Here is a 112369-nt window from a genome sequence, read left to right on the forward strand (position 1 = left end):
CCTGGTGGAAGCGCAGCTTGCGGACATATTCCAGCGGGTCTTTCGGCTTCACCAGCGCACCCGGCGGCACGTTGAGGAAGTCGACCAGCCGCGTCAGCAGAAAGCGTAGCGCGGCGCCGCGCGCCAGCAACGGCAAGGCCTCCTGCTCGGCCTCGGACAATTTTCGCTCGCGGCCATAAGCGTTGAGCAGCGCGCGTGCCTTGGTGACGTTGAAGGAATGATCCGGCTCGAAGCACCAGGCATTGAGGCAGATCGCGACGTCGTAGGCCAGGATGTCGTTGCAGGAGAACGGAAAGTCGATCAGCCCCGACAATTTGTCGCCGAGGAAAAAGACATTATCCGGAAACAGGTCGGCATGGATGACACCGACCGGCAGGTCCACCGGCCAGCGCGTCTCGAGGTGATCGAGTTCGCGCGCGATGAAGTCGCGCAAACCAGGCTGGACGCTGTCGGCGCGCGGGGCGGAGAGATCGAACAGCGGCCGCCAGCCCTCGACCGACAGCGTGTTCTTGCGAAACAGCGGAAAGTCGCGCCCCGCCAGATGCATTTTGGCGAGCGCCTCGCCGACCCCGGCGCAATGGGCGGCGTTCGGCCGCCGCGGCCACACGCCCTCGAGGAAATTGATGATCGCCGCCGGCCGTTCGGCGAGCCAGCTATAGACCTCGCCTTTGCGGTTCTTCGCCGGCTGCGGGCAACGCACGCCGCGCTCGGCCAGATGCGCCATCAGCGAGAGGAAATACGGCAGGTCATCCAGCGCCACGCGCTTTTCGTAGAGCGTGAGGATATAGGCGCCCTTGGTCGCGTGCAGCAGGAAGTTGGAATTCTCGACGCCTTCGGCGATGCCCTTGTAGGAGAGCAACTCGCCGATGTCGTAGCCTTTGAGGAATTCCGCGAGGTCTTCGGCGGCAACGTCCGTGTAAACCGCCATGATGAAAACCTAGGCGGCGTCGGGCCGCAGCGAACGCGGCAGCGGGAAGAATTCGTTCTCTTCCGCGGCCGAGACCGTCTCCACATGCAGCTCATAGCGCTCGGCGAAGGCGCCCATGATTTCCTCGACGATCACTTCCGGCGCGGAAGCGCCCGCGGTGATCCCGAGGCTCTTGATGCCTTCGAACATTTTCCAGTCGAGGTCGGCGGCGCGCTGCGCCAGGATTGCAATCTTGCAGCCCTCGCGCTCGGCGACTTCGCGCAGGCGCTGCGAGTTCGACGAGTTCGGCGCGCCGACCACGATCAAGGCATCGACCACCGGCGCCACCTTCTTCACCGCCAGCTGGCGGTTGGTGGTGGCGTAGCAGATGTCTTCCTTGTGCGGGCCGGAGATGTTCGGGAAACGCTCCTTCAGCATCGCGACGATTTCGGCGGTGTCGTCGATCGACAGCGTCGTCTGGGTCACGAAAGCGAGATTGTTCGGATCCTTCGGCGTGAACGTCTTGGCGTCGTCGGCGGTCTCGATCAGCGTCACCGCGCCCGGCGGCAACTGGCCGAGCGTGCCGACCACTTCCGGATGGTGCGAATGCCCGATCAGCAGGATTTCGCGGCCGCGCTTGAAATGGATCGCGGCCTCGCGGTGCACCTTGGTGACCAGCGGGCAGGTCGCGTCCAGCGAGAAGAAATTGCGGGCGCGGGCGTCCGCCGGGACCGACTTCGGAACCCCGTGGGCGGAAAACACCACCGGTGCGTTGGTATTGTCGGGGATCTCGGCCAGTTCCTCGACGAAGATCGCGCCCTTGGTCTTCAGGCTGTCGACCACATAGCGGTTGTGCACGATCTCGTGACGGACATAGACCGGGGCGCCGTAGATCGTCAGCGCGCGTTCCACGGTGTCGATGGCCCGCACCACGCCGGCGCAGAAGCCCCGGGGTGAACAAAGCACGATTTTCAGGTCTGGTTTCGCTGACATAGGGGCTATCCGGGACCGAATCACCCCTCGCCGGCGGGCGGGGAACGGTCAATTCGTATAAGGACTTGGGACTGCTTTTGGGCTCTGTCAAGGCACTTTAGCAGACCATTGCGCCAATACCCCGGGAAGGCGTATATAGACCCCGAATTCCCGTCATCACCGATGACCGCAGACTTCGCCTCCCCAAAAAGAGGTGGGCGAGGCACAAAGGAGATTTGCCATGAGCAATGCACCGCTGATGCCAAAGGCGACTGCCGTGTGGCTGGTAGATAATACCGCCCTGACCTTCGACCAAGTGGCCGATTTCACCAAAATGCACCCGCTGGAGGTCCGCGCCATCGCCGACGGCGACGCCGCCCAGGGCATCAAGGGCATGGACCCGATTTCGACGGGTCAATTGACCCGGGACGAGATCGAAAGGGGCGAAAAGGACCCGGATTACCGCCTCAAGCTCGGCGAGAGCAAGGTCACGCTGCCGCCGGCGGCCAAGAAGAAGGGTCCGCGCTACACCCCGGTGTCGCGCCGCCACGAGCGGCCGAGCGCGATCCTGTGGCTGGTCCGCAGCCATCCCGAGCTGAAGGACGCCCAGATCATGCGCCTGGTCGGCACCACCAAGACCACGATCGCCTCGGTCCGCGACCGCACCCACTGGAATGCCTCGACCCTGACCCCGATGGACCCGGTGACCTTGGGCCTGTGCTCGCAGATCGAGCTCGATTTCGAGGTGCAGCGCGCCGCCAAGGAAAAGCCGGTCCCCGCCGCCTACGGTGGCGCCACCCTGCTGCCGGCGTCCGAGACCACCCGGAAAGAGCCGGAATTCGAGCCGACCGAAAAGCAGCGCGACGACCTCAACGTCGACGCCGTGTTCGCCAAGCTGAAGACCATCGGCGGCAAGAAGCAGGACGACGAGGAATAAGGTTTTCCGGCTTCGCGCTGGAGCGATATCGAACGCGGTGGGGCAACCCGCCGCGTTTTTGTTTGTGGGCGCGCACAGACCGCGCATCCACTTCCGCTGTAATACCCGCGAAAGCGGGTATCCAGTACGCTGCGGCCTCTCGGTTCAACGCCTGAACTCTCTGGAATACTGGATCACCCGCTTTCTGTTCAGCCCGGACAGATCACTGACAGGTGTTCGGAGACATAGCTGACACATCCATAGTGGCTGGAAACCCCTTTTTAGGAGGCCTTCATGCCATGGCGAGAGGTGTCGGTGATGGATGAGCGGCACGAGTTTGTTCGGCTGGCTATGCAGGACGGGGCGAACCGGCGGGAACTGTGCCGCCGGTTCGGCATCGGTCCCGATGTTGGCTACAAGTGGCTGAGGCGCTGGCAGGCCGGCGATCGAGACCTCGTCGACCGCTCGCGCCGACCGCACGTCACTCCTAAACGCAGTGAAGTTGCGACCGAAGCCCGGGTGCTGATGGTGCGCGACAAACATCCGGCCTGGGGCGCCCGCAAGATTGCGCACTGCCTGAAGCGGGACGGGATGGCGGTGCCAGTGCCGTCCACGGTGCATCAGATCCTGTGCCGGAACGGCCGGATCAAACCAACGGAGAATGCGCCGCCGAATCCGGGACATCGCTTCGAGAAGGAAGCCCCAAATCTGTTGTGGCAGATGGACTTCAAAGGCCACATGCCATTGACCAACGGGACCGACTGCCACCCGCTGACCATGGTCGACGATCACTCCCGTTATGTGTTGTGCCTGAAGGCTTGTGCCAACGAACAACGGCTTACCGTGCAGGACCATCTGACAGCGACCTTCCGCCGTTATGGCTTGCCTGACGCCTTCTACACCGACAACGGCTCGCCATGGGGCGACACCTCAGGCGTACACTGGACCGGTCTCAAGGTTTGGCTGCTCAAGCTCGGCGTCACGGTGGTGCATGCCAGGCCACGTCATCCGCAGGCTCGCGGCAAGAACGAGCGCTTCCATCGCACGCTAAAGGACGAGGTGTTCGCCATGCGGCGCTTCCGTAACCTGCCGGAAGTGCAGCAGGCCCTCGATGCCTGGCGTATCGTGTACAATCTGGAACGGCCTCACGAGGCACTCGGCATGGACGTTCCTGCCAGCCGCTATCGGCCAAGTTCCCGCACCATGCCTGATCGGCTTCCAAAGATCGAATATGATAGCCGCGAGATCGTCCGCACCGTCTCGTCGACCCGGCATTATATCTCCTTCAAGGGGCGACTGTGGAAAGTCCCGCAGGCCTTCGCACGCGAGCGGCTCGCCATCAGGCCGCTCACGCGCGAAGGCCTGTATGGAATATTCTTTGCCAGCTGGCAGGTCGCATCGATCGACTTGACGGCAGGCCAAGGTGTCAGTGATGTTTCCGAACAGGTGTCGGCTATGTCCCCGGGCTAAACAATGTGCGGGGGATGACGGGTCGTGCGTGCGATAAATTGCGCCCGCCCCTCACGCCTTCTTCAGAAACTCCGTGCGCAGCACCAGGCCTTTGACCTTGTCGGTGCGGCCTTCGATCTCGTCCTCGTTGTCGGTGAGGTGGATGTTCTTGATCACGGTGCCGCGCTTCAGCACGGTGGAAGAGCCTTTCAGCTTCAGATCCTTGATCAGCGTGACGGTGTCGCCGTCGGCGAGCTGCGCGCCGTTGGAATCCCTGACCTTGATGTCCATCTCTTGTCCTCGAGGGAAACTGTGAAGTGCTCTCTTCCTATCCCGGAAGGGAGAGGGGAAGAGGGCACGCCTTCGCTGGCCCTACCCCAGTTCGATCTCGCCCGTGATCTCCTGGCTGAGGCTGACGCCGCCGATCGTGAGCACGACCTTGGCCGGCAGCTTCTCGTTACCCTTGATGCGGCCGCTGGCGACGGCGTTGCGGACGGCCTTCTCGATCTCGCGCTGTGAGGTAATGCCGACCTTTTTGAGAAATCCGCGCAGGCTGGTGTTGAAAGTATCCTCGTTCATGTTGCTCTCCTCGGCTTACGGCCTGGTCGGATTGTTCAGCATGTATTCGCCGAGATTGCGCTGGCGGCGGTCGGTGCGGGCATTGGCGTTGGCCTGCTGGACGTCGCGGTCCTTGCGGCAAGCGATGTATTCGGACGAGCCGACCTTGACGGTCCCCCCGGCCTGGCAGAACGCGTCGTCGTCGCGGCTGGAATCAACCATGGTCGGCTGGCCGCGCTCAAGGCAACCGGCGAGCAGGGGTGCCGCGAGCAGCAGGGCGATGAGGTGCTTTGCGATTCCTGGCTGCATTAGCGTGTCCGTTGTTTCCATCTTGTCATTGCCGGGCTTGACCCGGCAATCCATCGAAAAGATGGCAGTTTCAGTTTAGGTCGTCATTCCGGGATGCGCGAAGCGCAGACCCGGAATCTCGAGATTCCGGGTTCGATGCTTCGCATCGCCCCGGAATGACGGTGAACCCTACACCCTGCCCTTCAGCGCGTCGCCGATTTCGTCGAGCACCTTGGGATCCTCGATCGTCGCCGGCATCGACCAGGTGTCGCCGTCGGCGATCTTCTTGATGGTTCCGCGCAGGATCTTTCCCGAGCGGGTTTTCGGCAGCCGGGCGACCGTGATCGCGAGCTTGAACGCCGCGACCGGCCCGAGCTTTTCGCGCACCAGCGCCACCACGTCTTTCTCGACCTCCGCAGGGCTGCGGGTCACACCGGCCTTCAGCACCAGCAAGCCGCAGGGCACCTCGCCCTTGATGGTATCCTTGATGCCGAGCACCGCGCATTCGGCGACATCGGGGTGGGAGGCGAGAATTTCCTCCATGCCGCCGGTGGAGAGCCGGTGGCCGGCGACATTGATGATGTCGTCGGTGCGGCCCATCACGAAGACATAGCCGTCCTCGTCCTTGTAGCCGGCGTCGGAGGTTTTGTAATAGCCGGGAAATTCGGTGAGATACGCTTCCCTGAAGCGCGCATCCTGCTCCCACAGCGTCGGCAGGCAGGCCGGCGGCATCGGCAGTTTTATAACGATCGAACCCATGGTGCCCGCGGGCACCGGTCTGGCGGCCTCGTCGACCACGTCGACCTGATAGCCCGGCATCGGCACCGTCGGCGAGCCGTGCTTGACCGGCAGCATGCCGAGCCCGACCGGATTGCCGGCGATGCACCAGCCGGTTTCGGTCTGCCACCAGTGATCGATCACAGGCACCTTCAACTGCTGCTCCGCCCATTCCACCGTCGGCGGATCGGCGCGCTCGCCGGCCAGGAACAGGGTGCGGAATTTCGACAGGTCGTATTTGCGGATGAACGTGCCTTCCGGGTCATCCTTGCGAATGGCGCGGAACGCGGTCGGCGCGGTGAAGAACGCCACGGCCTTGTGTTCGGAGATCACGCGCCAGAACGCGCCGGCGTCCGGCGTACCGATCGGCTTGCCCTCATACATGATCGAGGTCGCGCCATGCAGCAACGGGCCATAGACGATGTAGCTGTGGCCGACGACCCAGCCGATGTCAGAGCCGCACCACCAGACCTCGCCGGGCTTGACGCCGTAGAGATTGAACATCGACCATTTCAGCGCGACCAGATGGCCGCCATTGTCGCGCACCACGCCCTTGGGGATTCCCGTGGTGCCGGAGGTGTAGAGGATATAGAGCGGGTCGGTCGCGAGCACGGGCACGCAGGGTGCTTTCTTGCCGGCGTCCAGCGCCGCGCGGCGCAGCGACCCCCAATCGTGATCGCGGCCGGCCGTGAGATCGCAGCCATGTTGCGGCCGCTGCAGGATGATGCAGGTCTCAGGCTTGACGCTGGAAAGCCGGATCGCCTCGTCGAGCAACGGCTTGTACTGCACGATGCGGCCGGGCTCGAGCCCGCAGCTCGCGGAGAAAATCAGTTTCGGTTTGGCATCCTCGATCCGTGTCGCCAGTTCCCTGGCCGCAAAGCCGCCGAACACCACCGAATGAACCGCGCCGATCCGCGCGCAGGCTAGCATCGCGACCACGGCTTCCGCCACCATCGGCATATAGAGAATGACGCGGTCGCCCTTGGTGACGCCGAAATCCTGCATCACGGCCGCGAGCGCCTGCACTTCGCGCAGCATCTCGGCATAGGTGAATTTCGAGACCGTGTTGGCGAGCGGCGAATCGTGGATCAGCGCGACCTGATCGCCACGGCCGTTGGCGACATGGCGGTCAAGCGCGTTGTAACAGGTGTTGACCACGCCGCCGACGAACCAGCGGCCGTAGGTACCCATCGAAGCATCGAAGATCTTCCGGGGCGGTTCGATCCAGTCGATCTCGCGCGCCGCCTCGGCCCAAAACCCCTCGGGGTCACGGAGCGAGCGGGCATGGACTTCGTGATACCGGCTCTTTTCGTGGATGTTCATGGCGCTTCTCCCGCAACGTCTTGCGCGCCATTGTCACGCGAAGCGGCGGGAGATCAAGCCGGAACAGCTTGGCCGTTTGGCTAAACCTACTTATTGCCGGGCGATCGTATTGAGCTTGTCCAGCCGCTCCTCCATCGCCTGGCGCAGGTCGTAGCCGCGGCGGCCGAACGACGCGTTGCGCTGGTCGATGAAGTCGCGCTGCTGCCGGGTCAGCGCCAGGGCGACGCGATGGCTGTCGGATTCGGCGTCCGCAATCACCCGCAGGAACACGTCGTTGATGTTGCGGTCGAGCTGGGCGAGGCCCGGGTCGGCGCAGATTGCCTTTTCGACCTGGCGCCTGGCGGTGGCACAATTGAAACTGGGCAGGTTCTTCTGGGACGCCAACGCGCCCAGCCGCTCGATTTCCTTCGTGACTATCTCATAGTTTTCGGCGGCGTTCTTGTCGGATGGGTTGAGGCGGACCGCCTCGGCATAATCCGCTTGCGCCCGCGCACGGTCGCCCTTGTGCTGCCACGCAGCGCCACGGTTGTTGTAGATGCGCTGGAATTTCGGATCCAGTTTCTGCGCCGCATCGTAATCGGCAATCGCGCGGTCGTAATCATTGCGGGCCTGCCAGGCATCGCCGCGGTTGGTCAGGAATTTCGCCTCGGGACGAAGCTTGATCGCCTCGTCGTAATCGGCGATCGCGCCTGCGTAGTCGCCGTTGCCGGCAAGGCTCAGCCCGCGATTGTCGAAGTACTCCGGCCGGGTCGGATCGATCCGAATCGCCGAGGTTTCGTCCTTCAGGGCCAATTCCCTGCGGCCAAGCTTGCGAAGCGCCGCGCCGCGGTTGGTATAGGTCTGCGCATGATCGGGGTCGAGACGGATCGCCGCATCGTAGTCGGCGACCGCCTTCTGGTATTCGCCCTTGAAGTACCAGGCGGCACCGCGGTCGGAAAACGCCAGCGCGAAATCGGGCTTGAGCCGCAGCGCCTCGTTATAGTCCTCGATGGCGCGGTCGTATTTCCCAGTGTTGTTGAAAACATTGCCGCGGCTTTCATAGCCGTTGGCATTGTCGGGTTCGAGCCGGATCGCCTCGTTCAGCGCCGCAAACGCCGCCTCGGTCTTGCCGGTCTGGCGGAAGATTTCACCACGGGCGCGGAAGGCGCGCGCCCGCTGCCAGTCTTTGGCGATGACGGCATCGATTTCGGCCAGCGCCTTGTCGGTCTGGCCGCTGTTATGCAGCGCGACGGCGCGCGTAATCGCGGCATCGAGACGGTCGGCCTCCGCCGTCGAGGGATTATCGATGTCAGCGGTGCAGCTGGCGATCAGCCTGGCGGGCGCGGCATCGCTCAGCGCGGTGCAGGCGACCGGCGGTTCGGCGGCGGTCTCGGCGCGCGCGGGGACCGGGGTCAGAGCAGTGAGTGCCAGCCATGCGGTGGCGGCAACGGACAGGGTAAAGGGTCGCATGACAAATCTCGACACTAGGGCGGGAGACGCGGGTAGCCGCGCTTCGACCATTGTGTCGCGGCAGCGCACCGTGAGGTTCGAAGCCCGCCGCGCCGGCCGGCTGTCCCCCGGCCAGGCTGTTCAGTATCCGTCGATCCCGTTCAGCTGCTGCAGCCGCTTTTTCATTTCCTGCTGCAGGTTGTAGCCCGGCCGGCCGAAACCGGCGTTGCGGCGGGCGATGAATTCCTCCTGCTCGCGCTGCAGCGCGCGCTTGTCGCGCGGGTTCTGAATTTCGCCAAGCGACCTGATATTGGCCGCGTTGATCTCGCGGTCGAGATCGGCGAGTTCGGGATTGGCGCAAATGGCCTTTTCCACCGCGCGACGGGCGGTGGCGCAATTGAAACTCGGCTTGCCCGCCACCGCTTTCAGCGCGCCGAGCCGCTCCAGCTCCAGCGCCAGCGATTTGTAGTTGGCCTTGGCGACGAAGTGGTCGGGGTTCAGCTTGATGGCGGCGCCGAAATCGGCGAGCGCCTTGGGCCGGTCGCCTTTCTTGCGCCAGAGTTCGCCGCGCGCGTTGAAGGTGCTGGCCAGCGACGGATCGAGCTGCAGCGCCACGCTGTAGTCGCCGATGGCGCGGTCGGTCATGTCCTTGCGGCCATAGGCGGCGGCGCGCGCAATCAGCGCCTTGATGCGGTCGGTCTTGTCGGTCTTGTCGTTGTCGACCAGCGCGCCGCAGAGGCCGATCGTCCGGTCATCGTCGCCAGCCGCCGCCGCTGCCACGCAAGGTGCGGGGTCGATCCGAAAATCCTTGGCCGGCTCGACGCCGGTTGCCGATGCGCCATGCGCAACCATCCACAGCAGGAAAGCGACGAAGACGTTGCGGATGTCAGGACAGCCTCGCATCAATGGATCCGGAAAGACACCTTCAGGGGGGACGGCCGATCCTAGAGCCTTTTCCGTTCCGATGGAATCGGAACGGAAAAGGTTCTAGATTTTGATTTGACGCGTTTTCTTAACGCGAACCGGTATCCACCCACGGATCAAGTCCGAGGGCATGCTTCGCTGGAAAACGCTCTAGCAAGCGACGCGCTGTTGCGACAACGGCCATTCATGATTTCCTTTTCGGGCGAGAATCAGATTTTGTCGGAAACGTGACGCTTGGGCAGCGGCATTTTCCGCGCCGCGGTGGGCGATAATTTTGCTTGAACCTTTTTCGGGTTTTCCGGACTCAACAACCATGACCACATTGACCGACTTCCATTCGCCGCGCGCCCTCGCGGAAGCGCGGGCATCCTACTTTTACTTCTACATGGCGCTGGCCTGCATGGCCGTCGCTTTTATCGGCTTTGCCCCAACCTACTGGCTGCCGATGGCATCCAGATCGTTCTCCGCCTCGCCCGTGGTCCATTTTCACGGCACGGTGTTCTTCGTCTGGACACTTTACTTCGCGTTCCAGAGCTGGCTCGCCGCGTCGGGCAGGATTGCCCGGCACCGGGCCATCGGAATGATCGGCATCTCGCTGGCGACCGCGATGACGATCTTCGGCTTCCTGGTGGCGGTCGAGGCGATGAAGCGCTCCGCAGCACTGGGACAAACCGACGCAGGCGTTGCCTTTGCGATCGTGCCGCTGAGCGGAATTGTTTTCTTCGCGGTGACGGTTGCGCTCGCGATCGCCGCGATCCGCCGGCCGGAGACCCACAAACGGCTGATGCTGCTGGCCTGCATTTCCCTGCTGGACGCCGCCGTGGCGCGCTGGTTTCTGACCTTTCTCGCGCCCCCCGGACCGGCCGGCCCGCCGCCGGTCCCGGTGACCATCCCGCCGGCCTTCGTCGCCTATCTCCTGCTCGTGGTCGCCATGGTGTTCGACTGGCGCACCCGCGGCCGCCCGCACCCGGTCTATCTCTATGGCGGCGCCGCGCTGATCGCCGTGAAACTTTTGAACTGGCCCATCAGCGTCACGCCACTCTGGCATTCCTTCGCGGGCGGCATATTGGCGCTGGCGCAATAGCTTTGTCGTCCCTGCGAAAGCAGGGACCCATAACCACCGACCCACATCGTTGCGCGAAGGCCGTCGAACAGGGATTCTTGGAACGAGAGGCCGCGGCGTATGGGTCCCTGCGTTCGCAGGGACGACAACAATTGCAATACTACGCCCCGGACTTCACCGTGATCCCGCCATCGACCACCAGTTCGATGCCGGTGACGTAGCGGGATTCGTCGGACGCCAGGAACAACGCTGCGTTGGCGACGTCCCAGGCGTCGCCCATGTGACCCATCGGCACCTGCGCGTCGCGCGCGCGCCACATCGCTTCGACATCCCCCGCCGAATAGCTGGCCGCTAGGCCCGCGGAGTGCGCGACCATCGGCGTCTTCATCAACCCCGGCAAAATGCAATTCACCCGGACATGATCCGGGGCGAATTGCACCGCCGTGGTCTTCGTCATCTGGTTCATCGCCGCTTTCGAGGCGCCATAGGTGACGTAGGAAATGCCGAGATGGCGGATCGAGGCGATCGACGAGATGTTGATGATCGAACCGCCGCCCTGCTTCTTCATCACCGGAATGACGTGCTTCATCGCAAAATAAGCACTCTTCAGGTTGACCGCGAAGACGTGGTCCCAGCTCGCCTCGTTGACCTCGACCACGCTGCCCATCTCGGCAATGCCGACATTATTGTCGAGCACGTCGATGCGGCCGTAGGTCTTCAGGCACGCCGCCACCATCGCCTCGACCTCGGTCTCGCGGGAAACGTCGGCGGTGAAGGCGGTAGCCTTGCCGCCCTCACCAGTGATGATGTCGACGGTCTCCTTTGCCGCTGCGCCGTTACGGTCGACGCAAAACACCTGCGCGCCCTCGCGCGCAAAGGTCGCGGCCGTCGCCTTGCCATTGCCCCAGCCGGGACCGATCGAGCCTGCGCCCACCACCATCGCCGTCTTGCCCTTGAGCCGTTCCATCGACTTCGCTCCCTTGCAAACTTTTGTTTTCTTGTAGCCCGGATGAGCGCAGCGATATCCGGGGCGGTGCTGGAGCGGTCCCGGATGTCGCTGCGCTCATCCGGGCTACGAAACTACGGATCGTTGCACGCACGCATGGTCGTGACATTGACACCCACCGGATGCCCCAAAATCTCCGACAGCGTTTGGCAGTTATCATCATGGCACAGCCGCCATTCGCCGGCAGCCCCGGAATTGCCCAGCACCACTTCCGGCATCGGCGGCCGCTTCGGCGCCCATTGAAACCAGCCGCCGATCAGGCGCGCCTCGGGCGGCGGCTCCATGCCGGCGCCGGAGCCTTTGACGCGCGCCTGCTCCAGTTGCAGCCCCTGCGGGGTGATGCGCCAGTCTTCCTGCCAGTCGACCTTTTCGATCGAATGGGTCCACACCAGTGTGAAGGCCATAACCGACAGCGTCTTCACGACGCCGGCTGAGGCGAGGCAGAGGCTCAAGCCGCCGCCACCACGCTGCGCGGACGCTGCCGCCATTGCCAGACCACGACGGCCGCCGCCAGAATGAAGCCGACCGTGTCGCTGAAGGCGAAATCGCCGAGCAGGCACAGCGCCGCGACCGCGGCCACCGCGAGTTCGAGCAGCGTCAGCCGCGTGAACAGGAAGCCGATCGCGACAATGCCGAACAGGCCGATCGCGACCAGCGCCTTGAAGGTCGCCAGCGCCACTGCGCCGTAGAAGCCCAGCTTGACCGCCATCGGGTCGCCGGCCTGCAGCATCAGCGCCGGCGAGTAGACGAAGATGAACGGAATGACGTAACCCGCCAGCGCGATCCGCATCGCCTCCCAGCCGATCTTGTCCGGGTTCTCCTTCGCGATCGGCGCCGCCGCCAAGGCCGCCAGCGCCACCGGTGGCGAAAGGTCGGCCATGATGCCGTAGTAGAACGCGAACATGTGGCTCGCGATCAGGGGCACGCCGAGCTTTGCCAACGCAGGTGCTGCCAATGCCGCCGTGATGATGTAGGTCGGAATCGTCGGAATGCCGGTGCCGAGCAGAATCGACAGCAGCATGGTCATGATCAGCGCCAGGAACAGGCTCTTGGCGCCAAGTCCGATGATCCAGCTTCCGAAGATGGTGCCGACGCCGGTCTGCGTCATCATGCCGATGATGGTGCCGACGATGGCGCAGGCCATGCCGACGGTCAGCGCCGACTTGGCGCTGTCGGCGAGCGAATCGCGGCACGCCGCGAGCGTGGCGCGGCCACCGCGGGTGATCGCGGCAATCAGGATCAGGCCAACCACGATGCTGGCGACCGGAATGATCTCGAGCCCGTTGCGCGAGACCGCGGCCACGACCAGGGCCAGCCCGATCCAGAAGATATAGCGCAGCACGATGTTGGAGACGCCGAGCACGATGCTGGCGCCGAGAATCAGCGCCACCGTCAGCGCCAGCCCCATGCTGCCGGCGTACAGCGGCGTAAAGCCTTCGAACAGCATGTAGACCAGCGCCGCCAGCGGCAACACCAGGTACCAGCGGTTGACCAGCGCCTTCCACGCGCTCGGGATTTCCGAACGCTTCATGCCGACGAGACCGTGCTTGCCGGCTTCCAGATGCACCATCCAGAACGCGGAGGCGAAATACAGGATCGCCGGGATCACCGCAGCCCTGACGATCTCGGAATACTGCACGCCGAGCGTCTCCGCCATGATGAAGGCGACGGCGCCCATCACCGGCGGCATGATCTGTCCGCCCATCGAGGCGGTCGCCTCGACGCCGGCGGCAAAGGCGCGGCGATAGCCGAACTTGATCATCAGCGGGATCGTGAACTGGCCGACGGTGACGACATTGGCGACGCCGGAGCCGGAGATGGTTCCCATCATGCCCGAGGCGAACACCGCGACCTTGGCGGGACCGCCGCGGGTGCGGCCGAACAGGCCGAGTGAGACGTCGGTGAACAACTGGATCATGCCGGCGCGCTCGAGAAACGCGCCGAACAGGATGAAGAGGAAGATGTAGGTCGCCGACACGTAGATCGGTACGCCGTAGAATCCTTCGGTGCCGAACGACAGATGGGTGATGACCTGGTCGAAATCATAGCCGCGATGGTTGAACGGGGCCGGCAGATACTGGCCGAAGAACCAGTACAGCAGGCAGGCGCCGCACATCAGCGGCAGCGCCGCCCCCATCAGCCTCCGCGTGCCTTCGAACACCAGCACCGCCAGCAGGGTGCCGACCGCGAGATCGACGCGGGTCGGATCGCCGTCGCGGGCAATCAGGTCGGCATAGAAGACCCACTGGTACAGCCCGCACAAAAATCCGGCGGCGCCGATCAGCCAGCCCAGCGCCCGGCCGAAATTGTTCTTGGCGGTAAAGTTGCCGATCAGGCCGAAGCTCAGCAGCAGCAGGAAGCCGACGTGAACGCCGCGTACCACCTGGCTCGGCAGATAGTTGAAGGCCGCGACATAGAGCTGGAACACGGCAAAGGCGATGCCGATCATATAGGCCAGATAGCCCCAGCCGCCCGGGCCGAACCCCGGCGGAAACCCGTGCTCGAAATTGTCGAATTCGACCTTGATCGGCGCTTCAGCGCCCTCGGCTTGCAGCATATCCGTGATTCCCCCGCCCGTGCCCGCGACGCTTATATCACCGCGACAGCGTCCCCCAACACGTCATGCGCGGGCTTGACCCGCGCATCCATCGAAAAATAGCTCATGTAAGGGATGGATGGCCGGGTCAAGCCCGGCCATGACACTATCTGGGTCCCTACTTGATCAGGCCCTTTTCCTTGTAATAGCGAATCGCGCCGGGATGCAGCGGAACCGGGCTGCCGGTCGCCGCCGTTTCCAGCTTGATCTCCTTGCCGGCCGCATGCGAGTTCGCCAGTTCGGGCAGCGATTCGTAGACCAGCTTGGTCATCTGATAGGCCAGATCGTCGGAGACCGCCGAACTGGTCACGAGATAATTGACGACCGCGGCGGTCGGGACGTCCTTGTCCTGGCCGGTATAGGTATTGGCGGGAATCATCACCGACACGAAGGGCGGGCCGATCTTGTCGACGGTCGCCTTGGGAACCGACACCACGGTGATGTCGGTTGAGGTGGAGAGATCCTTCAGCGACGCCACGCCGAGGCCGGCCGACTGCAGCGTCGCATTGAGCTGGCGGTTCTTCATCAGGTCGACGGATTCGGCGAACGGCAGATATTCGACTTTGCCCATGTCCTTGTAGGTCATCCCCGCGGCGGCGAGGATCGCGCGCGAGTTGAGTTCGGTGCCGGACTTCGGCGCGCCGACCGAGAGGCTCTTGCCCTTCAGGTCCGCCAGCGTCTTGATGCCGCTCTCGGCGGTCGCGACGATCTGGATGTAGTTCGGATAGATCGCGCCGATGGTGCGCAGCTTGTCGAGCTTGGACTTGAAGCCGGCCTCCTCGTCGCCTTCCCATGCCGCCTTGAGCGAGTCGCCGAGCGTGAACGCGATCTCGCCGCGGCCCTGCTGCAGCAGGATCAGGTTCTCGACCGACGCCTTGGTGGCCTGCACCTGGGTCTTCACATTCGGAATCTTGTCGCCGTAGATCTTTCCGATGGCGACGCCGAGCGGATAATACACGCCGGATGTGCCGCCGGTCAGCACGTTGATGAATTGCTGGGCCTGCGCGCCGGGCGCAGAAAATACCGCTGCCGCCGCAACGGCGGCTGCAATGAACTTCGACTTCATGAGTAGCGCTCTCCCCCAAATTTCGGCGGGAAATTGGACGGTGCGGGCCCCCCGGTCAACCCATCCAAACGACGCAGATGCTGGCCAAATACGCAGGGCTCGGCCGCCCTCGATAAGGGTGGCCGCCAGGCCGATTAATGAATACGGTCCGCCAAATTTTTCAGGGGACCCGACCATGCACTCAACCAATCCACGCCTCAACCGCCGCGCCGTGCTGGCCGGCGCCGCAGCGCTCGGCGGCCTGTCGCTGCTGCCGCGCGGCGCGCGCGCCGCCGATCATTGGCCGACGCGGCCGGTCAAGCTCGTCGTTCCCTTCGCCGCCGGCGGCACCACCGACATCCTGGCGCGGGTCGTCGCCGCCAAGGTATCCGAGGAATTCGGCCAGCAATTCATCGTCGAGAACAAGACCGGCGCCGGCGGCAATATCGCGGCCGACTACGTCGCCAAGGCCGAACCCGACGGCTACACCTTCGTGGTGGGCACACCGGGCACGCATGCGATCAACCAGTTCGTGTTCAAGAACATGACCTATGACCAGGCCAAGGATATCGCGCCGGTCATCATCATCGCGCGGGTGCCTAACCTGTTTTCGGTGACGAACGCGCTGCCGGTGAAATCGGTCGCCGAATTCATCGCCTATGCCAAGTCGAAGCCGGGCGAGCTGTTCTACGGTACGCCCGGACTCGGCAGCACCGCGCATGTCTCGACCGAATTGTTCAAGTCGATGACCGGCGTCGAGATGACCCATGTGCCCTACAAGGGCTCGGCACCGGCGCTGACCGATTTGATTGCGGGCCGCGTGCAACTGATGATCGACAATCTGCCGGCGGCGCAGCCGTTTGCGGAGTCGAACTCGATCCGTCCGATCGCGGTCTCGTCCGCGAAGCGCTGGCCGGGCTTCCCGGACCTGCCGACCATCGCCGAAGCCGGCGTAACCGGCTACGAGGCATCGTCATGGTTCACGATCGGCGCGCCGGCGAAGACGTCGAAGGAGATCATCGGCAAGCTCAACGCCAGCGTCGACAAGTTCCTCAAGACCGAGGACGGCATCGCGCGCCTGCGCAAGCTCGGCGCCGAGCCCGCGGGCGGATCGCCGGAGGACATGCAGGCCTATGTGCTCGCGGAAACCGAGAAGTGGGGCAAGGTCGCCAAATTCGCCGGCATCAAGCCGGAGTGAGCCGCTCGAATTCGCGGAGTGCCTCGCCGCGGGCGATCAACCGCTTCGCGGTGGAATAGGTCGGCACCTCGATCAGCGATCCCTCGTGTTCGGCGCGCGCGCCACCTTGCGCCCGCGCGGCCTCGAACGCGGTCACGATGTCGCGGGCGCGGCGCATCTCGTTGTCGTCGGGCGTCAGCACGCCGTTGACGATGACGGCATGCGAGGGATCAACCAGGCTTTTCGCGGCGTATCCCAACCGGCGGGCCCAGCGCGTATCGCGCTCGACGCCAGGTGCGTCGCTCCAGGTGTAGGGACAATCGACGGCCACGACATTGGCGGCGCGGCATTCGACGATGAAGCGCTGCCGGCAATAAGCGAGCTCGATACTATCGATATCGCGCTCGGCGCCGAGGTCGGCTGCGAGGTCTTCTGCGGCCAGCAAGCAGGCCGTGACGCGCTTGCTGACGGCAGCGATCGCGCCTGTCTGCACCAGTCCGCGCGCGAATTCGATATTGGGTAGTAGCGCGGTCGACCCCTCCGCAATGCCATAGTCGCGCTCGAAGCGGGTCACCGCCGCATCGAGCTGCGCTACGTGACCGGGTTCGGCGACCTTCGGCAACGCGACGATATCGGGACGGCCGCGCATCACAGCGGCGAGATCGTCGATGCCGTCCTGATCGAGCGGATTGACGCGCACCGCGACCACGCGACCCGCTTCGCGCCATGACGCGTAGAGATCGGGCGCCAGCATTCGCGCCTTTGGACGCAAGTTCGGCGGCGTAAAATCCTCGAGTTCGTGGATCAGGACGTCCGCATCACCAGAGGCGGCCCGCTGCAGCACGGCCTCGTTGGCGCCTTCGAGGAACAGCCAGGAGCGACAGAGTTGTACCGGCCTGATCCTGCGCATGGCGCCAACGTATGGGCTTGATTCAGTTGACGGCCAACGCGCCGCTCACTCGAATTTCATGTCGACGCATTTCGAGATATCGGAGCCGAGGCCGGAGGAGATGGTGATGCAGCCGCGTACCTTCAGCGCCGTGTTGTCGCTGGCCCACACAGCATAGCCGCCGGTGCCGAAGAACGAATTGGTGTTCGGCGGTTCGGTTTCGGTGGCGTCGAACGAATAGCTGGCGTCGCCTTCGAAGATGCGGGGCTTCTTGGCGCAGCCGCCGTCGGTCTGCACGTTGATGACTTCCTTGTTGTCCCGCGTCAGCGCCAGTGAAACCTGGCAGCGGAAATATTCCGATGTCTTGGTGTTGAAGACATACGCATAGGACTTGCAGGTTGCAGTATTGAGCTTGCCCGCGCTCAATCCCCGGCTGCAGGCAATCCGCTGGTTGTTGGAGAGCTTGAAGTCATCGGCCTGCGCCGGAGCGGCCAGTGTCAAAGGGGCCAGCGTCATGAACGACAACGCAATACCGAAACCGATTTTCACGACGTGGTTCATCCGAATCATCCCCATGACTTCCCCCGCAATGGATCGCTTGTAGCCGGAAAACGGAACATAGTCGCGAAGTCGAACGCGGGAAATCACAAAGTCCTGCAAGAAAGGTGATAGCGAAACGCGATGCGGCGAAGCTGCCATTGACGAATTAATGGCGTTCGTGATTTGTTCAAGCGGTCGGGCCACGAAAAAATTGGGACACGGGCCGTTTCGGCCGTCGGGAGGATGATGATGACTGTATTTTCAACGAGGACCTTTTTGATTGCAGCCGCCCTGACGGGGCTGGCGACATCCACACTGGCAACGCCCGCTTTGGCGCAGGCCGCCGCACCGACGCCCTGGGAGCTGAAGCCGGACATGGGCTATGGCTACGACAAGGAAGGCAAGACGTTCTCCTACAAGATGGGCACCAACAATGCCGGCCTGCTGCTGAAGGGCGCCAAAAAGGTGCCGAAGGGCACGCTGTTCTTCATCGGCCAGAACGGCCAGCTCTACATGCGCACCGGCCCCTATCTCGAGGGCGACGGCAAGTTCATGTTCGGGACCAATTGAGCTTTCTGTTTGTGCTGATCTTACCCTCCCCTGGAGGGGGAGGGTCGACGCGAAGCGGCGGGGTGGGGTGACAGTCTCTCCGCGCGAACGCTGCCCGAGTTGAGAGATCACCCCACCCCGTCTCACATTTCGCTGTGCTCATGTGAGCCGACCCACGAGCGAGCTTCGCTCGTCTCGGACCCCTCCAGGGGAGGGTGAAGACTAGAACGCCGCGGCCAGTTCCTTCGCGCCGGGCTTGTTGCTGTTGTAGTCCATCCGCTCGTCGGTCACCGCCAAGAGTTTCGCCACCGTGTTGTGGCGGATCGCGACCGGGTTGCGCTCGTAGCCGCCGCGCTGGAAGAAATTCGAGGTCGGCACCTGCACACGCATCGCCTGCGGCATCGTCACCATGTCGAGGCCGGTGCCGTCGCCGGTCAGGTTCATCATTTCGAGTTCGGCGGCGGTCAGCGGGCGATTGTAGCCCTTGGCGCGCGCGAAGATCACCGAGGTCAGCAGCTTATGGGTCTGCAGCATCGGACCGACGTCGATATCCAGCACCATGGCGTGCACCGCCCAGCCCTTGGCGGTGTTGGCGAGCTTTTCATGCGCCGACCAGTCGTCGGGCACGGTCAGCGTGAACGCCACCATCTTCTTCAGCACCGCGAGCTTGTGGTCCATCGCCTTGCGCGCCGGCCCCGACAATGAGGCCGCCTTCGCCGTCAATTCCTTGACGAATTCTTTGCCCTGTTCGGCCATCAGCTCGACGCTGTTGGTGGTCAGCAGCTGGTTGTAGCCCATCGCGGTGGAGATGGCGCGCTTGCCGCCATGCTCGATTCCCGCCTGGACGTCGTAATTGCCGGTGCCGCCGGTCTCGAACGAATAGACTCGCACCGCCTGCTCGCGCGTCAGGCCCGAGGCCAGCGCGTAGCGGGCATAAGCGCGCTTGAACTCGATTTCGCTGGACGGACGCTGCGGCGTGAACTGGAACTCCTGGGCCGCCGCCTGCAAGAGATCGGCGACGACCGGGATCGCCTTGCGCTCGCGCGGCTTGCCCTCTTCCTGCGGTTCCGGATCGACCGGCCGCTTCGGGCCGCTGTAGAGCGGCGGGTGGGTCAGCACGTAGTCGTCGAGCGTGATCGGCTGGCGGTCGCGGCGCTTGGCGTTGCGGCCGCGCCGTTTCTCGGTGATCGATGTCCAATAGGGACCGGCCACCTCCTCGAACGCAGCGCGCGCATCCTGATATTCCTGCAGCCTGCGGCGATAGTCGGCGATCGCCTGTGGCGACACCGCCTGCGCCATCGCGTCCGCGGTCGAAGCCGGCAGCGCGGATTTGTCCTCGGCCAATGCGTGCCGCGCGCCCGCCATCAGCGCGAGCGCGACCAATCCGGAACCCAGGCGAATCAAATGCAGGCGCATGGTGCCGTTGTAGCAAGCGTTCGGCGCAAGTCAGCCCCGAAACGGCGCGACTTTACGACGCCAAGCCCAGGCGCCGCTCACTCCGGCGCGACGCCGCTGGCTTTCAGCAATTGCGACCACTTCTTTTCGTCCTTGTCGATGAGGTCGGCGTAGTCCTCCGGCGTGCCGGGCGTGATCTCGGTACCGTCGGCGCCCAGTTGCCGTTTCACCTCGTCGGAAGCGAGCGCCTCGCGCAGCGCCTTGTTGAGCTTTTCGATAACAGGCTTGGGCGTCCCGGCCGGCGCGGCGAGGCCATAGTACAGCGAGGCATCGAAGCCAGGCAGGCCCGCCTCGGCCATCGTCGGCACGTCAGGCATCAGGCTTGAGCGGATCGTGCTGGTCACGGCCAGCGCGCGCAATTTGCCGGCGGTGACGTTGGGATGCGAGGCCGGGATCGGCGCAAACGCCATCGGGATATGGCCACCCAGCAGATCGGTCAGCGCCGGTCCGGTGCCCTTGTAGGGAATATGCACCAGCGTGATGCCGGCGGAGGCCGCGAAATATTCGCCGGTGATATGGCTCGCGGTGCCGGCGCCGGCCGAGCCGAAATTGACCTTGCCGGGATTGGCCTTCGCATAGGCGATCAGTTCGGCGACGGTCTTCGCCGGGAAGGACGGATTCACCACCAGCGAGTTCGGCGCATTGCCGATCATGCCGATCGGCGCAAAGTCCTTGCGCGGATCGTAGCCGGCACTCTTGTAGGCCGAGGGCCCGATCGCCAGCGTGCCGGTATAGCCCAGCACCAGCGTGTAGCCGTCGGGTTCGCTTTTCGCGACCGCCTTGGTGCCGACGGTACCACCGGCGCCGGGACGGTTGTCGATCACGACCTTCTCGCCGAGCAGCTCGCTCATCTTGTCGGCAACGCCGCGGCCGACGATGGATGTGCTGCCGCCGGGCGCGAACGGAATGACCAGCGTGATCGCGCGGGCGGGATACGTTTGCGCGGCAACGTCATGGACGCCTGCGCCGAGGGCAAGCATGGCGACACCAACGCAACGCCATTTGTTCCAGCTGGTCATATTGAGCGCCTCCCGAGGCTGTTGTTCTTTACTAACTGATATTCTCGTCATTGCGAGGAGCGAAGCGATGAAGCAATCCATTCTTTCTTTACGTCGAGAGATGGATTGCTTCGCGGAGCCTGTCATCGGGCGCGCATTCGCGCGACCCGGTGGCTCGCAATGACGGTCGCTATTTCCAGGCGAACACCGGCTGTTCCAGTTCGGCGACGCGGGTATTGCGGCCGGCGAGGACTTCACGAAATTGATAGATCAGCGCCGCAGTCGGCGCGTGGATATGCTGGCCGTCGAGGCGGAAGCGGATCACGCGGCGCGTGCTTTCGGGGATCGTGGTGAAGGAGAACGCGTCGTCGCGTTCGATGTCCTCCAGCGCAATGTGGTGCACGGATTCGACTTCATCAGGGTTCGGCACGATCGCCGCCCGCGTACTCACCCACACCACGACCGGGGTGATGAGATAGCCGGAGCGGGTCGGATAGTCGTCGAGCAGGCCGAGCACATCGCTCTCGCCGAGTTCGACGCCGAGCTCTTCATGCAGCTCGCGCAATGCGGCCTGTGCCTGCGTCTCGCCCTGGTCGCAGCGCCCGCCCGGCAGCGCCCATTGGGCGGCATGGGCGCGCAGGCCGGCGGCGCGGCGGGTCAGCAGGAACGCCGTGCCTTCGCCCGTCTGGACCTGCGTGAGTGCGATCGCCACCGCGGCCCGCTTCAGCGACGGCGCGGCGCCGTCAGTCTGCACGCGCCTGAAGCTGGCACAGAGCTCTGCGATATTCCGCCGGGTGGTATCATCAAATGACCTGACCATCCCGCTTGACTACAACACACGCGCGACCGATGAAATGACCCCGACAGCATGACAGCCCGCCAGACCAACGGAAATCACGACATGACCAGCAAGGCCGCGGACAAACTCAAATCCGACGGCTGGAAGATCGTCGAAACCAGCGGATTCCTGCATCTGATCGGCCCGTTGTGGCAGCGCCTGATCGACGGCGAGCACGAATACGCGCTGCTGACCGAGGACAAGCACCACAACCGCCGCGGCCTGGTGCAGGGTGGCGTGCTGATGACGTTTGCCGACCGCACCTGCGGCATGACCGCCCGTTATGCCTCCGGCAAGCCGACCCTGGCGACCGTGCAGCTCGATGTGCACTTTGTCGAAGCCGGCAAGATCGGCGAACTGCTGGTGTCGAAGCCGCACGTCGTGCGCTCCACCCGCAGCCTGATTTTCATCACCACCGAAGTGACGGTCGATAAACGCTGTATCGCGATGGCGAGCGGCGTGTTCAAGATCTTGAAGAGCGAGAGTTGAGGCACCGTCATTCCGGGATGGTCCGAAGGACCAGACCCGCAATCTCGAGATTCCGGGTTCGCATCTTCGATGCGCCCCGGAATGACGGCAACGGTACAGAGGACCCACCCGATGCAATATCGCAACCTCGGCCGCAGCGGCCTGAAGATTTCGCCGATCTGCCTGGGCACCATGATGTTCGGCGGGCCGACCGACGAGGCGACGTCGTCGCGGATCGTGGCCAAGGCGCGCGAGGCCGGCATCAACTTCATCGACAGCGCCGACGCCTATAATGGCGGCAACTCCGAGAAGGTGGTCGGCCGCGCGATTTCCAACAACCGGCAGAACTGGATTCTCGCGACCAAACTCGCCAACCAGATCGGCAGCGATCCCAACCATGGCGGACTGTCGCGGCGCTGGGTGCTGCAGGCGGCGGAAGAGAGCCTGAAGCGGCTCGGCACCGACTTCATCGACATCTATTACCTGCACAAGGAAGACCACAAGACGCCGCTGGAAGAGACGGTGCGCGCGATCGGCGACCTGATCCGGCAGGGCAAGATCCGCTATTTCGGCGTCTCGAACTACCGCGCCTGGCGGGTCGCCGAGATCTGCAACCTCTGTGATCAGAACGGCATCGACCGCCCGATCGTCAGCCAGCCCTATTACAACGCGATGAACCGGATGCCGGAGGTCGAGCACTTTCCGGCCTGCGGCTATTACGGCCTCGGCATCGTGCCTTATTCGCCGCTGGCGCGCGGCGTGCTGACCGGCAAATACGCGCCCGATGCCGCGCCCGACAAGGACAGCCGCGCCGGCCGCGCCGACAAGCGCATGATGCAGACCGAATGGCGCCCGGAATCGCTGCAGCTTGCGCAAGAGATCAAGCAGCACGCCGAGGCCAAAGGCATCACCGCCGGCCAGTTCGCGGTGTCGTGGGTGCTGAACTCGTCGTTCGTGACCGGCGTGATCGCCGGACCCCGCACCGAAGAGCAGTGGGACGATTACCTGAAGGCGCTCGACTATCGCTTCACGGCGGAAGACGAGGCGCTGATCGACCGGCTGGTGGTGAGCGGCCATCCGTCGACGCCAGGGTTCAACGATCCCGGCTACCCGATCGAGGGACGGCGGGCGCGGACGGGGTAAGATTGCGAGGCGCGAGCAAAATTGCTCACCTCCCGGCAACAGATTGCGCTCCGGGATCGTCTGCCGGGAACAATGTCCTGAATGGGCCGTTGGACATTTGGCGCGCGGCGAACACAGCCGTTGGCGTCCCGGAGAATTCCCATGGAAATGATCCTGCTTATTGTCGTAGTGGTGCTCCTGTTCGGTGGCGGTGGATATTGGGGTCGCCGTCGCGGTCACTGGTGAGAACGCCCATGATCGATTTTCCAAATCACAGCCGCTCGTACGACGTCACCCGCCGCGCGGTGCGGTTCTGGGGACATGACAGCGCGATCGAGGCGTCGTTCTATGTCGAAGAGGCGGCGCTGGCGCGAATCCAGCCGGGCGCGCAGCTTGATGAACCAGGCTGCCTCCGCGCCTTCGACGCCAACCGCGACAGGATATGCGCCGCAGCCGCGAAAGTTTACGTGCGCGGCGGCCGCGGATCCTACGATCTGGGCGTCGCCAACTTCTGAAGCGGGCGCGGCCTCGCCGACGTAATTCGATTCAACTGTCAAACAGCCTTGGCCTGTCGTCGCCCGGCTTGACCGGGCGATCCAGTACGCTGCGGCTATAGATTCAATCACGGCTTTCTCCGGAATACTGGATCGTCCGCCTTCGCGGACGATGACAGCGGAAAGCGTTCTCGCGGCATGACCTGCCCGAAGTTTTGAAAGAAAACCTTGCCCCATGAAAATCAGAGGGCGCAGGGAAGACCGGGTGCGCGCCGCACCCGCGGTCTCGCGTGCGATAGTTGCAACAAGAGTGTGCACGCAAGCATACAGGTTTGGCGGAGGCATCCGGCCTTCCCCGCGCAATGGCTTTACGGCTTATACGTGATCGTCCTGGTGACCGGCTTTCTTGCCACCATCGTCAGCTCGAAGCGTTAGCCTCTCGCGAACTTGACGCCAGCACCGGGGCGTCGGACCCAAACGATTTCACCGTACGCATCTGCCGCGCTCGTCAGTCGCAGCTTCGCGTCCACCGCTCCCTGCCCCTCGTTTGCGACGATGGCCTACGCCCCTCTGGTGGGACAGGATGCGCGGAGTTAAACGTCTGATTTGCCCGACGGGGCAACGAAATTATTTTTGCGCGAAGGGCTGGACAGACTTTTGGTGATTTGCCCGTCGGGCTATTTTGTCGCAGGGCGTCGCTTCAATTCGTTCTTGCGGGCAAGGCGACTCGGAATGACAGCGCAATAACTTGTAGCCCGGATGAGCAAGGCGATATCCGGGGCGGTGTGAGAGTGGTCCCGGATGTCGCCCCGCTCATCCGGGCTACAAAGCATGACGCCTCGCGGCGATCTCCAGTTCTCTCTACTTCACCATCGCCCCGTACACGATGTCCTGGACCTGCTCGCGGTAATATTTTCGCAGCTCGCCGGGCGCCGCTGTGCCGACCACGACGACGAGGCGTTCCTTGGGATCGCAGAAGAACTGGGTGCCGTAGGCGCCGTTCCAGGTGAACTCGCCGGGATTGCCCGGCACGGACGACAGACCTTCGCCGGTGCGCACCGCGACACCGAGGCCGAAACCAAAACCTCCGCGATGCGGCTCGATGTTTGCGACGTTGTTCTTGATCTCGGGACCTAAGTGGTTGGAGGTCATGTGATGCACCGTCTTGGGGCTGAGGATGCGCTTGCCGTCGAGTTCGCCGCCGTTGAGCAGCATCTGTCCGAAGCGGATGTAGTCGCCGACCGACGCAAACGAGCAGGCGCCGCCGCAGTCGAACTTGGTCGGCGCATCCAGCAGCTTGATGCTTTGCGGCTTGCCGGTCACCGGATCGTTCGGGAACGGACGGGCGAGACGGGTGCGCTGCGCATCCGTCGGATGGAACGTGGCGTCGGTCATGCCGAGCGGCTGCCAGACATTCGCCGCCAGGTATTCGCCGAGCCGCTGCTCGCTGACCTTTTCGACCACCGCGCCGAGCACGTCGATCGAAAACCCATATTCGAATTCCGTCGACGGCTGGTGCGCCAGCGGCAGCTTCGTGATGCGATCGATGAAGGCCTGGGTGTCGCCCTCCAGCGCCGGCGCGGTTCCATCCGGATAGAGCTTTGCTACCGCGCTCGAACTGTCGGGCCGTCCGCCATACATCAGGCCCGAGGTGTGGCGATAGAGATCGTGGATATAGATCGGCGACGCCTGCGGGTCTGTCTTCAACGCACCGTCGGCCTGCGTGCTGCCGACCATCATGCTGGCGAACGCCGGATAGTAGTCCGCGAGCCTGGCCTGCAGCGGCAGGCGCCCCTGCTCCATCAGCGTCAGCCCTGCGACCGCCGCCATCGGCTTGGTCATCGACGCCAACGCAAATATCGCATCAACAGGCATCGGCGTGCCCTTGGTCGCATCGAGCTGGCCGTAGGCCTTGTAATGCACCAGCTTGCCGTCGCGGGCGATCGCGACCACGGCGCCGGGCACGCGTTTCGCCGCTATCTCGCGGGCGAAGAAATCGTCCATCCGGGCGAGGCCTGCTTGCGAGAATCCGACCTCGTCGGGCTTGGCTTCGGGCAGCGGCCCGGCATGGGCCAAATCGATAGTCACGGCGAAAGCAAGGCAGGCCGCCACGGCAGCGGCAAACAGCGTCTTCATGAGATCCTCCCGGGGAGCGCGGATCAAGTCCGCGCCCCCGGGGGCGCGGATCGAGCCCGCGCGATTGTTATTATGGGATTTATGCGCGCGCCGACTTTATGCTTAAATGCCTGACGGTCAACGGAGTCCCAAAATGCCCGCATCTAACAAGCTTGCGACGATCACGTTCATCGCTTTGGCAATGCTGGCGCCCCTTGGCTCACGCGCGCAGGCCGCGCAATGCGGCAGCGGCCCGGGCGGTTTTGAGGCGTGGAAGGCCGAGATCGCGCGCGAAGCCAGCGCCAAAGGAGTCGGCGCGACAGCTACCTCCGCGCTGATGCAGACCAGTTATGCGAGTGCCACCATCAACGCCGATCGCAGCCAGCGCAGTTTTGGTCTTTCGCTCGATCAGTTCCTCGCCAAGCGCGGCGCCTCGACCATCGTGGCGCGCGGCCGCTCGCTGAAGCAATCGCAGGCAGCACTTTTCGCCTCGATCCAGGCGCGCTACGGCGTTCCGCCGGGGCCGCTGATTGCGATCTGGGGCATGGAGAGCGGGTTCGGCAGCCAGCGCGGCAACCAGAACATGCTGTCGTCGATCGCGACCCTGGCCTACGACTGCCGCCGGCCCGAATTCTTCACCGAGCAGCTTTACGCCGCGCTGAAGCTGATCGATCGCGGCACGCTGTCCGGCGCCACCCGCGGCTCGATGCATGGCGAAGTCGGCCAGACGCAATTCATGCCCAAGAACATTTTGGCCTACGGCACCGGCAACCTCGACAACGCCGCCAACGCGCTGAACTCGACCGCCAACTTCCTCCGCGCCCACGGCTGGCGCGCCGGCGCCGGCTACCAGCCGGGCGAAGCAAACTTTGCGGCGATCGAAGCCTGGAATGCGGCCGGGGTTTATCAGAAGGCGATTGCGCTGATGGGAAGGCAGATTGATGGCGGGCAGTGAGCGGGGTCAGCCTGTGACGCCGCAGATGTCGTGCACGACCGGATCGGCACCGAACTCGAAGTCGAGGCTGCGGCACGTCGCCGGTGGCCGGCGCAGGTGACATGCGGCGTCAGCACGCGCCCGCCTGCTTCAGGTCGCGCCAGGCCTGGGCCGCGGCGTTTCCGAGCTTTTCCCGTTGGCGGCGATAGCCCGGCGGGCGGCGCTTGTCCCGCTTGTCTGCCGATGGCGACAGCCCAGCAAAACGCCTGAGGTCGCGCAGATCGCCCAACGTGCGCTGCAGCCGTTTTGCCGCATCGTGCATGGGACGAACCTCGGCGCGGCGGCGCATCGCAACGATATCCGTCAATGCTTCCAGCATGTAGCGGAAGCGCTTGGCCCTGATCCGAAGGCGGTGACGGCGCGCGGCGCCCAAGCTCGAAAGATGCCGCCCCTGGCGAATCAACCGCTCGCGCCAGCGATTGAGTTCGCGCCCGCAATAGGCTTGCAGCGGCTCAGCGTCGCCGCGGCGGGCGACCGCTTCCCAGCGCGCCAGCCATGGCCCCTGTCGGGTCCAGACCGCCAGCGCCTCGATCAGGCGCCGGGCGCGGGCCGAGCGCAGGCAGCTCACCAGCCGCCGGTGATCCTGCGTCCGTCGCCGATCGAGATCCGCGCCGATCGCGCGGCCGGCCCAGGCCTGATAGCGCCTGCGGCGTGCATACGCCACCATCACATCGCTGTCGCGCGCGGCGCCGAGCGAGACGTTGAGCCAGGCGATTTCCCGCTTCAGGCGGAGCCATTCCGCGTCGACCGCAATCGGCGCGAAGAACGACACCGCGGCGCGCAACCGGGTGATGGCGACGCGGATCCGATGCACCGCCTCGGCATCGCCGGCACACGCGCTGCCGTGATGCGCCTTGACGCCGGCAACGCAATCCTGCGCCATCTTGCTAAAGGCAGTCGCACAATCGAGGCCGGCCGCCGCGACGGCCTTGCGACGGCCGGAGGCTCTGGCTCGGCCGGCCTGCGTCATCGGCCCACGCCCAATGCGAGACCGGGCGCCGGCTGACGGTGACGTCGTCATGGCTGCAGCCTCGCGGCGCCGATGATCTGCGCCGCGCGCCATCCTGTCGGGACCTTGGGGTGCATCTCGTCCGCCATCAGCATGCAAGTGTGTACAGCCTAGTCGGAGCAACTGACCCCGGCTTGATCCTCGCCAAACATAGCCGAGCCGTCTCCCCCTACATGGCATTCTGCCTACGGACCGAACACTGTGCCAGCCCAAGAATGCCTCCAGTAATACCTCGCAAGAACTACCTCGGAGGCGCCGTCATCACATCCGTCGCCGCATCGTTGCCGCGATCGAGAACAACGACTGGAGCCCGTTCGGCCTCAATGTCATCGTGCGCGACGGCATCGTCCATCTCAGCGGCGTCATCACCGAGGAGTGTTCGCGGACTACGGTGACAGTGCATTTAATTGTGTATTTAGTGCACTGTCACCGTAATTCAGGTCATCTGGCGTCGGGAAAAGCGGATTGGCATTGTCTTCGGTTGAGGCAGCAGCGGTGCATCGTGGCTCACTCGGCGGGCCCCAGGACAGCCTTGGGCTCGAGGAAGGCGTCGAGGCCGAAGGCGCCATATTCACGCCCGATGCCCGACTGCTTGAACCCGCCGAACGGAGCAAGGGGCTCATGCGGCGCCCCGTTGATGACGACACGTCCGGCCTGCAGCTCGGCAGCGACACGGCGGGCGCGCGCCTGGTCCGCGGACAGGACGTAGGACTGGAGGCCGTAGACCGTGTCGTTCGCGATGGCGATCGCCTCGGCCTCGTCGCGATAGGGAATTACGCACAGCACCGGACCGAAGATTTCCTCGCGAGCGATGCGCATCTGGTTATTCACGTCCGTGAAGATCGTGGGTCGAACGAACCAGCCACGCTCAAGCCCCTCAGGCAGGCCCTCGCCGCCGGTCAGAAGCGTCGCGCCTTCGTCGAGCCCCAAGCGGATGTAGGACTGGACGCGATCCCACTGCTTCCGGCTGACCATCGGTCCGACAGACACTTCAGGATCGAGCGCGTTGCCGACCTTGAGCGTCTCGGCAAAGGTCTTGAGCCGCTCCAGCACCTCGCCGAGCCGGCGCTCGGGCACCAGGACACGCGTGCCGGCGATGCAGGCCTGGCCGCTGTTCGCAAGACCGGTCATGGCGACCACCGGTATGGCCTGATCGAGGTCGGCGTCGTCGAGAATGAGCTGTGGACCTTTGCCGCCCAGTTCGAGCGTCACGCGCTTGAAGGTCTCGGCTGCTGCCGTGAGGATCGCGCGGCCGGTGGCGGTCGAGCCGGTGAAGCTGATCTTGGCGACGTCAGGATGGCGGCTTAGCTCGGCGCCCACCACGTCGCCATAGCCGTTGACGATGTTGAACACGCCCGCCGGAAGACCGGCCTCGTGCAGCGCTTCGGTAAACACCTGAGTTTGGATCGCGCTCATTTCCGAGGGCTTGATGACGATGGTCGAGCCCGCCGCGATCGCCGTTGCGAGCTTGGAGGCGATGAAGCCCATATTGCTGTTCCACGGCGTGATCGCCGCAGCCACGCCCAACGGCTCCATCGTCACCGCGGCCTGGCCGATCCGGCGCCGGAATGCGTAGCTCTCGACCGTCTTCGCCATGTCGTCGAAGATCGAGGCGGCATGGGCCACGGAAAAGGACGTAAAATAGTGCGGGGCGCCATATTCCTCGGTCATCGCCGCGAACATCGCATCGGCATGGACGGTGACGGTGTCGCGCAGCTGCCGCAGCATCGCTGCGCGCTCCGCGGGCGTTGTCCGGGCCATCGCCGGAAAGGCGCGGCGCGCAGCGGCGATGGCGCTCCTCGCATCGGTCTCGTCGCCAAGGCGCACCTCGCCGATCTTCTCCTCGGTGGCCGGATTGAACAGATCGGCGCGCGCATCGCCGTGCGGCGTGACGAAGGCGCCATTGATGTAGAGCTTGTCGATGTTGCGCATGAATACTCTCCCGGCTTGATGGACTGCCGTCGATATGCAGCCGGAGTTTTGTACCGACAATCTTGTCAATCGCGCACAGGCTGATAAGCTAAACCGCGCAATGAGCCGGACAAGCCTCATCGAATTGGAAGCCGCTGCCGCCGTTGCCCGTCGTGGCGGGTTTCGGGCTGCGGCGCGCGAATTGGGCATGTCTTCCTCCGCGTTGAGCCAGGCGGTGGCGACGCTTGAGGAACGGATGGGAGTGCGCCTCTTCAACCGCACGACCCGAAGCGTCGTCCTCACCGCCGCAGGCGAGCAATTCCTGGCCGAGATCACGCCGGCGCTCGCGGCGATCGGCGGCGCGATCGAGCATGCCGGCGCGCTTGAGGCACAGCCCAGCGGCACGCTCAGGCTCAACATGGCGCTTGGCGCTGCGCGCATGCTGCTGGAGCCGCTGCTGCTCCAATACCTGCGCCGCTACCCGGCGATGGCGTTGGATGTCGTCACGGAAGGAGCGCTGGTGGATGTCATCGGTCAGGGCTTCGACGCCGGCTTTCGCCTGGCCGAGGCGGTGCCACCGGACATGATCGCCATCCCCGTTGCACCCGCCACCCGGATGGTCGTCGTCGGATCACAAGCCTATTTCGCCGGAAGGTCGAGGCCATCGACGCCGTTCGATTTGCGTCAGCACCGATGCATTCGAGCGCGCATGGCCAGCGGACGTATCTATCATTGGGAGTTCGAGCGCCACGGCGAAACCTTGTCAGTTGACGTGCCGGGCGCACTGATCCTCGACGAGAGCGGGCTGATGCTGCAGGCGGCATTGGCTGGCGCAGGGCTTGCCTATCTCGCGGAGGCGGCGGTCGCCGAGCATCTGGCCTCCGGACGGCTCATTCAGGTGCTCGATGACTGGACGCCACCTTTTGCCGGTCTCTGTCTCTATTATTCGGGACGGCGCCATGTCCCCGCCAAGTTGCGCGCGCTCATCGATCTGATCCGCGAACAAGCGACGTTCCGCGCACCCTGACGAGGGTGGATTACGCGTGGATTACGGTGACAGGGCACTCAATTGATGAGTCGCGCTGTTTCAGAAACGAACCGAATTAATGAATTAATTGAGTGTGTGGCGGAATGATCAGCCCGTCGTCGCCCTGCGGGCTATGCCGGGCACGCTTCGCTTTCTGAAGCCCGGCTGCGCCATGCGTAGCCGCAGGCGAAGCGTGGTGCCCAGGGGCGGGATCGAACCACCGACACTGCGATTTTCAGTCGCATGCTCTACCAACTGAGCTACCTGGGCATACTCAGGGCGCCTGAAGGCGTGCCGAGCGGGCGGTTTATAGTGGGGTGAGAGGGCGCTGTCCACCCGGCTTCGCCTTTGGCTACGCCGGGGCAAGCCCGCCTTCGGAACTAGGCTACGCCGGGTGCGGCCCTTCTCCCAAATTACTGGCGAAACACGCTTATTCGGCGTCTTCCGGGTCGGTCTCCTTGCCGGGGATGACGTAGGAGCCGGAGAGCCAGCGGTTGAGGTCGACGTCGCGGCAGCGCGGGGAACAAAACGGCAGGGTAGCGCCGCTCGCGGGCTTGCCGCATTCCGGGCACGGTTTCAGTTTGCTGCCGGTTTTGGGATCTTCATTCTGCATGGCGGCGCCAGTTTACACGAAGTGGGGGATAAGCGGTGGCCGCCAAGCTCCCTCTCCCGCTTGCGGGGGAGGGTTGGGGTGGGGGTGCCGCCGCGAGTCGCACTGCCCGTGTGGAGAGAGTTTCCCCCACCCGGATCTCATCTGCGATGCGATCCGACCTCCCCCGCAAGCGGGAGAGGTAAGAGAAGAGCTAGTCGGCGTCTAGAAAACTACAACCTCACCCCGCCGCATCAGCTGGCATTCAACCAGCCGAAGCGGATCGGAAAACCCTCGCCGCCGAGCAGCGTGATCGATTCGTAGAGCGGCAGACCGACGATGTTGCTGTAGGAGCCGACCATCTTGACCACGAACGATCCGGCGATGCCCTGCACGGCGTAGCCGCCGGCTTTGCCGCGCCATTCGCCGGAGCCGATATAGGCCTGGATGTCGTCCTCGCTGAGCCGCTTGAAGCGCACGCGGGTCTCAATGAGGCGCTGGCGAAACGCCTCCTTCGGCGTCACCAGGCACACCGCGGTGTAGACGCGGTGGTTGCGCCCCGACAGCAGCCGCAGGCACTGCGAGGCCTCGTCGACCAGATTGGCCTTCGGCAGGATGCGGCGGCCGACCGCGACCACGGTATCGGCCGCGAGAATGAAGGAGCCGCGCAGTTCGTCATCAAGCTGGATGGATTTCAGCGCGGCGTCCGCCTTGGCGCGCGCCAAACGGTTGGCACAGGCGCGCGGCAGTTCGCCCCGCTTCGGGGTCTCATCGACGTCGGCGGGACGCAGCGCGTCGGGCTCGATGCCGGCCTGGTTGAGCAGGCTCAGCCGTCGCGGCGAACCGGAAGCGAGAACGAGTTTGGGACGGCCAAGCATGCGGGATTCGTCAGGCGAGAAGGGATTCGGGGGCGAACGCGCGCGGAACCTATCGGAAGGGGCTGCATTCCACAACCGGGGAACAAGCCTTTGAATGAACTACAAATCTTTCGTCGTCCCGGCGCAGGCCGGGACCCATACGCCGTGACAGCGTTGTTACGATAGATAGCCGTTGCAGGCTTTCATTTCCATGACAGCGGCCTGTGGTTATGGGTCCCTGCGCCCCGTGCGCAATTGCGCACTAGGCAGGGACGACGGTGAGAGGCGGCTACTCGTTCGCGGCGCCGGTCCTGGAAAACCGCCGCCGGATCCGCATCATCAGCCCGTCGCAGACCTCGCGATAGGCCCCGAGTTTCTGCTCGCGGCTGCCTTCCATCGTGGTCGGGTCCGGCGTCGGCCAGTATTCGACATCGGCCGCCAGCGTGTGCGTCAGCTCCAGCGCCTTGTGATGGGCTTCGGGCGAGAGCGTGATGATGAGGTCGAAATTGAGCCCCTCCCAGTCCTCGAGCTCCGCGAAGGTCATCGGCTTGTGGCCGGAAATATCCTGGCCGAGTTCCGCCATCACGGCGACCGCGAACGGATCGAGCTCGCCCCTCCGCACGCCGGCGGATTTGACATAGAGCGCGTGGGGAAACATCTGCCGCAGCAGGCTCTCGGCCATCGGCGAACGCACGCTGTTGAAGCCGCATGCGAACAATACGGCTTGCGGCGTGCGCGCGCTCGGCGGCGCCACCATGCTACCTAGAAAACCGTTCGGCAGCTTTCGGGGTCATGCTCTTTTTCTGACGCATGACCTGATCCGAAAACCGTTTCACACTTTTCGGGGTCATGCGTCTTGCCCCTTCCAGTGCAGAACGCAGATCAGCGTGAACAGCCGCCGCGAGGTTTCGAAATCGATCCGCACCTTGCCCTTCAGCCGTTCCTGCAGCGTGCGCGAGCCTTCGTCATGGATGCCGCGGCGGCCCATGTCGATCGCCTCGATCTTGTCGGGCGTGGCGGTGCGGATCGCCTGGTAGTAGCTGTCGCAGATCATGAAGTAGTCCTTCACGATCCGCCGGAACGGCGTCAGCGACAACAGATGCGCCACTACCGGCGTGCCGTCCTCGCGGCGGATGTCGAACGCCAGCCGGTTGCCGGTGATGGCCAGATGCAAGGTGAACGGCCCGTCGGTCGCCCCCTCCGGCGCGAACAGATTCTGCTCGATCAGGTCGTAGATCGCGATCGCGCGCTCATGCTCGATATCGGGGCCGGAACGACCGATCGATTCCTCGTCGAGCGTCACCGCGACGATACGGTTCTGGGCGTCCTCGTCTGGTGGCGGTTTGGTCATGACAAATTGAGACGCAATCCGACGGAGCGTGAATGGGCGTCGAGACCTTCCGCCTTCCCCAAGGTCATCGCGGTGGGCCCCAGCGCGCGCAGCTGGTCGGGCCCGCATTTGAGAATCGAGGTGCGCTTCATGAAGTCTAGCACGCCGAGCCCCGACGAGAACCGGGCCGAACGCGCCGTCGGCAGCACGTGATTCGAGCCGCCGACATAATCGCCGATCGCCTCCGGCGTATGGGGCCCGAGGAAGATCGCGCCGGCGTTGCGGACTTTTGCCGACAGCGCTTCCGCGTCCGCGGTCATGATTTCCAGATGCTCGGCGGCGATGGCGTTGGCGAGCTCGACCGCCTGGTCGAGCATTTTCACCAGAATGATGGCGCCGAAATCGTTCCACGACGCCCGCGCGATCTCGGCGCGGGGCAGCGTAGCGAGCTGCGATTCCACCGCGCGCTCGACATCGGCGGCGAGGGCCGCGCTGTCGGTGATCAGGATCGACTGCGCGCTGGTGTCATGCTCGGCCTGCGCCAGCAGATCAGCCGCGATCCAGCCGGCATTGCCGGTCTCATCAGCGATCACGAGCACTTCGGAGGGACCGGCGATCATGTCGATGCCGACCTTGCCGAACACCTGCCGCTTGGCGGCAGCGACATAGGCATTGCCGGGACCGACGATTTTTGCGACCGGCGCAATCGTCGCGGTGCCATAGGCCAGCGCGGCGACGGCCTGGGCGCCGCCGACGCGGTAGATCTCGGAGACGCCGCCGAGGTGAGCGGCAGCCAGTACCAGCGGATTGAGCTTGCCGTCGGGCGACGGCACCACCATCACGACGCGGGGCACGCCGGCGACATTGGCAGGCACCGCGTTCATCAGCACCGAGGACGGATAGGCGGCGGTACCGCCGGGCACGTAGAGGCCGACCGCATCGATTGCGCTCCAGCGCCAGCCGAGTTCGACCCCGAGCGCATCAGTGAAGCGCTCGTCCTTCGGCAACTGGCGGCGGTGGAACACTTCGATCCGGGCTGCTGCGAATTTCAGCGCGTCGAGGGTTTTGGCGTCACAGGCCTTCACCGCGGCGTCAATCTCGGCCGCGGTCACGCGCAGGCCGGAGGCCGCGATCTCGAGCCGGTCAAACTTGCGCGTCGCCTCGATCAACGCGGCGTCGCCGCGGGCCGCCACGTCGTCGACGATGGCGCGGGTCGCCCGCTCGACATCGGCGGAGACTTCACGCTTGGCGGCGAGAAAGGACGCAAACCGCGCGTCAAAATCGGCGCTGTTTCTGTCGAGGCGAACGGGCATGGCGGCTTTCTGACGGGACTTTGGGTCCATGCTCAATGGCGCGGCGAATGGGGGTCGTCAACCCTTCACGTCGTCCCGGCCAAGCGAAGCGCGTAGGGTGGGCTAAGCGAAGCGAGCCCACCATAAGCGGTCCTCACGGGCGGTCGGAACGGTGGGCACGGCGCGAAGAGCGCCTTTGCCCACCCTGCGGCAGCAGGTTCACGCCCCCAACCCGGACGATTCCGCGTCCACGTCGCTGGTGCCGAGGTCGTCGTCGCCGAGGTCGGTCAGCTCGCATTCCAGGCATTCGATGTCCAGCCGCAGCACCCCGCCATGGTTGAACAGCAAAAGCGCGCTGCCGCCGGGGGGCTCAGTGGGGTGGAATTCGATCCCGACCAGTTCCAGCACCGCGTCCGGCGCCTCCAGGTCGATGTTGCGCGACTTGCAGGCCAGCACCCGGTCGAAACGAAGGGCGGCGATCAGCCGGCGCGGGGCGGTTCCCCCCGACAGGGTCTGCTCCCAGTCGAGCCTGGACATGCCGACCACCAGGCGTTTCTCGTCCTGCCGCCAGACGATGTCGGAGGCCTGCACGCGGGCGTCCTGCACATGGGCCGAGATCACCGAGAGATCGTCGGCGTCGAGCGCAACCAATCTGAGCTGTTCCGGCGCCTGCATCGCACCCCCACCCTTAAATTTGCGCGTATCCTGTTCGCAAAACCGGTCCCCATCCCGGATCAAGTCCGAGGACATGCTTTTGCGGGATACGCGCGCAAATTCTCGCGTCAGTCGCTGATGCGCTGGATCGACGCGCCGCAGGCCGACAGTTTTTCCTCCAGCCGCTCAAAACCGCGGTCGAGGTGATAGACCCGGTTGACCATGGTTTCGCCCTCGGCGGCAAGGCCGGCGATCACCAGCGACACCGAGGCGCGCAGATCGGTCGCCATCACAGGCGCGCCGCGCAGTTTTGCGGTGCCGTCGATGGTCGCGGTCTCGCCGTCGAGCGCGATCCTGGCGCCGAACCGCGCCAGTTCCTGCACATGCATGAAGCGATTCTCGAAGATCGTCTCGGTGATCTCCGAGGCGCCGCCGGCGCAGGCCATCAGCGCCATCAGTTGCGCCTGCAGGTCGGTGGGAAAGCCCGGAAACGGCGCGGTTGACACTTTTACGGGCCGGATGCCGGCGCCGTTGCGGCTGACACGAATGCCTTCAGGATTGACCGAGATCACCGCGCCGGCCTCGGTCAGCACGTCGAGCGCCGACTGCAACAGCTCGGGTCGCGCGCCGGCGAGTTGCACCTCGCCGCCGGTCATGGCGACCGCCATCGCATAGGTGCCGGCCTCGATCCGATCCGGCAGCACGGTGTGCCGCGCGCCGTGCAATTTTGCGACGCCCTCGATCGTGATCCGCGGCGTGCCGGCGCCTTCGATCCGTGCGCCCATCTTGTTGAGGCAATCGGCGACGTCGGCAATCTCAGGCTCGCAGGCGGCGTTGGTGATGACGGTCGTTCCCTTGGCGAGCGTCGCCGCCATCAGCGCAACGTGGGTGCCGCTGACCGTCACCTTCGGGAAATCGATCGCCGCCCCGCGCAAGCCGCCGGGGGCTTTCGCGACCACATAGCCGCCGTCGATGACGAGCTCGGCGCCGAGTTTTTCCAGCGCCATGATCAGGAGATCGACGGGCCGCGTGCCGATGGCGCAGCCGCCCGGCAGCGACACTTTCGCCTCGTGCATCCGCGCCAGTAGCGGCGCGATCACCCAGAAACTGGCGCGCATCCGCGACACCAGGTCGTACGGCGCCGTGGTGTCGATGATATTGGCCGCGGAAATATGCAGGGTCTGGCCCTGATATTCGCGGTCGCCGGGCCGCTTGCCGGCCGACATGATGTCGACGCCGTGATTGCCGAGAATGCGCTGCAACTGGGCGACGTCGGCAAGCCGCGGCACGTTGTCGAGAACCAGCGTCTCTTCCGTCAACAGGCCTGCGATCATCAGCGGCAGCGCCGCATTCTTCGCGCCCGAAATCGCAATGGTGCCGTTGAGCTTGCTGCCGCCGACAATACGAATGCGGTCCATGACCCAAAACCTTTTGCTATGCACAAACCAAGGAAGCTGCGAGGCCATGGCAAAAGCCGGAATATTTGCGGCTATTTGATGGGGGCGCGGCCATCTAAAACCCGTTGATGTCCTCGCTCTCCAGGATCGGCTTCGGATAGCCGTTGCGCGCCACGCTGATCATGGCGCGGCCGAGCTTTTCGCTCGTGGTCATGAACTGCGGCCGCGTGCGCGCCAGATACGACAACAGCGGCGCGGCCACGACATAGATCGCGTTGACCCATCCCGTTTTCGACCGCACGCCGTGCAGCGGCTGGATGCCGGCGGGGCGGAACATGTAGGCCGCCTTGAACGGCAGCTTGAGCAGATCGTTTTCGGTCTTGCCCTTGACGCGCGCCCAGCGCACCGGGCCTTGCTCTGTAGAATCGGTGCTGCGGCCGGTGACGTAGGTGAACACCATGTTCGGGTTGAGCCGCACCAGGGTCGTTGCCGCCGCCATGGTGAGGTCATAGGTCAGATGCCGGTAGCGCTCGGGATCCATGCCGACAGAGGAAACGCCGAGACAGAAGAAGCAGGCGTCGTATCCGGTGAGCTCGGATTCGATCGCGGAAAAATTCGTGAAATCGGCGTGCAGGACTTCTGTTAGCTTGGCATTCTGCAATCCGGTCGGGCTGCGCCCGACCACCAGCACGCGCTCGACGCCGGCATCGACCAGGCATTCGCGCAGCACGCCCTGCCCGACCATACCGGTGGCGCCGAACAAGATCACTTTCATGATCGGATGAACGCCAGCAGGTCGGCGTTGATGGTCGCGGCTTCCGTGGTCGGCATGCCGTGCGGAAAACCCTTGTAGGTCTTCAGCGTGCCGTTCTTCAGAAGTTTTGCCGACAACGGGCCTGAGTCCGCATAGGGCACGATCTGGTCGTCGTCGCCATGCATGACCAGCACCGGCACGTTGATCTTCTTCAGATCCTCGGTGAAGTCGGTCTGCGAGAACGCGACGATGCCGTCGTAATGCGCCTTCGCGCCGCCCATCATGCCCTGCCGCCACCAGTTCTGGATCACGGCCTCGGAAGGTTTGGCGCCGGGCCGGTTGTAGCCATAGAACGGCCCGGACGGCAGCTCGCGATAGAAGATCGAGCGATTGGCGGCAAGCGCCGCTTGCAGCCCGTCAAACACGTCCTTGGGCAGACCGCCGGGATTGGCCGCCGTCTTCACCATCAGCGGCGGCACCGCCGAGATGATGGCAGCCTTCGCGACGCGGCTCTCGCCGTGGCGGGCAATGTAATGCACCACCTCGCCGCCGCCGGTGGAATGCCCGACGTGAACCGCACCCTTGAGATCGAGATGCGCGGTCAGCGCCGCCAGATCGTCGGCGTAGTGATCCATGTCGTGGCCGTCGCCGGTCTGGGTCGAGCGGCCGTGGCCGCGGCGGTCATGGGCGATGACGCGAAAGCCGTTGTTCAGGAAGAACAGCATCTGCGTGTCCCAGTCGTCTGCCGACAGCGGCCAGCCGTGGCTGAACACGATCGGCTGACCCTTGCCCCAGTCCTTGTAGAAGATCTCGACGCCGTCTTTGGTGGTGATGGTAGGCATGGGGGACTCCTTTCAATTAGCTCGTCATTCCGGAGCGCTCACGAAGTGAGCGATCTCGAACTTCCGGGTTCGATGCTGCGCATCGCCCCGGAATGACAAAATCACGCCGGCCGGAATCGCCTGACGGCGCCGATGATCATCAGCACGAAGAACACCAGCACGATGCCCTGGACCACCGCGAACACCGGTCCCGACGGCGGGTTGCCCGGCGCGATCGCCGTCAACGCCGGAATCTTCAGGAAGCTCTGAATCACCAGCACGAAGGCGTTGAAGTACAGCGCCAGCAGCGCGGTGACCACGTAGATCCAGCGCCACGAGCCGGACAGCTTCGTGGCGTAAAGCGCGATGCAGGCGATCAGAAGAAGCACCAGCGAGAGAGCGCCGATGACGTGCGACGGCAGCAGCTTGTCGGACAGCAGCGGCGGAATCAGAAACCCGGTCGCACTGGTCAGGATGGTGAGCAGCAGGAAGATTGCGGTGAGGCCGCCCGGCCGCTTCGAGGAGAGCATGCTGAACATCACGATAATTCCGGCGACGATCGCGATCACGCTGATGATGGTGTGGATCTGAACGAACGTAGACAAGCTCACACCGAGTATCATGACGCGCCCCGTTTTTAGAACCTGTCGAAGGTTACGACGCAGGGGACGGAATTGCCAGACGCATTCCACGCGGTTCCGGCAATGCACGCATCCAGGTCAGCGCATGCGCACCAGCGAAAGTCGCTAGATGCATCAAATATTTGCAAGGCTGTCACAAATCGCGGCAGCAAACGACTAGTGCTTAATAGTAGCGCGGGATCGGACCATTGTGCGGCGTCTTTCGCTTCGACAGGTCGAGCACCACTTCGTCGACATAGCACCAGCCCCAGCCTTCCGGCGGATCGTAGCCTTCGATCACGGGATGGCCGGTGGCATGGAAATGCGCGGTCGCGTGCTTGTTGGGGGAATCGTCGCAGCAGCCGACGTGGCCGCAGGTGCGGCAGATCCGCAAATGCAGCCACGGGCTTCCGATTTTCAGACACTCTTCGCAGCCGAGCGCGCTCGGCGTGACGTCCCGGATGCCGGCGATATGCGTGCAGCCTTTGGACGTCATCGCGTCACACCTCGGTGGTTTCGAAGAAGTTCATCTCGACGCCGCCGGTTGCGAATTTCGGCACGTCGGCCGCGGTGACCTTGCCTTCGGGGCTGGCGAAAGCAGCTCCAATCGCCGCCATGCTGTCGAAAGTCAGGACTGCGATCAGGTACAGCGGCGACGGCCCGCCCGGGGTCGCAATCGGACCCTTGCTGACGGTGTATTTACGCAGGCCCGGAAGCTTCTTGGCGAGCGGAATGTGGGTGTCGACATAATATTTGTCGAAGGCGGCGGGATCGGTCGGGGTCTTGTAGAGCACAACGAGGTCGGCCAAGGCGCTTCTCCCTTTCGTTATCGAAGATCAGCCAATGCTGGAGCCACAGTACCTGGCACTATAGCGCCGGTTTCATGGCATCGGCCAGATAGCCGTGCAGGGCCGCCACCACCTGCGCGCCCTCGCCGATCGCGCCGCCGACGCGCTTGACCGATCCGGAGCGCACGTCGCCGACCGCGAATACACCGGGCACCGAGGTTTCCAGCGGCGGCACCGGGCGTCCGTGGTTCTGTTCCGACTGCGCGCCCGTCACCACGAAGCCGCCGCGGTCGAGCGTCACGCCGCAGCCCGCGAGCCAGCCGGTCGCCGGATCGGCGCCGACGAACAGAAAGAGATTGCGGATATCGAGGGTGTGCACATCATCCGGCGCAAAGCGGCTGCGCCAGCGCACCCGCTCAAGCGTGCCGTCTTCGCTGCCCTCGACCGCCACTACCTCGCTATTGAACATCAGTTCGATGTTCGGCGCGGCCTCGATGCGGTCGATCAGATAGCGCGACATGCTGGCCCCGAGCCCGCCGCCGCGGATCACCAGATAGACCTTGCGGGCGTGACCCGACAGGAACACCGCGGCCTGGCCTGCGGAATTGCCGCCGCCGACCAGCACGACGTCCTGATCCGCGCACAGCCGCCCCTCGATCGGCGAAGCCCAGTACCAGACGCCGCGGCCTTCGAAGGCATCGAGATTTTCGATTTCCGGCCGGCGATAGCGCGCACCGCTCGCGACCACGATCGAGCGCGCGCGCAGCTGCTGTCCGCATTCGGTCGCCAGCGCAAAGGCGCCGCTGTGGTTCGAACAATCGAGCGAGGTGACCGCAACCGGGATCATCATCTCGGCGCCGAATTTTTGTGCCTGGTTGAAGGCGCGGCCAGCCAGCGCCTGGCCGGAAATGCCGGTCGGAAATCCCAGATAGTTTTCGATTCTGGCGCTAGCGCCGGCCTGGCCGCCGAAGGCCCGCGCGTCTAACACGGCGACCGACAGTCCCTCGGAGGCCGCATAGACCGCGGTGGCCAGGCCGGCCGGGCCAGAGCCGACGACGGCGACGTCATAGAGCTTGTTCTGCGCATGGTTGCCGATCATGCCCATCGCCATCGCAAGCTCGGTCTCGGACGGATTGCGCAGCACGGTGCCGTCGGGACACACCACCAGCGGCAGATCGGCGCGCGAGGCCGCATAGCGCGCGACGAGGTCGGCGGCGTCCTTGTCGGCGGCGGGATCGATCAGATGATGCGGCTGGCCGTTGCGGGCGAGAAAATTCTGCAACCGCGCCATGTCGCCGAGCGACGCCGAACCGATCAGCACCGGGCCGCCGACGCCGCCCTGGATCAGGTTGACCCGGCGCAGGACCAGCGCCCGCATGATGCGCTCGCCGAGATCGGCTTCAGCGATCAGCAGCGCGCGCAACTTCTCCGGCGGAATCAACAACGTCTCGACGTCGCCCTCGGCATGGCCGTCGACCAGCGCGACGCGGCCGGAGAGTTGGCCGATTTCGGCCAGAAACTGCCCCGGCCCCTGATCGATCACCGGCGTGACGTGGCCGAGGCCGTCGCGCTGGGTGATCGCGACATGGCCTGACAGCACCACGAACATGCCGGGGCCCGGTTTGCCGGTCTCGAACAGCGCCTCGCCGTGCTTGAAGCTGCGCGGCTCGCCAAACCGGCGCATCCGCTCGATTTCGTGCGGCGTCAGCGTCGGAAACGTCTGCTCGTGACGCGGAAATACAAAAGAAGTCGTGCCGGTCGCCGGACCGGCCGTGGTGTCTGCACTCATTTAGCTACCCAAAAAGAAAATGGACCAAGCAGAGAACGTGCCGCGAGCCACCCGGCGAGCCAAAGGAAATCTCCAACGGCTACTGGCCCGGCGTTTCTCCGCCTGCGTCATCTAGGGTGGCATCGGCGGGTTCGGAAGGTGCGGTCCCGAGATCGTCACGGCCTCGGGCTTGCGACTTTCGCCGCTTGAGATTTTCGCGCAGCGCAGCCTTGAGGCGATCCCGTCGCGGATCCCTGACTTCCGCGCTCGCTTTTCCCTCAGGTTTGGCTTGGTTGTCCTTCATGCGGGCCTGTCGAAAACGCGTTTGATCGGAGCGGCCCGGCCGATGTGACCGGCCGGCGCCGCTGCCGGCTGACCATAATGGGTTTCTGCGGCCGGCGGTACCATCGCCGGCACCGGCAAAGGCCCGATCCGCGGCACGATTCGGGCGCCCACGGCCCGCAACCGCGCCGATTGCGCCGACAGGGAACCGGATCGCCCCTGCCATGGGTGGCTCACGCCATTTTTTGCCCATTTTGGGCCATTCCAGGCCCCGCCGCGTGCTTGCGCCTGAGGGGTCCTTGTGGCAAGAACCGCCCGCCTGTGGGGGCCTTTAGGGCCGATTCCCGATACCGGCATGCTGCCGTAGCTCAGTGGTAGAGCACTCCATTGGTAATGGAGAGGTCGACAGTTCAATCCTGTCTGGCAGCACCAGTCTTTCCCTCGTGAAAGCCCTTTAAGATCAGCACTATTTCACGTCTGTGCCTGATCGCCGGTTTCGCCCGGAACCGACCGGGAAAGCACGTGTCAACTGGCACAACAGCTCGCTTTTTGTCCCCGCATGTTTCGCCGAGAAAAAAATGGGTTCGCGCCCGACGCCCCACGCTCGATTGCGCGAGGTGAATCTGCTCGGCCGCACGAGTGATATTTCGACTTCGCACAACCGCGAGGAACGTCCTGAGTAATCCTGGCGGCGCCCTAGCCGTTCTTGTGGTGTGGAGGTCAGCGCCATCGCCTCCGGCCAATCGAACATTTATCAGTGCATCAACCTCCCGCCTGCAACGTCGATCGTGGCGCCGGTGATCCATGAGGCACTTTCTGAGGCAAGAAAGAGTGCGGCGGCCGCAACGTCAGCCGGAGTTCCAAGCCTGGAAATCGGGTGCAGGGCGGCAATCTGCGATCTTTTCTCTTCAGGCATATGCAAAGCCGTGCGTTCGGTGAGAATAGCGGAAGGCGAGAGGCAGTTGGCGCGAATATTGAAGCCGCCAACCTCCCGTGCCACATGGCGGGTCAACATGATCACGCCGGCCTTTGCAGCAGCGTAAGCCGAGGAAGCTGGTGAGGGAGCGCGGCCAGCGGTCGACGCCATCGTCAGAATAGAACCCGACCGCCTCACCTTCATGCCGGGAAGGAATGTCTTCAGCGTCAGAAACGTCGCGGTAAGATTGTGATCGATACCAGACCGCCAATCGCTCTCGGAGGTCATTTCGACTGGCGCGGGCATGGCAGTACCGCCGCCTGCGAACGCGACAAGAATGTCTATTGGCCCCAAGCGTTTTTCTGCATCACTCCGCGCACGCTCCAGCGATTCTGCGTTCGTGCATTCCGCCGGGATCGCGGCCGCTTCGGCGCCTGCCCCCCTCAATTCAACCACGATCTGGTCCAGCGCATTTTGGTTACGTCCGCTGACGGCAACCTTGACGCCATTTTCTGCCAACCAGCGACAGGTCTCCGCGCCAATGCCACCAGATCCACCGGTAACGAACGCTATCTTTCCCTTCAGATCGGGGTATGTCGGCTTGCTCAAAGGCTGTCTCCATTTCTTGAAAGGTACGCATCGATAGACAACGACGAATCGCGAACCGATGCTGGTCATGCTGAAGCGCTTCAAAACGCGATTTTGAGTGCTGCCTGGCCTCCGTGGTCGTCGCCGCCCCGGCGGCCGAAGGTGCTGTTTGCGAACACCTGAACCGACATCCGCGAATTTATCGCGCCTGATACGCCGCCTGCGGCGCGCCCATAGACGTCGTGGGAGTTGCCGTCGTGGATATTCAAAGTATTGACGATGATCGGAGCGGAAGTCGCGCCGTATTGGATAAGCCGGCTATCTCCCAAAACGTCGCTCTCGGCGGTCAAATTGATGAACGGCCCCAATCCGAACGCAGGCAACGTGCCGGGAAAGCGGAATTGCGCACCAGCGCTGACAACGAGCGCTTCCTTGGTCTGCTTGCCTACGCTGAGCGTCAACGCGGCGTCGCCGCTCTCGGTGTAGTTATCGACCCGGGTGCGCCCATAAATCAGTCCGGCGATCGGTCCGGCGCGAACCCCGGAGAAATCGAATAGCTTGCCGACCTTGCCGCCGACGGCGAGGGTGCTGCCGTCCGGGCTCGATGAGATTGGGTCGAATACTCCCGGCCGGATGTTGTGATAATTCTGGAAGCCGACGATGCCGATGCCTTGCGCGAAGAAGTTGGCACTGGTCCAGCCGCCGTAGAAGCCAAATTGATAGGAGTCGGTATCAGTTTTGGTTCGTCCGTCACCCAGCACAATCGTTGGTTTGGAATAGTTGAACGCCGCGCCGACAATTGCATTGGGGCTCAGTTTATATTCCGCGCCGACCGAACCGCCGAAGGATGTGAATTTGTAACCCGACGCCGTCGTGGTGCTCTGCTGTTCGCCGCCGCTGCCATCGACCGAAATGTAGACCGAGAGAGGAGAGCCAACTGGTGGCTGCGCAGGCGGAGCCTTGGCGAGGTGCGGCGGGTAGTACGCCATCGCCTGCTGGAAACCGCCGCTTTGGACGGTGCCGCCAAACATGTCGAGGCGGCCGAACAACGATTGGGCGAATGTCATCTCGGCGATCGCGCCGGTTTCCGCCTGCGGCCCAAACGTCATTGGCGCGTTCAGTCGGTTGATGATGTACTCGCCGATTACCGCGAAGCCATGCGACGTGAGGTGAGTGCTGTCTATGTAAAAGAGGTATTTGGATTGCTCTGCGCTGTTGCCGTAGCACGCCATCGTACATGCCCCAGCGCTGGCAAACCCGTATATTGCCGGGTTCGATCGGATTTTGTTCAGGATAAGGCTCGTGTCCAAATACTCGACACGAACGCCGCTGGCCGCGACGGAGGATAGGCCCGATTGTATGATCGAGTTGGCGGTCCGGTTGAATGCCGAGGCGATCGCAGCATGCACCGGATCAGCCGTAGCCAGGGGAAACGTGCCGGTATCCAGCGCAGTGAATACGATGTTGCGAGCCCCAGCGGCCACCAACGCGTTGATCCCGACCAACGTTTGGTTGGCGGCATAACCCGCTGCCGCAGGCGCGCCGGCCATCGTTCCGCCGATCCCGCTCGGGAAAAAGCCTCCCGGCGGCGACGCATATTGCAGCGCGTCGTTTGCGGTAACATTCAGAAGGACCAGATCGGTGGAGGCAATTCGCAGGCCCCCCGAACCAGCGAAAAGTCCCCATTGTTGCGCAAACCCCGGCTGGCCCGGTTGTGCATTGGTATTGTCGGTCTTCGCACCGCCATAGGCAAAGTTCAATTGATTTGCTTGCGAGATGCCCAACAGAGTCGAAACCGTATCGACATAGTTGGTCCCGCCGCTGAAGCGTCCGGTCGAATAGAGACCAACATAGTAGGCCAGATAAGCAAACTTGACGGGATCCGACTTGTACAGGTCGATGAGCGGTTTGATGGCGTTCCCGGTATCGGGAAAGCTGTCGCCGAACGCCACCGTCCTCGTGAATGCAGTCTGAGCTTTGGCGGACTCAAGACAAGACGCGACCGATGCCACCAAAAATACGGCGATAGGCGCTCCGCAAATGCGCAGTGTAGTGATTTTACCCCGAGCCATGATTTCCCCGACGCTGTTTGTTGACGTTTCAAACGGCGGGATCATGATATTTACTAGACAATATGTCTATCTAAATATTTTAGAATAATTGCTGTAAAAATTTGCATAATTTGGATACGAAAAGGTATTCTAATACAATATGTCTATCCAATATTGGGCGGAGAAGCGCGCCCGCCACGCGGGTTCGCGCGGCTGCGCATCGGCCCGCCGCGAGGCGACGAGTTGCGGCGTTGATTGAAAGATCGACCTACCTTCTTGGCCGAGGATCGGCCAAAACCGAGGAGTCTTCATCGTTTCGAAGCGGCTTTGACTTGGCGAGGCAGAGCGACCGGATAACTGCTTCGACCAGTTCGAGCATTAACGCTTCCACCTCGGCCTCCGAGCGTTCGGTCGCTATCAATTGACCAACAAATTCGTAGCTCGTCATTCCGTGAAGCGTATCGATCAGATCGTCGGCGCGATCGAGCGTCAGTTTCTGAGCAAGGCGGCCAACAATGACGGCGATGCCGCGGCGGCGGCGCTCCGATCGAGCCGTCAATCGCGCTGCCGCTTCGTCATCGGCCAATTCACGCGAGAGCCGCGGCCAAACTTCTCTCTGCGCGATCCAAAACCTGACAAAAACGGAGGTAATTTTTTTCAGCGCCTCCACAGGGTCTGGCTCTGTGAAGGCTTCAGGCAAAACACCCAACCCCCCTTCGTTGGCGATCGTGTCGAAGACAGCTTCGAGCAGACTCCCCCGGTTCTCGAACTGCAAATAGACCGTTGCGCGCGCCACGCCCGCCTTTTTTGCCACCGCGTCCATCGAAAACGGCGTCCGATTACCGCGTTCGCTCAAGATCTTCCGAGCTGCCGCAATCAATTGAGCGCGGGTATTTTCGGCTTCCGCCGTCCTACCGCTGTTGTCGTAGATCCGCTTAGCCATATGCGACGTCGTTCATCGTCAAACCTTCGAGTTGGGACAAACCGCCCGCGGCGATGTCTCGGTTGCGATCTTCGACGATTCTGGCGGCCAACCAAATATATAGCACACCTCGCCACGGGCGCAGTGGATCCGGTCATTCTGAGCCGCAATAGCCCACCGCGAAGCCGCTAATTCCCTGAATTCAACTCCACTTTCGGCGGAAATTGGACTGGTCGCCATGTCGCCGCTGTCGCGACTGAGCCCATGGCACCGTTTGAGAAGCCAGTAGCCTGGCACCCATCAAGTCACGCGCCCTCAGCGGGCGTTTCAGTCAGCGACTTTTTCCGGCCGATTGTGAACCAGACCAATAGATGCCGATACCATATCCCAGGACAGCAATTTCGCTCCGGGAGACTGCATGAGCCGCACGACATGGAGATTCTGGAGCGCTCTTGCTGCGGCCATGACGCTCCTGAGTTACGCCGCTGCCGCCGAGCCGTGCTACGATCTGCAAAACCCCGACGCCAGGATCGCTGCCTGTACGCAGGACATCAATTCGGGGAAACGGACGGGACCTGAGCAGGCGGTCAACTACAGCAATCGAGGCGTCGCCTATCGCCAAAAGGGCGACAACGAGCGCGGCATCGCCGACTTCAATGAGGCGATCCGGCTCGATCCCACCTTCGCCGCGTCCTTCCACAACCGGGGTCTCGCCTATCGCGACAAGGGCGATCCCGACCGCGCCGTCGCCGACTACGACGAGGCGATCCGGCTCGGTCTCAAGGACGGCAGTATCTTCAATAGCCGGGGGATCGCCTACTTCGACAAGGGCGATATCGACCACGCCGTCGCCGACTTCAGTGAAGCGATCCGGCTCGATCCCAAGGACGCCACGACCTTCAGCAATCGAGGCGCCGCTTACCACGAGAAGGGCGACAACGACCGCGCCATCGCCGACTACAGCGAGGCGATCCGGCTCGATCCCAAAAGCGCCGCGACCTTCTTCAAGCGAGGCAAAGCCTACGGCGACAAGGGCGACAACGACCATGCCATCGCCGACTACAGTGCGGCGATCAGGTTCGATCCCAGGGACGCCAAGGCTTTCTTCAATCGAGGTAGCGCCTACAGCGACAAGGGTGACAGCGACCGCGCCATCGCCGACTATAGCGAGGCGATCCGGCTCGATCCCAAAGACGCCACGGCCTTCAACAATCGAGGTATCGCCTATGGCGACAAGGGCGACAACGACCGTGCCATCGCCGACATCACCGAGGCGATCCGGCTCGATCCCAAATACGCCAATGCCTTCAACAATCGAGGTCGCGTCTATAACGACAAGGGCGACTACGACCGCGCCATCGCCGACTACAATGAGGCGACCCGGCTCGATCCCAAATTCGCCGTGGCCTTCAGCAATCGAGGTAGCGCCTATAGCGACAAGGGCGACAACGAACGCGCCATCGCGGACTACAGCGAGGCGATCCGGATCGATCCCAAACACGTCAAGGCCTTCTACAATCGAGGTATCGCCTATCTCGAAACGGGCGACAACGACCGCGCCATTGCCGATTACAACGAGGCGATCCGGCTCGATCCAAAATCCACCAGGGCCTTCGTCGGTCGTGGGACCGCTTACCAGGGCAAGGGCGACAATGACCGTGCCATTGCCGACTACAATGAGGCGGTCCGGCTCAATCCGAAATCCGCTTCGGCCTACTTTGCTCGCGGGCGTTCATACATCTTTGCCGGCTCGATCGAAAAGGCACTGGCCGATCTTAACCAGGCAAGTGCGCAGGCACCAAAAAATGCCTATATCGCACTGTGGGCCGATATCGTCGGCCAGCGTAACCATCTCCCGAGCCGTCTGGCGCAAACCAGCTCCCGGATCGACATGGCCGTCTGGCCGGCGCCTGTCATCAGACTGTTCATGGACCAGATGACGCCTGCGGCCGTACTTGCCGCCGCCGACGATCCGGACGCCACCAAGAAGATCGGCCAGGTCTGCGAGGCGAATTTCTACAGTGGTGAGCTTTCGCTGACCAAGGGGTTGAAGGACGAAGCAACCCGCCTGTTCCGCCTGGCGGCAAGCGATTGCCCGCACAGTTTCAACGAGTGGGATGCCGCCAATGCGGAACTGAAGGCGCTTGGCGTAATTCCATGAGCAGGTTTCGCTCAGGCCACCCGATTAGCACGCCGGTAGACCGAATACTTACACCGGCTACGCCGCCTTGGATGAAAGTGCAGCTCGGCCTGACGGGCCGGTGTCGGGCGCTGAAGCGTTCCGCGCTTCGATGGCCTTGACCGAATTTTCAAACGCCCGTTCCAGGACACGCCTGCCAATGGTTCCGAGCACGAAACCGAGTATTCGCCCCTTCAGGTTTTTGCCCTCGCGAACGACGACAACATCAATGTCCGTCATGCCGTCGGCTCGCCGCGCAAAGCTGTAGGTGTGACCCGAGCTGCCTCCCCACACATTGGAATCGACCGTGGCGAGAACGACGCGGCCGGGATCCGACCAGTCGTAGTGCAAACGCTCCCAGACGCCGCCGGAACCTTCCGTGACATCGGCCTGCGAGCCGCCCCGATGATGCACCTTGAGGTACGCGTCAGCGCTGTTGCCAAACAGTTTCGAGCGCCCCGGTCCGAAATCCGTGAGCCCCGCGATGTATTGTTCGGCGGTCAAAGTGGTTCGCTGGTGAAGATGAATAATGGACATCTGCGTCGCTCCTGACTAGCGCGTTTGCCTTGGTGGTGATGCGCTCCCACTCAGCTAGTCCGGTCGTTTCCCGGATCAATAAAATGACGAACATCATTTAATCACGTTGCCGCGAGCCGACCTGGGGTGATCGGCCGGGTCTGAAGCGACCGAACCGTCGCCGGAAGCTCGTTTTGGATCGTTTTGCGACGTTTTTCCGTTCAACGATTTGATTTCGTCCAGCGCGATCGTGCGCTAGGTTCTGAAATCACGATGCGATAAGACGTCGGATGACGAGCCCGCCGTTTACGTGGGGGACCTTGCATTGACACCGCGCGTATTGGCCCTGGTCACCTGCCTCTTCGCCACCACCCCGGCTTTCGCGCAAGCCGATCTCGCCGGCGCGCCGGAAAAGCTCGCGTTGCAGGTCGCGACCGCGCCGCTCGGCGACACTTGCCGTCGTGTCGAAAGCACGGATCCCGCAGCGCTGGCGCAGGTTTCGCTGCACCGGACGTTTCACGACGATTTCGACACCCATCCGCTGTCCGATGACCGCTGGATCCCGCACTACGCCGGCGGCGCCGCCTGGCCGGAAGCGCGATATTGGGGCGGCGAGGGCTCCGACTTCCGACGCAAGGACAGCTGGAACGGCGAACAGCAGATCTATGTCGATCCGCGCTACGGCGGACGCGAAACCACGCCGCTGGGACTCGACCCGTTCAGGGTTCGCGACGGCATTCTCTCGATCGTCGCCAGCCGCACACCCGCGGCCCTCAAGCCGGTGCTGTTCAACAATGAATATGTGTCGGGCCTCCTGACGACCCAGAGCCGTTTTTCGCAAAAGCACGGCTATTTCGAAATCCGCTCGAAAATACCGGCAGGCATCGGGGTGTGGCCGGCGTTCTGGCTGCTCGCCGATGACGGCGGTTGGCCGCCGGAGATCGACGTGCTGGAAGGCCGCGGGCCGAAGTCGAACAACCTGGTGATGACGACGCATTGGCGAATACCGGAGACCCAGCGCGTCGAGCACTGCGGGTTCGACTTCGCGGTCGCGGACACGTCGCGCGCTTTCCACGATTACGGTGTGCTGTGGCAGCCGGACCGCATCACCTATTTCATCGACCGCAAGCCGGTATCAGAGATCAAGACCCCGGTCGGTTTCGACGATCCCATGTACATGATCGTCAACTTGGCGATGGGTTCGAACCATTTTCCCGGCGTGGGTTTCGTCGACAGCGAGTCGCCTGTTACGGTCGCGTTCGAGATCGACAGGATTTCCGCCTACCAGATCGACGAACGCTGACCGGAGAAAAGCGATGTTCGGAAAATTCTCGCGCCGGCAGTTCGGCAAATTCGCGGGCCTTTCCGCGCTCGGAGCAGCGACCGCGGCGAACGCAGCGCAGGGCGAGCCAGCGCCGGCGGTGGACCGGCATGCGCCCGCGAGCTTCCCGAAGGACTTCCTGTGGGGCACCGCGACGTCGGCCTATCAGATCGAGGGCGCCGTCAACGAGGACGGCCGCGGCCGCTCGATCTGGGACACCTTTGCGCACACGCCGGGCACAATCGCAGATCACACCACCGCCGACCGCGCCAACGATCACTATCACCGCTACAAGGAAGACGTCGGCCTGATCAAAGCGCTTGGCGTCAAGGCCTATCGATTCTCGATCGCCTGGCCGCGGATATTTCCCGACGGCACCGGCGCGCCCAATCCGAAGGGGCTCGACTTCTACAATCGCCTGATCGACGAACTGCTGGCCAAGGGCATCGAGCCGTACGCGACGCTGTATCACTGGGACCTGCCGCAGGCGCTCGAGGACCGGGTCGGCGGCTGGCGCTCCAGCGACACCTCAAAGGCGTTCGCCGATTATGCGGGCTATGTGGCGGAACGCGTCAGCGATCGCGTCAAGAACATCTTCACGCTCAACGAAGCCGGACGTTTCCTCAACTTCGGCTACGGATGGGGCATCGACGCGCCCGGCCTCAAGCTGCCCACCGGCGAGTTGAACCAGGCGCGGCACCACGTCGCGCTGGGGCATGGCCTTGCGGTGCAGGCGATCCGCGCCCACGCGCGCCCCGGTACCAAGGTGGGCCCGGCCGAGAATATCGCGGCCTGCGTGCCGGTCTTCGACACGCCGGAAAACGTCCGCGCCGCCGAAATGGCGACGCGCGAACTGAACGCAGGCCTGCTCGGCGTCATGCTCGAGGGCAAATACGCCGACGGCTTCCTCGCATATTCCGGCAAGGACGCCCCGAAATTCACGCCTGAGGAACTGAAGATCATCGGCGCCAAAAACGATTTTGTCGGCCTCAACATCTACGCGCCGCAATTCTACATTGCCGCGTCCGACCAGAAGCCCGGCTGGAAGGTGCTGCCGTTCCCGGCCTCGTTCCCGCACATGAATTCGGAGTGGCTGCGGGTGGGCCCGGAAGTCATCTATTGGGCGCCGCGGTTGGCCGCAAAAATCTGGAACCTCGACACCATCTACATCAGCGAGAACGGCACCTCGTCGGAGGACAAGATCGCGGCCGACGGCCAGGTCTACGATCTCGATCGCATCATGTTCCTGCGAAATTATCTGCGGCAATTGCAGCGCGCGACCGCCGAAGGCGTACCGGTTCGCGGCTATTTCCTGTGGAGCCTGATGGACAATTTCGAATGGATCTTCGGTTTCGAAAAGCGCTTCGGGCTCTACCACGTCGATTTCGAGACGCAGAAGCGGACCGCAAAACTCAGCGCGGCGTTTTACCGCGAGGTGGTAGTGCGAAATGCGATCGGCGCCTGAGCAGAAGTCATCATCAAGTCAGTCGTTGGCTGCGAATTGAGCGATCGACCGCGTTTTAACATCGGTCGCCACAGTGGTGGCGGGTTCCTGCGCCAGTTTCCGCGATGATTCGTGACTGACAAAGACGCCTGCGGCCGTGACCATCAGCACAACGTAAAGAGCGAACATACCGCCGACCCGTCGCCAGTAGATCCGGCCATCGTCGGGCGTCAGACTTTGGATGAGCGAGCGCATGGTTGCCTCCTCAAGGAGCGAATGCGTCGCGTATAGCTCGCCCCCCGCGCGGCGTGTGTGACGCAGTTCACAGAGACCTTTCGAAAACGGAGAACCCGTGACCGGCCCGGAATTGAAGAAACTGCGCGAACATCTCGGTGAGGCCATCGGCCGGAATCTGACGGTAGCCGACATGGCCAAACTCTGCGGGCTGCCGGAACAGGACGGCGCCAGCACGATCCGGAAATGGGAGGTTTCAGGTCCGAGCGGGCCGGTGGCCGAGTTGTTGCGGATCCTGGCGATGGCGAGCGACCATTATCCGATCCTCGAAATGTTCAACGTGTTCGACCGCCACGACGTCGCGGTAAAGGACCGCCCCGCCCGCCGGCAGGCCTTCCGCGAGCAGATGCTGAGCGATGTGCTGCGGCGGATTGGTTAAGCGAAGCTTGCCGCACGGGCCGTTGGGGCTTCGAAAATTAAGCCTTTCTTCAGCTTTGATTAGGCCCCTGTTAAGTACAAAAAACGTTTACCTGCCAATGGGTTGGGTTGCCATCCACTGTGTCCGACGAGTGACAGCATTTTATTCAAAAGCTGTCTAACTGCCGGCCATGGACGACGCCCGCACGCGGTGTCTCCCAACCATTTCGGAGACCAAGATCATGAAGAAGTTCCTGCTCGCCACCGTCGCCCTCGCAGCGTTCGCCGCGCCTGCCCTCGGCGCCGATCTCGGCGCCCGCCCCTATTACAACAAGTCAGCGCCGGTCTACGCCGCGCCGCTGTACAACTGGACCGGCTTCTACATCGGCGGCCACATCGGCGGCGCCTTCGCCGGCAGTAACAATCTCAACGGCCTGGTGCTGAGCGATTACAGCACCCGCTTCCTTGGCGGTTTGCAGGCCGGCGCCGACTACCAGTTCGCACCGAACTGGGTTCTCGGTGTCGAAGGCCAGTACAGCTGGCTCGGCGGCAACTACATCAACGCAAGCTTCCCGGGCGGCGCCATCTACAACAACAACCAGCGCGGCCTCGGCTCGATCACCGGCCGCGTCGGCTACACCTGGGGTCCGGGCCTGGTCTATGTCAAAGGCGGCTACGCCTATTCCGACAACCGCGACACCCTGACCTTCCTGGGCGCCAACGTGCCCTTCACGCTCGATAAGAACCACAGCAACGGCTACACCGTCGGCGCCGGCGTCGAATACATGTTCGCGCCGAACTGGTCGGCCAAGGCCGAGTACATGTACTACGACTTCGGCAGCACCCGCTTCGTGACGCCTGGCGTGCTGGCGCCGTTCGGCAGCTGGCGCAACGACGAGCATACGCTGAAAGTCGGCGTCAACTACCGCTTCAACCTCGGCGGCCCGGTGGCCGCACGCTACTGATCGCCCTCAGCGGGAAGTTGCACCAGAGACTACGAAAGGCCGGCTTCATGCCGGCCTTTTTGCTGTCGCATCCCATTTTCGGTTTCGCGGAAACCCGTCAAACCAAACGTTAACGGCGGAAAAAATCGCAGGCAGGCCCGTGGTTTTCCCGAGTTGTTAACCGGGTACCTCGATACTGCCGCGCGAGGAAACATCCCAAGGTAGCGTAGACGGGGCGGCGGACACATGGCGTTTCGGTTCAGAACGAGCAAATTCAAACTCAAGGGTTTCAGCTTTCCGCGGTTCGGCGTCAGGGGCAGTCTTTTCGTCGCCTTCGCCGTCATCGCCGGCATGGCGATCGTCATCAGCGCCGGCGCGGGCCTGGTGCTCGGACGTCTCGGCGGGACCATGGTCGACCTGAGCGGACGCGACATCCCCCGCCTCGCCGCCAGCCTGCAGCTCTCGGCGCAGAGCGCGAGCCTGGCCAGCCAGGGGCCGGCGCTTCTGGCCGCGCGCAGCGAAGAGGCGCTGAACGAACGCTCCAAGAAGATGAAGGAAACCCAGACGCTGGCGCTGCAGAAGCTCGGCGAGATCATCGAGCTCGGCGCCGACAAGAACGTCGTCGCGGCGCTCAACGAAACCGTCAAGAACATCGACGACATGATCAAGAGCCTGGGCTCGGCTGCGCGCGAACGGCTCGACGTCGCCGCCCTGCATGACAAGCAATATGCCGCCTTGCGCAAGGCGCAGGCCGATTTCGTCACCGCCTCGGCGCCGGCGATGATGGACGCGCAGGCCCGGATCAACGCGGTCCTGGGAGCCGCCAACCTGTCGACCGACGATGCCAGCGAGGCGGCGCGCAACGTCGAACTGCTCGGCAACGTCATTGCCAGCACCAACCTGATGGCGTCGGACATGACGGCGGCGCTGTCGGCCAACAACAGCGACACGCTGGAAGCGATCGAAAAGGAATTCAAGGAGACGCAGGGCCGCGTCAAATCCAACCTCGAAATCCTGCCCAAGAACGCCAGCACCAAGGCGCTGAGCGAGGCGGCGCTGAAACTGCTGTCGCTCGGCGAGGGCAAGACCCGCGTCTTCAAGATCCGCCAGCTGGAACTCGACTCCACCGACTACGGCGAGACCATTCTGGAGGAAACCCGCAAGCTCAATGTCGGCCTCGGCATCAGCGTGCAGCAACTGGTCGACGGCGTCCGCAAGGAAACCGACACCTCGACCTGGCAGGCGCGCCAGGAGATTTCACTGGCGACCATGGTCATGCTCGGGCTCGGCGTGCTGACGCTGATAGGCTCGATCCTGTTCGTCTGGCTCTATGTCGGCCGCAGCATCCTGCGCCGGATCCGCAGCCTGCAGCGTTCAATGCAGCAGCTGTCGAGCGGCGACCTCGAATCCGAGATCTACCAGAGCCACCAGACGGACGAGATCGCGGCGATGGCCGACTCGCTCTTGGTGTTCCGCGACAGTATGATCCAGAGCCGCGCGCTCTCGGCCGACCAGGACAAGGACCGCATCGCCAAGTCCGAACGCGCCACCCGCATGGAAGCGCGCATCGTCGAGTTCGAAACCACCGTTCGCTCAGCACTCGACAGCCTGCAGTCCGCAGCGGGCTCGATGCAGACCACCGCGCAAAGCATGTCGACGACCGCGGACCAGTCCAGCGCACTGGTCAACGCGGTGGCCTCCGCCGCCGAGGAAACCTCGGTCAACGTCCAGACCGTGTCGTCGGGCACCGAACAACTGTCGTCTTCGATCGAGGAAATCGGCCGTCAGGTCGTCACCTCGGCGGAAATCGCCCGCAAGGCGGTCGAGGAAGCAGGCCAGACCGACGCCACCATGCAGGGGCTCGCCGAAAACGCCGGCCGGATCAGCGTGGTGGTCGATCTGATCCAGACCATCGCCTCGCAGACCAACCTCCTGGCGCTGAACGCCACCATCGAAGCCGCCCGCGCCGGTGAAGCCGGCCGCGGATTTGCCGTGGTCGCTTCCGAAGTGAAGAGCCTCGCCAACCAGACCGCGAAGGCCACCGACGAAATCCGCCAGCAGATCGGCAGCATGCAGACGGTGACGACGTCGGCGGTGTCGGCGATCCGCAGCATCTCCTCTACCATCAGCGAGATCAACGACGTCACCACCGCGATCGCGGCCGCGGTCGAGGAGCAGGGTGCGGCGACGCGCGAGATCGCGCGCAACATCCAGCACGCCGCCGGCGGCACCAGCGAGGTCTCCAGCAACATCGTCGGCGTCTCCTCAGCCTCGACCGAAGCCGGAACCGCCGCCAACGAGGTTCTGACCGCCTCCAGCGCGCTGCGCCGCGAGGCCGAGGTGCTGCGTGAGGAAATCGACGCGTTCCTGTCGAATATCAGGGCGGCGTAAGCGAATTCGTCGTTCCGGGATGGTGCGCCAGCACCAGACCCGGAATGACGGCTCAAATCGAGAGGGGCCGGGCCCCCACGCAACCCATGCCCAATATCCAAACCGCCCCCCGCTTTTTCATCTAGCGCCCCGCCGTAGGTGCGGCTAAGCCGTAGCCATGGATACAAAAACAGACACGGTTCAGTCCTCGGCCGAGGCACTGCGATACCCCTGGGAAAATCATCCCGGCCACGATCAGGTCGTCGAGGTCATGCCCGGCGTATTGTGGGTCCGGCTGAAGCTGCCGTTCCGGCTCAACCACGTGAACATCTATCTGCTCGCCGACGGCGACGGCTGGGCGATGGTCGATTCCGGGTTCGGCAATGAGGAAACCATCGCGGCCTGGACCACGCTGTTCGAGGGCCCGCTGCGGCATGTGAAGCTGACGCGGCTGATCGTGACCCATTCGCATCCCGATCACGTCGGCCTCGCCGGCTGGATCGTCGAGCGCTTCAACTGCCCGCTGCAGATGTCGCAGGTCGAATATCTGCAGTCGGTCTACCACCAGAACCGCGGCACCGAAGAACGCAAGCTGGCGCAGCGGCTGTTCTTCCGCCGCCACGGCATGGACGAGAACCTGACCGACAAGCTGCTCGGCCGCGGCCAGGATTACCTGAAGCGGGTTTCGGTGCTGCCGCCGGCCTATCGCCGCATCTCGCATGGCGACGAGATTTCGATCGGGACGCGGCGCTTCAAGGTCATCACCGGCGGCGGCCACGCCCTCGACCAGGTGATGTTGTATTGCGCCGCCGACAAGCTGTTCCTGTCCGCCGACCAGGTGCTGAGCAAGATCTCGCCCAATGTCAGCGTCTGGGCGGTCGAGCCCGACCAGAATTCGCTCGGCGAATATCTGGCCTCCTTGGCGAGCCTGACCACGACACTGCCCTACGACGTCATGGTGCTGCCCGGCCACGGCGTGCCGTTTTACGGCCTGAAGACGCGCATCAAGCAGTTGGCCGACCACCACGAGGATCGTTGCCGGCTGATCGCGGAAGCCTGCCGTGTCGTTCCGCAAACCTCGCGGCAACTGGTGCCGGTCGTGTTCCACAAATACGAACTCGACGTGCACCAGATGGGCTTTGCCGCCGGCGAACTGATCGCGCATGTCAATTACATGCTCAACGAAGGCCGCCTGACCTCGGAAGTGACCGACGGCGTGCTGCGGTTCCGGACCACCTAGAGCCTTTTCCGTTCCGATGGAATCGGAACGGGGCTCTAGATTTTTGATTTGACGCGTTTTCTTGACGCGAACCGGTTTCCACTTCGCTGGAAAACGCTCTACTCCTCGCGGCGAAACGCGCTGAACTGGAACACCTGCCGCGAACCCCAGGGCGTCGCGTGCTCGTGGCGCCGCGTCTGCAGCAGCCTGAACTCACGACCGAGCGCGCGTCCGAGGCTTTCGGCATCATAGCGCACCACCGGCAACCCGCTGCACCGTTCGGGGCCGTCAGGCGCGAAGGTGGCGATGACGGCATGCCCGCCGGGCTTCAAGCCGCGCTTGAGGCAGGCGACATAGGCGGCGCGGTCATTCGCATCGGTGAGAAAATGAAATGCCGCCCGGTCGTGCCAGAGGTCGTAGGTCGCCGGCGGCTGCCAGGCCGTTACATCAGCGACGATCCATCGGGCCTTCGCGGCCTGCGTGCCCAGTCGAGCCTTGGCCGCCTCCAGCGCTGCAGCGGACAGGTCGAGCACGGTGACGTCGTGAAATCCCTTCGCGAGCAGTTGATCCACCAGCCGTGAGGCCCCGCCGCCGATGTCGACGATGGCCGAGGCCTCAGTGGCGCCAACCAGCGCAATGGCTTGAAGCGACGGCGCCGGATTCTCCTGAAACCAGCTGACCTCGTTCTCCGCCTTTTTGGCGTAGACGTCTTCCCAATGGGCTTGCCGGCTTTCACGCTCCAATGCGGCCTCCCGCGATTGTTCGGCCGCATTTCCGGCCGGTCGAAAAGTGATCGTAGCACCTGACGCGCTTGTGCGCGCAGCCCGCAACATGCCGGGACAGTAAATCGCGCCTAGCACATTGATCGGGATCAAGTTTTGCTCCGCGCTCGGAGCAACCCTCCTGTCCTCCGGTACATTACCGAGCGGCCCGAATCGGCTCGACACGAAACCTGGAAAAGCTCTAAAAAGGGCGGAGCTAACAAGAGGACGGCCAACCCGGCCTGTCCGTTCCGGGTCTCGTGATGGATTACAGCCAATTTTTCAGTGCCGCCCTCAACCGCCTGCATGAAGAGCGGCGTTACCGGGTCTTCGCCGACCTCGAACGGATCGCCGGCCGGTTCCCGCACGCGCTCTGGCACTCGCCGAAGGGCCCGCGCAACGTCGTGATCTGGTGTTCCAACGACTATCTCGGCATGGGCCAGCACCCCAGGGTGGTCGGCGCCATGGTCGAGACCGCCACCCGCGTCGGCACCGGCGCAGGCGGCACCCGCAACATCGCCGGAACCCATCATCCGCTGGTGCAGCTCGAGGCCGAACTGGCCGATCTGCACGGCAAGCAGGCTTCGCTGCTGTTCACCTCGGGCTACGTCTCGAACCAGACCGGCATCGCGACCATCGCCAAGCTGATCCCGAACTGCCTGATCCTGTCGGACGCGCTCAACCACAATTCGATGATCGAAGGCGTCCGTCAGGCCGGCTGCGAACGCCAGATCTTCCGTCACAACGACGTCGAGCATCTGGAACAGCTCTTGATCGCGGCGGGTCCCGACCGGCCCAAGCTGATCGCCTGCGAAAGCCTGTATTCGATGGACGGCGACGTCGCGCCGCTGGCGAAGATTTGCGATCTGGCCGAAAAGTACGGCGCCATGACCTATGTCGACGAGGTCCATGCAGTCGGCATGTACGGCCCGCGCGGCGGCGGCATCGCCGAGCGTGACGGCGTCATGCACCGCATCGACGTGCTCGAGGGCACGCTCGCAAAAGCCTTCGGCTGCCTCGGCGGCTATATTGCCGGGAATGCCGACATCATCGACGCCGTGCGTTCCTATGCGCCGGGCTTCATCTTCACCACCGCGCTGCCGCCGGCGATCTGTTCCGCCGCCACCGCTGCGATCCGTCATCTCAAGACCTCGAGCTGGGAGCGCGAGCGCCACCAGGACCGCGCCGCCCGCGTCAAGGCGATTCTGAACGCCGCCGGCCTGCCGGTGATGTCGAACGACACCCATATCGTGCCGCTGTTCGTCGGCGACCCCGAGAAGTGCAAGCAGGCCTGCGACATCCTGCTCGAGGAGCACGGCGTCTACATCCAGCCGATCAACTATCCGACCGTGGCCAAGGGCACCGAACGGCTGCGGATCACGCCCTCGCCCTACCATGACGACGGCCTGATCGACGGCCTCGCCGACGCGCTGCTGCAGGTCTGGGAACGCCTCGGCCTGCCGCTGAAGCAGAAATCGCTGGCGGCCGAGTAACCCTACCCTTCCGAATCCCGTCAAATTGGGCCGGTGGCGCGATGCGCTGCCGGCCCAATGCGTTTATACTCCACGACGGCCCTTTCGGGCCGGGAAGGAGACAGGCCGCGATGCTGCACGACTGGGGCGTAATCGCCGCCGCGTTCGCCTATATCGGGCTGCTGTTCTTTGTCGCCAGCCAGGGCAACCGGCTGTCGCCGAGCCAGCGCGGCCGCGCCGGCATGCTGATCTATCCGCTGTCGCTGGCGATCTATTGCACCTCCTGGACCTTCTTCGGCTCGGTCGGCTTCGCCACCCGCACCAGCGTCGACTTTCTCGCGATCTATGTCGGCCCGATCCTGATGATCGGGCTTTGCACGCCACTGCTGCGCCGGGTGATCCAGCTCGCCAAGTCGCAGAACATCACCTCGATCGCCGACTTCATCGCCGCGCGCTACGGCAAGAGCCAGGCGGTTGCCGCCACCGTGGCGCTGATCGCGATCATCGGATCGGTTCCCTATATCGCGCTCCAGCTCAAGGCGATGGCGTCGTCGCTGGAGACCATCCTGAGCGAGGACAAGGCGTTCTCCTCGATCCCGATCATCGGCGACATCGCGCTGGTCGTCACGCTGGCGATGGCGGTGTTCGCGGTGCTGTTCGGCACCCGCCAGACCGACGCCACCGAGCACCAGCACGGCCTGATGCTGGCGGTTGCCACCGAATCCATCGTCAAGCTGGTGGCCTTCCTCGCCGCCGGCGCCTTCGTCACCTTCTGGATGTTCACACCCGTCGAACTGATCGAACGCGCGATGAAGACCCCGGAGGCGGTGCGTGTCATCGACTACGTGCCGGGGATAGGCAATTTCCTGACCATGACGCTGCTTTCGTTCTGCGCGATCATGCTGCTGCCGCGGCAGTTTCACGTCAGCGTGGTCGAGAATTCCAGCATGGCCGAGGTCAACCGCGCCCGCTGGCTGTTTCCGCTCTATCTGGTCGCCATCAACCTGTTCGTGATCCCGATCGCGATTGCCGGCCTCATCACCTTCCCGTTCGGCGCCGTCGACAGCGACATGTATGTGCTGGCGCTGCCGATCGAAGGCAATGCGCACTTGCTCAGCGTCGCCGTATTCGTCGGCGGCCTGTCGGCTGCGACCGCGATGGTGATCGTCGAATGCGTCGCGCTCTCGATCATGGTTTCCAACGATATCGTGGTGCCGCTGGTGTTGCAGCGCAGCGGCGAGACCCGCAACGGCCAGAAGGATTTCGGCGACTTCCTGCTCAAGGTGCGGCGGTTTGCGATCTTCGCCATCATGGTGATGGCCTATTTCTACTATCGCGCACTCGGCAACACCCAGCTGGCGGCGATCGGCCTGCTGTCATTCGCGGCCATCGCCCAACTGGCGCCGGCCTTCTTCGGCGGCCTGTTCTGGCGGCAGGCGACCGCCCGCGGCGCCATGGGCGGCATGCTGATCGGCGTCGCGGTGTGGATCTATACACTGTTTCTGCCGAGCTTCCTGGAGACCTCTACGGTGGGCCTGATGCTGCTGCAACACGGGCCGTTCGGCATCGAGGCGCTGCGGCCGCAGGCGCTGTTCGGCGCCGACCTGCCGCCATTGCTGCATGGCGTCGCATGGTCGCTCTCGCTCAACGTCCTGACCTACATCGTGATGTCGCTGGCGCGTCAGCCATCGTCGATCGAGCGTTTGCAAGCCGATTTGTTCGTGCCGAACACGCTGGCGCCGATCGCGCCGACCTTCCGGCGCTGGCGCACCACGGTGACGGTGCAGGACATCCAGAGCACGGTGGCGCAATATCTCGGCCCCGAGCGCGCCCAGCATGCCTTCGAGGCCTTTGCCGCCGGCCACCCTCGCCCGCTCGATCCGGGCATACCGGCCGACTTCGAACTGCTGCAGCACGCCGAACGCCTGATCGCCTCCTCGATCGGCGCGGCCTCCTCGCGCCTCGTGATGTCGCTGTTGCTGCGCAAGCGCACCGTCTCCGCCAAGGCCGCGCTGAAGCTGCTCGACGATTCCCACGCCGCGCTGCATTTCAACCGCGAGATCCTGCAGACCGCGCTGAACCACGTGCGCCAGGGCATCGCCGTGTTCGATGCCGAACTGCAACTGATCTGCTCGAACCGGCAGTTCGGCGAAATTCTGGCGCTGCCGTCGCATCTGGTGCAACTCGGCCTGCCGTTGCAGGAAATCCTCGAATTCATGGGGGCTGTCAGTCCCGCCGCCTTCGGCGACGCCGATACGCTGTTGCAGCGGCGGCTGGAGGCCTACACCACCGAGGGCGAGCCCTATCTGGAACGCCTGCCCGAGCGCCACATGGTGATCGAGGTCCGCTCCAACCGGATGCCGGGCGGTGGCCTCGTCATCACCTTCTCCGATGTGACGCCGAGCTTCGAGGCCGCCGAAGCGCTGGAGCGCGCCAACGCGACCCTGGAAAAGCGCGTGCGCGACCGCACCGAGGAACTCACCCGGCTCAATTCCGAACTGGCGCTGGCGAAAAGCACCGCCGAGGACGCCAACATCTCGAAAACGCGGTTTCTGGCGGCCGCCAGCCACGACATCCTGCAGCCGCTCAACGCCGCCCGGCTCTATGTCACCAGCCTGGTCGAGCGGCAGAGCGGCGGCGAGGATTCGCGCCTGGTCGAGAACATCGACGATAGCCTGGAAGCGATCGAGGAAATTCTCGGCGCGCTCCTGGACATCTCGCGGCTCGATGCCGGCGCGATGACGACCTCGATCACGAGCTTCAAGATGGCCGACCTGATGCGTTCGCTCGAAATCGAGTTCGCGCCGATCGCGCGCGCCAAGGGGCTGGAACTCACCTTCGTCCCCTGCTCGCTGCCGGTGGAATCCGACCGCTCGCTGTTGCGGCGGCTGCTGCAGAACTTCATCTCCAACGCCATCAAATATACCCCGCGCGGGCGTGTGCTGGTCGGCGGCCGCCGCCGCGGGCAATCGTTGCAGATCGGCGTCTATGATACCGGCGTCGGCATTCCCGTGATGAAGCGTGGCGAGATCTTCAAGGAGTTCCACCGCCTCGAACAGGGCGCGCGGATCGCGCGCGGCCTCGGCCTCGGCCTGTCGATCGTCGAGCGGCTGGCGCGCGTGCTCAACCACGGCATCGCGATCGACGCCAATGCGTCCGGCGGCTCGGTGTTCTCGGTGACGGTGCCGATTGCGACCGCCATCAACCATACCGCCGCCGTCACCAGCGCGACGCCGCTTTCCAGGACGCCGATGAGCGGCGCGCTGATCGTCTGCATCGAGAACGACGCGGCGATCCTCGACGGCATGAAGACGCTATTGAAGGCGTGGAACGCCGAGGTGATCGCGGCGACCGAGCCCGAGGCCGCGATCGCGGCGATCGAGGCCTCCGGCGGCAACGTCACTGGCTTGCTGGTCGACTATCATCTCGACCGCGGCAACGGCGTCGCCGCGATCCGCGAAATCCGCCGCCGTTTCGGCGAAACCATTCCGGCGATCCTGATCACCGCGGATCGCAGCCCGCATGTGCGGACGGCCGCGCGCGAGGAAAACATCGCCGTGCTCAACAAGCCGGTCAAGCCGGCATCGTTGCGGGCGCTGATAGGTCAGTGGCGGACCCAGCAGATGGTGGCGGCGGAGTAGCGGGCGTCTCCGACACGTAGGATGGGTGGAGCGAAGCGATACCCATCATCTCACAACACATTCAGGGCCTTTCGCCAAATTCCCCATCAAGCCCGGAAACATCGCCCGCCCAATCCTCCGGATAAACTCCGAGTTTCACCATGCGATGGAACGACGAGTACGGCCAATCCCTGACCCGTGTCACCAAGCCATGCTTGAGTAGATTGATATGAACGTAGTCGATGTGGCGCGCGAAATCCTTCTCGTCGCGAATTGTGTGCTCCCAATAGCGACGCTGCCAGATACCGCGCTCGCCCTTGGCAGCGCGACTGGTCGAAATCGGCTCACCCAATGCGGATTTCCGGGAAAATGATGTTTTGATCAGCCGCCAGCGCGTGGAAAAATCCGTGTCGCCTTCCGGTAACGTCCAGACAGCGTGGAGATGGTCAGGCAGCACGACCATCGCGTCGGTCGTGAACGGATGATGCAACCGCGTCTCACGAAAGGCGGTGCGCAGGTCGTCGATACATTCCGTCAGCAACGACAGCCGTCGATCAGCCAGATTGACGGTGAAGAAGAAACTGCCACCGGTGATGAAGTTGCGGCGGTATTCGGTCATGCAGGGATGCCCGGATCGCGAGGTGATGGGTATCGCTGCGCTCCACCCATCCTTGTAATAGCGAATTCGACTATCATTGGGATGTTCCGAAAGGAATGGCCTGCCGTGGACGGCCATCCACGGCAGGCCGCTGGCGATCGGATCGAACCCATCCTGAGCAGTTTGTGGCTGCCCTGTAGCGTGATCGTCGTCAGCACCTTCATCGGACCCGGATGGTTGCCGGAACAACTTGGTTCGCTTCACAAGGCAGGGTCGACGAAGATGACACAGACTATCATAACGACGGCTGGAATCGATACGTCCAAGACCAAGCTCGACGTTGCCGTTCACGGTCACATCGAGCGCTGGCAGGTCGCTAACGCTCTGCCGGGCTGGCGCGCCTTGGTCGCAAACTTGACCAATGCTGGCGTGACGCGTGTCGGGATCGAGGCGACGGGCGGCTACGAACGAGGCGTGATGGAGCATTTGCGTGCGGTAGGCTTCACCGTGCTGGTGTTGCAGCCGGTCCAGGTCAAGGCGTTCGGTCGGGTGCATTTGCGACGCGCTAAGAACGATGCGCTCGATGCGGAACTGATCGCCGCATGTACTGCCTCTATCGATCCGCCGAAGATTGAGCCAGACCCTCGCCTGGCAGAACTGGCGGGATACCTGACCTTTCTCGAACAGATCGAGGAGGATATCGCGCGCTACAAAACCAGGCTGGAGCATATCGACGAGCCCGAGATACGGCGGACGGTCAATGCCGACATTGCAAGGCTGAAGACAAGACGCGCGGCGCAGATACGTAACATTGCCAAGCGGCTGCGCGCCCACCACGATCTCGCCCTGCGGCTTGACCTGGTGTTGAGCATTCCCGGTATCGGCGAGCGCACAGCTCTGGCGCTCATCATTCGAATGCCTGAACTCGGCCGCGTCAGCCGCGAGGAGGCCGCCGCCCTTGCTGGGCTGGCTCCCTTTGACGACGACAGCGGACAACATAGAGGACAGCGGCATATCGCCGGCGGTCGCAGCCGCTTACGCCGCTCCCTGTATGCGGCAGCTCTCCCGGCGGCCTTCCGCTGGAACAGGGCTCTTGTCGCGCTCTATGCTCGCCTGACAGCACGCGGAAAAGCCCACACTGCAGCACTCATCGCATGCGCTCGAAAGCTGCTAATCTACGCAAATACCGTCGTTCAGCGCGGAACGCCGTGGGCAGAAAAGTCCTTCAGCGTTTAATGGTTGCTACGGGCCCTACCCGGTCGGCGTTCCCTGGCGCCATTGGCCGCCGGCGATTTTTGCAGCCGCGATCACGGCCTGGGTGCGGCTTTCGACGCCGAGCTTCTGCAGGATCGCCGAGACATGGGCCTTGATGGTCGCCTCGGAGACGCCGAGCTCATAGGCGATCTGCTTGTTGAGCAGCCCCTCCGACAGCATCATCAGCACCCGCACCTGCTGCGGGGTCAGCGTCACCAGCCGGTCGCGCAGCCGCGTCATGTCGGGGTCGTTGACCGACGAAAGGTCGGTGTCCTGCGGGACCCAGACATCGCCGTCCATCACCTTCATGATGGCGTCACGCAATGTCTCGACCCCGAAGCGCTTCGGAATGAAGCCGGAGGCGCCGAAATCGAGCGAGCGCCGGATGGTTCCGGCGTCGTCGCTGGCGGACACGATGACCACCGGGATCGCCGGATATTGCGCGCGCAGATAGATCAGGCCGGAGAAGCCCGAGATTCCCGGCATCGAAAGGTCGAGCAGGACCAGATCGACGTCGGAATCCCGCTCCAGCAGTGCCGTGAGATCGTCGAACGAACCGGCCTCGCTGATGGTGGCCGAGGTCAAAACACCTGCCACCGCCTGCCGCAAGGCGTCGCGGAACAGCGGGTGATCATCGGCGATGACGAGATGGGTAGCGGCGGCGGTCGTCATGGATGTCTCTTCTCAGGGCGCGCGCGATGAGCCCGTATTTGCTTGTCCCTTGCCAAGGCGTCGCGTGCAAGCGTGCAATTCTAGCACGTTTGAAAGCAGTTAATCCGCCCGCTTGTGCGCCGCAATATAATCGGCCTGACGGCACCAAGCGGAAAAGATCATGCGTCCCATCGAACCGCGGCCCCCGGCGCGGCCGTGCAAAGGGCCAAAAGTCGTATTGGGGCGACTTTCACGGCGATGTTACCTTGATACCAAGCCCACAGATCAATCCGGCCAAGTTCGGCAAGGGGCGGACTTTGCATCAATAAATTTGGGGAGCGCTTGAAATGTCCACAATGACTGCCACGCCGGCCCGGACCGGAGGAATGACGAAGGACGAACGTTTCGTCATTCTCGCCTCCTCGCTCGGCACCGTCTTCGAATGGTATGACTTCTACCTCTACGGATCGCTCGCCAGCATCATCGGCGCGCAGTTCTTCTCGGCCTATCCGCCGGCAACACGCGACATCTTCGCGCTGCTCGCGTTCGCCGCCGGCTTCCTGGTGCGCCCGTTCGGCGCCATCGTGTTCGGACGCATCGGCGACATCGTCGGACGCAAATACACATTCCTTGTCACCATCCTGATCATGGGCCTGTCGACCTTCATCGTCGGCCTGTTGCCCAATGCCGCAACCATCGGTATCGCGGCGCCGATCATCCTGATCGCACTGCGCCTGTTGCAGGGCCTCGCGCTCGGCGGCGAGTATGGCGGTGCGGCGACTTACGTTGCGGAACACGCTCCGCAGGGCAAGCGCGGTTACTACACCTCGTTCATCCAGACCACGGCGACGCTCGGCCTGTTCCTGTCGCTGCTGGTGATCCTGTTCACCCGTACTGCGCTGGGCGAACCTGAATTCGCGGCCTGGGGCTGGCGCATTCCGTTCCTGGTGTCGGTCGTGCTGCTCGGCGTCTCGGTCTGGATCCGGCTGCGCCTGAACGAATCGCCGATCTTCCAGAAGATGAAGGATGAGGGCAAGAGTTCGAAAGCGCCGCTGACCGAAGCCTTCGCCAACTGGAGCAACGCCAAGATCGTCATCCTGGCGCTGATCGGCGGCACCATGGGTCAGGGCGTGGTCTGGTACACCGGCCAGTTCTACGCGCTGTTCTTCCTGCAATCGATCCTCAAGGTCGACGGCTATACCGCCAACCTGCTGATCGCTTGGTCGCTGCTGTTCGGCACCGGCTTCTTCGTGGTGTTCGGCGCCCTCTCCGACAAGATCGGCCGCAAGCCGATCATCCTGGCGGGCTGCCTGATCGCGGCGCTGACCTTCTTCCCGATCTTCCGGATGATCACCACCAACGCCAACCCGGCGCTGGAAAAGGCAATCGAATCCACCAAGGTCGAGGTGGTGGCGGATCCCGCAGGCTGCGGCGATCTGTTCAATCCGGTCGGCACCCGCGTCTTCACCGCTCCGTGCGATGTCGCTCGCGCCTTTCTGGCCCAGTCGTCGGTCAAGTACTCGACCAGCTACGGTGCCGCCGGCTCCGGCGTGAAGGTCGTGATCAACGGCAAGGACGTGCCGTATCCGGATGCCAAGGCCGGCAACCCGGCGGTCGCCGCCGCGGTCGCAGCCTCGGGTTATCCCAAGGCCGGCGATGCGGGCATCGTGAAGATGTCGAACCCGTTCGATATCTTCCGTCCGCAGGTTGCGGCGATCATCGGGCTGCTGTTCATCCTCGTGATCTTCGTCACCATGGTGTACGGGCCGATCGCGGCGATGCTGGTCGAACTGTTCCCGACCAAGATCCGCTACACCTCGATGTCGCTGCCCTATCACATCGGCAACGGCTGGTTCGGCGGACTGCTGCCCGCGACCTCGTTCGCGATCGTGGCCTCGACCGGCGATATCTATGCCGGCCTCTGGTATCCGATCATCTTCGCTTCGATCACCGCCGTCGTCGGGTTCTTCTTCCTGCCCGAGACCAAGGACGTCGACATCACCAAGACCTGAGCCTGATCCGGCGACTATCGCCGGCGACCTCGAACAAAACGGCCGCGGAGCAATCCGCGGCCGTTTCTTTTTAATCGACGCTGCCGATGAACTGCAGCACCACCTCGCGGCGATGCGGCCGCGCACGATGCTCGACCAGATAGATCGCCTGCCATGTGCCGAGCGCCAGCGCGCCCTGCAGCACCGGAACCTGCAGCGAGGTCGCGGTCAGCACGGTCTTGATATGCGCCGGCATGTCGTCCGGACCTTCGGTGTCGTGCCGCCATCCGGCATTCTCGGGTGCCAGCCGGTTCAGTGCCGTCGTCAAATCGGCGAGCACGGTCGGATCGGCATTTTCCTGGATCGTCAGCGATGCCGACGTGTGGCGGATGAACAGCGTCACCGTGCCTTCGCGCGCGCCGGCATCGGCGACGAACTTTGCGGCTTCGGCGGTGAGATCGGTGAAGCCGGCGCCGCGCGTCTGCACCGTCAACAGCAAGGACACGATGGTGGTGGCGCTGACGGCCGAGGGGGTGGTGCGCGAGAGGGATTTGGGTGCGGTCATTTGGCTCGATTCCTCACGTCGTCCCGGCGAAGGCCGGGACCCATAACCACCGACGTTAGTAGTTACGGAAGGTATCAACTGTCGTCGTGCAAGATCGAGAAGCCGCAGCGTATGGGTCCCGGCGTTCGCCGGGACGACAGCATCAAACAACAGCACTCAAATCTTGCCGCCGACGTCCTTCTGCATGCGGTTGGCCATCTCGATCAATCGCCGCCAGGCCCGCTCCAGGAACGACATCACGCGGTCCATGTCGCGATCGCTCGGCAGCGGGATTTCGATCTTGCGTTCGCCCTCGGCGACCTTCGGTTCGCCTTTCTTCAGCGAGTCGGATTTCGGCAGCGGCTCTTCGATCTTGCCTGACACCGTGGGCTCGCGCTCGGCGAGTTGGGCTTTCATCTTTTCATTGTCGGCCTGCAGCCGGCCGATTTCGGCATCCAGCGCCGCGCGTTCGTCGGGCACGGCGTAGCAGGCCCAGCCCGCGCCCGAATTGCTGCAGGTCGAGACCGCGCCGGTTCTGGTGTCGAGCCGGAGCACGCCGTCCGCCAGCGGCGACAGCGCGTAGCGGCCGTTATCGGTGTCCGGCAGCGCGCCGGCGCGCGCGTGGCCGGTGACACAAAACGTCAATGCGGCGACCGCGATGATCGACAGTAGTTTCGAGGACGACGTCGCTGTGCTCATGAGCTTGCTCCCGCCTCCGGTTCGTACCAGTACGCTCTAAACGTGTGAGCTATAGGGCGCGCGGCCGGACTTCAACGCGTCTTCGAGCAAATCGATCCGGTCCTGTCCCCAGAACACTTCGCCATCCAGCACATAGGCCGGCGAGCCGAACACGTCGCTCGCCAGCGTATCCTGGCGGTTCTGCTCGTAGGCCGCGCTGATCGCCTCCTGCTCCGATCGCTCCACCAACTCTTTGCCGGGCAGACCGGATTCGTCGGCCAGTTTCGCAACCGTCGCGGGATCAGCGAGACTGAGCTGATCTTCCCAAACTGCGGCAAAACCCCGCGCCAGATATCGGTCGGGGTCGAGACCGGACTCGATCGCGGCGATCACGACGCCATCGGCGAGCCGGGCGTTGAACGGCCAATTCGCCGGCCGCAGGTGGAATTTCAGTCCGCGCTTGTCGCGCCAACGCTGCAACTCGACCATCCGGTAGCGCTGCCGCACCGGGTGGCGCTTCATCAGCGGCAGCCCACCGGTCTCCGAGAACAAGTCGACCAGCACCACGGGCTTGTAATTTACCTCGAGATCGTAGGTACTTACGATGTCCCGAAAGGCCCGATGTCCGACATAGGCCCACGGCGATTGAAACGAGAAATAGTAGTCGACCTGACGCGGCATACGGGCTCCGGAGCGAGGATCTGCTGATCGCTTCGGGCATCCCAACAGACCGGCCAAATCCACGCAAGATCGATCCGTGATGCGCTAGCTGCTGCACTGCGATGACGGGTCCACAGGGCCGTGGACGATCTCCAAATAAATCCAGTCAAATCAATGCACTAACTGGTTACGACGTAATCTTGACTTGATTAGACGCGGTAAGTATGGTCCGCGCGGCTTTAAGGGTGACGGGCGCAATTTCCATCAACCGCGGCATCGTTTACTGTCTTGGGCATGACCGAAGACAACAACGACAACGCAAGTGGAAAACGCGATCATTCGTCCTCCGACGAAGCTGCGCTTTCCGCAAGGCTCGGAAGTCTGGATCACCGGTTGTCCGCAATTCGTGACAACCGCAAAATCAGGACTGACCAACCCGGAACCGAAAGCGGAGATGCGGCTGCCAGAGCTTCGGCTATGGCGATCGGTTTCCGCCTTTCCTCGGAGTTGGTCGCGGGCGTTGTCGTCGGGGCGGCGATTGGCTGGGGGTTCGACCGTTTGTTGTCGACATCGCCGTTCGGTCTCATCGTGTTCTTGCTGCTCGGCTTTACCGCCGGCGTGGTCAACGTGGTGAGGTCTGCGGGCGTATCTCAGGGCAAGCGCTGAACGTCGACGGGAAGTCACGACATTTGAAATTCGATTGCCGGCCAGGCCGGTGGACAAAGAGCCGCGCGGATGAAAATCGACCCGATCCATCAGTTCAACATCGAGCCGCTGTTCACGATCGGCCATATAGGCAACCAGACGATCGCCTTCACCAATTCGTCGCTCTACATGTTCATTGCGGTAGCGGTGATCTCGATCCTGATGATCGGCACCGGACGGCAACTGGTGCCCGGGCGCATGCAGTCGATCGCCGAAATCAGCTACGAGTTCGTCGCCAGCACGATCCGCAGCACCGCCGGCTCGGAAGGCATGAAGTTCTTCCCGCTGATCTTCTCGCTGTTCATGCTGATCTGCGTTTCGAACCTGATCGGCATCATCCCCTACACCTTCACCATTTCGAGCCACATCATCGTCACCGCGACGCTGGCGCTTTTGGTGTTCTTCACCGTCCTGATCTACGGCCTCTACAAGAACGGCTTCAAGTTCTTCAAGATTTTCGTACCCTCCGGCGTTCCGATCTACATCCTGCCGCTGGTCATGTTCATCGAAATCCTGTCGTTCTTCCTGCGGCCGGTCTCGCACAGCGTCCGTCTGTTCGCCAACATGCTGGCCGGCCACATCGCGCTGAAGGTGTTCGCGGGCTTCGTCGCGATGCTCGGCGCCTCGCTCGGCGCGCTCGGCTGGGCCGGCGGCATGCTGCCGCTGGCGCTGACGGTGGCGCTGACCGCGCTCGAACTGCTGGTCGCTTTCCTGCAGGCCTACGTGTTCGCGATCCTGACCTGCATCTACCTCAACGACGCCATTCATCCGGGACACTAAACGGTCCGGGGAATTTCCACCCACACTTTGTCTTACCTCTCAAGGAGCTCAAGAAAATGGAACCGGCAGCAGCAAAACTTATCGGCGCGGGCATCGCATGCATCGGCATGGGCGGCGCAGGCGTGGGCGTGGGCGTGATCTTCGGCAACTACCTTGCCGCAGCAGTGCGCAACCCGTCCGCAGCCCAGGGCCAGTTCGGCAACCTGATCTTCGGCTTCGCCGTGACCGAAGCGCTCGGCATTTTCTCGCTGCTGATCGCGCTGCTGCTGCTGTTCGTTCCGCTCTGAGCGGCACCCTATCGCGCCGTCCGTTCCGGGCGGCGCGTCTGACAGCAACAGGAGGACCCCGTGGCTGAAAAGAGTCATGGTACCCCGGCAAAGGGCCACGAGACCGGCGCCCACACCGAAGCCCCAGGCGGCCACGGCGGAGGATTTCCTCCGTTCGAGTCGTCGAGCTACGCTTCGCAACTGGTGTCGCTCGTCATCGCGTTCGTCGCCCTCTACCTGATCGTGTCGCGTATTGCGCTGCCGCGTGTCGGCGGCGTGATCGATGCACGTCAGAACGCGATCGAGGGCGATCTTTCGGCAGCGCAGAAGCTGAAGGACGAGTCGGATGCGGCGCTGAAAGCCTATGAAACCGAACTCGCTTCGGCGCGTTCGCGGGCCCAGGCGATCGGCAACGAAACCCGCGAGAAGCTGAACGCGGCTGCGGAAGCCGAGCGCAAGACGCTGGAAGACCAGCTCTCCGCCAGGCTTGCCGCCGCCGAAAAGCAGATCGCGGCGACCCGCGAGAGCGCGATGGGCAACGTCCGCGGCATCGCCGCGGATGCGGCCAGCGCCATCGTCCAGCGCCTCACCGGCGTGCTGCCCGACGGCAACACGCTGAACAGCGCGGTCGACGCTTCGTTGAAGGGATAGTTTGATGTTCTTCGAACCGGAAACCTGGGTCGCGGTAGCCTTCGTCATCCTGATGGTGCTGTTTGCCTATCTGGGCATCCACCGCACGGTGCTGAAGGCGCTCGATACCCGCGCCGACCGCATCAAGGCCGAACTCGACGACGCCCGCCGTCTGAAGGAAGAAGCCGCCAAGCTGCTCGCCGACTACAAGTCCAAGCGAACCAGCGCGGAGCGCGAGGCCGAAGAGATCATCGCCAACGCCAAGGCCGAAGCCGAGCGCATCGCGTCCGAAGCCAAGGCCAAGATGGAAGATTTCGTCGTCCGTCGCACCAAGACCGCCGAGGGCAAGATCGCGCTCGCCGAAGCGCAGGCGGTGGCGGACGTTCGTTCTGCTGCGGCCAACGCCGCCGTCACGGCCGCCTCGACCATCCTGTCGCAGTCGGTCAAGGGGTCGGTGGCCGACGACCTGCTCGCCAAGGGCATCGCCGAAGTTCGCGCCAAGCTGAACTAGACCAATCCAGATCTACCAAAAAGCCGGCGCGAGATGATCGCGCCGGCTTTTTTCATGGCTGCTTCTTTTTTCGCGGCGCCGGCGCGGGGCGCTCGGGCTTCAGCGCCTGCGGGTCGAAGCCGATATAGAAAATGTAGCTGTCGCCAAGCGCACCCGGCGGGGTCGGATAGACCAGATCCTCGGCCACCAACGTGAAGGGCTCGCTGCCGGCTTCCGACATGTTGACGGTGGTCTGGTAGGCCTTGGTGGCGATGGTTTTTTCCGACACGCCGCCCTGCACCACGGCGACGCGGATCGGAACCTGGATGGAGGACGGTGCGCCGGCGGGACCGGCAATGACGCGCCCCTGAATGCCGATCCGCGCAGTGATGGTGCCGCCATTGACGCTGCATTCGCGGGCCATCTTGGTAATCGTTGCCTGAAACCGCAGGTCGTTGCCGACCGGCTGCTTGCCGGGCGCCGCCACCGCATAGGTGGAGGCACCGGCGCGGACCGTAACCGGCGGACAGGTCAAATCGCCGGTGTCTTCCGGCACGGCCGCCGCTCCCGGCGCGGCCGTGGCCGGCTCGTCCGATTTGCCGCCGAACAGGCTCTTGAAGCGATCGCCCAGCGATTGCGCCGACGCCGGCACGGCCAGCAGGCTGCAAGCCATCCCGGCCACGATCGCGACTTTGACCAACCGATTGTCACCCATGCGACGTTCCTGGCATCCACGTCATTTCATCGTCACTATCCACGGCGGCCTTATAGCAGGCGAATGGCGGCGAACCCAAGGCACCCGAATCGATGTTCAGCCGCGAAAATCCTCGTGCAGAATGCCGAACAGCAGGTGGTCCTGCCAGACGCCGTTGATGCAGAGATAGCGCCGCGCCAGTCCCTCGCGGGTAAAGCCGCATTTCTCCAGCACCCGGATCGAAGGCGCATTGGTCGGAATGCAGGCGGCCTCGATGCGGTGCAGATTGAGCTCGCCGAACAGCGTCGGCAGCAGCACGCGCAGCGCCGTGGTCATATGGCCGCGATGGGCGTGGGGTTCGCCGACCCAATAGCCGATGGTGCCGGCCTGCACGATGCCGCGGCGCACATTCGCCAGCGTGATGCCGCCGATCATGGCGCCGTCGGACTCGCGGAAGACGATGAACGGGTACGAGCGGTCGGAAGCAATATCCTCGGCATAACGGCGCAGCCGGCGGCGGAAACCGGCCCGGGTCAGGTCGTCCGACGGCCAGATCGGCTCCCACGGCGTCAGGTAGGCCCGGCTGGTTTCACGCAAGTGCGCCCATTGCGGGAAGTCCGACATCTGCGGGGCGCGCAGCAACAGACCGTGGCCGCGCGGCACGAGCGCGGCCGGTCCGCTGGTTGGCAAACGAAACAGGGCCATGCCCTACACTCCCCCGCAAAGAGCAAACTTCAATGCAGCAGCGTCTTCGCCTTTGACCGGGTCAATCCTTCCGCAAAAGATACCGCCGTGTCCAGACCCCTGCCGCTGCCAAGCGCCACGACCGCCGGACGGCTGCGGGACAACAGGCCCCGCGCGGCGTTGCGGGTCGATTCCACGCTGACCGCGTCGATCCGCGCCACCAGCTCTTCCACCGTCAGCGGCCTGCCATACGCAAGCACATGGCGTGCCAGCTGCTCGGCGCGCGATGAACAGCTTTCCAGCGCCATCAAGAGCCCTGCCTTCATCTGCGCCTTGGCGCGGGCGATCTCGGCTTCGGTGAGGGTTTCGACGGCGTCGTTGATGACGTCGACGATCACTTCCATCATCTCCGGCGCGTCGGCCGGATCGGTGCCGGTATAGAGGCCGAAAAACCCGGTGTCGGCATAGGGCGCGTGGAAGGTGTAGATCGAGTAGCACAGGCCGCGCTTTTCGCGCACTTCCTGGAACAGCCGCGACGACATTCCGCCGCCGAGCGTGTTGGTGAAGACCTGCATCGAGAACAGCGACAGGTCGGTCTGCGGCACGCCTTCCAGCGCCAGGGTCAGATGCGCCTGTTCGAGGTCGCGATGCACCACGCGCGAGCCGCCCTTGCCGAACATCGCGGGCTGCGGCTTCGGCGACGGCGCGGCATCGAAGCTGGCGAATTTCTGCGCCACTTCCTCGACGACGCGCTTGTGGTCGACGGCACCTGCGGCCGCCACCACCATGTTGGGTCCGCGATAATGCGTCGAGAGATAGTTATTCAGCATGTCGCGATCGAACTTCTGCAGCGTCTTGGCGGTGCCGAGCAGCGAGCGCCCCATCGGCTGATCGGGATAGCAGAGCTCGTTGAGATGTTCGAACACGACGTCGTCGGGCGTGTCCTGCGCCGCACCGATCTCCTGCACGATGACGCTCTTTTCGCGCTCGAGCTCGTCCGGCACAAAGGACGGATTGGCGAGAATGTCGGAGAGCACGTCGAGCGCCAGCGGCACGTCGGCCTTCAGCACCCGCGCATAATAGGCCGTGGTCTCGGTCGAGGTTCCGGCGTTGAGATCGCCGCCGACCGCCTCGATCTCCTCGACGATCTCGCGCGAGGAACGCTTGGTGGTGCCCTTGAACGCCATATGCTCGAGCAGATGCGAGATGCCGTGCTCGTTGGGCTTTTCGTCACGACCGCCGACGCCGGTCCAGACGCCGAGCGCCGCCGTTTCCAGATGCGGCATGGTATCGGTAATGACGGTCAATCCGGACGGCAGCTTGGTAACTTCGACGCTCATCCGGCAACTCCCTGCTTCGCGGCACGGCTGACCTTGCGCACGAATTTCTCGACTTCGGTGGAATCGTTTTTCATCACCGTGATGTGTTCGGATTTGGTCAGGAGACCATCGAGCCAGGCCGGCAATTGCGGCCGCACGCCACAGGCCGCCTCGACCGCATCGGGAAACTTGGCCGGGTGCGCGGTCGACAGCACGATATTGGGGATCTTCGAATCCGAGGTGTCCCGATCGGCCACCGCCAGCGCCACCGCGGTATGGGGATCGACGAGATCGCCGGCCTCGCGCCAGGCGGCGCGGATCGTGGCCGCCGTCTCGGTCTCGTCGGCGCGTCCGGCGTCGAATTCCTCGCGGATGGCGGCGAGCACGGAATCCGGCAGCACGAAACGTCCGGACTGCTTCAGCGAGGCCATCAGGCGGCGAATGCTGTCGGCATCGCGGCCACTGGCCTCGAACAGCAGCCGCTCGAAATTCGAGGAAACCTGGATGTCCATCGACGGCGAGGCTGACGCGTGAACCTCGCGCACTTCATAGATGCCGGTCTTGAGCGTGCGCGGCAGGATGTCGTTGACGTTGGAGGCGATCCGCAACCAGCGCACCGGCAGCCCCATCTTCTTGGCGACGTAGCCGGCAAAGATGTCGCCGAAATTTCCGGTCGGCACGGTGAAGTCGACGGTGCGCGCGGGCGCGCCGAGCGCCACCGCGGACGTGAAATAATACACCACCTGCGCCACGATGCGCGCCCAGTTGATCGAGTTGACGCCGGACAGCGACACCGCATCGCGAAAGCCGTGATGATTGAACAGCGCCTTCACGATCGCCTGGCAGTCGTCGAAATTGCCTTCGATCGCGAGCGCGTGGACATTGCCGGCGCCCGACGTCGTCATCATGCGCCGCTGCACGTCGGAGATCCGGCCGTTCGGGAACAGCACGATCAGGTCGACATTGTCGAGGTTGGCAAACGCATCAACCGCCGCACCGCCGGTATCGCCCGAGGTCGCGACCACGATGGTGGTGCGCTGCGCACGCTTGGCCAGCACATGATCCATCAGCCGCGAGATCAACTGCATCGCGACGTCCTTGAACGCCAGCGTCGGGCCGTGGAACAGCTCCAGCATGAATTGATTGGGCCCGGTCTGGTCGAGCGGCACCACCGCGGGGTGGCGGAAGGTGGCGTAGGCCTCGTTCGCCATGCGGCCGAGATCGGCGTCGGAAATCTCGCCGGCGACAAACGGCCGGATCACCTCAACCGCGACTTCCCAATACGGCCGTCCGAAAAATCCGGCGATGGTCTCGTGCGAGAGCTGCGGCCAGACTTCCGGCACGTAGAGCCCGCCGTCGCGGGCGAGCCCGGTCAGCATCACATCGCAGAAACCCAGCGTGGGGGCTTCGCCTCTGGTCGAAATATACCGCGTCAAATCGCCCTCCAAAGGCCCGACCCCTACGCCAAGCCTTTGATATTTATGAGTTATACGCCTCCACCTACCGTGAAGCGCCGGGCACCATAGAGCGTTTTGCGGCCAAGGGGAAATGCCGGATGGGCGGAAAGAACGGGGTTGGGCCGAGCTCTTGCAACCCGTCATGGCCGGGCTTGACGAAGTAACTGAGCTCAGCTTCGAACTCCAAAATACGACTTCGCATTCTCGCGGCGCGATGCGCCCGAAGTTTTAACAGAAAACCTTGCCCTCGAAATCAGAGGGCGCAGGGAAGACCGGGTGCGCGCCGCACCCGCGGTCTCGCGCGCAAAACTGTGCATCAAACACGCGCACGAGCATACAGGTTTGGCGGAAACACACCGGCCTTCCCTGCGCAATGGCTTTACGGCTTATACGTAATCGCCCTGGTGGCCGGCTTTCTTGCCACCATCGCTTGCGGATTGCTCCGCTTACTTGACGCCAGCACCGGGGCGTCGGACCCAAACGATTTCACCGTACGCAAGTGCCGCGCTCGTCAGTCGCTGCCTCACGTCCACCGCTCCCTGTCCCTCGTTTGCGACGATGGCCTACGCCCCTCTGGTGGGACAGGATGGCGGGAGTCGTAAGTCTGATTTGCCCGACGGGACCAGCGGAATATTTTTGCGCGAGGGGCTGGACAGCCTTTTGGTGATTTGCCCGTCGGGCAAATTCACAACGAAAAAGGACCGCGACACCGCCGCGGTCCTTTCGCCGAAAAGGTTCTGCCGTTACTCGGTGCAGACCTTGGTGGTCTTCATGCCGCTCTCGGCTTCGGTCTTGGTCTTGTAGGTGCCGTTGTCCACGATGGTGGTGGTCGTGGTGGTCGGCTTGGTATCGACAACGGTGCATTTCTTGGTGGTGGCGTCGCGAACCACATAGAATTCAGCCGCCATCGCGGAGTTGGCAACGGTGGTCGCAGCGAAAGCCAGTGCGCCGATCATCAGAAGTTTCTTCATGGGGTCGTCCTCCGTTTGCACAATTGCCACCGGTAACCCACGCCCCTATCAAATGTTCCGCTTTTTCCCGAGTACAAAACGATCGCTGCCTTGTCTGCCCCTAGTCGCCCGACGACATTCCGGACTGATCCAGCTGCTTGAGAAACTTGAGCCCGGCGACAGCCAGCATTTCCACATCCTCGATACCCGCCTCACGGCGCTGCCGGATGAAGCGTTCCAGGCTGGTACGGCGCTCATCATTCTCATGTATCCCCTGATTGATAAGCCGATAGGCGCTCCAGGCCCGCACGAGGGCGGCGCTCGCAACATCCGGATCAACCATTCATTTCTCTCCCCACAATCGAAACCAGGCGTCTATTGGTGAATCAAATTGCCACTTTTTCCTGATCCACGCCAGTGAGGTTCGAAGGCGGGAACCATTGCCTGTTTTTCCCGTTGGGTCTGCAAGTCGGGGCGGAAAACAGACAACAATAGTGGTGGTAAATGCCCCTTGCTCGATACTTCGCCTTTGCCGGCAGCCTGCTGCTGGCGCTGTTCATTCTGGCCGACTGGTATTTTCCGAAGCTGGCAGCAGCCCCCGCCAGAGCCGAGGTCGACAGGACCATCATCCGCCTGCATTCGGCCCACAAATGGCCCGAGGCGACCGTCTTCGACACGAGTCTGCCGACGATCGTTCCGCCGCCTTCGCTAGCCGTCGCCGAAAGGCTTCCCCCGCCAGCAATCGCACGATCACCGAAGCAGGCGTTTGCCTTGGCATTACCCGAGGTAACGCCGGTCCGGGCCGACGTGGCCGCCGTTGCACGGAAACAGATTCAAAGGCGCCGGGCGCGAGCACCGGCTGCAAGTGCGCGACGGATTGCCAGCTACGAGACCGGCGACTTCCGCACCGTGCTGCCAGCCGGGTGGTGACGGCGGACCGAATGCGAGCGGGGAAAAATGGCAATCAACGGTCGACGTAGCGGAACAAAGCCTGCAGCGGGAGCTTGTTGGAGAAATCGCAATCCTGCGATCGGGAGGAAAACCGCATGAAGCGTATTTTGATGATTGGCGTCGCGCTGTTCGCGTCCATGCTGGCGCTGACGGCGTCCGCCTCGGCGCGATTGGGCATGGCTCCGCTCGAAGCCCAGGACGGCGCGGTCATTCAGGTCCGGGGCGGCGGTCACGGACACGGTCACGGCCATATGGGCCGCGGCGGGCGCGGCCACCATTACGGCTGGGGCCGGGGTCGCGGGCATCATTATGGCTGGCGCCATCATCGCTGAGCCGGCTTTGACCGGAATTCGCGCTCGCAATATCGTTGCCCGGGCGGGGGCGAATTCCTGACGATGATCGGTCGCGCCCAGCGCGACCGGTCAATTTCTTATGGCTAGTGTCGATGGTCAGCCCAGGCCCATCTCGACCGCGATCCGTATCAGGTCGGAGTGGTTCTTGGCCCCGAGCTTCTGCTTGAGCAGCGAGGTCGTGTTGGCGACCGTCTTGTAGGAGATGCCGAGGGCATCGGCGACTTCGACGATCTTGTCGCCGCGGCCAAGCAGTCTCAGGATTTCCAGCTCGCGGGCGCTCATCTGGGTTGCCGGATTGGCCTTGATGGCGGCGCTGGAGAAGGTCACGGCTTCCGCCAGTTGCGGCGAAATGAAGTTTTCTCCGGCCGCAACCTTGCGAACCGCTTTCACCAGCACCCGGGGATCGTCACCTTTGGAAACGTAGCCCTGCGCGCCCATCTCGATCGCGCGAACCACGAAAGCCGGATCGTCGTTCATGCTGAACATGATAATCTTGGCGTCGGGGTCGTCCTTGCGGATTCGCCGCATCAGTTCGAAACCCGAGACATCAGGCAGCTTGATATCGATGACGGTAACGTCGGGCTTCCTGGCGGTAAATGCCCGATGCCCGGATTTCGCGTCCGCAGCCTCGTCGATCTTTACCGAAGCATCGGATGCAAACAGCGAGCGGCAGCCCGACAGGACCACCGGATGGTCGTCGACGATCAATACTCGCGTGGTCGATTTGACAAAATTTTGCATCATCAAGTCTCTTTCCGAGTAGACAGGTTTTACGCTCAGATTGAAAAGGGAAAACTCGGCAACGGGGTTAGAATAGTCCGAATGTGGAAAAACCTTTCGCTTCGCATGCGCCTGCTGCTGCCGCTCGGCGCGATGTTCCTCGCCGCACTGCTGCTGGGCGGTCTGGCGCTGCAGCTGTTTGCGCCGGCCCAATTGATGGACGAAAACGAGCCGGCGCAACGTTCGGCCAAGGCGGTCGCGGAAGCGCTCGACAGCGCGCTGCGGATGTCGGCCAATCCTGAGCAGACCCTCGATGCGTTCGTGCAGGCGCTCGGAACATCCGAAGCCATCCGGTTCAGGCGCGCGGGAACGCCGTTGTCGGCCGGGCCGGTCGATATCCGTACCCCGCTCGGGCGCGTACCGCACTGGTTCATCGATATCATGGCCATGCCTGACGTCAGCGCGTCGTTCCCGGTAACGATCAAGGGCAAGCAGATCGGCGAAATCATGTTCGCGCCCGACATCTCCGCCGACTTGTATGAGAAGTGGATCGGCTTTCTTGCCCTGCTCTCGTCCGGGATTGCGTTGATGCTGCTGACGGGCAGCATCGCCTATTTCATCACGGGTGCCGCGGTCGGCCCCCTGCAGAACCTCGGCGAAGGCCTGACCCGCATGCGGTCCGGCGACTACGCAAGGCTGATTCCGTCGTCCGGCCCTCCCGAAATTCGGCGCAGCTCGGAGGAGGCCAACGAACTTGCCAAAACGCTCAGAAAATTGAGCCAGGACAATCGCAGCCTGCTGCGCAAGATCGTGTCGCTGCAGGACGACGAGCGCCAGGACATCGCACGGGACTTGCACGACGAACTCGGCCCGCTGCTGTTCGGAATTCGGGCAAACACCGTAGCCCTGATGGAAAGCCTGCCGCCGGACAGAGCGGGGCCGGAAGCTTCCGCGCAGGGCATTCTGCAATCGGTCGAAGCGTTGCAATACGCCAATCGCCGCATCCTCGACCGGTTGCGGCCGCTCTACATCCAGGAGCTCGGGCTCGAGCGCAGCATCCACACGCTGCTGCACAACGCCCGGGCGCAGGCGCCTGACCTCCAGCTGTCCGCGCGCATCGATCCCGGATTGAACGCGATCGACGGTTTGCTGTCGCAGACGGTCTATCGCGTGATCCAGGAAGCGGTAACGAATGTGCTGCGCCACGCCAACGCGCGTTCGGTGCAGGTTACGGCAACCCGGCAGGATCGCGAATTGACCGTCGAGATATCGGACGATGGAATAGGCTTTGCCGCCGGTCAGGTATTCGGCCGGGGATTGACCGGGATGCAGGAGCGCGTTCGCGCGCTGAGCGGAACGTTTGAATTGCTGCGGGAAAACGGACGGAGCCTGGTTCGTTGCCGGCTTCCGGCAATCTCGTCCGAGATTCCAGCCCCACGGGAAGCCTGACTCGAGAGCGTCAGGTCAGGCTTCCCACAGGCAAGCCTCAATGCAGGTGAACGAGCCAATAGCCGGCCCCACCAATCACGATCACCGCAGGCACAGCCCAGATCAGCAATAATGGCATGTCTCTCTCCTCTGTTGATGTACGGAGAAATAACCGATCGAATTGCCACTTGTTCCCGATCAAGATCGGGATAAAGTGGCAAAAATTGCCGGACGATCTTTCTCGAAATTTGTTGCACGGCGTAGAGAGTCCATGACCGAGTACCGCGCCTATGTGATTGGAAGCGATGGCCATATCGTCCGCGCAACAGCGCTGGTCTGCGAGAACGACGAGGAGGCGGTCGCGGAGGCCAGCACGTTTCTGCTGGAGCGAACCATCGAACTCTGGAGCGGCAACCGGTTCGTTATCCGGCCGTACCCTGAACGCTAGGGATATCTTTTCGGAGCGGCTGCGCGACAGGCGCGCAATACGTCCGCAAAACTTTTCCGTCGGCCGTGAAGCTGAACACCATGCGCACCGGCAGGCCGTCGTGGCTCACGTAGTCAAGTCGAACCCCGTCCGGCGTCGGCTGGATTTCCTCCAGCCCGAAAGCGTTGGGAGCAAAGCCGTCGAGCCGCGGTCCCCAATAGGATGCCAGGCGTGCCCGGCCCTCGCTCACCATGGCGCCATCGCACTGGCATTCGAGGCTCGCTTCCGGCGCGTAGAGATCCAGCAGCGCATCGAGATCGCGCCGCCGGCATGCGTCGAGCCAATCCACGACGACGGCAATCTGGTCGAAATCATTTGGCAAATGCAGCTAGTCCACTCTCGATAGAAACGATGATGGCTGGGATCGACGATCTTCACAACTTTGGCCGTGAATCAACATGAGCAGCGCGTTAGTCCGGGTTCACTGAGAAACCACCAACAGCTTTCCTCGACGGAAGTTCCACATCGGGCGATGGCGCACCCCCGCTCCCAAAGAGCGAGGGCGAAACAGCGGAAAAGGGCCGCCGCAATGCTGCGGCCCTTTCGCCTGATATCAGCGGCCGACCAGCTGCTGCAGATGTTCGGGGTATCTGGCGCCCTGGACCGCGACCGCGGAGAGAACACTACCGATCTCGCCGAGATCCCCCGACGTCAGTTCGACATCGACCGCGCCGACATTTTCCTCGAGACGATGCAGCTTGGTGGTGCCGGGGATCGGAACGATCCACGGCTTTTGCGCCAACAGCCAGGCGAGCGCGATCTGTGCCGGCGTCACCTTTTTGCGGGCCGCGATCTTGCCGAGCAGGTCGACCAGGGCCTGGTTCGCCTTGCGCGCTTCCGGCGCAAAGCGCGGCACGACGTTGCGGAAATCCGACTTGTCGAATGTCGTACTTTCGGTGATCGCGCCAGTGAGAAAGCCCTTGCCCAGGGGGCTATAGGGAATGAGGCCGATTCCCAATTCGTCCAGCACCGGCAGCACTTCCTGCTCGGGCTCGCGCCACCACAGCGAATACTCGCTCTGCAGCGCGGTGACCGGCTGCACCGCATGCGCCCGGCGGATCGTCTGCACGCCGGCCTCCGACAGGCCGAAATGCCTGACCTTGCCCGCGGCGATCAGATCCTTCACCGCGCCGGCGACGTCTTCGATCGGCACGTTCGGATCGACGCGATGCTGATAGAACAGGTCGATGACATCGGTCCTGAGCCGCTTGAGCGAGGCTTCGGCGACCTCCTTGATATGCTCCGGCCGGCTGTTGAGGCCGCGTTGAGCGCCGGTCGCCGGATCGATATCGAATCCGAACTTGGTCGCGATGACGACCTGCGCGCGGAACGGCGCCAGCGCCTCGCCGACCAGCTCCTCGTTGGTGAAGGGGCCGTAGACCTCGGCGGTGTCAAACAGCGTGACGCCGCGCTCGACGGCTGAGCGGATCAGCGCGATGCCCTGCTGCTGCTCGACCGCCGGACCGTAACCGAAGCTCAACCCCATGCAGCCGAGGCCGAGGCTTGAGACTTCCAGATTGCTGTTTCCAAGTTTGCGCTTTTGCATCGTCTATTCTCCAAAAAGTTCGTGAGGCCGTCAGGCCCGGTATTGTTCGTCAGGGACCTGTTCCATCCAGTCGACGGGGCTGCCGTTCAGCGCCTCCTGAATGGCGATATGGGTCATGGCCGTCGCCGGCATGGCGCCATGCCAGTGCTTTTCGCCCGGCTCGAACCACACGACGTCGCCGGGCCGGATTTGCTCGACCGGTCCGCCCCAGCGCTGTACCCAGCCGGCGCCTGACATCACGACCAAGGTCTGACCGAGCGGATGGGTGTGCCAGGCGGTGCGGGCGCCCGGCTCGAAGGTGACGCTGGCACCCCGCGCCCGCGCCGGATCAGGCGCATCGAACAAGGGATCGATGCGGACAGCGCCGGTGAAATAGGCGGCCGGTCCCTTTCCGGACGGCCGTGAGCCGCTTCGCTTGATTTCCATGATCGGCTCTCCTGGTCGGCAGCCGCTGCGGCTGCCCGTGCCGATGATTTAGGGAGCGCTATGGCAGCGGATTAGGTGGTATAATCAGCATGAACTTATGAGATGGATTCATGAATGACGCGCGCTTCCGTCAATGACCTCCTCGCCTTCCTTGCTGTAGCAAAGGAGCGCAGCTTTACCCGGGCGGCGGAGCAGCTCGGGGTGTCGCAATCCGCGCTCAGCCACACCATCCGCGGGCTCGAAGAGCGGCTCGGCCTGCGGCTATTGACCCGAACCACGCGCAGCGTGGCAACGACCGAAGCGGGAGAGCGCCTGCTGCGCAATGTGGGGCCGCGGCTGGAAGAGATCGACGCCGAACTGTCCGCACTGACCGAGCTGCGCGAAAAGCCCGCCGGCACCGTCCGCATCACCGCGGGCGAACATTCGGCGGAAGCGATCCTGTGGCCTGCTTTGGCAAAACTGCTGCCGCGCTATCCCGACATCAAGGTCGAGCTGACCATCGATTACGGCTTGACCGACATCGTCGCCGAGCGTTACGACGCCGGCGTCCGTCTCGGCGAGCAGGTCGCCAAGGACATGATCGCGGTGCGCATCGGCCCGGATTTCCGGATGGCGGTGGTCGGCGCGCCCGGCTACTTCGCCAAACACGCCATCCCCAACAAGCCGCAGGACCTGACCGCGCACAACTGCATCAACATTCGGCTGCCGACCTATGGCGGGATCTATGCCTGGGAATTCGAGAAGCGCGGGCGGGCACTCAAGGTCCGGGTCGAGGGCCAGCTTGTCTTCAACAACACCGCGCTGCGATTGAATGCGGTGCTCGCCGGCCTTGGCCTCGCCTATCTGCCGGAGGACCAGGTGCGGGCACCCATTGCCGAGGGACGCCTTATCCGCGTGCTCGCCGACTGGTGTCCGCCGTTTTCGGGTTACCACCTCTACTACCCAAGCCGCCGGCAGCCCGCGCCGGCTTTTGCCGTGCTGGCCGAAGCGCTGCGCTACCGCTGATAAAACGGCGCGTTGAGTTCTCGTATCCGCTCGCGGATCTTTTCCGCAAGACAGCCGAAGATCCAGACCATCCTGCCCGATCCGCCGCCGCAGCATTGCGGCAAGCAGGAGACAGCGCGCTATGTCTGTTTGCACGTATGCCTGCGCGTGCTCATGCCGCCGGCCGACTTGACCCACAGCACCAGGCTGCCGTGAGACTTCGGCTCGATCGTCAGTATCTTGTGGTCCACCTTCAAGCCGAACGCATTGAGGAGGGCGATGTTGAGTTCGCAGCGGAGGCGATAGTCGCAGGTGTTCTCGATGTCATAGACAAAGAGTTCGCGGTCGCCGTCGCTGCGGTAGGAGGAGGCTGCGTCGGACGTGCACTTCTCGGTCAGCGTTTCTTCCGCGCAGGCGATACCCGGAAGCAAAAGCATCAACACGGCAAGCGCATACTTCATAAGGGGCTCCCTTGGCTGCCCCTTGGACGGCAGCCGACGGGATTGGGTTCAATCGTAGGCTTCGGGTTACGGCTTCGCCTAACCTGGCCTGCGCAGCGCTTACGCCGCCCGCCGCTGTGCGCGCCACCACACCGCAAACGCGATCGCCATCACGACCGCCAGCCCGAACCAGGTGACGGCATATTGCAGATGGTCGTCCTTGAGATGGACCGAGAGCGCGCCGGGCTTTGGAATGCCGCTCTCGGGCGCCGGGCCTTCCAGATCGATATAGAACGGCGCCACGGTGTGGCCGTCCGCATTCCAGCCAAGCGCGCGCGCCATCGCCAGATGATCCCGGGTGAACCACAGCCGCTTGACGGTGTCCTGGCGCGGCGTTAGTGCGCCCGCGGCCTCGGGAAAGCGGAGATATCCTGCGAGTTTCATGGGCTTGCCGGTGACGAGCCGGCCCGCCGCGCGATCCTCCTGGGCGCGATCCTGCATCGTGTTCTGCACGAAGCCGGTATTGACCACGACCGTCTCGCCGCCGGCCAGTTGCGCCGGCAGAAACGCCCAGGTGCCGGGACCGGAGACATCGTCGCGGACGGCGGAGCCGGACGAGTAGACCATCGCATCCGGCAACCGCGCATAGGTGGCCGTGAAGCTGACGCGGCGGAATTCGTCCCGCGCCGGTGTCAGCGCGGGCCATTGCGACGGCTGCGGCAGCGCTTCGGGCGAGGCGGCGAGCCGTTCGTCGAGGGCTGCGATCAGCGCATGCTTCTCAAGCCTGCGCTGCAGCTGCCAGAGGCCGAGCCCGACGCAGATCGCCACCATGACAAGCGTGAAAATGGCAAAGCCGGCCCTGCCCCGCGGTCGTGCAAGCTCGCCGGTCATTTCGGCTCGCGGTCGATCAGGCGGCCGGGCGCGGCCTTGTGGTGAAACTGCAGCGCGATCAGCAGCGATTTCATCGAGCGCATCGGTAGCAGCGTGGTCACGAGGATCAGCGGCAGCCAGAGCGCGGCGTGAACCCAGAACGGCGGCTGGTACTTGACCTCGACGATCAAAGCGGCGGTGACCACGATGGCGCCGGCCAGCATGATCAGGAAAATCGCCGGCCCGTCGCCGGTGTCGATGAAGGTGTAATCGAGCCCGCAGGTCTCGCAGCTCGGCCGCAGATGCAGGAAGCCCGCATAGAGCTTGCCCTTGCCGCAGCGCGGACAGCGGCAGGCGATGCCGCGCAGCGCGCTCTGGGTCAGGGTGGGTACCGCCTCGTCCGACATGGTTTGCCTTCACAAATGAAAAAGGGGCGGTCCCAAAGACCGCCCCCTTCTAGCACTTAAAGCTGCGATCAGTGCGCGCCGTGGGCGAGGCCTTCGGGGCCGCGGAACCAGACGTAGATGCAGATGAACAGGAACAGCCACACCACGTCGACGAAATGCCAGTACCAGGCGGCGAATTCGAAGCCGAGATGCTGGGTCGGGGTGAAGTGACCGGCATAGGTGCGCATCAGGCAGACCAGCAGGAACACGGTGCCGACCAGCACGTGGAAACCGTGGAAGCCGGTCGCCATGAAGAAGGTGGCGCCGTAGATGTTGCCGGAGAAGTGGAACGCGGCGTGGGCATATTCATAGGCCTGCACGCAGGTGAAGCAGGCGCCGAGCACGACGGTGAGGATCAGGCCGTACTTCAAGCCCTTGCGGTCGCCTTCCAGCAGGGCGTGGTGCGCCCAGGTGACGGTCGTGCCCGAGGTCAACAGCAAGAGCGTATTGAGCAGCGGCAGATGCCAGGGATCGAAGGTCTCGATGCCGTGCGGCGGCCAGGTGCCCGGCACGCTGCAGGCGCCCATCGCGGTTCCGGCGCCGCAGCCGAACACGGCGTCGCGGGTGGCGTGAACCGCGTCGGCGGGGAACAAAGCGGAATTGAAGAAGGCCCAGAACCAAGCGACGAAGAACATCACTTCGGAGGCGATGAACAGGATCATGCCGTAGCGGTGGCTGATCTGCACCACGCGGGTGTGGTCGCCCTTGTACTGGGCTTCGCGGATCACGTCGCCCCACCAACTCGCCATGGTGTAGAGCACGCCGATGGTGCCGATACCGAAGATGATCGGCGCGGCCGCGAACATGTGGTGCATCCAGGTGATGGCGCCGACGGCCATGATGAAGGCCGAGATCGAGCCGACCACCGGCCACGGGCTCGGATCGACGAGGTGGTAGTCGTGGTGCTTGACTTGCGCCGTGGACATTGCGGTCTCTCCGTTAGCGGTGCCGGGTTCGTCGGCACGTCTTCGTCTCAAAAATCAAACTCCGAAATCACGCAAGATACGGAAATCGGCGGCTACAGGTTTCCGGTTACAGGTTTCCCTTGCGCTTGTCCGGTTCGCTCGCAGCCAAAGGCTTCGGCGCCGGATCGCGCACGGCATAGAAGGTGTAGGACAGCGTGATGGTCTTGAGGTCGTCGTTTTCGGAATCCGCGGCCAGCGCCGGATCGACGTAGAACACCACCGGCATCTCGCGCTTCTCGCCCGGCGCCATGGTCTGTTCGGTGAAGCAGAAGCAGTTGATCTTCTGGAAATAAGCCCCGACCGTCAGCGGCGCCACATTGTAGGCCGCCTGGCCTGCGGTGGTCCGCGCCGACTGGTTGGTGACGGTATAGAAGATGGTGACGACCTCACCGATCTTGACCTCGACCTCGTTCTGCTCGGGCTCGAACTTCCAGGGCAGGCCCGGGGCGACGTTGGCATCGAACCGCACGGCGATCTTGCGCGCCAGCGGCGCGCCCGACGGCGCCGAGGTCGCGACCTGGGTGGTGCCGTTGAAGCCGGTGGCGCGACAGAACCAGTTGTAGAAGGGAACCGCGGCATAGGCGGCGCCGAGCATCAGCACCACGACGAAACCGCAGATCGACGCCACCACCGCATCACGCGTCAGGCCGCGACGCGAAGCCTTTTTCGGGCCTGCGGTCGGATCCTGTGGAATCGTCGGTAGGTTTTCCATCTGGTTACATCGGCCTGACTAGGACACCCGGTCCCTTGACCATGGTGACGGCGAAAAACAGCACGACCAGCACACCGAGCGCGAGCGCGATGGCGATCGAGCGGGAACGGCGGCTTCGCTTTTGCGCCTCGGTGAGGACGATTCCATCTGGCTGCGGTTTATCCATGCCTTCGCCATTCGCCCCCTACCCGAACACGGGCATGATGGCGCGGATCGCGGGTGCGACCGCGCTGATCGCAGGCGCGACAGCGCGGACGACGACCTCGAGCAGGAGCGTCGCAAACAGCGCGAACAGATAAACGATCGAGAAGGCGAACAGCCGGCGCGTCGCGCGGCCCGCTTCCTTGCCTTCGCGGTGACGGTAGACGTTGATCGCGAGCGCCATCATGCCGGCGCCGAGCACCAGCGAGGCGATGCCATAGATCGCGTCGAAATAGCCGAGCGGCCAGGGCGCGACCGCTACCGCGACCAGCACGATGGTATAGAGCAGGATCTGCAGCCGCGTCGCATCGGATCCGGCGACGACCGGCAGCATCGGAACGCCTGCGCGCGCATAGTCGTCGTTGCGGAACAGCGCCAGTGCCCAGAAGTGCGGCGGGGTCCAGAAGAAGATGATCAGGAACAGCAGCACCGGCTCCATCGACAGCGAACCAGTGGCCGCGGCCCACGCCACCACCGGCGGCAGCGCGCCGGCGGCGCCGCCGATCACGATGTTCTGCGCGGTCCAGCGCTTCAGCCAGATGGTATAGATCACGACGTAGAAGAAGATCGTGAACGCCAGCAGCGCGCCGGCCACCCAGTTGACGAGGATGCCGAGCGTCATCACCGAGAAGAACGCGAGAACCATGCCGAAGGCCATCGCTTCCGGCGGGGTGATGCGTCCGCGCGGGATCGGCCGGTTGGCGGTACGCGACATCAGGGCGTCGATGTCGCTCTCATAGGCCATGTTCATCGCGCCCGAGGCACCGGCGCCGACCGCGATGCAGAGGATCGAGGTGAAGGCCAGCACGGGATGGAAATGGCCGGGCGCGATCACGAGGCCGACCAGCGCGGTGAAAACCACGAGCGACATCACCCGCGGCTTCAAGAGCGCGAGGTAGTCGCCGACCTCCGCCTCGGAAATCCGCGGAAACTCGATGGCGTGGTGGTCGACTACCGACAAGATCGATCTCGCTTGGTTGCAAAGACCACGGCGCGCGACGGGCGCGCGCCGTGAATTAAGCGTTACTGCACCTTCGGCAGCACTTCGAACTGATGGAACGGCGGCGGCGACGACAGCGTCCATTCCAGCGTGTTAGCGCCAGCGCCCCACGGATTGTTGGCCGCCTGCTCCTTGCGGACGAAGGCATCGATCACGCCATAGATGAAGATCAGCACGCCGAAGCCCGAGATGTAGGAGCCGAGCGAGGACACCAGGTTCCAGCCGGCGAAGGCATCGGGATAGTCGACGTAGCGGCGCGGCATGCCCGAGAGACCGAGGAAATGCTGCGGGAAGAACACCAGGTTCACACCGATGAAGGTGAACCAGAAGTGCAGCTTGCCGATCCTCTCCGAGTACATGTAGCCGAACATCTTCGGGAACCAGTAGTACCAGCCGGCGAAGATGCCGAACACGGCGCCGAGCGACAGCACGTAGTGGAAGTGCGCGACGACGTAATAGGTGTCCTGCAGCACGCGATCGACGCCGGCATTGGCCAGCACGACGCCGGTGACGCCGCCGAGCGTGAACAGGAAGATGAACCCGATCGCCCAGATCATCGGCGTCTTGAACTCGATCGAGCCGCCCCACATCGTGGCGATCCAGGAGAAGATCTTCACGCCGGTCGGCACCGCGATCACCATGGTGGCGGCGACGAAATAGGCCTGCGTCGCCGAGGACATGCCGACGGTGTACATGTGGTGCGCCCACACCACGAAGCCGATGCCGCCGATCGCGACCATGGCGTAGGCCATGCCGAGATAGCCGAACACGGGCTTCTTCGAGAAGGTGGAGACGATCTGGCTGACCATGCCGAACGCCGGCAGGATCAGGATGTACACTTCGGGGTGGCCGAAGAACCAGAACAGATGCTGGAACAGCACCGGATCGCCGCCGCCGTCGGCGGAGAAGAAGGTGGTGCCGAAATTGCGGTCGGTCAGCAGCATGGTGATGGCGCCGGCGAGCACCGGCAGCGACAGCAACAGCAGGAACACGGTCACCAGGATCGACCAGACGAACAGCGGCATCTTGTGCAGGGTCATGCCCGGCGCGCGCATGTTGAAGATCGTGGTGATGAAGTTGATGGCGCCGAGGATCGACGAGGCGCCGGCCAGATGCAGCGACAGGATCGCGAAATCGACCGCCGGTCCCGGATGGCCGGAAGTCGACAGCGGCGCGTACATGGTCCAGCCCGCACCGACGCCGTTGGCGCCCGGTTCACCCTCGACGAAGGTCGACAGCAGCAGCAGCGCAAAGGACGCCGGCAGCAGCCAGAACGAGATGTTGTTCATGCGCGGGAACGCCATGTCGGGCGCGCCGATCATCAGCGGCACCATCCAGTTGCCGAAACCGCCGATCATCGCCGGCATCACCATGAAGAAGATCATGATCAGGCCGTGCGAGGTCACGAACACATTATAGGTATGGGTTTCGTGGAACAGCTGGACGCCGGGATACATCAGCTCGATGCGGATCGCGATCGACATCGCCGCGCCAATGACACCCGCGATGATCGCGAACACCAGGTACATCGTGCCGATGTCCTTGTGGTTCGTCGAATAGACGAAGCGCCGCCATCCGGTCGGATGGGCGTGCTCGTGATCGTCATGGGCGTGGTCGTCGTGTGTCGCTGCGCTCGTTGCCATGTTCAAATCCTGCCTTGCAGTCCCTTTGTCGGACCTTTCAGGTCCCGTCGCCCTTGTCCCGTCGCCGCGCGATTACTGCGCGGCAGCGCCCGCCGAGGCGAACGAGTTCGCCGGATTGGTCGCGAATTTCTTCTTCGCAGCCTCGGTCCAGGCCGCAAATTCCTGGTCGTTCACGACCCGCACCGCGATCGGCATGAAGGCGTGATCCTTGCCGCACAGTTCCGAGCACTGGCCGTAGAACATGCCGAGCTTGGTGGCCTTGAACCAGGTCTCGTTGAGACGGCCGGGCACCGAGTCGATCTTGATGCCGAAGGCCGGCACCGCGAAGGAGTGGATCACGTCGGCGCCGGTGGTCTGGATCCGGACCACCTTGTTGATCGGCACCACCATCTCGTTGTCGACGCCGAGCAGGCGCGGCTGCTTGTCCTGCGCCAGCAGCGAATCGAACTCGAACTTGCCGTTATCGGGATAGGCGTAGCTCCAGTACCACTGCTTGCCGGTGGCCTTGATGGTCAGGTCGGCCTTGGGAATGTCGAGCTCCTGGAACAGGAGGCGGAACGACGGCACCGCGATGCCGACAAGGATCAGCACCGGAATCAGCGTCCACGCCACTTCGATCAGCGTGTTGTGCGTGGTCTTGGAGGGAACCGGATTGGCCTTGGCGTTGAACTTCACCACGACGATGATGAGCAGCGCGAGCACGAACAGCGTGATGACCGTGATCAGCACGAACAGGAAGTTATGGAACCAGGTGATGTTTTCCATCACCGGCGAACCCGCTTCCTGCAGCTTGAATTCCCACGGCGCAGGCTGTCCCAATTCGGCGAATGCCGTTCCACCGGCGACAAGCGCCATGCCTGCAACCGCCAATCCCAGCAACCGACGGCCGATCTGGCCCTTCGACATCTTCATGCCGCTCGCGCTCCCTTGAATAAATCCCCAAAGCACTCCCGCCGGATAGCCGGAAATGCCGCACGATCCGCCCTGACAAACGGCTAACCGGAGGTACTTCAGAAGTACACCTTCAAAGGTGCCTTGCAAAAGTACCTTGCAAAAGTACCTGCAACAGTCGTTGCGGCAGTACTCGGGCCAGATCGTTAGAACGCGTCGAAATCAAGCCTCTCAAACCATAATTCTAGGGCTCTCGCAATGCAGTAGTGAGACGCCAAGCCATGCGTCACCGGCTAATCGCCGGATGTCAGGTTTTCCCGCTAAATCAGGCCAACCCCGCCCGAATGGCGCCCGGCTACGCTTGACAGGCGGATTGCCGGATGTAGGCACAGGCGGGGCGCTCCCGGGATGCCTGATTCGCCTGTCGTGACGGCTGTCCCGGTGCCAGAACCGCCTTCAAGGTGCCGTCATTGCGGTATCAGTCCGGGTCAAACCAGTTTGGTGCGCGTGCACCCGGCTTCCGCCGGGAATACAGTTCCGGCAGGTGCCGGCAAACGTCAGAGGATCGACCCGGATGGGGCGTTCGACACATCAGGTGAGACGTGATTTTGGCCGCTTCTGGCTGCGCGGCCTGCTCGCCGCGGCATGCCTGCTCGGCCTGACCGGGGCGGCGAGTGCGCAGGGCGCGGTGCGGTCGGTCCATGGCGACTGGCAGATCCGTTGCGACACCCCGCCGGGCGCGCAGGCGGAACAATGCGCCCTGATCCAGAGCGTGGTAGCCGAAGACCGTTCCAACGCCGGCCTCACCGTGATCGTGCTGAAAACCGCCGACCAGAAGAGCAAGCTGATGCGGGTGGTGGCGCCCTTGGGCGTGCTGCTACCCTCCGGCCTCGGCCTGAAACTCGACAACCAGGACGTCGGCCGCGCCGGTTTCGTCCGCTGCCTGCCCAACGGCTGCGTCGCCGAGGTCGTGATGGACGAAAAGCTGCTCGGCCAGCTCCGCACCGCCAAGACCGCGACCTTTATTATCTTCGAGACCCCCGAAGAGGGCATCGGCTTTCCGCTCAGCCTGAACGGGCTCGGCGAGGGCTACGACAAGCTGCCGTGAGGGGGTCTCCCCTTTTGTTGCGGCCATGACTATCTTCCAATCATCGTCGTCCCGGCCAAGCGAAGCGCGAGCCGGGACCCATAACCACAGGTGCCTGTGTTGTGAGATGAGCGCGCCGCCAGTCTGTGCTTAAGACTTTGGCGTCTGTGGTTATGGGTCCCTGCGCCCGTGCGCAATTGCGCACTAGGCAGGGACGACAGAGATTTTGTAGTCGCACCGGAGTCTTCATGACCAATCTCGCCACAACCTCCCTGATCGACCGCGCCAACCTCGACCGAGATTCCGTCCGCCGCGAGATCGCGCGCGGGCTTGATGGCGCCGACGACGGCGAGCTGTTCCTGGAATATGGCCAGACCGAAGCCCTGGCCTTCGACAACGGCCGGCTGAAGCAGGCCACCTACGACACCTCGCAGGGGTTCGGCTTGCGCGCGGTCAAGGACGATGCGGTCGGCTATGCGCATTCCTCCGACGTGTCGCTGCCGGCGCTGATCCGCGCCGCCGACGCGGTGTCAGCCGTGCGCGGCGGCTACAGCGGGCAATTCGCGGCCGCGCCTGCCCACACCAATGTGCGGCTCTATGGCGACGACAATCCGCTGGATGCGCCGGGCTTCGAGACCAAGGTGAAACTGCTGGCCGAGATCGACGCCTACGTGCGCGACAAGGATCCGCGGGTGCGGCAGGCCTCGATCAGCCTCGGCGCCACCTGGCAGGTGGTGGAAATCCTCCGCCCCGACGGCGAAAGCTATCGCGACATCCGCCCGCTGGTGCGGGTCAATATTTCCGTCGTCGCCGGCCAGGGCGACCGCCAGGAAAGCGGCAGCAAGGGCTATGGCGGCCGTGAGGGCTATGCCCGCTTCATCGAAACCAAGGCGTGGCGCGAGGCCGCCGACGGCGCGATCCGCGAGGCGCTGGTCAATCTGGAATCGATCCCCGCGCCTGCCGGCGAGATGGACGTCGTGCTGGGCGCCGGCTGGCCCGGCGTGATGCTGCATGAGGCGGTCGGCCACGGGCTTGAAGGCGATTTCAACCGCAAGCAGACGTCAGCTTTCGCAGGGTTGATGGGCAAGCAGGTCGCGGCCAAGGGCGTCACCGTCGTCGACGACGGCACCATGGCCTCGCGGCGCGGCTCCTTGTCGATCGACGACGAGGGCACGCCGACCAACCGCACGGTCCTGATCGAGGACGGCATTCTGGTCGGCTACATGCAGGACCGCCAGAATGCGCGGCTGATGAACATGAAGCCGACCGGCAACGGGCGACGTCAAAGTTATGCCCATGTGCCGATGCCGCGGATGACCAACACCTACATGCTGGCCGGTCAGCGCGACCCGGCGGAGATTCTGGCGTCGGTGAAGAACGGCATCTACGCCGCGAATTTTGGCGGCGGACAGGTCGACATCACCTCGGGCAAATATGTGTTCCAGTGCACCGAGGCCTACAAGATCGAGAACGGCAAGCTCGGCGCCCCCCTGAAGGGCGCGATGCTGATCGGCAACGGGCCGACCGACCTGCACAGAATAACCATGATCGGCAACGATCTTGCGCTCGATACCGGAATCGGCACCTGCGGCAAGAACGGCCAGGGCGTGCCGGTGGGCGTCGGCCAGCCGACGCTGCGGATGGAACGGATTACGGTCGGAGGAACAGGCTAGTGAGCATCGAGAAGAACGAGCTCGTGAGCACGGAACAGGAAACAGCCGTCGCCAAGCCGATCAGTTGGCGCGCGCAGGCCGTCCAGCTCGCGGCGATCGTCGCCGTCGTGTTCATCGCCAAGGGGGCGCTCGCCGAACCCTTTTATGTCCCGTCCGGCTCGATGGAACCGACGCTCCTGATCGGCGACGCGCTGCTGGCGTCGAAATTCCCCTATGGCTATGGCGCGGCCTCCTTGCCGATCCAGATCACGCTGCCGGAAACCGGCCGCCTGTTCGGCGAAACGCCGAAGCGCGGCGACGTCGTCGTGTTCCGCTGGCCCGGCGACCGCTCGCAGGCCTGGGTCAAGCGCGTCGTCGGCCTGCCCGGCGATCGCATCCAGTTGCGTCAGGGCCAGCTTTTCATCAACGACCATGCCGCAACGCTGACGCCTGACGGCATCGGCGAAGCCGAAGACGACCGCGGCGGCAGCGAGAAGGCCTATCGCTTCATCGAGACGCTGCCGAACGGCGTCACGCATGCGATCTTCAAGATGCGTGACAATGGCCAGTACGACAACACGGCCGAAGTGACGGTGCCCGCGGGCAAGCTGTTCGTGCTCGGCGACAACCGGGACAATTCCGCCGACAGCCGCGTCTCGCTGCGCGACGGCGGCGTCGGCTTGCTGCCGATCGACAACCTGGTCGGCCGCGCCGATGCGGTGGTCGGCTCCTGGGACATGGGCGTTCGCAGTCAGCCGGTCTGGACCTGGCTGTCGGGCTTCCGGATGGCGCGGTTTTTCACCTCGGTGCATTGAGCGCGCGACACTAACTCCACTTTCCGTCATGGCCGGGCTTGTCCCGGCCATCCACGTCTTGCTTAATCATAGACAGTCAGAACGTGGATGCCCGGGACAAGCCCGGGCATGACGACGGAGAGTGCTGCTGTCATGACCTTCGACGACGTCAGAAAATTTGCGCTTCTGTGGCCGGAGGTTGAGGACTGCACTTCCTACGGCACGCCGGCGCTGAAGGTGCGCAAGAAACTGCTGGCGCGCCTGAAGGAAGACGGCGACAGCCTGGTGATGCCGGGCGTGCCGCAGGATGAGCGCGCGATGCTGGTGGAAAGCGCGCCGAAGATATTTTACTTCACCGATCACTACCGCGATTATCCGATGGCGCTGATCCGCCTGTCGAAGGCAAAGCGCGCCATCGTCGAACCGCTGCTGCGCCGGCACTGGCGCACGCTAGCGTCCAAGGCGGCGGTGAAGGAATACGATTCGAAATAGTTTCTTCCGTCATTGCGAGCCAACGGGTCGCGCGAATGCGCGCCCGATGACAGGCTCCGCGAAGCAATCCATTTTGCTGCGAAGGAAGTTTGGATTGCTTCGTCGCTATCGCTCCTCGCAATGACGGCGGGAGGACTTGATGACCCGAGACGAATTCCTCGCCGCCGCGCTACGCAATCTAAATAACGAATTCATCGTCGACGAACTGTTCGCGCTCGCACTTCCCGACGCCTGGCTGGTCTCCGGCTGTCTGGTGCAGACGGTGTGGAACATCAAGACCGGCCGTAACGTCGACCATGGAATTAGCGATTACGACGTGTTCTATTTCGATGCCGATACTTCCTGGGAAGCCGAAGACGCCGTGATCCGCACTCTGGCAAAACACTTCGCCAAACTCGGCGTCACCGTTGAAGTGCGCAACCAGGCGCGCGTCCATCTCTGGTACACGCAAAAACACGGCCTGCCCTACCCGCCGCTGCACGGCTCGACCGAGGGCATCGACCGCTTTCTGACGAAAAACACCCGCGTCGGTATCCGCCGCACGCAGGATGGCTACGACGTCTACGCGCCCGATGGATTTGACGATGCCGCCAATCTGATCGTGCGGCCGAATCCAGGCGCGAATTTCTCGGCGGAGAATTACGAGAAGAAGGCGGCGCGCTGGAAGGCGCTGTGGCCGGAGGTAACGGTGCTGGGCGTGGAATGAGCCGTCATTGCGGGCCAACGGGTCGCGCGAATGCGCGCCCGATGACAGGCTCCGCGAAGCAATCCATCGCGCCGCAAAGAAAGAGTGGATTGCTTCGTCGCTTTCGCTCCTCGCAATGACAGAGGATGGCGTTAGCGCTTCGCGCTCCTACCTCACCACGCCCGAAATAAACCCGGCCTTGCGGCGCGGCGGCTTGATGTCTTTTTTCAGGTAGCAGTGGGCGTCGCGGCCGGCATAGCCCGGCCGGGCGTAGGTCCAGGCCCGGCATTTGTTGTCGGCGGCGCAGGCGGCCTTGCAGGCGTCGTCACCGTCAGAGCCGTTGAGATCGAAATTCTTGTAGTCGCCGCCGAAACGGTCGATCGAGGTCTCGATCGTGTTGTTCTTCGGCTCAACCACCCCGGCGCCGCGCACGCCGGAGACGCAGCAATTATCCTGCGTGCGTGCCGGCACATTGCTCTTGAGCCAGCAGGTCGCGCCGTTGGTCGTGTCGGTCGGGTAGCTGAAGCTCCATGCCCGGCAGCGCTTGTCGCGCTCGCAGACCAGCGCACAATCGGCCGGGTCGCCCGAGGTGACCGGCGCACTGAGATAATCGCCGCCCGGACGGTCGAAATTGGCCTGCGCCAGCGCCGGGCGCACGGATGCGGTCGCCGCCAGAAGGGCGAGCGCCACCACACACGCCCTGAGCAGGCGGCCTATCCCCATCTGCGATTGCTTCCGAGTCCGCGTCGAGAGGCCTCATTTGAGCGGCCTCAACCTGTACGGTGGATGAACGGCTCAAAAATGCGGCATTCGGGAGCGTCGTCGGACCGGTCGCCTAGAACGCGTATTCCTGATAGGCCGGTTCCACGGAGCCACCCCAGACGCCCTGATACTTCTCCAGCATCTCTTCCGCAGGGGTCCGGCCGCAATCGAGAATCCGTTCCAGCGGCTCGAGAAACCGGCTCTCGTCGCGGCCGGAATGGTCGACGCGGTTGCGCCGCCGCAAACCGGCATGCGACAGCTTCAGGCATTCCCTTGCGACCTCAAACAGGTAGCGATCCCTGATCCTGGCCTTGAAGCCCAGACGCGGCACATCGTCGCGCAACGCCTGGCGCTCATAGGCATTCCAGTGGCTGACCAGATCCCAGGCCGCGTTCAGGGTGTCGTCGTCGTACAACAGGCCGACCCAGAACGCCGGCAACGCCGGCAGCCGGCCCCACGGCACGCCGTCGGCGCCGCGCATTTCCAGATAGCGCTTCAGCCGCACTTCCGGGAAAATCGTCGACAGATGGTTGGCCCAGTCCGACAGCGTCGGGCGCTCGCCGGGGAATGCGGGGTTCCTGCCATCGAAGAAGGCACGGAAAGACGAACCCGACACGTCGATATATTCGTCGCCGCGCTTGACGAAATACATCGGCACATCCAGCGCGTAATCGACCCAGCGCTCGAACCCCATGCCGTCCTCGAACGCCCAGGGAATCATGCCCGAGCGCGCGTTGTCGGTGTCGCGCCAGATTTCGGAGCGGAACGAGAGGTATCCGTTGGGCTTGCCTTCGGTGAAGGGCGAATTGGCAAACAGCGCGGTCGCGACCGGCTGCAGCGCCACCGATACCCGCAGCTTCTTGACCATGTCGGCTTCGGAGGAGAAATCGAGGTTGGTCTGCACCGTGCAGGTCCGGTACATCATGTCGAGGCCGTATTGGCCGACCTTCGGCATGTAATTGGTCATGATCTTGTAGCGGCCCTTGGGCATTATCGGGATCTGGTTGCGCGACCAGGACGGCGTCATGCCGAGCCCGAGAAAGCCGATGCCGAGCGGCGTCGCGATCTCGCGCACCTGCGCCAGATGCGCCATCAGCTCCGACTGGGTCTGGTGCACGGTCTCGACCGGCGCGCCCGACAATTCGAACTGGCCGCCGGGCTCCAGCGAAATCGCGCCGCCGCCGGTGACGTCGTACAGCCCGATGATCTTGCCGCGCTCCGTGATCGGCTCCCAGCCGAGCAGGAGCTTCATGCCTTCGAGCAGCGCGCCGATGCCCTTAGCTCCTTCATAGGGCACGGGATGGTGGCCCTCGAGCGTGAACGGGGTCTTCTCGTGTTCGGTGCCGATGCGGAATTCGCTCGGCGGCTTCACGCCGTCCGCCAGCCACGCCACGAGTTCGTCGCGCGATTGCAGCGGCGTCATATCGATCTGGTCACGCGCCATAGAAAATCCGGATGTGGGGCGATTCGACCGAACGCGCCGTATGGCCAAGGGGGATGCGGACAGCGTTGTCCGCAGCAACGAAAGGTATCGGGGCTATCATCGCGCAGGCACGCCGTCTCGGACGGCCACGGCCTTGATATCCCCGCAGGAGCAGCCGAGCCGGTCGAGCAGACCGCACAGCTTGATGGAATCGGCATCGGAAAGTTTGGAGCCGACGTATTTCTCGATCGCCGCCGAATAGGCGTTCCACATTTTCTTCTGCAGCTCGCGCCCGGCCTCGGTGATCTCGACGAACTGGCCGCGCTTGTCGATCTTGCATTCGCGCCGCGCCGCCAGTCCCTCGTCCACCAGCCGGTCGATCAGCCGCGAGGTCGAATATTGCGGGATCAGCATCTGCTTCTCCAGCTCGACCGGGCGCATCTCGCCCGACGGCGCGCGCGACAATTCCAGCAGCGCGTCATACCAGGCCAGCGGCGGGAAGCCGGCTTTCTTCAAATCCTGCTCGACGGCATCGAGCACCCGGCTCTGGACCCGCATCAGGCGGATCCACGCGGCGGTCGCCTCGGTCGAAGGTTTGCGTTTCATCGTTCAGTCCGTCTCTGTCACGATCAGTGTACCGCACTAAATGCAGCTGCATCAATCTTGACTATTTCATGCAGATGCATTTAGTCATTCCGGAACGTTTTCAAACACCTGATCCCGTAAAGAAAACGTCACACAATATCGGTTTTGAGCCCGGTTGGTTCTGATACGCTCGGGACCTCAGGCCCAAAAGCCGCAATCCATAAATTTCCAGGGAAGGAAAATCCGATGAAACTGTATTATTCGCCCGGCGCCTGCTCGCTCTCCCCCCATATCGCGCTGCTGGAAGCCGGCCTGCCCTATGACCTGGTCAAGGTCGACCTGCGCGCCAAGAAGCTGGAAAACGGCGACGATTATCTGAAGATCAACCCCAAGGGCCAGGTCCCGGCGCTGGCGCTGGACTCCGGCGAAATCGTCACCGAAGGACCGGTCATCGTCCAGATGATCGCCGACAAGGTCGGCAAGGGCCTGGCGCCCGCCCGCGACAGCGCCGAGCGCTACAAGCTGCTGGAGTGGCTCAACTTCATCACCACCGAACTGCACAAGAATTTCGGCCCGATGTTCTCGACGGTGCTGGCCGACGACGCCAAGGCGTTCTTCAAGGACCGCGTGATGGGCAAGTTCAAGTATCTGGAAACCGCACTGGCCGGCCATGATTATATCATGGGCAAGCAGTTCACCGTCGCCGATGCCTACCTGTTCACGATGCTGGCCTGGGCCGATCGCCTGAAGTTCGATCTGTCCGGCATGCCGAACCTGATGGCCTACAAGGCCCGCGTCGGCGCCCGCCCGAAGGTGCAGGAGGCCCTCGTCAAGGAAGGCCTGATGAAGGCGGCATAAGCTTCATTACGTTGGATACGAAAGGGGCCGGATCGATGATCCGGCCCTTTAGTCATTCCGGGGCGATGCGAAGCATCGAACCCGGAATCTCGAGATTCCGGGTCTGGTGCTACGCACCATCCCGGAATGACAACAACACAATCCTACGCCGCCGCCTGCTTCTTCGGCGGGAAGCGGCCGTAGAAGGTTTCGCCCTTGGCGGCCATCTCGACCAGCAGTTTCGGCGGCGTGAAGCGCGAACCGTATTTGGCCTCGAGCTTGTGGCAGAGTTCGACGAACTTCTTCGTGCCCATGAAGTCGATATAGGACAGCGTGCCGCCGGTGAACGGTGCAAAGCCGAAACCGAGGATCGAGCCGACATCGGCCTCGCGCATGTCGGTGATGACGTGATCCTCCACCGTGCGCGCGGCTTCCACCGCCTGGCTCACCAGGAAGCGCTGCTTCAGCTCCTCGAAATCGAGCGTATCGGGATCGAGGTGGGTCTTCTGCAGCGCGCCGAGACCCGGCCACAGGCTCTTCTGACCCTTGCCCTTCTCGGGATAATCGTAAAAGCCCTTGCCGTTCTTGCGGCCGAGGCGGTTCTGCTTCTCCACCAGCTCCACCATCAGCTTCTTCTGATCGGGATTGATGGCGTTGGGGCCGAGATCGGCCTCGGTCGCCTTGATGACCTTGAGGCCGAGATCGAGCGCGACCTCATCCGACAGCGACAACGGGCCGACCGGCATGCCCGCCATCTTGGCGACGTTCTCGATCATCGCCGGCGGCACGCCTTCGAGGAACATCTCGTTGCCCTCGGCGATGTAACGTCCGACGCAGCGATTGGCATAGAAGCCTCTGCTGTCGTTGACCACGATCGGCGTCTTGCCGATCGCGCGGGTATAATCGAGCGCGGTTGCCAGCGCCGCATCGCCGGTGTTCTTGCCGAGGATGATCTCGACCAGCATCATCTTCTCGACCGGCGAGAAGAAATGGATGCCGACGAACCGGCCCTGGTCCTTGAAGGATTCGGCCAGCGAGGTGATCGGCAGTGTCGAAGTGTTGGAGGCGAAGATCACGCCCGGCTTCAGATATTCCTGCGCCTTGGTGAAGGTATCCGCCTTCACCTTGCGATCTTCGAACACGGCCTCGATGACGAGGTCGCAATCCCTGAGCGCTTCATAGTCGGCGGTCGCCGTGATGCGGGACATGATGGCGTCGGCTTCGGTCTGCTTGGCACGACCCTTGGCGACGAGACCGTCGATCACGCTCTTGGCGTGGGCCTTGCCCTTGTCGGCGCTCTCCTGGTCGCGGTCGATCAGCACCACGTCGATGCCGGCGCGTGCCGAGACGTAGCCGACACTGGCGCCCATGAAGCCGGCGCCGATCACGGCGAGCTTCTTCACCTTGGTCGGCGGCACGTTCGGCGGACGCCGCGCGCCCTTGTTCAGTTCCTGCATCGACAGGAACAAGCTGCGGATCATGGCGGCGGCTTCGTTGGAGCGCAGCACCTGGGTGAAGTAACGCGACTCGACCCGCAGTGCGGCGTCGATCGGCAACTGCAGGCCTTCATAGACGCAGCTCATGATGGCGCGCGCCGCCGGATAATTGTCATAGGTCTCGCGGCGGTAGATCGCGTTGCCCGCCGGGAACATCATCATGCCGGCCTTGGAGAACACGGGCCCGCCCGGCAGCTTGAAACCCTTCTCGTCCCAGGGTGCGATCGCCTTGCCGCCGCCCTTGATCCAGTCCTTGGCGGCCTGGATCATCTCGGCGGGAGGAACGATCGCGTGAATCAGGTTCAGCGCCTTGGCTTTCGCCAGATTGATCGCTTCGCCCTTCAACAAAAGCTGCATCGCATCCTGCGGCGAGACGATGCGCGGCACGCGCTGGGTGCCGCCGGCACCCGGGAACAGGCCGACCTTCACTTCGGGCAGGCCGAGGCGGGTCTTGGGATTATCCGCCGCGACGCGGTAGTGGCAGGACAGCGTCAGTTCAAAACCGCCGCCGAGCGCCAGCCCATTGATGGCGGCGACCCACGGCTTGCCTGAGGTTTCGATCGAGCGAAACACCTGCGAGAACCGGCGGCTCTGGTCGAACAGCACCTGATTGGCGGCAACTTCGCCCTTGTCCTTCAGCAGCGCGGCATAGGTCTGGGCCATGCCCTCGAGCATCGAGAGGTCAGCGCCGGCGCACAGCGCTTCCTTGCCCGAGGTGATGACGACGCCCTTGACGGCGGCGTCTTCGGACGTCTGCTTGATGATCGCCTCGAGTTCGGTGATCGAAGTCTCATCCAGCACGTTCATTGAACGGCCGGGCGTGTCCCAGGTCACCAGCACGATGCCGTCGGCGTCGGTCTCAGTCTTGAAATTCTTGAAGGCCATGTGTTGCTCCCTCGAAGCCGACTGCCCGTTGGCGCGGCGGTTGTCTCTGATCGTAGGGTGGGCAAAGCGAAGCGTGCCCACCGCCGTGAAAATGGTGGGCACGGCGCAAGCGCGCCCTTTGCCCACCCTACGTTTAGACCCGCTCGATGATCGTAGCGGTGCCCATGCCGCCGCCGATGCACAGGGTCACCAGCGCGGTCTGTTTGTTGGTGCGTTCGAGCTCGTCGAGCACGGTGCCGAGGATCATGGCGCCGGTGGCGCCGAGGGGATGGCCGAGCGCGATCGCGCCGCCATTGACGTTGATCTTGGAAGGATCGATCTCGAACGCCTGCATGTAGCGCAGCACCACCGAGGCAAAGGCCTCGTTGAGCTCGAACAGGTCGATGTCCGACTTCTTCATGCCGGAACGCTCGAACAGCTTTTCGGTGACGTCGACCGGGCCGGTCAGCATCATCGCCGGCTCCGAGCCGATATTGGCGAAGGCGCGGATTTTCGCGCGGGCCTTCAGGCCGTGCCTGGCGCCGGCTTCCTTGCTGCCGAGCAGCACCGCACCGGCGCCGTCGACGATGCCGGAGGAGTTGCCGGCGTGATGCACATAGTTGATGCGCTCGACTTCGGGATGCGCCTGGATCGCGACAGCATCGAAGCCGCCCATCTGGCCCACCGCCGCGAACGACGCCTGCAACTGGCCGAGCGACTGCATTGTCGTGGTCGGCCGCATGTGCTCATCCTTGGCCAAAATCGTCAGCCCGTTGATGTCCTTGACCGGCACCACGGAATTCTTGAAGCGGCCCTCGTCCCAGGCTTTTGCCGCGCGCTGCTGGCTCTGCACGGCATAGGCGTCGACATCGTCGCGCGAAAACCCATATTTGGTCGCGATCAGATCGGCCGAGACGCCCTGCGGCATGAAATAGGACGGCACCGCCATCGACGGGTCCATCGGCCAGGCGCCGCCGGAGGCGCCGATGCCGACGCGGCTCATCGATTCGGCGCCGCCGCCGATCACGAGTTCATGCTGGCCGGCCATGATCTGGGCGGCGGCGAAATTGACGGCATCGAGGCCGGAGGCGCAGAAGCGGCTGATCTGGACGCCGGGCACGGCCTCGCCGAGGCCGGCCTTCATCGCAGCAAAGCGGGCGATGTCGGAGCCGGCTTCGCCGACCGGATCGACCACGCCGAGGATGACGTCGTCGACGACGTCTTCGGGAAGGTTGTTGCGTTCCTTGAGCGCCCGCAGCGGCACCGTCGCCAGCGCCAGCGCGGTGACCTCATGGAGCGAGCCATCGGCCTTGCCGCGGCCGCGCGGGGTGCGAACGTGATCGTAGATATATGCCTCGGGCATGTCGCCCTCCTTATATGAGGATCATAATATATAGGCTGAAGTCGTCGCGGAGTCTCGTCCGCGGCGAGGAATTTCAGAACGCTTCCGCCGCCAGTTCCATCGTGGTCGCCGCGCCGGACTGGATGCGCGCGAGATGGACTGATGTTTCCGGCAACATCCGCTCCATGAAGAAGCGGCCGGTCACCAGCTTGGTGCTCAGATAGGGCGTGGCGCCTGTGCCCGCCATCTTGTCCTGCGCCACTTTGGCCATGCGAGCCCACATGTAGCCAAAGGTGACGAGGCCGAACAATTGCATGTAGTCGGTGGCGGCGGCACCGGCGTTGTCGGGCTTCGCCATCGCATTCTGCATCAGCCACCCGGTGGCCTGCTGCAGGTGGCCGAGTGCGGCCGACAGCGGCGTCACGAACGGCTTCATGGCGTCGTCGGCGCCGTGCTCCTTGGCGAACGCGGCGACTTCGCCGAAGAACGCCATCACGGCGCGGCCGCCGTCGCGCGGCAGCTTGCGGCCGACGAGGTCGAGCGCCTGGATGCCGTTGGCGCCTTCATAGAGCATGGCAATGCGCGCATCGCGGACGAACTGCTCCATGCCGTGTTCGGCGATGTAACCGTGGCCGCCATACATCTGCTGCGCCAGCACCGCATTGGAGAAGCCGACGTCGGTCATCACGCCCTTCATGACCGGGGTCATCAGGCCCATGTGGTCGTCGGCCTCCTGGCGATCCTTGGGGTCGGAGGAGCGATGGGCGACGTCGCTCTTCAGCGCGGTCCACACCACCATGGCGCGCGCCGCCTCGTTGAAGGCGCGGATGGTGAGCAGCACGCGGCGCACGTCGGGATGCACGATGATCGGATCGGCCGGCTTGTCCGGCGCCTTCGGCCCGGTCAGCGAACGGCCCTGCAGGCGCTCGCGCGCATAGTTCACGGCGTTCTGGTAGGCGACTTCGGATTGCGCGAGGCCCTGCACGGCGACGCCGAGGCGGGCTTCGTTCATCATCACAAACATGCCCTGCATGCCCTTGTTTTCCTCGCCGATCAGCCAGCCGGTGGCGCTGTCGTAATTCATCACGCAGGTGGCGTTGCCGTGGATGCCCATCTTGTGCTCGATCGAGCCGCAGGAGACACCGTTGCGGGCACCGAGCGAGCCGTCGGCATTGACCAGGATCTTCGGCACCACGAACAGCGACACGCCCTTGATGCCGGCCGGCGCGCCTTCGATGCGCGCCAGCACCAGATGGATGATGTTGTCGGCGAGATCATGCTCGCCGGCCGAGATGAAGATCTTGGTGCCCGTAATCTTGTAGCTGCCGTCGGCCTGCTTGACCGCCTTGGTGCGCAACAGGCCGAGATCGGTGCCGCATTGCGGCTCGGTCAGGTTCATGGTGCCGGTCCACTCGCCCGCCACCATCTTCGGCACGAACATCTTCTTCTGTTCCGGCCTGCCGTGCACCATCAGCGCCGCGGTCGCGCCCATGGTCAGGCCGCCATACATCGAAAACGCCATGTTGGCCGCGCTCTGGAATTCGGTGACGACCTGGCTCAGCGTCACCGGCAGTCCCTGCCCGCCATATTCCGCAGGCGCCGACAGCCCGAGCCAACCGCCTTCGGCGACCTGCTTGAAGGCTTCCTTAAAACCCTTCGGCGTGGTGACGCTGCCGTCATCGTGACGGACGCAGCCTTCGAGATCGCCGGTACGATTGAGCGGCTGCAGCACCTCTTCGCTCAACTTGGCCGCCTCGCCGATGATCGCTTCGCGCACGTCGGCGGAGGCATCGGTAAAACCGGGCAGATTGTCGTAGCGATCGATCTGGAAGACGTCGTTGAGCAGGAAGGTGACGTCTTCCACAGGGGCTTTGTAGGTCGGCATGGCGTTCTCCCGGCAGGGCAGACTTGAGTGAGTGGAGGTGTGGGATTTGGCGGGCAGCTATCGGTGAAGTCTGGCGTTCCGGAACCGGACCTTAGCCGGTTCCATTACGCCGAGGCAGCAAATAAAGGCCTTGGGCGATACGACCTGATGTCACTGCTTCGCGGTTTCCTTGGCGAGCTGTTCTCCCATCAGGCGATGCAGCAGATTCATTCCCTTGAGCGGGCGCACCATCACCTTGAAATGAATGATGCGGTCATCGGCGCTGAAGGTGATGATGTCGACGCCGTTGATCTTGATGCCTTCGATCTCGTTTTCGAATTCGAGCACCGCGCCGGTGTCGCTGCGCCATTCGCCGATATATTTGAAGCCCGGACCGCCCAGCACCTTCTCGGCGCTCGACAGATATTTGAAGGTGATGTCGCGCCCGCGTTGCGGCGTGTGCACGACCGGGCTTTCGAACACCGCATCGGGGTGCAGCAGCTCCCACAGCGCCGCGTGGTCGTGGGACTTCATGTAGCCGTACCACTTGTCGAGTGCGGTCATGGTCATCATGTCTCCTGCGCGGGCGATGACGGGCTCCGGGACACAGACCGGCCCATTATGCGCGTTGACGCATATGCAACTTTATGCATAATGTCAACGCTGCTCATAGCCGAAAGACCGTCCGGAGATAGTTTCTTGGCGCTTGGCGACGCGATCCTTGCCTGCCTGACCGAACGTCCGATGACGGGCTATGAGCTCGCCAAGACCTTCGATGCGTCGATCGGCTTCTTCTGGAAGGCCAACCACCAGCAGATCTACCGCGAACTGACGAAACTTCGCGATCGCGGCCATATCCAGGGCCGTGAGGTGGTGCAGTCCGGCAAGCCCAACAAGCTGGTCTACACCCTGACGCCGGAGGGCCGCGCCGCGCTACGGCACTGGGCCGCCCGGCCGAGCGTCCCGGCCTCGATCAAGGACGACCTCCTGGTACGGCTCTATGCGCTCGACAGCGTCGACCTCGAACCGCTGCGCGCCGACCTGATGGCGCGGCTCGAACACCACCGCGACCGCTGTTCCCGCTACGAACGGATTCTCGGCAAACGCTTCCCCGACGGCACCGCATCGCCCGCCGACCTCGGCAAGCTGCTCTCGCTTCGGCTCGGAGTTCGTCACGAGCGCGCCGTGGTGGAATGGTGCGAGGAAGCGCTCGACGCGCTGTCGGCCGGCGCGGTCCCGAGCAACGTGGTGCCGATCGGGAACGGCCAGCGCGAAAACAACGGCTAGATTTGGCGTGTATGCTTCCGTGTCCCGGACGCGGTGCAGCGTGCAACGCTGCTCCGCAGAGCCGGGACCTCCCCCGTCCCGACGACCCCGGATCAGCTGCGCACCACGCCGCAAGTGCGGCGCGCTGCGCAGCATCCGGGGAACGTCAACCCCACCGTTTTTCCTTAAGCGGGCAACTTTACTGACCGGCCACCCCAATCCTTAACCCGTTCTTTACCGTAACGCGAAAAAGTCAGGATCTGAGGCAGACGACCTGCGCGGAATTCGATTGTCTCTTGGTGGGGACGCGCGGGGAAGCTGATGGCGCAAGTATAGCGCCGGAGTTCGGAACCGGACCTGAGCATGAATTCGCGCGTTTCGTGGAGTGTTGACGGCATCGATCCCTCGGTTCGCGAAAGGGCCGAGGCAGCCGCGCGCCGTGCCGGCATGTCGCTGAGCGAGTGGCTCAATTCCACTGTCGGCGAACCCGTCGCGGCGCCTTCCCGTGGGTCCTACGATCAAGCCCCGGCGATGCCGAGCCAGGAAAGCCACGACGTTGCCGACATTCACCAGCGGCTGGATGCCATCACCCGGCAGATCGAACAGATTTCAAAGCCCGCGCCGCGCGGTGAAGCTGTGCGCGCCGAGCCGACGGTCGCCCGCCAGCTCAACGACGCCATTTCCCGCCTCGACGCGCGGCTATCGCAGATTACGAGCGCAGGCGCTTCCCGCCAGGCCTCGTCCCAAGTGCCGCCGCCGAACCGTGAGGCCCAGGCCGCCATGGTCGAGCGCGCCGCAGCCCAGGTCTATCGCCCCTCGCCGCCGCTGAGCCCGATCTCGTTCGACGCCGCCATCGCCGAGATTGCGGCGCGACAGAATGAACTCGACGGTTCGCCACAGCAGTTGCCGCCGCGCAGCGCGCCGCCGATGGCGCCAGCTCAGGCCGCGGGTCCGGACTTTTCCTCGCTGGAACGTTATCTGCTCAAGATCACGAGCCAGATCGAGTCGCTGCGACCCTCCGATCACATCGAGGCGTCGATCGCGGCGTTCCGCGGCGAACTCGGCGAAATCCGCCAAGCCATCACCGAAGCGATGCCGCGCCGGGCCATCGATTCGATCGAGAACGAAATCCGCTCGTTGTCACGCCGTATCGACGACAGCCGCCAGAGCGGCAGCGACGGCCAGATGCTGCTCGGCATCGAGCGCGCGCTTGCCGAAATCCATGGCGTGCTGAGCAAGCTGACGCCGGCCGAGCAACTCACCGGCTACGATGAGGCGATCCGCAGCCTCGGCACCAAGCTCGACCTGATCCTGCGCTCGAACGACGACCCGTCGACCGTCCATCAGCTCGAAGACGCGATATCAGCGCTTCGTTCGGTCGTTTCCAACATCGCCTCCAATGATGCGCTGGCGCGGCTTTCCGAAGACGTGCATTCGCTGTCGGCCAAGGTCGATCAAATCGCCCGCGCCGATGGCCAGGGTGATTCATTCGCTATTCTCGAGCAGCGCATCGCCGCGCTGACCTCGTCGCTGGAAGGCCGCGAACGCCCCGCGGCCGGCGAACCTTCGGAATTTGTCGAAGGCGCGCTGCGCTCCCTGACCGAACGCCTCGACCGCATGCCGGTCGGCAACGACAATGCGTCGGCGTTTGCCCATCTCGAACAACGCGTGTCCTATCTGCTGGAACGCCTGGAAGCTTCAACCGACCGTAGTGCCGCGCCCTCCGTCGATCTCGGACGGGTCGAGGAAGGGCTGCTGGACATTCAGCGCTCGCTCGAACGCCAGCACGCCAATCTGGTCTCGCTCGCCGATACCAGCCGCAGCGGCGGCGTACCGGCGATGGACTCCGGCATCGTCGACGCCGTCAAGCGCGAATTGTCCGACATCCGCTACAGTCAGTCGGAAACCGACCGCCGCACCCAGGACTCGCTGGAGACGGTTCACAGCACGCTCGGCCACGTGGTCGATCGCCTGGCGATGATCGAAGGCGATCTGCGCGCGGTTCGCGCAGCGCCGATTCCCGCCCAGCCGATGGTTTCGCCCGCGCCGGCGACCGTCACGATGCGCGAGGAAGCCCCGCGCGCGGCAATGCCGTCACCGGCCTCTGCGCCGATGCCCTATACGCAGGCGCTGGCGCCGCAGCCGAAACCGGAACTGCCGAATCCCGCGGCCATGCAGGAAACCTTCGCCGCCGCGCCGCGCGAATTCCATGCAGCGCAGCCGTTGGCGCCGCCGATGCCGCCGCGCGCGATCAGCGAAATCCTCGAGCCGCACGCAGCGTCGCGGGCGGCGATCGCGCCGGAATTGCCGCCTGATCACCCGCTCGAGCCGGGCACCCGGCCGGCCGCACGAATGTCTTCGCCGTCGGAGCGGATCGCCGCTTCCGAAAGCGTGATCAACGAGATTGCGGCGGGGCCGAAAGAACCCGTCAGTTCATCGAGCTTCATCGCCGCCGCGCGCCGCGCCGCGCAGGCTGCCGCCGCTGCCCCCGCCAATGAGAAGGCAGCCAAAGCTGCTGCCAAGGCCGCCGCCAAGGACAAGGGCGGCGACCACAAGATCAAGATCGGGGCGAAGATCGCGCAGCCCGGCGACAAAACGCCTTCCAACGTAACCTCCCGGATCCGCTCGCTGCTGGTCGGCGCGAGCGTGGTCGTGATCGTGCTCGGCACCTTCAAGATGGCGATGACGCTGCTCGACACCGGCAGCGCGCCGCCGATGCCGGGAATCGAAAATTCGACCGAGCCGGCAGCGCCGCCGCCCGCTCCGGCGGAGAGCAGCGCCAAGCCCGCGATGCCGGCGCCATCAGCGCCCTCGCTGATGTCGCCGACCCCGGCCGACCGGCAATCCAACAACATGTCCGCACCGAACACGCTGGACAGCGCGCGCGTCGCGATCCCGCCGCAGGCGCAGCCCTCCCCGGCCCCGGCGCCGTCCGGCGACGTCACCGGTGCGATCCCCACCGTGCAGGGCTCGTCATCAAGCAAATTCACGATGGTGCAGGTGCCGCCGAGCGAGCGGCTGCCCGACGCCATCGGCGGTCCGGTGCTGCGCGCCGCCGCCCTGAAGGGCGATCCGGCCGCGGCCTACGAGGTCGGCTTGCGCTTTGCCGAGGGCAAGGGCATTGCCGCGAACCTCGACGAGGCCGCCAAATGGTACGACCGCGCGGCGCAGGCCGGCGTGGTGCCCGCGATCTTCCGGCTCGGCACCTTCTACGAGAAGGGCCTGAGCGTGAAAAAGGACGTCGATATCGCGCGACGTTATTATTTGCAGGCGGCCGAACGCGGCAACGCCAAGGCGATGCATAACCTCGCGGTGCTGGACGCCGATGGCGGCGGCATGGGCGCCAACTACAAGAGCGCGTCGCAATGGTTCCGCAAGGCGGCCGATCGCGGTGTCGCCGACAGCCAGTTCAACCTCGGCATTCTCTATGCCCGCGGCATCGGCGTCGAACAGAACCTCGCCGAATCCTTCAAATGGTTCAGCCTCGCGGCGGCGCAGGGCGATGCAGATTCGAGCCGCAAGCGCGACGATATCGCCAAGCGCCTTGACGCCCAGTCGCTGGCGGCGGCCAAGCTCGCGATCCAGACCTTCACGCCGGAGCCGCAGCCCGATGACGCCGTCAATGTCGCGGCCCCTCAAGGCGGCTGGGACTCAGCGCCGGCGACGGCCAATGCGACCAAACCCGCAGCCAAGCCGGTTGCGACAAAGCGCGCCGCGGCGGTCATGCCGCGATAGCGCCGACATCCTCGGCCATAACGTCGTATATTGGGCCAGCCGGCTCGGGTCCCATTCGGTTTGGCTTGCGACGAGGATCGATTGTCTACGGACGATAATCAGGACGAAGCGCGTCGTTTCCGGAGCTCGCCGACGGGGCCTGCGGTCGCAGCGCCGCGCATGCCGGCCGCTCCACCGCCGGCGCCTCCGGTTCGGACCACCGGCCGCAAACGGAATTTCTGGTCGATTGCCGTCTTTGTCCTGCTCGCTTCCGGCATCGGCATCCGCGCCTACCGCGACCTGTCGCGGCCCGATGCGTGGGACTACTGGAAAGACCAGTATCTCTCGCCGAGCCTGACGGCCTCGCTGGTCGCCAAGGCCTATCTCGGCAGCCCCGATCCGGGCCGGCGCGCGCTCCTGGTCAGCGGGACGATCGGCCCCGCCGCCGCAAACCTGTTCCGCGAGCGGCTCGACGAAGCCAGGCTCGCCACCGGCGACCTGGTGTTGCTGTCGTCGCCCGGCGGCGATCTCGGTCAGGCCGTGATCATGGGCGAGATCATCCGATCGCGCGGTCTGGCGACGGCGGCCGGCACCGCTGACGCCTCCGGCCGCGTCAAACCGGCTTATTGCGCCAGCGCCTGCGTGCTGATCTATGCGGGCGGCAAGCCCCGCTTCGGGGTGCTGGGCTCGGCGCTCGGCGTCCATCGGTTTGTGACCACAAGGGCCACCAGCGATCCCGTCGCCGACACCCAGCGGGTCGCAGGCGCGGTCCTCGGCTACATGACCAAAATGGGGGTCTCGTCATCCGTCGTCGAAGCGATGTCCGAGACCCGGGACATCCGCTGGCTCGCGCCCAAGGAAGCGCTGGCGATGAACCTCATCACCGATCCCCTCAGTAAGCCCTGAGGCCCGATCAGCCCAGCGCGCCGCGGACTATTAACCGCACCTGTTCACCACAGCCGAAAATGCGCTGAGGTTGGAGGCAAAAAATTGCCCTCCGGCGCATTCTTTAGTCCATCCTGCCACCGAATTCGGTTATGCAAAGGCCGCGGTAACCGGCTCCACACACGCGAATTGTGCGGTCTGCCGGATACCACTGCCGGCACCACCACAACCATGCCGTTGATGGCCTCGACGAGGGCCGGCGGCAGAACGACAAAAAGCGGACGCGCGTGCAGCTCTACCTTCCGATCGCCGACATTCCGGTCAATGTCTTCCTCATCCTGGCGATGGGCGCGGCGGTTGGTTTCGTCTCCGGCATGTTCGGCATCGGTGGCGGCTTCCTGATGACGCCGCTGTTGATCTTCGTCGGCATCGCGCCCGCGGTCGCCGTTGCCTCGGTCGCGAGCCACATCGCGGCGTCCTCGTTTTCCGGCGCACTATCCTACTGGCGGCGGCGCGCCATCGATCCACTGCTGGCGCTGGTGCTGTTAAGCGGCGGCACGATCGGCACTGCGCTTGGCGTGTGGACCTTCACGCTGCTGCGCTCGCTCGGCCAGCTCGATCTGATGATCGCGATGTCCTACGTGATCCTGCTGACCACGGTCGGCGGGCTGATGTTCTGGGAAGGCCTGCGGGCGCTGTTGCGGACCCGCCGCGGCGGCGCGGCCACGATCCGGCGTCCCGGCACCCATAGCTGGATCCACGGATTGCCGCTGAAGATGCGCTTCAAGCGCTCCAAGATTTATCTGTCGGTGATCCCCGTCGTCGTCATCGGCCTGATCATCGGATTCATCGGCGCGGTGATGGGCATCGGCGGCGGCTTCATCCTGGTGCCGCTGATGATCTACGTGCTGCGGGTGCCGACCTCGACCGTGATCGGCACCTCGATGGTGCTGACCTTGGTCACCATGGTGTTCGCCACCATGCTGCACGCGGTCACCAACCATCTGGTCGACGCCGTGCTGGCGCTGATCTTGATGATCGGCGGCGTCACCGGCGCGCAGTTCGGTGCGCGGGCCGGCCAGAAAATCCGCGGCGAACATCTGCGGCTGCTGCTCGGGCTATTGGTGCTCGCCGTCGGCGTCCGCTTCGCCGTCGAACTGGTGATCCGGCCCGAAGACCTGTTCACGATCCGGGAAACCGGAGGCGCCGGATGATCGCGCGCGTCCCGCTCACGCTTGCCGGG

At 63.8% G+C, this 112369-nt stretch carries 114 protein-coding genes, 2 tRNA genes and 1 pseudogene (2 of these 117 only partly in view); 45 read left to right on the forward strand and 72 right to left on the reverse strand.

Annotated features, from left to right (window positions below; translation table 11 throughout):
* Window positions 1-928: the 5' portion of a homoserine kinase gene (locus BLR13_RS14195; RefSeq protein WP_074822965.1), read on the reverse strand. It extends 53 nt beyond the left edge of the window; 928 of the gene's 981 nt are visible here — the first part of the coding sequence; it begins with the start codon at window positions 926-928; its stop codon lies off the left edge, out of view.
* A 9-nt stretch (window positions 929-937) separates the two neighbouring features.
* The gene (gene ispH / locus BLR13_RS14200) at window positions 938-1900 is read right to left on the reverse strand and encodes a 4-hydroxy-3-methylbut-2-enyl diphosphate reductase (protein ID WP_074822962.1); all 963 of its coding nucleotides are present in this window, start codon (window positions 1898-1900) and stop codon (window positions 938-940) included.
* 220 nt (window positions 1901-2120) lie between these two features.
* Between ispH and BLR13_RS14205 the strand changes: the two genes are divergently transcribed.
* Together BLR13_RS14205 and BLR13_RS14210 are read left to right on the forward strand one after the other, a co-directional pair.
* Window positions 2121-2816 (forward strand): DUF1013 domain-containing protein, encoded by a 696-nt coding sequence (locus BLR13_RS14205; protein WP_074822959.1) that lies wholly within the window; start codon window positions 2121-2123, stop codon window positions 2814-2816.
* Between the two features lie 273 nt (window positions 2817-3089).
* Window positions 3090-4265 (forward strand): IS481 family transposase, encoded by a 1176-nt coding sequence (locus BLR13_RS14210; RefSeq protein ID WP_074819596.1) that lies wholly within the window; start codon window positions 3090-3092, stop codon window positions 4263-4265.
* 51 nt (window positions 4266-4316) lie between these two features.
* Here the strand turns inward: BLR13_RS14210 and BLR13_RS14215 are convergent, their stop codons facing one another.
* The 6 genes from BLR13_RS14215 to BLR13_RS14240 all read right to left on the reverse strand — a co-directional run bounded on the left by BLR13_RS14215 (window position 4317) and on the right by BLR13_RS14240 (window position 9470).
* Window positions 4317-4535: an alkylphosphonate utilization protein gene (locus tag BLR13_RS14215; RefSeq protein ID WP_074822956.1), complete on the reverse strand. Its 219-nt coding sequence runs from the start codon at window positions 4533-4535 to the stop codon at window positions 4317-4319.
* Between the two features lie 81 nt (window positions 4536-4616).
* A complete protein-coding gene (locus tag BLR13_RS14220) occupies window positions 4617-4823 on the reverse strand; it encodes a DUF6494 family protein (protein ID WP_074822955.1) in 207 nt (68 codons plus the stop codon).
* A 15-nt stretch (window positions 4824-4838) separates the two neighbouring features.
* Window positions 4839-5111 carry a hypothetical protein gene (locus BLR13_RS14225; RefSeq protein WP_074831531.1) on the reverse strand — a complete coding sequence of 91 codons (273 nt, stop codon included), beginning with the start codon at window positions 5109-5111 and terminating at the stop codon, window positions 4839-4841.
* Window positions 5112-5279: 168 nt separating this feature from the next.
* A complete protein-coding gene (locus BLR13_RS14230) occupies window positions 5280-7190 on the reverse strand; it encodes a propionyl-CoA synthetase (RefSeq protein WP_074822951.1) in 1911 nt (636 codons plus the stop codon).
* Between the two features lie 90 nt (window positions 7191-7280).
* A complete protein-coding gene (locus tag BLR13_RS14235) occupies window positions 7281-8639 on the reverse strand; it encodes a tetratricopeptide repeat protein (RefSeq protein WP_074822948.1) in 1359 nt (452 codons plus the stop codon).
* A gap of 120 nt (window positions 8640-8759) precedes the next feature.
* Window positions 8760-9470 carry a hypothetical protein gene (locus BLR13_RS14240; protein ID WP_074831529.1) on the reverse strand — a complete coding sequence of 237 codons (711 nt, stop codon included), beginning with the start codon at window positions 9468-9470 and terminating at the stop codon, window positions 8760-8762.
* 385 nt (window positions 9471-9855) lie between these two features.
* Here BLR13_RS14240 and BLR13_RS14245 point away from each other — a divergent pair, with 385 nt between their 5' ends.
* Entirely contained in the window at window positions 9856-10626 is a 771-nt protein-coding gene (locus BLR13_RS14245; protein WP_074822945.1) for a hypothetical protein, read from the forward strand.
* A gap of 139 nt (window positions 10627-10765) precedes the next feature.
* Here the strand turns inward: BLR13_RS14245 and BLR13_RS14250 are convergent, their stop codons facing one another.
* The 4 genes from BLR13_RS14250 to BLR13_RS14265 all read right to left on the reverse strand — a co-directional run bounded on the left by BLR13_RS14250 (window position 10766) and on the right by BLR13_RS14265 (window position 15273).
* The gene (locus tag BLR13_RS14250) at window positions 10766-11572 is read right to left on the reverse strand and encodes an SDR family NAD(P)-dependent oxidoreductase (protein WP_074822942.1); all 807 of its coding nucleotides are present in this window, start codon (window positions 11570-11572) and stop codon (window positions 10766-10768) included.
* Window positions 11573-11685: 113 nt separating this feature from the next.
* The gene (locus tag BLR13_RS14255) at window positions 11686-12099 is read right to left on the reverse strand and encodes a DUF1850 domain-containing protein (RefSeq protein WP_074822939.1); all 414 of its coding nucleotides are present in this window, start codon (window positions 12097-12099) and stop codon (window positions 11686-11688) included.
* Window positions 12060-14168 (reverse strand): TRAP transporter permease, encoded by a 2109-nt coding sequence (locus BLR13_RS14260; RefSeq protein ID WP_074822935.1) that lies wholly within the window; start codon window positions 14166-14168, stop codon window positions 12060-12062. Before BLR13_RS14260 ends, BLR13_RS14255 begins: the two co-directional genes overlap by 40 nt.
* Window positions 14169-14325: 157 nt before the next feature.
* Window positions 14326-15273 (reverse strand): TAXI family TRAP transporter solute-binding subunit, encoded by a 948-nt coding sequence (locus tag BLR13_RS14265; RefSeq protein WP_074822932.1) that lies wholly within the window; start codon window positions 15271-15273, stop codon window positions 14326-14328.
* Window positions 15274-15448: 175 nt separating this feature from the next.
* On the opposite strand from BLR13_RS14265, the gene BLR13_RS14270 reads away from it, so the two are divergent.
* On the forward strand, window positions 15449-16450 hold the full coding sequence (locus BLR13_RS14270) for a Bug family tripartite tricarboxylate transporter substrate binding protein (RefSeq protein ID WP_074822929.1): 1002 nt from the start codon (window positions 15449-15451) through the stop codon (window positions 16448-16450).
* Here BLR13_RS14270 and BLR13_RS14275 read toward each other — a convergent pair.
* Together BLR13_RS14275 and BLR13_RS14280 are read right to left on the reverse strand one after the other, a co-directional pair.
* Entirely contained in the window at window positions 16437-17339 is a 903-nt protein-coding gene (locus tag BLR13_RS14275; protein WP_074822926.1) for an HpcH/HpaI aldolase/citrate lyase family protein, read from the reverse strand. The two genes, BLR13_RS14270 and BLR13_RS14275, sit on opposite strands and share 14 nt — an antisense overlap.
* A gap of 45 nt (window positions 17340-17384) precedes the next feature.
* Window positions 17385-17879: a hypothetical protein gene (locus tag BLR13_RS14280; RefSeq protein WP_074831528.1), complete on the reverse strand. Its 495-nt coding sequence runs from the start codon at window positions 17877-17879 to the stop codon at window positions 17385-17387.
* A gap of 228 nt (window positions 17880-18107) precedes the next feature.
* On the opposite strand from BLR13_RS14280, the gene BLR13_RS14285 reads away from it, so the two are divergent.
* Complete coding sequence (locus tag BLR13_RS14285; protein WP_074831526.1) at window positions 18108-18428, forward strand: hypothetical protein; 321 nt, start codon at window positions 18108-18110, stop codon at window positions 18426-18428.
* A 201-nt stretch (window positions 18429-18629) separates the two neighbouring features.
* Here the strand turns inward: BLR13_RS14285 and BLR13_RS14290 are convergent, their stop codons facing one another.
* The 3 genes from BLR13_RS14290 to BLR13_RS14300 all read right to left on the reverse strand — a co-directional run bounded on the left by BLR13_RS14290 (window position 18630) and on the right by BLR13_RS14300 (window position 21680).
* Window positions 18630-19823: a hypothetical protein gene (locus tag BLR13_RS14290; protein ID WP_074822923.1), complete on the reverse strand. Its 1194-nt coding sequence runs from the start codon at window positions 19821-19823 to the stop codon at window positions 18630-18632.
* 77 nt (window positions 19824-19900) lie between these two features.
* On the reverse strand, window positions 19901-20881 hold the full coding sequence (locus BLR13_RS14295) for a Bug family tripartite tricarboxylate transporter substrate binding protein (protein WP_074822921.1): 981 nt from the start codon (window positions 20879-20881) through the stop codon (window positions 19901-19903).
* A gap of 169 nt (window positions 20882-21050) precedes the next feature.
* Window positions 21051-21680: an NUDIX hydrolase gene (locus BLR13_RS14300; protein ID WP_074822918.1), complete on the reverse strand. Its 630-nt coding sequence runs from the start codon at window positions 21678-21680 to the stop codon at window positions 21051-21053.
* Window positions 21681-21761: 81 nt separating this feature from the next.
* Between BLR13_RS14300 and BLR13_RS14305 the strand changes: the two genes are divergently transcribed.
* The 4 genes from BLR13_RS14305 to BLR13_RS14315 all read left to right on the forward strand — a co-directional run bounded on the left by BLR13_RS14305 (window position 21762) and on the right by BLR13_RS14315 (window position 23803).
* Complete coding sequence (locus BLR13_RS14305) at window positions 21762-22187, forward strand: PaaI family thioesterase (protein ID WP_074831525.1); 426 nt, start codon at window positions 21762-21764, stop codon at window positions 22185-22187.
* A 111-nt stretch (window positions 22188-22298) separates the two neighbouring features.
* Window positions 22299-23309: an aldo/keto reductase gene (locus tag BLR13_RS14310; protein WP_074822915.1), complete on the forward strand. Its 1011-nt coding sequence runs from the start codon at window positions 22299-22301 to the stop codon at window positions 23307-23309.
* 147 nt (window positions 23310-23456) lie between these two features.
* Entirely contained in the window at window positions 23457-23534 is a 78-nt protein-coding gene (locus tag BLR13_RS42585; RefSeq protein WP_433994281.1) for a DUF3309 family protein, read from the forward strand.
* Window positions 23535-23542: 8 nt separating this feature from the next.
* Window positions 23543-23803, forward strand: a complete 261-nt coding sequence (locus BLR13_RS14315; protein WP_074822912.1) for a DUF1488 domain-containing protein — start codon at window positions 23543-23545, stop codon at window positions 23801-23803.
* A gap of 840 nt (window positions 23804-24643) precedes the next feature.
* Here BLR13_RS14315 and BLR13_RS14320 read toward each other — a convergent pair.
* Window positions 24644-25918 carry a serine hydrolase domain-containing protein gene (locus BLR13_RS14320; RefSeq protein ID WP_074822909.1) on the reverse strand — a complete coding sequence of 425 codons (1275 nt, stop codon included), beginning with the start codon at window positions 25916-25918 and terminating at the stop codon, window positions 24644-24646.
* Between the two features lie 133 nt (window positions 25919-26051).
* Between BLR13_RS14320 and BLR13_RS14325 the strand changes: the two genes are divergently transcribed.
* Window positions 26052-26852, forward strand: a complete 801-nt coding sequence (locus BLR13_RS14325; RefSeq protein WP_074822906.1) for a lytic murein transglycosylase — start codon at window positions 26052-26054, stop codon at window positions 26850-26852.
* 109 nt (window positions 26853-26961) lie between these two features.
* Here BLR13_RS14325 and BLR13_RS14330 read toward each other — a convergent pair whose 3' ends face one another.
* Complete coding sequence (locus BLR13_RS14330) at window positions 26962-27861, reverse strand: CHAD domain-containing protein (RefSeq protein WP_074822903.1); 900 nt, start codon at window positions 27859-27861, stop codon at window positions 26962-26964.
* Window positions 27862-28162: 301 nt separating this feature from the next.
* On the opposite strand from BLR13_RS14330, the pseudogene BLR13_RS42590 reads away from it, so the two are divergent.
* Window positions 28163-28300: pseudogene (locus tag BLR13_RS42590) on the forward strand (BON domain-containing protein); the annotation flags it as partial.
* Between the two features lie 107 nt (window positions 28301-28407).
* On the opposite strand, the gene BLR13_RS14335 reads toward BLR13_RS42590, so the two are convergent.
* Window positions 28408-29832 carry an aldehyde dehydrogenase family protein gene (locus BLR13_RS14335; protein ID WP_074822900.1) on the reverse strand — a complete coding sequence of 475 codons (1425 nt, stop codon included), beginning with the start codon at window positions 29830-29832 and terminating at the stop codon, window positions 28408-28410.
* A 100-nt stretch (window positions 29833-29932) separates the two neighbouring features.
* Between BLR13_RS14335 and BLR13_RS14340 the strand changes: the two genes are divergently transcribed.
* Window positions 29933-30838, forward strand: a complete 906-nt coding sequence (locus tag BLR13_RS14340) for a LysR family transcriptional regulator (protein ID WP_074822897.1) — start codon at window positions 29933-29935, stop codon at window positions 30836-30838.
* A 194-nt stretch (window positions 30839-31032) separates the two neighbouring features.
* Here the strand turns inward: BLR13_RS14340 and BLR13_RS14345 are convergent.
* From BLR13_RS14345 to BLR13_RS14410, 14 genes are all read right to left on the reverse strand, one after another.
* Window positions 31033-31108 (reverse strand) — tRNA-Phe (locus BLR13_RS14345).
* A 160-nt stretch (window positions 31109-31268) separates the two neighbouring features.
* The gene (yacG, locus tag BLR13_RS14350; RefSeq protein ID WP_074822895.1) at window positions 31269-31451 is read right to left on the reverse strand and encodes a DNA gyrase inhibitor YacG; all 183 of its coding nucleotides are present in this window, start codon (window positions 31449-31451) and stop codon (window positions 31269-31271) included.
* 230 nt (window positions 31452-31681) lie between these two features.
* The gene (locus tag BLR13_RS14355; RefSeq protein WP_074822892.1) at window positions 31682-32305 is read right to left on the reverse strand and encodes a Maf-like protein; all 624 of its coding nucleotides are present in this window, start codon (window positions 32303-32305) and stop codon (window positions 31682-31684) included.
* 268 nt (window positions 32306-32573) lie between these two features.
* Entirely contained in the window at window positions 32574-33041 is a 468-nt protein-coding gene (locus tag BLR13_RS14360) for a low molecular weight phosphatase family protein (protein WP_074822889.1), read from the reverse strand.
* A 90-nt stretch (window positions 33042-33131) separates the two neighbouring features.
* Window positions 33132-33635, reverse strand: a complete 504-nt coding sequence (locus BLR13_RS14365; RefSeq protein WP_074822886.1) for a UPF0262 family protein — start codon at window positions 33633-33635, stop codon at window positions 33132-33134.
* Complete coding sequence (gene hisD, locus BLR13_RS14370; RefSeq protein WP_074822884.1) at window positions 33632-34927, reverse strand: histidinol dehydrogenase; 1296 nt, start codon at window positions 34925-34927, stop codon at window positions 33632-33634. The genes BLR13_RS14365 and hisD overlap by 4 nt, the downstream gene beginning before the upstream one ends.
* A 198-nt stretch (window positions 34928-35125) precedes the next feature.
* Window positions 35126-35581, reverse strand: coding sequence for a DUF2948 family protein (locus tag BLR13_RS14375; RefSeq protein ID WP_074822882.1), 456 nt, complete (start codon window positions 35579-35581; stop codon window positions 35126-35128).
* Window positions 35582-35688: 107 nt separating this feature from the next.
* A complete protein-coding gene (murA, locus tag BLR13_RS14380; protein ID WP_074831523.1) occupies window positions 35689-36978 on the reverse strand; it encodes a UDP-N-acetylglucosamine 1-carboxyvinyltransferase in 1290 nt (429 codons plus the stop codon).
* Between the two features lie 94 nt (window positions 36979-37072).
* Window positions 37073-37732, reverse strand: a complete 660-nt coding sequence (locus BLR13_RS14385) for an NAD(P)H-binding protein (protein WP_074822880.1) — start codon at window positions 37730-37732, stop codon at window positions 37073-37075.
* Window positions 37729-38553 (reverse strand): alpha/beta fold hydrolase, encoded by an 825-nt coding sequence (locus BLR13_RS14390; protein ID WP_074822877.1) that lies wholly within the window; start codon window positions 38551-38553, stop codon window positions 37729-37731. The genes BLR13_RS14385 and BLR13_RS14390 overlap by 4 nt, the downstream gene beginning before the upstream one ends.
* Before the next feature lie 101 nt (window positions 38554-38654).
* The gene (locus BLR13_RS14395; RefSeq protein ID WP_074822874.1) at window positions 38655-39155 is read right to left on the reverse strand and encodes a hypothetical protein; all 501 of its coding nucleotides are present in this window, start codon (window positions 39153-39155) and stop codon (window positions 38655-38657) included.
* A 181-nt stretch (window positions 39156-39336) separates the two neighbouring features.
* Window positions 39337-39648, reverse strand: a complete 312-nt coding sequence (locus tag BLR13_RS14400) for a UBP-type zinc finger domain-containing protein (protein ID WP_074822871.1) — start codon at window positions 39646-39648, stop codon at window positions 39337-39339.
* Window positions 39649-39652: 4 nt separating this feature from the next.
* Window positions 39653-39961, reverse strand: a complete 309-nt coding sequence (locus BLR13_RS14405) for an EthD family reductase (RefSeq protein ID WP_074822869.1) — start codon at window positions 39959-39961, stop codon at window positions 39653-39655.
* A gap of 58 nt (window positions 39962-40019) precedes the next feature.
* Window positions 40020-41729, reverse strand: coding sequence for an FAD-dependent oxidoreductase (locus BLR13_RS14410; protein WP_074822866.1), 1710 nt, complete (start codon window positions 41727-41729; stop codon window positions 40020-40022).
* A 618-nt stretch (window positions 41730-42347) separates the two neighbouring features.
* Here BLR13_RS14410 and BLR13_RS14420 point away from each other — a divergent pair.
* A tRNA-Thr gene (locus tag BLR13_RS14420) sits at window positions 42348-42422 on the forward strand.
* On the opposite strand, the gene BLR13_RS42245 is transcribed toward BLR13_RS14420, so the two are convergent.
* The 4 genes from BLR13_RS42245 to BLR13_RS14440 form a co-directional block, all read right to left on the reverse strand.
* Window positions 42401-42796, reverse strand: coding sequence for a helix-turn-helix domain-containing protein (locus BLR13_RS42245; protein ID WP_083387702.1), 396 nt, complete (start codon window positions 42794-42796; stop codon window positions 42401-42403). The genes BLR13_RS14420 and BLR13_RS42245 overlap by 22 nt on opposite strands.
* Window positions 42745-43584 carry an SDR family NAD(P)-dependent oxidoreductase gene (locus BLR13_RS14430; protein ID WP_079587891.1) on the reverse strand — a complete coding sequence of 280 codons (840 nt, stop codon included), beginning with the start codon at window positions 43582-43584 and terminating at the stop codon, window positions 42745-42747. The genes BLR13_RS42245 and BLR13_RS14430 overlap by 52 nt, the downstream gene beginning before the upstream one ends.
* A gap of 11 nt (window positions 43585-43595) precedes the next feature.
* The gene (locus tag BLR13_RS14435) at window positions 43596-45611 is read right to left on the reverse strand and encodes an autotransporter domain-containing protein (RefSeq protein WP_244525178.1); all 2016 of its coding nucleotides are present in this window, start codon (window positions 45609-45611) and stop codon (window positions 43596-43598) included.
* Window positions 45612-45813: 202 nt separating this feature from the next.
* Window positions 45814-46488 carry a TetR/AcrR family transcriptional regulator gene (locus BLR13_RS14440; protein WP_074822864.1) on the reverse strand — a complete coding sequence of 225 codons (675 nt, stop codon included), beginning with the start codon at window positions 46486-46488 and terminating at the stop codon, window positions 45814-45816.
* 397 nt (window positions 46489-46885) lie between these two features.
* On the opposite strand from BLR13_RS14440, the gene BLR13_RS14445 reads away from it, so the two are divergent.
* Window positions 46886-48628, forward strand: a complete 1743-nt coding sequence (locus BLR13_RS14445; protein ID WP_079586315.1) for a tetratricopeptide repeat protein — start codon at window positions 46886-46888, stop codon at window positions 48626-48628.
* A gap of 57 nt (window positions 48629-48685) precedes the next feature.
* Here the strand turns inward: BLR13_RS14445 and BLR13_RS14450 are convergent, their stop codons facing one another.
* On the reverse strand, window positions 48686-49183 hold the full coding sequence (locus BLR13_RS14450; RefSeq protein ID WP_074822858.1) for a hypothetical protein: 498 nt from the start codon (window positions 49181-49183) through the stop codon (window positions 48686-48688).
* Window positions 49184-49487: 304 nt separating this feature from the next.
* Between BLR13_RS14450 and BLR13_RS14455 the strand changes: the two genes are divergently transcribed.
* Window positions 49488-50465: a glycoside hydrolase family 16 protein gene (locus tag BLR13_RS14455; RefSeq protein WP_074822855.1), complete on the forward strand. Its 978-nt coding sequence runs from the start codon at window positions 49488-49490 to the stop codon at window positions 50463-50465.
* 13 nt (window positions 50466-50478) lie between these two features.
* The gene (locus BLR13_RS14460) at window positions 50479-51948 is read left to right on the forward strand and encodes a GH1 family beta-glucosidase (RefSeq protein WP_074822853.1); all 1470 of its coding nucleotides are present in this window, start codon (window positions 50479-50481) and stop codon (window positions 51946-51948) included.
* 18 nt (window positions 51949-51966) lie between these two features.
* Here the strand turns inward: BLR13_RS14460 and BLR13_RS14465 are convergent, their stop codons facing one another.
* Entirely contained in the window at window positions 51967-52182 is a 216-nt protein-coding gene (locus tag BLR13_RS14465) for a hypothetical protein (RefSeq protein ID WP_074822851.1), read from the reverse strand.
* Between the two features lie 97 nt (window positions 52183-52279).
* On the opposite strand from BLR13_RS14465, the gene BLR13_RS14470 reads away from it, so the two are divergent.
* The 4 genes from BLR13_RS14470 (at window position 52280) to BLR13_RS14485 (ending at window position 57132) form a co-directional block, all read left to right on the forward strand.
* On the forward strand, window positions 52280-52600 hold the full coding sequence (locus BLR13_RS14470) for a helix-turn-helix domain-containing protein (RefSeq protein ID WP_074822847.1): 321 nt from the start codon (window positions 52280-52282) through the stop codon (window positions 52598-52600).
* Between the two features lie 220 nt (window positions 52601-52820).
* Window positions 52821-53543 carry an outer membrane protein gene (locus tag BLR13_RS14475; protein WP_074831517.1) on the forward strand — a complete coding sequence of 241 codons (723 nt, stop codon included), beginning with the start codon at window positions 52821-52823 and terminating at the stop codon, window positions 53541-53543.
* 225 nt (window positions 53544-53768) lie between these two features.
* A complete protein-coding gene (locus BLR13_RS14480) occupies window positions 53769-55913 on the forward strand; it encodes a methyl-accepting chemotaxis protein (RefSeq protein WP_074822843.1) in 2145 nt (714 codons plus the stop codon).
* Between the two features lie 157 nt (window positions 55914-56070).
* Window positions 56071-57132, forward strand: a complete 1062-nt coding sequence (locus BLR13_RS14485) for an MBL fold metallo-hydrolase (RefSeq protein WP_074822841.1) — start codon at window positions 56071-56073, stop codon at window positions 57130-57132.
* A 98-nt stretch (window positions 57133-57230) separates the two neighbouring features.
* Here the strand turns inward: BLR13_RS14485 and BLR13_RS14490 are convergent, their stop codons facing one another.
* A complete protein-coding gene (locus BLR13_RS14490; RefSeq protein ID WP_074822838.1) occupies window positions 57231-57854 on the reverse strand; it encodes a class I SAM-dependent methyltransferase in 624 nt (207 codons plus the stop codon).
* A 281-nt stretch (window positions 57855-58135) separates the two neighbouring features.
* On the opposite strand from BLR13_RS14490, the gene hemA reads away from it, so the two are divergent.
* Window positions 58136-59365, forward strand: coding sequence for a 5-aminolevulinate synthase (hemA, locus tag BLR13_RS14495; RefSeq protein ID WP_074822836.1), 1230 nt, complete (start codon window positions 58136-58138; stop codon window positions 59363-59365).
* A 110-nt stretch (window positions 59366-59475) separates the two neighbouring features.
* A complete protein-coding gene (locus tag BLR13_RS14500; protein ID WP_074822834.1) occupies window positions 59476-62985 on the forward strand; it encodes a hybrid sensor histidine kinase/response regulator in 3510 nt (1169 codons plus the stop codon).
* A 61-nt stretch (window positions 62986-63046) separates the two neighbouring features.
* On the opposite strand, the gene BLR13_RS14505 is transcribed toward BLR13_RS14500, so the two are convergent.
* Window positions 63047-63583, reverse strand: coding sequence for an REP-associated tyrosine transposase (locus BLR13_RS14505; RefSeq protein WP_074822831.1), 537 nt, complete (start codon window positions 63581-63583; stop codon window positions 63047-63049).
* 261 nt (window positions 63584-63844) lie between these two features.
* Here BLR13_RS14505 and BLR13_RS14510 point away from each other — a divergent pair, with 261 nt between their 5' ends.
* On the forward strand, window positions 63845-64798 hold the full coding sequence (locus tag BLR13_RS14510) for an IS110 family transposase (RefSeq protein ID WP_074831516.1): 954 nt from the start codon (window positions 63845-63847) through the stop codon (window positions 64796-64798).
* Between the two features lie 15 nt (window positions 64799-64813).
* Here BLR13_RS14510 and BLR13_RS14515 read toward each other — a convergent pair whose 3' ends face one another.
* Entirely contained in the window at window positions 64814-65488 is a 675-nt protein-coding gene (locus BLR13_RS14515; RefSeq protein ID WP_074822828.1) for a response regulator transcription factor, read from the reverse strand.
* A gap of 365 nt (window positions 65489-65853) precedes the next feature.
* Between BLR13_RS14515 and BLR13_RS14520 the strand changes: the two genes are divergently transcribed.
* Window positions 65854-67479, forward strand: a complete 1626-nt coding sequence (locus BLR13_RS14520; RefSeq protein WP_171945047.1) for an MFS transporter — start codon at window positions 65854-65856, stop codon at window positions 67477-67479.
* 70 nt (window positions 67480-67549) lie between these two features.
* On the opposite strand, the gene BLR13_RS14525 is transcribed toward BLR13_RS14520, so the two are convergent.
* The 3 genes from BLR13_RS14525 to BLR13_RS14535 all read right to left on the reverse strand — a co-directional run bounded on the left by BLR13_RS14525 (window position 67550) and on the right by BLR13_RS14535 (window position 69361).
* Window positions 67550-68023 (reverse strand): secondary thiamine-phosphate synthase enzyme YjbQ, encoded by a 474-nt coding sequence (locus BLR13_RS14525; protein WP_074822823.1) that lies wholly within the window; start codon window positions 68021-68023, stop codon window positions 67550-67552.
* 156 nt (window positions 68024-68179) lie between these two features.
* Window positions 68180-68701 carry a hypothetical protein gene (locus BLR13_RS14530; protein WP_074822821.1) on the reverse strand — a complete coding sequence of 174 codons (522 nt, stop codon included), beginning with the start codon at window positions 68699-68701 and terminating at the stop codon, window positions 68180-68182.
* A gap of 36 nt (window positions 68702-68737) precedes the next feature.
* Complete coding sequence (locus tag BLR13_RS14535) at window positions 68738-69361, reverse strand: 2-hydroxychromene-2-carboxylate isomerase (RefSeq protein WP_074822818.1); 624 nt, start codon at window positions 69359-69361, stop codon at window positions 68738-68740.
* A 273-nt stretch (window positions 69362-69634) separates the two neighbouring features.
* Between BLR13_RS14535 and BLR13_RS14540 the strand changes: the two genes are divergently transcribed.
* The 5 genes from BLR13_RS14540 (at window position 69635) to BLR13_RS14560 (ending at window position 72232) form a co-directional block, all read left to right on the forward strand.
* On the forward strand, window positions 69635-70006 hold the full coding sequence (locus BLR13_RS14540; protein WP_074822816.1) for an AtpZ/AtpI family protein: 372 nt from the start codon (window positions 69635-69637) through the stop codon (window positions 70004-70006).
* Between the two features lie 69 nt (window positions 70007-70075).
* Window positions 70076-70825, forward strand: a complete 750-nt coding sequence (locus tag BLR13_RS14545) for a F0F1 ATP synthase subunit A (RefSeq protein WP_074822814.1) — start codon at window positions 70076-70078, stop codon at window positions 70823-70825.
* A gap of 56 nt (window positions 70826-70881) precedes the next feature.
* Window positions 70882-71112: a F0F1 ATP synthase subunit C gene (locus BLR13_RS14550; protein WP_027537362.1), complete on the forward strand. Its 231-nt coding sequence runs from the start codon at window positions 70882-70884 to the stop codon at window positions 71110-71112.
* A 60-nt stretch (window positions 71113-71172) separates the two neighbouring features.
* Window positions 71173-71742: a F0F1 ATP synthase subunit B' gene (locus BLR13_RS14555; protein WP_074822811.1), complete on the forward strand. Its 570-nt coding sequence runs from the start codon at window positions 71173-71175 to the stop codon at window positions 71740-71742.
* A 4-nt stretch (window positions 71743-71746) separates the two neighbouring features.
* Window positions 71747-72232, forward strand: coding sequence for an ATP F0F1 synthase subunit B (locus BLR13_RS14560; protein ID WP_074822809.1), 486 nt, complete (start codon window positions 71747-71749; stop codon window positions 72230-72232).
* Window positions 72233-72284: 52 nt separating this feature from the next.
* Here the strand turns inward: BLR13_RS14560 and BLR13_RS14565 are convergent, their stop codons facing one another.
* The 6 genes from BLR13_RS14565 to BLR13_RS14590 form a co-directional block, all read right to left on the reverse strand.
* Window positions 72285-72926, reverse strand: a complete 642-nt coding sequence (locus BLR13_RS14565; protein WP_074822807.1) for a hypothetical protein — start codon at window positions 72924-72926, stop codon at window positions 72285-72287.
* A 96-nt stretch (window positions 72927-73022) separates the two neighbouring features.
* The gene (locus BLR13_RS14570) at window positions 73023-73610 is read right to left on the reverse strand and encodes a GNAT family N-acetyltransferase (RefSeq protein WP_074822805.1); all 588 of its coding nucleotides are present in this window, start codon (window positions 73608-73610) and stop codon (window positions 73023-73025) included.
* A gap of 29 nt (window positions 73611-73639) precedes the next feature.
* Window positions 73640-74929, reverse strand: a complete 1290-nt coding sequence (locus tag BLR13_RS14575) for a M16 family metallopeptidase (protein WP_074822802.1) — start codon at window positions 74927-74929, stop codon at window positions 73640-73642.
* Entirely contained in the window at window positions 74926-76344 is a 1419-nt protein-coding gene (gene thrC, locus BLR13_RS14580) for a threonine synthase (protein WP_074831514.1), read from the reverse strand. The genes BLR13_RS14575 and thrC overlap by 4 nt, the downstream gene beginning before the upstream one ends.
* A gap of 764 nt (window positions 76345-77108) precedes the next feature.
* Window positions 77109-77336, reverse strand: a complete 228-nt coding sequence (locus BLR13_RS14585; RefSeq protein WP_074822799.1) for a hypothetical protein — start codon at window positions 77334-77336, stop codon at window positions 77109-77111.
* 100 nt (window positions 77337-77436) lie between these two features.
* Window positions 77437-77658 (reverse strand): hypothetical protein, encoded by a 222-nt coding sequence (locus tag BLR13_RS14590; RefSeq protein ID WP_074822796.1) that lies wholly within the window; start codon window positions 77656-77658, stop codon window positions 77437-77439.
* Window positions 77659-77819: 161 nt separating this feature from the next.
* Between BLR13_RS14590 and BLR13_RS14595 the strand changes: the two genes are divergently transcribed.
* A complete protein-coding gene (locus tag BLR13_RS14595; protein ID WP_074822793.1) occupies window positions 77820-78245 on the forward strand; it encodes a hypothetical protein in 426 nt (141 codons plus the stop codon).
* Window positions 78246-78361: 116 nt separating this feature from the next.
* Window positions 78362-78598 carry a hypothetical protein gene (locus BLR13_RS14600; protein WP_074822790.1) on the forward strand — a complete coding sequence of 79 codons (237 nt, stop codon included), beginning with the start codon at window positions 78362-78364 and terminating at the stop codon, window positions 78596-78598.
* A gap of 117 nt (window positions 78599-78715) precedes the next feature.
* Here BLR13_RS14600 and BLR13_RS14605 read toward each other — a convergent pair whose 3' ends face one another.
* Window positions 78716-79360, reverse strand: coding sequence for a response regulator transcription factor (locus BLR13_RS14605; RefSeq protein WP_074831513.1), 645 nt, complete (start codon window positions 79358-79360; stop codon window positions 78716-78718).
* Between the two features lie 81 nt (window positions 79361-79441).
* Between BLR13_RS14605 and BLR13_RS14610 the strand changes: the two genes are divergently transcribed.
* Both BLR13_RS14610 and BLR13_RS40145 read left to right on the forward strand, forming a co-directional pair.
* Window positions 79442-80788, forward strand: coding sequence for a histidine kinase (locus tag BLR13_RS14610; protein WP_074822786.1), 1347 nt, complete (start codon window positions 79442-79444; stop codon window positions 80786-80788).
* Between the two features lie 250 nt (window positions 80789-81038).
* Window positions 81039-81215 carry a hypothetical protein gene (locus BLR13_RS40145; protein ID WP_154070823.1) on the forward strand — a complete coding sequence of 59 codons (177 nt, stop codon included), beginning with the start codon at window positions 81039-81041 and terminating at the stop codon, window positions 81213-81215.
* Here BLR13_RS40145 and BLR13_RS14615 read toward each other — a convergent pair.
* The 3 genes from BLR13_RS14615 to BLR13_RS14625 form a co-directional block, all read right to left on the reverse strand.
* Window positions 81190-81576, reverse strand: a complete 387-nt coding sequence (locus BLR13_RS14615; protein WP_074822783.1) for a nuclear transport factor 2 family protein — start codon at window positions 81574-81576, stop codon at window positions 81190-81192. The two genes, BLR13_RS40145 and BLR13_RS14615, sit on opposite strands and share 26 nt — an antisense overlap.
* 231 nt (window positions 81577-81807) lie before the next feature.
* Window positions 81808-82800: an aldo/keto reductase gene (locus tag BLR13_RS14620; protein ID WP_074822780.1), complete on the reverse strand. Its 993-nt coding sequence runs from the start codon at window positions 82798-82800 to the stop codon at window positions 81808-81810.
* Window positions 82801-82830: 30 nt separating this feature from the next.
* Entirely contained in the window at window positions 82831-83226 is a 396-nt protein-coding gene (locus BLR13_RS14625) for a (R)-mandelonitrile lyase (RefSeq protein ID WP_074822777.1), read from the reverse strand.
* A gap of 114 nt (window positions 83227-83340) precedes the next feature.
* Between BLR13_RS14625 and BLR13_RS14630 the strand changes: the two genes are divergently transcribed.
* Entirely contained in the window at window positions 83341-84231 is an 891-nt protein-coding gene (locus BLR13_RS14630; RefSeq protein ID WP_074822774.1) for a LysR family transcriptional regulator, read from the forward strand.
* 119 nt (window positions 84232-84350) lie between these two features.
* On the opposite strand, the gene BLR13_RS14635 is transcribed toward BLR13_RS14630, so the two are convergent.
* The 9 genes from BLR13_RS14635 to coxB all read right to left on the reverse strand — a co-directional run bounded on the left by BLR13_RS14635 (window position 84351) and on the right by coxB (window position 91399).
* Window positions 84351-84671, reverse strand: coding sequence for a hypothetical protein (locus BLR13_RS14635; protein WP_074822772.1), 321 nt, complete (start codon window positions 84669-84671; stop codon window positions 84351-84353).
* Between the two features lie 99 nt (window positions 84672-84770).
* Entirely contained in the window at window positions 84771-85541 is a 771-nt protein-coding gene (locus BLR13_RS14640; protein WP_074822770.1) for an SURF1 family protein, read from the reverse strand.
* A complete protein-coding gene (locus BLR13_RS14645; RefSeq protein WP_074822768.1) occupies window positions 85538-85927 on the reverse strand; it encodes a DUF983 domain-containing protein in 390 nt (129 codons plus the stop codon). The genes BLR13_RS14640 and BLR13_RS14645 overlap by 4 nt, the downstream gene beginning before the upstream one ends.
* Before the next feature lie 68 nt (window positions 85928-85995).
* The gene (locus BLR13_RS14650) at window positions 85996-86892 is read right to left on the reverse strand and encodes a cytochrome c oxidase subunit 3 (RefSeq protein ID WP_074822765.1); all 897 of its coding nucleotides are present in this window, start codon (window positions 86890-86892) and stop codon (window positions 85996-85998) included.
* Between the two features lie 106 nt (window positions 86893-86998).
* Window positions 86999-87643: a cytochrome c oxidase assembly protein gene (locus BLR13_RS14655; RefSeq protein ID WP_074822762.1), complete on the reverse strand. Its 645-nt coding sequence runs from the start codon at window positions 87641-87643 to the stop codon at window positions 86999-87001.
* A 4-nt stretch (window positions 87644-87647) separates the two neighbouring features.
* Complete coding sequence (locus BLR13_RS14660; protein ID WP_074822760.1) at window positions 87648-87809, reverse strand: CoxF protein; 162 nt, start codon at window positions 87807-87809, stop codon at window positions 87648-87650.
* 18 nt (window positions 87810-87827) lie between these two features.
* Window positions 87828-88805 (reverse strand): heme o synthase, encoded by a 978-nt coding sequence (locus BLR13_RS14665; protein WP_074822758.1) that lies wholly within the window; start codon window positions 88803-88805, stop codon window positions 87828-87830.
* 62 nt (window positions 88806-88867) lie between these two features.
* Complete coding sequence (gene ctaD / locus BLR13_RS14670) at window positions 88868-90487, reverse strand: cytochrome c oxidase subunit I (RefSeq protein ID WP_074822755.1); 1620 nt, start codon at window positions 90485-90487, stop codon at window positions 88868-88870.
* 72 nt (window positions 90488-90559) lie between these two features.
* A complete protein-coding gene (coxB, locus tag BLR13_RS14675; protein WP_074822754.1) occupies window positions 90560-91399 on the reverse strand; it encodes a cytochrome c oxidase subunit II in 840 nt (279 codons plus the stop codon).
* A 553-nt stretch (window positions 91400-91952) separates the two neighbouring features.
* Between coxB and BLR13_RS14680 the strand changes: the two genes are divergently transcribed.
* From BLR13_RS14680 to BLR13_RS14700, 5 genes are all read left to right on the forward strand, one after another.
* Window positions 91953-92486, forward strand: coding sequence for an invasion associated locus B family protein (locus BLR13_RS14680; protein ID WP_074822752.1), 534 nt, complete (start codon window positions 91953-91955; stop codon window positions 92484-92486).
* A gap of 227 nt (window positions 92487-92713) precedes the next feature.
* A complete protein-coding gene (gene tldD / locus BLR13_RS14685) occupies window positions 92714-94138 on the forward strand; it encodes a metalloprotease TldD (RefSeq protein WP_074822750.1) in 1425 nt (474 codons plus the stop codon).
* Between the two features lie 23 nt (window positions 94139-94161).
* A complete protein-coding gene (lepB, locus tag BLR13_RS14690; RefSeq protein WP_074831511.1) occupies window positions 94162-94932 on the forward strand; it encodes a signal peptidase I in 771 nt (256 codons plus the stop codon).
* 132 nt (window positions 94933-95064) lie between these two features.
* Window positions 95065-95403: an MmcQ/YjbR family DNA-binding protein gene (locus BLR13_RS14695; protein WP_074822748.1), complete on the forward strand. Its 339-nt coding sequence runs from the start codon at window positions 95065-95067 to the stop codon at window positions 95401-95403.
* Between the two features lie 139 nt (window positions 95404-95542).
* A complete protein-coding gene (locus BLR13_RS14700) occupies window positions 95543-96109 on the forward strand; it encodes a nucleotidyltransferase family protein (RefSeq protein ID WP_074822746.1) in 567 nt (188 codons plus the stop codon).
* Window positions 96110-96256: 147 nt separating this feature from the next.
* Here the strand turns inward: BLR13_RS14700 and BLR13_RS14705 are convergent, their stop codons facing one another.
* The 3 genes from BLR13_RS14705 to BLR13_RS14715 form a co-directional block, all read right to left on the reverse strand.
* Window positions 96257-96811 carry a PAN domain-containing protein gene (locus BLR13_RS14705; protein ID WP_074822744.1) on the reverse strand — a complete coding sequence of 185 codons (555 nt, stop codon included), beginning with the start codon at window positions 96809-96811 and terminating at the stop codon, window positions 96257-96259.
* A gap of 112 nt (window positions 96812-96923) precedes the next feature.
* Entirely contained in the window at window positions 96924-98294 is a 1371-nt protein-coding gene (locus BLR13_RS14710; protein ID WP_074822741.1) for a glutamate--cysteine ligase, read from the reverse strand.
* Window positions 98295-98390: 96 nt separating this feature from the next.
* Window positions 98391-98879, reverse strand: a complete 489-nt coding sequence (locus BLR13_RS14715; protein ID WP_074822739.1) for a MarR family winged helix-turn-helix transcriptional regulator — start codon at window positions 98877-98879, stop codon at window positions 98391-98393.
* Between the two features lie 225 nt (window positions 98880-99104).
* On the opposite strand from BLR13_RS14715, the gene gstA reads away from it, so the two are divergent.
* On the forward strand, window positions 99105-99716 hold the full coding sequence (gstA, locus tag BLR13_RS14720) for a glutathione transferase GstA (RefSeq protein ID WP_074822737.1): 612 nt from the start codon (window positions 99105-99107) through the stop codon (window positions 99714-99716).
* Window positions 99717-99859: 143 nt separating this feature from the next.
* Here gstA and BLR13_RS14725 read toward each other — a convergent pair whose 3' ends face one another.
* The 4 genes from BLR13_RS14725 to BLR13_RS14740 all read right to left on the reverse strand — a co-directional run bounded on the left by BLR13_RS14725 (window position 99860) and on the right by BLR13_RS14740 (window position 105831).
* A complete protein-coding gene (locus BLR13_RS14725; protein WP_074822735.1) occupies window positions 99860-102076 on the reverse strand; it encodes an FAD-dependent oxidoreductase in 2217 nt (738 codons plus the stop codon).
* Window positions 102077-102209: 133 nt separating this feature from the next.
* A complete protein-coding gene (locus BLR13_RS14730; protein WP_074822731.1) occupies window positions 102210-103418 on the reverse strand; it encodes an acetyl-CoA C-acetyltransferase in 1209 nt (402 codons plus the stop codon).
* A 73-nt stretch (window positions 103419-103491) separates the two neighbouring features.
* A complete protein-coding gene (locus tag BLR13_RS14735; RefSeq protein WP_074822730.1) occupies window positions 103492-105282 on the reverse strand; it encodes an acyl-CoA dehydrogenase C-terminal domain-containing protein in 1791 nt (596 codons plus the stop codon).
* 150 nt (window positions 105283-105432) lie between these two features.
* On the reverse strand, window positions 105433-105831 hold the full coding sequence (locus BLR13_RS14740) for a nuclear transport factor 2 family protein (protein WP_074822727.1): 399 nt from the start codon (window positions 105829-105831) through the stop codon (window positions 105433-105435).
* 129 nt (window positions 105832-105960) lie between these two features.
* Here BLR13_RS14740 and BLR13_RS14745 point away from each other — a divergent pair, with 129 nt between their 5' ends.
* From BLR13_RS14745 to BLR13_RS14765, 5 genes are all read left to right on the forward strand, one after another.
* Complete coding sequence (locus BLR13_RS14745) at window positions 105961-106548, forward strand: PadR family transcriptional regulator (RefSeq protein ID WP_074822723.1); 588 nt, start codon at window positions 105961-105963, stop codon at window positions 106546-106548.
* Window positions 106549-106890: 342 nt separating this feature from the next.
* Complete coding sequence (locus BLR13_RS14750) at window positions 106891-110262, forward strand: SEL1-like repeat protein (protein WP_074822720.1); 3372 nt, start codon at window positions 106891-106893, stop codon at window positions 110260-110262.
* 81 nt (window positions 110263-110343) lie between these two features.
* On the forward strand, window positions 110344-111147 hold the full coding sequence (locus BLR13_RS14755; protein ID WP_074822717.1) for a hypothetical protein: 804 nt from the start codon (window positions 110344-110346) through the stop codon (window positions 111145-111147).
* A 266-nt stretch (window positions 111148-111413) separates the two neighbouring features.
* Window positions 111414-112340, forward strand: coding sequence for a sulfite exporter TauE/SafE family protein (locus tag BLR13_RS14760; protein ID WP_074831510.1), 927 nt, complete (start codon window positions 111414-111416; stop codon window positions 112338-112340).
* Window positions 112337-112369 carry the beginning of a TIGR02186 family protein gene (locus BLR13_RS14765; protein ID WP_074822714.1) on the forward strand. 753 nt of this gene lie beyond the right edge of the window, so 33 of the gene's 786 nt are visible here — the first part of the coding sequence; its start codon is at window positions 112337-112339; its stop codon lies off the right edge, out of view. The genes BLR13_RS14760 and BLR13_RS14765 overlap by 4 nt, the downstream gene beginning before the upstream one ends.

Source organism: Bradyrhizobium ottawaense, from assembly GCF_900099825.1.
Lineage (GTDB): Bacteria > Pseudomonadota > Alphaproteobacteria > Rhizobiales > Xanthobacteraceae > Bradyrhizobium > Bradyrhizobium ottawaense_A.

Bases quoted from the DNA above. Each gene is read 5' to 3' on its own strand.
- tldD (WP_074822750.1), top strand. From the start codon at position 92,714: ATGACCAATCTCGCCACAACCTCCCTGATCGACCGCGCCAACCTCGAC.
- BLR13_RS14570 (WP_074822805.1), bottom strand. From the start codon at position 73,610: ATGGCCCTGTTTCGTTTGCCAACCAGCGGACCGGCCGCGCTCGTGCCG.
- BLR13_RS14750 (WP_074822720.1), top strand. From the start codon at position 106,891: ATGAATTCGCGCGTTTCGTGGAGTGTTGACGGCATCGATCCCTCGGTT.
- BLR13_RS14510 (WP_074831516.1), top strand. From the start codon at position 63,845: ATGACACAGACTATCATAACGACGGCTGGAATCGATACGTCCAAGACC.
- BLR13_RS14385 (WP_074822880.1), bottom strand. From the start codon at position 37,732: ATGAAAGTGATCTTGTTCGGCGCCACCGGTATGGTCGGGCAGGGCGTG.
- BLR13_RS14260 (WP_074822935.1), bottom strand. From the start codon at position 14,168: ATGCTGCAAGCCGAGGGCGCTGAAGCGCCGATCAAGGTCGAATTCGAC.
- BLR13_RS42245 (WP_083387702.1), bottom strand. From the start codon at position 42,796: ATGGATCACCGGCGCCACGATCGACGTTGCAGGCGGGAGGTTGATGCA.
- BLR13_RS14315 (WP_074822912.1), top strand. From the start codon at position 23,543: ATGATCGATTTTCCAAATCACAGCCGCTCGTACGACGTCACCCGCCGC.
- BLR13_RS14740 (WP_074822727.1), bottom strand. From the start codon at position 105,831: ATGACCATGACCGCACTCGACAAGTGGTACGGCTACATGAAGTCCCAC.
- BLR13_RS14445 (WP_079586315.1), top strand. From the start codon at position 46,886: ATGAGCCGCACGACATGGAGATTCTGGAGCGCTCTTGCTGCGGCCATG.
- BLR13_RS14390 (WP_074822877.1), bottom strand. From the start codon at position 38,553: ATGCCTACCATCACCACCAAAGACGGCGTCGAGATCTTCTACAAGGAC.
- BLR13_RS14465 (WP_074822851.1), bottom strand. From the start codon at position 52,182: ATGCGCTCGCTCATCCAAAGTCTGACGCCCGACGATGGCCGGATCTAC.
- BLR13_RS14590 (WP_074822796.1), bottom strand. From the start codon at position 77,658: ATGGTTGATCCGGATGTTGCGAGCGCCGCCCTCGTGCGGGCCTGGAGC.
- BLR13_RS14360 (WP_074822889.1), bottom strand. From the start codon at position 33,041: ATGGTGGCGCCGCCGAGCGCGCGCACGCCGCAAGCCGTATTGTTCGCA.
- BLR13_RS14575 (WP_074822802.1), bottom strand. From the start codon at position 74,929: ATGAGCGTCGAAGTTACCAAGCTGCCGTCCGGATTGACCGTCATTACC.
- BLR13_RS14550 (WP_027537362.1), top strand. From the start codon at position 70,882: ATGGAACCGGCAGCAGCAAAACTTATCGGCGCGGGCATCGCATGCATC.
- BLR13_RS14265 (WP_074822932.1), bottom strand. From the start codon at position 15,273: ATGAAGTCGAAGTTCATTGCAGCCGCCGTTGCGGCGGCAGCGGTATTT.
- BLR13_RS14220 (WP_074822955.1), bottom strand. From the start codon at position 4,823: ATGAACGAGGATACTTTCAACACCAGCCTGCGCGGATTTCTCAAAAAG.
- BLR13_RS14480 (WP_074822843.1), top strand. From the start codon at position 53,769: ATGGCGTTTCGGTTCAGAACGAGCAAATTCAAACTCAAGGGTTTCAGC.
- BLR13_RS14640 (WP_074822770.1), bottom strand. From the start codon at position 85,541: ATGACCGGCGAGCTTGCACGACCGCGGGGCAGGGCCGGCTTTGCCATT.
- BLR13_RS14210 (WP_074819596.1), top strand. From the start codon at position 3,090: ATGCCATGGCGAGAGGTGTCGGTGATGGATGAGCGGCACGAGTTTGTT.
- BLR13_RS14450 (WP_074822858.1), bottom strand. From the start codon at position 49,183: ATGTCCATTATTCATCTTCACCAGCGAACCACTTTGACCGCCGAACAA.
- BLR13_RS14715 (WP_074822739.1), bottom strand. From the start codon at position 98,879: ATGAAACGCAAACCTTCGACCGAGGCGACCGCCGCGTGGATCCGCCTG.
- BLR13_RS14330 (WP_074822903.1), bottom strand. From the start codon at position 27,861: ATGACGCAGGCCGGCCGAGCCAGAGCCTCCGGCCGTCGCAAGGCCGTC.
- BLR13_RS14530 (WP_074822821.1), bottom strand. From the start codon at position 68,701: ATGAGCACAGCGACGTCGTCCTCGAAACTACTGTCGATCATCGCGGTC.
- BLR13_RS14320 (WP_074822909.1), bottom strand. From the start codon at position 25,918: ATGAAGACGCTGTTTGCCGCTGCCGTGGCGGCCTGCCTTGCTTTCGCC.
- BLR13_RS14270 (WP_074822929.1), top strand. From the start codon at position 15,449: ATGCACTCAACCAATCCACGCCTCAACCGCCGCGCCGTGCTGGCCGGC.
- BLR13_RS14625 (WP_074822777.1), bottom strand. From the start codon at position 83,226: ATGGAAATCAAGCGAAGCGGCTCACGGCCGTCCGGAAAGGGACCGGCC.
- BLR13_RS14225 (WP_074831531.1), bottom strand. From the start codon at position 5,111: ATGCAGCCAGGAATCGCAAAGCACCTCATCGCCCTGCTGCTCGCGGCA.
- ctaD (WP_074822755.1), bottom strand. From the start codon at position 90,487: ATGGCAACGAGCGCAGCGACACACGACGACCACGCCCATGACGATCAC.
- BLR13_RS14710 (WP_074822741.1), bottom strand. From the start codon at position 98,294: ATGGCGCGTGACCAGATCGATATGACGCCGCTGCAATCGCGCGACGAA.
- BLR13_RS14630 (WP_074822774.1), top strand. From the start codon at position 83,341: ATGACGCGCGCTTCCGTCAATGACCTCCTCGCCTTCCTTGCTGTAGCA.
- BLR13_RS14705 (WP_074822744.1), bottom strand. From the start codon at position 96,811: ATGGGGATAGGCCGCCTGCTCAGGGCGTGTGTGGTGGCGCTCGCCCTT.
- BLR13_RS14545 (WP_074822814.1), top strand. From the start codon at position 70,076: ATGAAAATCGACCCGATCCATCAGTTCAACATCGAGCCGCTGTTCACG.
- BLR13_RS14725 (WP_074822735.1), bottom strand. From the start codon at position 102,076: ATGGCCTTCAAGAATTTCAAGACTGAGACCGACGCCGACGGCATCGTG.
- BLR13_RS14295 (WP_074822921.1), bottom strand. From the start codon at position 20,881: ATGACCAGCTGGAACAAATGGCGTTGCGTTGGTGTCGCCATGCTTGCC.
- BLR13_RS14660 (WP_074822760.1), bottom strand. From the start codon at position 87,809: ATGGATAAACCGCAGCCAGATGGAATCGTCCTCACCGAGGCGCAAAAG.
- BLR13_RS14730 (WP_074822731.1), bottom strand. From the start codon at position 103,418: ATGCCCGAGGCATATATCTACGATCACGTTCGCACCCCGCGCGGCCGC.
- BLR13_RS14610 (WP_074822786.1), top strand. From the start codon at position 79,442: ATGTGGAAAAACCTTTCGCTTCGCATGCGCCTGCTGCTGCCGCTCGGC.
- BLR13_RS14620 (WP_074822780.1), bottom strand. From the start codon at position 82,800: ATGCAAAAGCGCAAACTTGGAAACAGCAATCTGGAAGTCTCAAGCCTC.
- BLR13_RS14355 (WP_074822892.1), bottom strand. From the start codon at position 32,305: ATGCTTGGCCGTCCCAAACTCGTTCTCGCTTCCGGTTCGCCGCGACGG.
- yacG (WP_074822895.1), bottom strand. From the start codon at position 31,451: ATGCAGAATGAAGATCCCAAAACCGGCAGCAAACTGAAACCGTGCCCG.
- BLR13_RS14505 (WP_074822831.1), bottom strand. From the start codon at position 63,583: ATGACCGAATACCGCCGCAACTTCATCACCGGTGGCAGTTTCTTCTTC.
- BLR13_RS14365 (WP_074822886.1), bottom strand. From the start codon at position 33,635: ATGACCAAACCGCCACCAGACGAGGACGCCCAGAACCGTATCGTCGCG.
- BLR13_RS14305 (WP_074831525.1), top strand. From the start codon at position 21,762: ATGACCAGCAAGGCCGCGGACAAACTCAAATCCGACGGCTGGAAGATC.
- BLR13_RS14525 (WP_074822823.1), bottom strand. From the start codon at position 68,023: ATGACCGCACCCAAATCCCTCTCGCGCACCACCCCCTCGGCCGTCAGC.
- BLR13_RS14735 (WP_074822730.1), bottom strand. From the start codon at position 105,282: ATGCCGACCTACAAAGCCCCTGTGGAAGACGTCACCTTCCTGCTCAAC.
- BLR13_RS14680 (WP_074822752.1), top strand. From the start codon at position 91,953: ATGGGGCGTTCGACACATCAGGTGAGACGTGATTTTGGCCGCTTCTGG.
- BLR13_RS14515 (WP_074822828.1), bottom strand. From the start codon at position 65,488: ATGACGACCGCCGCCGCTACCCATCTCGTCATCGCCGATGATCACCCG.
- BLR13_RS14520 (WP_171945047.1), top strand. From the start codon at position 65,854: ATGACGAAGGACGAACGTTTCGTCATTCTCGCCTCCTCGCTCGGCACC.
- BLR13_RS14215 (WP_074822956.1), bottom strand. From the start codon at position 4,535: ATGGACATCAAGGTCAGGGATTCCAACGGCGCGCAGCTCGCCGACGGC.
- BLR13_RS14500 (WP_074822834.1), top strand. From the start codon at position 59,476: ATGCTGCACGACTGGGGCGTAATCGCCGCCGCGTTCGCCTATATCGGG.
- BLR13_RS14700 (WP_074822746.1), top strand. From the start codon at position 95,543: ATGACCCGAGACGAATTCCTCGCCGCCGCGCTACGCAATCTAAATAAC.
- BLR13_RS14340 (WP_074822897.1), top strand. From the start codon at position 29,933: ATGAGCCGGACAAGCCTCATCGAATTGGAAGCCGCTGCCGCCGTTGCC.
- BLR13_RS14400 (WP_074822871.1), bottom strand. From the start codon at position 39,648: ATGACGTCCAAAGGCTGCACGCATATCGCCGGCATCCGGGACGTCACG.
- BLR13_RS14600 (WP_074822790.1), top strand. From the start codon at position 78,362: ATGAAGCGTATTTTGATGATTGGCGTCGCGCTGTTCGCGTCCATGCTG.
- BLR13_RS14650 (WP_074822765.1), bottom strand. From the start codon at position 86,892: ATGTCCACGGCGCAAGTCAAGCACCACGACTACCACCTCGTCGATCCG.
- BLR13_RS14475 (WP_074831517.1), top strand. From the start codon at position 52,821: ATGAAGAAGTTCCTGCTCGCCACCGTCGCCCTCGCAGCGTTCGCCGCG.
- BLR13_RS14540 (WP_074822816.1), top strand. From the start codon at position 69,635: ATGACCGAAGACAACAACGACAACGCAAGTGGAAAACGCGATCATTCG.
- BLR13_RS14375 (WP_074822882.1), bottom strand. From the start codon at position 35,581: ATGCAGGCGCCGGAACAGCTCAGATTGGTTGCGCTCGACGCCGACGAT.
- BLR13_RS14280 (WP_074831528.1), bottom strand. From the start codon at position 17,879: ATGAACCACGTCGTGAAAATCGGTTTCGGTATTGCGTTGTCGTTCATG.
- gstA (WP_074822737.1), top strand. From the start codon at position 99,105: ATGAAACTGTATTATTCGCCCGGCGCCTGCTCGCTCTCCCCCCATATC.
- BLR13_RS14695 (WP_074822748.1), top strand. From the start codon at position 95,065: ATGACCTTCGACGACGTCAGAAAATTTGCGCTTCTGTGGCCGGAGGTT.
- BLR13_RS42585 (WP_433994281.1), top strand. From the start codon at position 23,457: ATGATCCTGCTTATTGTCGTAGTGGTGCTCCTGTTCGGTGGCGGTGGA.
- BLR13_RS14655 (WP_074822762.1), bottom strand. From the start codon at position 87,643: ATGGAAAACCTACCGACGATTCCACAGGATCCGACCGCAGGCCCGAAA.
- BLR13_RS14605 (WP_074831513.1), bottom strand. From the start codon at position 79,360: ATGCAAAATTTTGTCAAATCGACCACGCGAGTATTGATCGTCGACGAC.
- coxB (WP_074822754.1), bottom strand. From the start codon at position 91,399: ATGAAGATGTCGAAGGGCCAGATCGGCCGTCGGTTGCTGGGATTGGCG.
- BLR13_RS14325 (WP_074822906.1), top strand. From the start codon at position 26,052: ATGCCCGCATCTAACAAGCTTGCGACGATCACGTTCATCGCTTTGGCA.
- hisD (WP_074822884.1), bottom strand. From the start codon at position 34,927: ATGCCCGTTCGCCTCGACAGAAACAGCGCCGATTTTGACGCGCGGTTT.
- BLR13_RS14460 (WP_074822853.1), top strand. From the start codon at position 50,479: ATGTTCGGAAAATTCTCGCGCCGGCAGTTCGGCAAATTCGCGGGCCTT.
- murA (WP_074831523.1), bottom strand. From the start codon at position 36,978: ATGGACCGCATTCGTATTGTCGGCGGCAGCAAGCTCAACGGCACCATT.
- ispH (WP_074822962.1), bottom strand. From the start codon at position 1,900: ATGTCAGCGAAACCAGACCTGAAAATCGTGCTTTGTTCACCCCGGGGC.
- BLR13_RS14645 (WP_074822768.1), bottom strand. From the start codon at position 85,927: ATGTCGGACGAGGCGGTACCCACCCTGACCCAGAGCGCGCTGCGCGGC.
- BLR13_RS40145 (WP_154070823.1), top strand. From the start codon at position 81,039: ATGACCGAGTACCGCGCCTATGTGATTGGAAGCGATGGCCATATCGTC.
- BLR13_RS14435 (WP_244525178.1), bottom strand. From the start codon at position 45,611: ATGATCCCGCCGTTTGAAACGTCAACAAACAGCGTCGGGGAAATCATG.
- BLR13_RS14565 (WP_074822807.1), bottom strand. From the start codon at position 72,926: ATGGGTGACAATCGGTTGGTCAAAGTCGCGATCGTGGCCGGGATGGCT.
- BLR13_RS14250 (WP_074822942.1), bottom strand. From the start codon at position 11,572: ATGGAACGGCTCAAGGGCAAGACGGCGATGGTGGTGGGCGCAGGCTCG.
- BLR13_RS14335 (WP_074822900.1), bottom strand. From the start codon at position 29,832: ATGCGCAACATCGACAAGCTCTACATCAATGGCGCCTTCGTCACGCCG.
- BLR13_RS14230 (WP_074822951.1), bottom strand. From the start codon at position 7,190: ATGAACATCCACGAAAAGAGCCGGTATCACGAAGTCCATGCCCGCTCG.
- BLR13_RS14430 (WP_079587891.1), bottom strand. From the start codon at position 43,584: ATGACCAGCATCGGTTCGCGATTCGTCGTTGTCTATCGATGCGTACCT.
- BLR13_RS14440 (WP_074822864.1), bottom strand. From the start codon at position 46,488: ATGGCTAAGCGGATCTACGACAACAGCGGTAGGACGGCGGAAGCCGAA.
- BLR13_RS14410 (WP_074822866.1), bottom strand. From the start codon at position 41,729: ATGAGTGCAGACACCACGGCCGGTCCGGCGACCGGCACGACTTCTTTT.
- BLR13_RS14395 (WP_074822874.1), bottom strand. From the start codon at position 39,155: ATGATACTCGGTGTGAGCTTGTCTACGTTCGTTCAGATCCACACCATC.
- BLR13_RS14595 (WP_074822793.1), top strand. From the start codon at position 77,820: ATGCCCCTTGCTCGATACTTCGCCTTTGCCGGCAGCCTGCTGCTGGCG.
- hemA (WP_074822836.1), top strand. From the start codon at position 58,136: ATGGATTACAGCCAATTTTTCAGTGCCGCCCTCAACCGCCTGCATGAA.
- BLR13_RS14585 (WP_074822799.1), bottom strand. From the start codon at position 77,336: ATGAAGAAACTTCTGATGATCGGCGCACTGGCTTTCGCTGCGACCACC.
- BLR13_RS14205 (WP_074822959.1), top strand. From the start codon at position 2,121: ATGAGCAATGCACCGCTGATGCCAAAGGCGACTGCCGTGTGGCTGGTA.
- BLR13_RS14310 (WP_074822915.1), top strand. From the start codon at position 22,299: ATGCAATATCGCAACCTCGGCCGCAGCGGCCTGAAGATTTCGCCGATC.
- BLR13_RS14285 (WP_074831526.1), top strand. From the start codon at position 18,108: ATGACTGTATTTTCAACGAGGACCTTTTTGATTGCAGCCGCCCTGACG.
- BLR13_RS14290 (WP_074822923.1), bottom strand. From the start codon at position 19,823: ATGCGCCTGCATTTGATTCGCCTGGGTTCCGGATTGGTCGCGCTCGCG.
- BLR13_RS14485 (WP_074822841.1), top strand. From the start codon at position 56,071: ATGGATACAAAAACAGACACGGTTCAGTCCTCGGCCGAGGCACTGCGA.
- BLR13_RS14275 (WP_074822926.1), bottom strand. From the start codon at position 17,339: ATGCGCAGGATCAGGCCGGTACAACTCTGTCGCTCCTGGCTGTTCCTC.
- BLR13_RS14235 (WP_074822948.1), bottom strand. From the start codon at position 8,639: ATGCGACCCTTTACCCTGTCCGTTGCCGCCACCGCATGGCTGGCACTC.
- BLR13_RS14635 (WP_074822772.1), bottom strand. From the start codon at position 84,671: ATGAAGTATGCGCTTGCCGTGTTGATGCTTTTGCTTCCGGGTATCGCC.
- BLR13_RS14300 (WP_074822918.1), bottom strand. From the start codon at position 21,680: ATGGTCAGGTCATTTGATGATACCACCCGGCGGAATATCGCAGAGCTC.
- BLR13_RS14245 (WP_074822945.1), top strand. From the start codon at position 9,856: ATGACCACATTGACCGACTTCCATTCGCCGCGCGCCCTCGCGGAAGCG.
- BLR13_RS14535 (WP_074822818.1), bottom strand. From the start codon at position 69,361: ATGCCGCGTCAGGTCGACTACTATTTCTCGTTTCAATCGCCGTGGGCC.
- BLR13_RS14560 (WP_074822809.1), top strand. From the start codon at position 71,747: ATGTTCTTCGAACCGGAAACCTGGGTCGCGGTAGCCTTCGTCATCCTG.
- BLR13_RS14255 (WP_074822939.1), bottom strand. From the start codon at position 12,099: ATGGCGGCAGCGTCCGCGCAGCGTGGTGGCGGCGGCTTGAGCCTCTGC.
- BLR13_RS14240 (WP_074831529.1), bottom strand. From the start codon at position 9,470: ATGGTTGCGCATGGCGCATCGGCAACCGGCGTCGAGCCGGCCAAGGAT.